This is a genomic window from Pseudomonas rosaeacicularis (assembly GCF_057128745.1).
Genome location: NZ_JBSKHT010000016.1, coordinates 1 through 115,343 on the forward strand (window position 1 = coordinate 1; position 115,343 = coordinate 115,343).

The 115,343-nt window shown below is 57.7% G+C and carries 104 protein-coding genes and 7 pseudogenes (1 of these 111 running past the window's edge); 63 read left to right on the top strand and 48 right to left on the bottom strand.

Going from position 1 to position 115,343, the window contains the following annotated elements:
- From ACWKWM_RS20380 to ACWKWM_RS20445, 14 genes are all read right to left on the bottom strand, one after another.
- The coding region (locus tag ACWKWM_RS20380) for a hypothetical protein (protein WP_483848040.1) at positions 1-134 on the bottom strand (134 nt) is incomplete at its 3' end.
- A gap of 84 nt (positions 135-218) precedes the next feature.
- On the bottom strand, positions 219-1,088 hold the full coding sequence (locus ACWKWM_RS20385) for an amidohydrolase family protein (protein ID WP_483847866.1): 870 nt from the start codon (positions 1,086-1,088) through the stop codon (positions 219-221).
- Between the two features lie 61 nt (positions 1,089-1,149).
- On the bottom strand, positions 1,150-1,821 hold the full coding sequence (locus ACWKWM_RS20390; protein WP_483847867.1) for an NIPSNAP family protein: 672 nt from the start codon (positions 1,819-1,821) through the stop codon (positions 1,150-1,152).
- Positions 1,822-1,871: 50 nt separating this feature from the next.
- Positions 1,872-2,792 carry a VOC family protein gene (locus ACWKWM_RS20395; RefSeq protein ID WP_483847868.1) on the bottom strand — a complete coding sequence of 307 codons (921 nt, stop codon included), beginning with the start codon at positions 2,790-2,792 and terminating at the stop codon, positions 1,872-1,874.
- Positions 2,793-2,995: 203 nt separating this feature from the next.
- On the bottom strand, positions 2,996-4,279 hold the full coding sequence (locus ACWKWM_RS20400; protein WP_483847869.1) for a porin: 1,284 nt from the start codon (positions 4,277-4,279) through the stop codon (positions 2,996-2,998).
- A gap of 179 nt (positions 4,280-4,458) precedes the next feature.
- On the bottom strand, positions 4,459-5,454 hold the full coding sequence (locus ACWKWM_RS20405) for an amidohydrolase family protein (protein ID WP_483847870.1): 996 nt from the start codon (positions 5,452-5,454) through the stop codon (positions 4,459-4,461).
- A 69-nt stretch (positions 5,455-5,523) separates the two neighbouring features.
- On the bottom strand, positions 5,524-6,084 hold the full coding sequence (locus ACWKWM_RS20410; RefSeq protein WP_483847871.1) for a YybH family protein: 561 nt from the start codon (positions 6,082-6,084) through the stop codon (positions 5,524-5,526).
- A 62-nt stretch (positions 6,085-6,146) separates the two neighbouring features.
- A complete protein-coding gene (locus ACWKWM_RS20415; RefSeq protein ID WP_483847872.1) occupies positions 6,147-6,863 on the bottom strand; it encodes a glutathione S-transferase family protein in 717 nt (238 codons plus the stop codon).
- Positions 6,864-6,937: 74 nt separating this feature from the next.
- On the bottom strand, positions 6,938-8,359 hold the full coding sequence (locus tag ACWKWM_RS20420; RefSeq protein WP_483847873.1) for an MFS transporter: 1,422 nt from the start codon (positions 8,357-8,359) through the stop codon (positions 6,938-6,940).
- A gap of 60 nt (positions 8,360-8,419) precedes the next feature.
- Positions 8,420-9,550 carry an FAD-dependent oxidoreductase gene (locus ACWKWM_RS20425; protein ID WP_483848041.1) on the bottom strand — a complete coding sequence of 377 codons (1,131 nt, stop codon included), beginning with the start codon at positions 9,548-9,550 and terminating at the stop codon, positions 8,420-8,422.
- Complete coding sequence (locus ACWKWM_RS20430) at positions 9,551-10,603, bottom strand: fumarylacetoacetate hydrolase family protein (protein ID WP_483847874.1); 1,053 nt, start codon at positions 10,601-10,603, stop codon at positions 9,551-9,553. It lies immediately after the preceding gene.
- A 2-nt stretch (positions 10,604-10,605) separates the two neighbouring features.
- The gene (fahA, locus tag ACWKWM_RS20435) at positions 10,606-11,925 is read right to left on the bottom strand and encodes a fumarylacetoacetase (protein ID WP_483847875.1); all 1,320 of its coding nucleotides are present in this window, start codon (positions 11,923-11,925) and stop codon (positions 10,606-10,608) included.
- A complete protein-coding gene (locus ACWKWM_RS20440; protein WP_483847876.1) occupies positions 11,922-12,527 on the bottom strand; it encodes a cupin domain-containing protein in 606 nt (201 codons plus the stop codon). The genes fahA and ACWKWM_RS20440 overlap by 4 nt, the downstream gene beginning before the upstream one ends.
- Before the next feature lie 240 nt (positions 12,528-12,767).
- Positions 12,768-13,700 (bottom strand): LysR family transcriptional regulator, encoded by a 933-nt coding sequence (locus ACWKWM_RS20445; RefSeq protein WP_483847877.1) that lies wholly within the window; start codon positions 13,698-13,700, stop codon positions 12,768-12,770.
- A gap of 334 nt (positions 13,701-14,034) precedes the next feature.
- On the opposite strand from ACWKWM_RS20445, the gene ACWKWM_RS20450 reads away from it, so the two are divergent.
- A complete protein-coding gene (locus tag ACWKWM_RS20450; RefSeq protein WP_331189787.1) occupies positions 14,035-14,676 on the top strand; it encodes a GntR family transcriptional regulator in 642 nt (213 codons plus the stop codon).
- A gap of 39 nt (positions 14,677-14,715) precedes the next feature.
- Here the strand turns inward: ACWKWM_RS20450 and ACWKWM_RS20455 are convergent, their stop codons facing one another.
- The 5 genes from ACWKWM_RS20455 to ACWKWM_RS20475 all read right to left on the bottom strand — a co-directional run bounded on the left by ACWKWM_RS20455 (position 14,716) and on the right by ACWKWM_RS20475 (position 18,936).
- On the bottom strand, positions 14,716-15,954 hold the full coding sequence (locus ACWKWM_RS20455) for an ArgE/DapE family deacylase (RefSeq protein WP_483847878.1): 1,239 nt from the start codon (positions 15,952-15,954) through the stop codon (positions 14,716-14,718).
- A 21-nt stretch (positions 15,955-15,975) separates the two neighbouring features.
- The gene (locus tag ACWKWM_RS20460; RefSeq protein ID WP_483847879.1) at positions 15,976-16,713 is read right to left on the bottom strand and encodes an amino acid ABC transporter ATP-binding protein; all 738 of its coding nucleotides are present in this window, start codon (positions 16,711-16,713) and stop codon (positions 15,976-15,978) included.
- Positions 16,691-17,380 carry an amino acid ABC transporter permease gene (locus ACWKWM_RS20465; RefSeq protein WP_483847880.1) on the bottom strand — a complete coding sequence of 230 codons (690 nt, stop codon included), beginning with the start codon at positions 17,378-17,380 and terminating at the stop codon, positions 16,691-16,693. The genes ACWKWM_RS20460 and ACWKWM_RS20465 overlap by 23 nt, the downstream gene beginning before the upstream one ends.
- A complete protein-coding gene (locus ACWKWM_RS20470; protein WP_483847881.1) occupies positions 17,380-18,048 on the bottom strand; it encodes an amino acid ABC transporter permease in 669 nt (222 codons plus the stop codon). Before ACWKWM_RS20470 ends, ACWKWM_RS20465 begins: the two co-directional genes overlap by 1 nt.
- Positions 18,049-18,117: 69 nt before the next feature.
- Positions 18,118-18,936 (bottom strand): transporter substrate-binding domain-containing protein, encoded by an 819-nt coding sequence (locus tag ACWKWM_RS20475; protein ID WP_483847882.1) that lies wholly within the window; start codon positions 18,934-18,936, stop codon positions 18,118-18,120.
- Between the two features lie 165 nt (positions 18,937-19,101).
- Here ACWKWM_RS20475 and ACWKWM_RS20480 point away from each other — a divergent pair, with 165 nt between their 5' ends.
- From ACWKWM_RS20480 to ACWKWM_RS20515, 8 genes and pseudogenes are all read left to right on the top strand, one after another.
- Complete coding sequence (locus ACWKWM_RS20480; RefSeq protein WP_483847883.1) at positions 19,102-19,383, top strand: (2Fe-2S)-binding protein; 282 nt, start codon at positions 19,102-19,104, stop codon at positions 19,381-19,383.
- The gene (locus ACWKWM_RS20485; protein WP_483847884.1) at positions 19,376-20,797 is read left to right on the top strand and encodes an FAD-dependent oxidoreductase; all 1,422 of its coding nucleotides are present in this window, start codon (positions 19,376-19,378) and stop codon (positions 20,795-20,797) included. Before ACWKWM_RS20480 ends, ACWKWM_RS20485 begins: the two co-directional genes overlap by 8 nt.
- Positions 20,794-21,945 (top strand): NAD(P)/FAD-dependent oxidoreductase, encoded by a 1,152-nt coding sequence (locus ACWKWM_RS20490; RefSeq protein WP_483847885.1) that lies wholly within the window; start codon positions 20,794-20,796, stop codon positions 21,943-21,945. The genes ACWKWM_RS20485 and ACWKWM_RS20490 overlap by 4 nt, the downstream gene beginning before the upstream one ends.
- A gap of 10 nt (positions 21,946-21,955) precedes the next feature.
- Positions 21,956-22,924, top strand: a complete 969-nt coding sequence (locus ACWKWM_RS20495) for a dihydrodipicolinate synthase family protein (protein WP_483847886.1) — start codon at positions 21,956-21,958, stop codon at positions 22,922-22,924.
- Entirely contained in the window at positions 22,921-24,348 is a 1,428-nt protein-coding gene (hydA, locus tag ACWKWM_RS20500; protein WP_483847887.1) for a dihydropyrimidinase, read from the top strand. Before ACWKWM_RS20495 ends, hydA begins: the two co-directional genes overlap by 4 nt.
- 25 nt (positions 24,349-24,373) lie before the next feature.
- Positions 24,374-24,592 (top strand): FmdB family zinc ribbon protein, encoded by a 219-nt coding sequence (locus tag ACWKWM_RS20505; RefSeq protein WP_483847888.1) that lies wholly within the window; start codon positions 24,374-24,376, stop codon positions 24,590-24,592.
- 164 nt (positions 24,593-24,756) lie between these two features.
- Positions 24,757-26,129, top strand: a pseudogene (locus ACWKWM_RS20510) (transposase).
- A gap of 315 nt (positions 26,130-26,444) precedes the next feature.
- A pseudogene (locus ACWKWM_RS20515) lies at positions 26,445-26,741 on the top strand (Hsp20 family protein); the annotation flags it as partial.
- A gap of 513 nt (positions 26,742-27,254) precedes the next feature.
- Here ACWKWM_RS20515 and ACWKWM_RS20520 read toward each other — a convergent pair.
- Positions 27,255-28,550 carry a flavin-containing monooxygenase gene (locus ACWKWM_RS20520; protein WP_483847889.1) on the bottom strand — a complete coding sequence of 432 codons (1,296 nt, stop codon included), beginning with the start codon at positions 28,548-28,550 and terminating at the stop codon, positions 27,255-27,257.
- Positions 28,551-28,703: 153 nt separating this feature from the next.
- Positions 28,704-29,324 carry a TetR/AcrR family transcriptional regulator gene (locus ACWKWM_RS20525; protein ID WP_483847890.1) on the bottom strand — a complete coding sequence of 207 codons (621 nt, stop codon included), beginning with the start codon at positions 29,322-29,324 and terminating at the stop codon, positions 28,704-28,706.
- Positions 29,325-29,561: 237 nt separating this feature from the next.
- On the opposite strand from ACWKWM_RS20525, the gene ACWKWM_RS20530 reads away from it, so the two are divergent.
- The 4 genes from ACWKWM_RS20530 (at position 29,562) to argE (ending at position 33,345) form a co-directional block, all read left to right on the top strand.
- On the top strand, positions 29,562-30,944 hold the full coding sequence (locus ACWKWM_RS20530; RefSeq protein ID WP_483847891.1) for an aspartate aminotransferase family protein: 1,383 nt from the start codon (positions 29,562-29,564) through the stop codon (positions 30,942-30,944).
- A gap of 129 nt (positions 30,945-31,073) precedes the next feature.
- Complete coding sequence (locus ACWKWM_RS20535) at positions 31,074-31,502, top strand: RidA family protein (RefSeq protein ID WP_483847892.1); 429 nt, start codon at positions 31,074-31,076, stop codon at positions 31,500-31,502.
- 16 nt (positions 31,503-31,518) lie between these two features.
- The gene (locus ACWKWM_RS20540) at positions 31,519-32,193 is read left to right on the top strand and encodes a DUF1028 domain-containing protein (RefSeq protein WP_483847893.1); all 675 of its coding nucleotides are present in this window, start codon (positions 31,519-31,521) and stop codon (positions 32,191-32,193) included.
- Entirely contained in the window at positions 32,194-33,345 is a 1,152-nt protein-coding gene (gene argE / locus ACWKWM_RS20545) for an acetylornithine deacetylase (protein WP_483847894.1), read from the top strand.
- A 15-nt stretch (positions 33,346-33,360) separates the two neighbouring features.
- Here argE and ACWKWM_RS20550 read toward each other — a convergent pair whose 3' ends face one another.
- A complete protein-coding gene (locus ACWKWM_RS20550) occupies positions 33,361-34,275 on the bottom strand; it encodes a LysR family transcriptional regulator (protein ID WP_483847895.1) in 915 nt (304 codons plus the stop codon).
- Positions 34,276-34,891: 616 nt separating this feature from the next.
- Here ACWKWM_RS20550 and ACWKWM_RS20555 point away from each other — a divergent pair.
- From ACWKWM_RS20555 to ACWKWM_RS20585, 7 genes are all read left to right on the top strand, one after another.
- Positions 34,892-36,382 (top strand): aldehyde dehydrogenase, encoded by a 1,491-nt coding sequence (locus ACWKWM_RS20555; RefSeq protein ID WP_483847896.1) that lies wholly within the window; start codon positions 34,892-34,894, stop codon positions 36,380-36,382.
- Positions 36,383-36,441: 59 nt separating this feature from the next.
- Positions 36,442-37,842 (top strand): purine-cytosine permease family protein, encoded by a 1,401-nt coding sequence (locus ACWKWM_RS20560; protein ID WP_483847897.1) that lies wholly within the window; start codon positions 36,442-36,444, stop codon positions 37,840-37,842.
- Positions 37,839-39,482: a GMC family oxidoreductase gene (locus ACWKWM_RS20565; RefSeq protein ID WP_483847898.1), complete on the top strand. Its 1,644-nt coding sequence runs from the start codon at positions 37,839-37,841 to the stop codon at positions 39,480-39,482. Before ACWKWM_RS20560 ends, ACWKWM_RS20565 begins: the two co-directional genes overlap by 4 nt.
- 200 nt (positions 39,483-39,682) lie before the next feature.
- Positions 39,683-40,669 (top strand): ABC transporter substrate-binding protein, encoded by a 987-nt coding sequence (locus ACWKWM_RS20570; protein ID WP_483847899.1) that lies wholly within the window; start codon positions 39,683-39,685, stop codon positions 40,667-40,669.
- A gap of 11 nt (positions 40,670-40,680) precedes the next feature.
- On the top strand, positions 40,681-41,484 hold the full coding sequence (locus ACWKWM_RS20575; protein ID WP_483847900.1) for an ABC transporter permease: 804 nt from the start codon (positions 40,681-40,683) through the stop codon (positions 41,482-41,484).
- Entirely contained in the window at positions 41,472-42,305 is an 834-nt protein-coding gene (locus tag ACWKWM_RS20580) for an ABC transporter ATP-binding protein (RefSeq protein WP_483847901.1), read from the top strand. The genes ACWKWM_RS20575 and ACWKWM_RS20580 overlap by 13 nt, the downstream gene beginning before the upstream one ends.
- Before the next feature lie 492 nt (positions 42,306-42,797).
- Positions 42,798-43,634, top strand: coding sequence for a PhzF family phenazine biosynthesis protein (locus tag ACWKWM_RS20585; RefSeq protein WP_483847902.1), 837 nt, complete (start codon positions 42,798-42,800; stop codon positions 43,632-43,634).
- Between the two features lie 112 nt (positions 43,635-43,746).
- On the opposite strand, the gene ACWKWM_RS20590 is transcribed toward ACWKWM_RS20585, so the two are convergent.
- From ACWKWM_RS20590 to ACWKWM_RS20615, 6 genes are read right to left on the bottom strand one after another with little or no spacing between them, the layout of a single operon-like run.
- On the bottom strand, positions 43,747-45,003 hold the full coding sequence (locus ACWKWM_RS20590) for a D-amino acid dehydrogenase (RefSeq protein WP_483847903.1): 1,257 nt from the start codon (positions 45,001-45,003) through the stop codon (positions 43,747-43,749).
- 4 nt (positions 45,004-45,007) lie between these two features.
- The gene (locus ACWKWM_RS20595; RefSeq protein ID WP_483847904.1) at positions 45,008-45,382 is read right to left on the bottom strand and encodes a RidA family protein; all 375 of its coding nucleotides are present in this window, start codon (positions 45,380-45,382) and stop codon (positions 45,008-45,010) included.
- A gap of 39 nt (positions 45,383-45,421) precedes the next feature.
- Positions 45,422-46,069, bottom strand: a complete 648-nt coding sequence (locus ACWKWM_RS20600; RefSeq protein WP_483847905.1) for an amino acid ABC transporter permease — start codon at positions 46,067-46,069, stop codon at positions 45,422-45,424.
- A gap of 1 nt (position 46,070) precedes the next feature.
- The gene (locus ACWKWM_RS20605) at positions 46,071-46,745 is read right to left on the bottom strand and encodes an amino acid ABC transporter permease (RefSeq protein ID WP_483847906.1); all 675 of its coding nucleotides are present in this window, start codon (positions 46,743-46,745) and stop codon (positions 46,071-46,073) included.
- A 3-nt stretch (positions 46,746-46,748) separates the two neighbouring features.
- Positions 46,749-47,546 (bottom strand): amino acid ABC transporter ATP-binding protein, encoded by a 798-nt coding sequence (locus tag ACWKWM_RS20610; RefSeq protein WP_483847907.1) that lies wholly within the window; start codon positions 47,544-47,546, stop codon positions 46,749-46,751.
- Between the two features lie 45 nt (positions 47,547-47,591).
- Complete coding sequence (locus ACWKWM_RS20615; RefSeq protein WP_483847908.1) at positions 47,592-48,560, bottom strand: ABC transporter substrate-binding protein; 969 nt, start codon at positions 48,558-48,560, stop codon at positions 47,592-47,594.
- A gap of 258 nt (positions 48,561-48,818) precedes the next feature.
- On the opposite strand from ACWKWM_RS20615, the gene ACWKWM_RS20620 reads away from it, so the two are divergent.
- Both ACWKWM_RS20620 and ACWKWM_RS20625 read left to right on the top strand, forming a co-directional pair.
- A complete protein-coding gene (locus ACWKWM_RS20620) occupies positions 48,819-49,466 on the top strand; it encodes a helix-turn-helix domain-containing protein (protein WP_483847909.1) in 648 nt (215 codons plus the stop codon).
- A 227-nt stretch (positions 49,467-49,693) separates the two neighbouring features.
- Positions 49,694-50,131, top strand: a complete 438-nt coding sequence (locus ACWKWM_RS20625) for a GFA family protein (protein ID WP_483847910.1) — start codon at positions 49,694-49,696, stop codon at positions 50,129-50,131.
- Between the two features lie 127 nt (positions 50,132-50,258).
- Here ACWKWM_RS20625 and ACWKWM_RS20630 read toward each other — a convergent pair.
- Together ACWKWM_RS20630 and ACWKWM_RS20635 are read right to left on the bottom strand one after the other, a co-directional pair.
- Positions 50,259-50,339 (bottom strand): annotated as a pseudogene (locus ACWKWM_RS20630) (transporter); the annotation flags it as partial.
- A 45-nt stretch (positions 50,340-50,384) separates the two neighbouring features.
- On the bottom strand, positions 50,385-51,053 hold the full coding sequence (locus ACWKWM_RS20635) for a DUF3313 domain-containing protein (protein WP_483847911.1): 669 nt from the start codon (positions 51,051-51,053) through the stop codon (positions 50,385-50,387).
- Positions 51,054-51,712: 659 nt separating this feature from the next.
- Between ACWKWM_RS20635 and ACWKWM_RS20640 the strand changes: the two genes are divergently transcribed.
- From ACWKWM_RS20640 to ACWKWM_RS20655, 4 genes and pseudogenes are all read left to right on the top strand, one after another.
- Positions 51,713-52,474: a bestrophin-like domain gene (locus tag ACWKWM_RS20640; RefSeq protein ID WP_483847912.1), complete on the top strand. Its 762-nt coding sequence runs from the start codon at positions 51,713-51,715 to the stop codon at positions 52,472-52,474.
- A gap of 214 nt (positions 52,475-52,688) precedes the next feature.
- A complete protein-coding gene (locus tag ACWKWM_RS20645) occupies positions 52,689-53,219 on the top strand; it encodes a hypothetical protein (RefSeq protein ID WP_483847913.1) in 531 nt (176 codons plus the stop codon).
- Positions 53,220-53,393: 174 nt separating this feature from the next.
- The gene (fos, locus tag ACWKWM_RS20650; RefSeq protein WP_483847914.1) at positions 53,394-53,804 is read left to right on the top strand and encodes a fosfomycin resistance glutathione transferase; all 411 of its coding nucleotides are present in this window, start codon (positions 53,394-53,396) and stop codon (positions 53,802-53,804) included.
- A gap of 87 nt (positions 53,805-53,891) precedes the next feature.
- Positions 53,892-54,243, top strand: a pseudogene (locus ACWKWM_RS20655) (transposase); the annotation flags it as partial.
- Positions 54,244-54,301: 58 nt separating this feature from the next.
- Here ACWKWM_RS20655 and ACWKWM_RS20660 read toward each other — a convergent pair.
- Positions 54,302-55,108, bottom strand: a complete 807-nt coding sequence (locus ACWKWM_RS20660) for a sulfite exporter TauE/SafE family protein (protein WP_483847915.1) — start codon at positions 55,106-55,108, stop codon at positions 54,302-54,304.
- Positions 55,109-55,229: 121 nt separating this feature from the next.
- Here ACWKWM_RS20660 and ACWKWM_RS20665 point away from each other — a divergent pair, with 121 nt between their 5' ends.
- The 8 genes and pseudogenes from ACWKWM_RS20665 (at position 55,230) to ACWKWM_RS20700 (ending at position 61,603) form a co-directional block, all read left to right on the top strand.
- On the top strand, positions 55,230-55,994 hold the full coding sequence (locus ACWKWM_RS20665) for an AraC family transcriptional regulator (protein ID WP_483848042.1): 765 nt from the start codon (positions 55,230-55,232) through the stop codon (positions 55,992-55,994).
- 77 nt (positions 55,995-56,071) lie between these two features.
- Positions 56,072-56,445, top strand: a pseudogene (locus ACWKWM_RS20670) (transposase); the annotation flags it as partial.
- A 180-nt stretch (positions 56,446-56,625) separates the two neighbouring features.
- Positions 56,626-57,216, top strand: a complete 591-nt coding sequence (locus ACWKWM_RS20675; RefSeq protein WP_483847916.1) for an amino acid synthesis family protein — start codon at positions 56,626-56,628, stop codon at positions 57,214-57,216.
- Positions 57,217-57,258: 42 nt separating this feature from the next.
- The gene (locus ACWKWM_RS20680; protein WP_483847917.1) at positions 57,259-58,092 is read left to right on the top strand and encodes an alpha/beta fold hydrolase; all 834 of its coding nucleotides are present in this window, start codon (positions 57,259-57,261) and stop codon (positions 58,090-58,092) included.
- Entirely contained in the window at positions 58,089-59,570 is a 1,482-nt protein-coding gene (locus ACWKWM_RS20685) for an aldehyde dehydrogenase (protein WP_483847918.1), read from the top strand. Before ACWKWM_RS20680 ends, ACWKWM_RS20685 begins: the two co-directional genes overlap by 4 nt.
- Before the next feature lie 14 nt (positions 59,571-59,584).
- Positions 59,585-60,070 carry a flavin reductase family protein gene (locus ACWKWM_RS20690; RefSeq protein ID WP_483847919.1) on the top strand — a complete coding sequence of 162 codons (486 nt, stop codon included), beginning with the start codon at positions 59,585-59,587 and terminating at the stop codon, positions 60,068-60,070.
- 215 nt (positions 60,071-60,285) lie between these two features.
- The gene (locus ACWKWM_RS20695; RefSeq protein WP_483847920.1) at positions 60,286-61,038 is read left to right on the top strand and encodes a GntR family transcriptional regulator; all 753 of its coding nucleotides are present in this window, start codon (positions 60,286-60,288) and stop codon (positions 61,036-61,038) included.
- Position 61,039: 1 nt separating this feature from the next.
- Positions 61,040-61,603, top strand: coding sequence for an NUDIX hydrolase (locus tag ACWKWM_RS20700; RefSeq protein WP_483847921.1), 564 nt, complete (start codon positions 61,040-61,042; stop codon positions 61,601-61,603).
- 140 nt (positions 61,604-61,743) lie between these two features.
- On the opposite strand, the gene ACWKWM_RS20705 is transcribed toward ACWKWM_RS20700, so the two are convergent.
- Entirely contained in the window at positions 61,744-62,037 is a 294-nt protein-coding gene (locus ACWKWM_RS20705) for a DUF1330 domain-containing protein (protein WP_483847922.1), read from the bottom strand.
- A 106-nt stretch (positions 62,038-62,143) separates the two neighbouring features.
- Between ACWKWM_RS20705 and ribBA the strand changes: the two genes are divergently transcribed.
- From ribBA to ACWKWM_RS20730, 5 genes are all read left to right on the top strand, one after another.
- Positions 62,144-63,253: a bifunctional 3,4-dihydroxy-2-butanone-4-phosphate synthase/GTP cyclohydrolase II gene (gene ribBA / locus ACWKWM_RS20710; RefSeq protein WP_483847923.1), complete on the top strand. Its 1,110-nt coding sequence runs from the start codon at positions 62,144-62,146 to the stop codon at positions 63,251-63,253.
- A 320-nt stretch (positions 63,254-63,573) separates the two neighbouring features.
- Positions 63,574-64,599 (top strand): ABC transporter substrate-binding protein, encoded by a 1,026-nt coding sequence (locus ACWKWM_RS20715; RefSeq protein WP_483847924.1) that lies wholly within the window; start codon positions 63,574-63,576, stop codon positions 64,597-64,599.
- A complete protein-coding gene (locus ACWKWM_RS20720) occupies positions 64,584-65,540 on the top strand; it encodes an ABC transporter permease (RefSeq protein WP_483847925.1) in 957 nt (318 codons plus the stop codon). Before ACWKWM_RS20715 ends, ACWKWM_RS20720 begins: the two co-directional genes overlap by 16 nt.
- A 6-nt stretch (positions 65,541-65,546) precedes the next feature.
- Positions 65,547-66,362 carry an ABC transporter permease gene (locus ACWKWM_RS20725; RefSeq protein WP_483847926.1) on the top strand — a complete coding sequence of 272 codons (816 nt, stop codon included), beginning with the start codon at positions 65,547-65,549 and terminating at the stop codon, positions 66,360-66,362.
- Positions 66,359-67,513, top strand: coding sequence for an ABC transporter ATP-binding protein (locus ACWKWM_RS20730; protein ID WP_483847927.1), 1,155 nt, complete (start codon positions 66,359-66,361; stop codon positions 67,511-67,513). The genes ACWKWM_RS20725 and ACWKWM_RS20730 overlap by 4 nt, the downstream gene beginning before the upstream one ends.
- A gap of 484 nt (positions 67,514-67,997) precedes the next feature.
- Here the strand turns inward: ACWKWM_RS20730 and ACWKWM_RS20735 are convergent, their stop codons facing one another.
- A complete protein-coding gene (locus tag ACWKWM_RS20735; RefSeq protein ID WP_483847928.1) occupies positions 67,998-69,416 on the bottom strand; it encodes a purine-cytosine permease family protein in 1,419 nt (472 codons plus the stop codon).
- A 375-nt stretch (positions 69,417-69,791) separates the two neighbouring features.
- Between ACWKWM_RS20735 and ACWKWM_RS20740 the strand changes: the two genes are divergently transcribed.
- The gene (locus ACWKWM_RS20740) at positions 69,792-70,277 is read left to right on the top strand and encodes a flavin reductase family protein (protein ID WP_483847929.1); all 486 of its coding nucleotides are present in this window, start codon (positions 69,792-69,794) and stop codon (positions 70,275-70,277) included.
- A gap of 82 nt (positions 70,278-70,359) precedes the next feature.
- Entirely contained in the window at positions 70,360-71,397 is a 1,038-nt protein-coding gene (locus tag ACWKWM_RS20745) for an LLM class flavin-dependent oxidoreductase (RefSeq protein ID WP_483847930.1), read from the top strand.
- A 202-nt stretch (positions 71,398-71,599) separates the two neighbouring features.
- On the opposite strand, the gene ACWKWM_RS20750 is transcribed toward ACWKWM_RS20745, so the two are convergent.
- The 4 genes from ACWKWM_RS20750 to glnT form a co-directional block, all read right to left on the bottom strand.
- A complete protein-coding gene (locus ACWKWM_RS20750) occupies positions 71,600-72,934 on the bottom strand; it encodes an FMN-binding glutamate synthase family protein (RefSeq protein ID WP_483847931.1) in 1,335 nt (444 codons plus the stop codon).
- Positions 72,935-72,949: 15 nt separating this feature from the next.
- Entirely contained in the window at positions 72,950-73,633 is a 684-nt protein-coding gene (locus ACWKWM_RS20755; RefSeq protein WP_483847932.1) for a protein glxC, read from the bottom strand.
- Positions 73,634-73,644: 11 nt separating this feature from the next.
- A complete protein-coding gene (locus tag ACWKWM_RS20760) occupies positions 73,645-74,550 on the bottom strand; it encodes a class II glutamine amidotransferase (protein ID WP_483847933.1) in 906 nt (301 codons plus the stop codon).
- Positions 74,551-74,690: 140 nt separating this feature from the next.
- Positions 74,691-76,025, bottom strand: a complete 1,335-nt coding sequence (glnT, locus tag ACWKWM_RS20765; RefSeq protein WP_483847934.1) for a type III glutamate--ammonia ligase — start codon at positions 76,023-76,025, stop codon at positions 74,691-74,693.
- A gap of 299 nt (positions 76,026-76,324) precedes the next feature.
- Between glnT and ACWKWM_RS20770 the strand changes: the two genes are divergently transcribed.
- The 8 genes from ACWKWM_RS20770 (at position 76,325) to ACWKWM_RS20805 (ending at position 84,860) form a co-directional block, all read left to right on the top strand.
- Positions 76,325-76,930 (top strand): helix-turn-helix domain-containing protein, encoded by a 606-nt coding sequence (locus ACWKWM_RS20770; protein WP_483847935.1) that lies wholly within the window; start codon positions 76,325-76,327, stop codon positions 76,928-76,930.
- Between the two features lie 206 nt (positions 76,931-77,136).
- The gene (gene purU, locus ACWKWM_RS20775) at positions 77,137-78,003 is read left to right on the top strand and encodes a formyltetrahydrofolate deformylase (RefSeq protein ID WP_483847936.1); all 867 of its coding nucleotides are present in this window, start codon (positions 77,137-77,139) and stop codon (positions 78,001-78,003) included.
- Positions 78,000-78,920, top strand: coding sequence for a bifunctional methylenetetrahydrofolate dehydrogenase/methenyltetrahydrofolate cyclohydrolase FolD (gene folD / locus ACWKWM_RS20780; RefSeq protein WP_483847937.1), 921 nt, complete (start codon positions 78,000-78,002; stop codon positions 78,918-78,920). The genes purU and folD overlap by 4 nt, the downstream gene beginning before the upstream one ends.
- Positions 78,902-80,143: an FAD-dependent oxidoreductase gene (locus ACWKWM_RS20785; RefSeq protein ID WP_483847938.1), complete on the top strand. Its 1,242-nt coding sequence runs from the start codon at positions 78,902-78,904 to the stop codon at positions 80,141-80,143. Before folD ends, ACWKWM_RS20785 begins: the two co-directional genes overlap by 19 nt.
- Positions 80,144-80,168: 25 nt before the next feature.
- Positions 80,169-80,471, top strand: a complete 303-nt coding sequence (locus ACWKWM_RS20790) for a sarcosine oxidase subunit delta (protein ID WP_483847939.1) — start codon at positions 80,169-80,171, stop codon at positions 80,469-80,471.
- Positions 80,468-83,365, top strand: a complete 2,898-nt coding sequence (locus tag ACWKWM_RS20795; RefSeq protein WP_483847940.1) for a 2Fe-2S iron-sulfur cluster-binding protein — start codon at positions 80,468-80,470, stop codon at positions 83,363-83,365. The genes ACWKWM_RS20790 and ACWKWM_RS20795 overlap by 4 nt, the downstream gene beginning before the upstream one ends.
- A 1-nt stretch (position 83,366) precedes the next feature.
- Positions 83,367-83,981, top strand: a complete 615-nt coding sequence (locus ACWKWM_RS20800; RefSeq protein ID WP_483847941.1) for a sarcosine oxidase subunit gamma — start codon at positions 83,367-83,369, stop codon at positions 83,979-83,981.
- A gap of 102 nt (positions 83,982-84,083) precedes the next feature.
- Entirely contained in the window at positions 84,084-84,860 is a 777-nt protein-coding gene (locus ACWKWM_RS20805; RefSeq protein ID WP_483847942.1) for an IclR family transcriptional regulator, read from the top strand.
- Positions 84,861-85,394: 534 nt separating this feature from the next.
- On the opposite strand, the gene ACWKWM_RS20810 is transcribed toward ACWKWM_RS20805, so the two are convergent.
- A complete protein-coding gene (locus ACWKWM_RS20810; RefSeq protein WP_483848043.1) occupies positions 85,395-85,781 on the bottom strand; it encodes a GlcG/HbpS family heme-binding protein in 387 nt (128 codons plus the stop codon).
- A gap of 213 nt (positions 85,782-85,994) precedes the next feature.
- Here ACWKWM_RS20810 and ACWKWM_RS20815 point away from each other — a divergent pair, with 213 nt between their 5' ends.
- A complete protein-coding gene (locus ACWKWM_RS20815) occupies positions 85,995-86,876 on the top strand; it encodes a LysR family transcriptional regulator (protein ID WP_483847943.1) in 882 nt (293 codons plus the stop codon).
- 111 nt (positions 86,877-86,987) lie between these two features.
- Here the strand turns inward: ACWKWM_RS20815 and ACWKWM_RS20820 are convergent, their stop codons facing one another.
- On the bottom strand, positions 86,988-87,764 hold the full coding sequence (locus tag ACWKWM_RS20820) for a helix-turn-helix domain-containing protein (RefSeq protein ID WP_483847944.1): 777 nt from the start codon (positions 87,762-87,764) through the stop codon (positions 86,988-86,990).
- Positions 87,765-87,772: 8 nt separating this feature from the next.
- On the opposite strand from ACWKWM_RS20820, the pseudogene ACWKWM_RS20825 reads away from it, so the two are divergent.
- Positions 87,773-88,390 (top strand): annotated as a pseudogene (locus tag ACWKWM_RS20825) (aldehyde dehydrogenase family protein); the annotation flags it as partial.
- Between the two features lie 512 nt (positions 88,391-88,902).
- On the opposite strand, the gene ACWKWM_RS20830 reads toward ACWKWM_RS20825, so the two are convergent.
- On the bottom strand, positions 88,903-90,069 hold the full coding sequence (locus ACWKWM_RS20830) for a 2-aminoethylphosphonate--pyruvate transaminase (RefSeq protein WP_483847945.1): 1,167 nt from the start codon (positions 90,067-90,069) through the stop codon (positions 88,903-88,905).
- Positions 90,070-90,785: 716 nt separating this feature from the next.
- Between ACWKWM_RS20830 and ACWKWM_RS20835 the strand changes: the two genes are divergently transcribed.
- The 10 genes from ACWKWM_RS20835 to ACWKWM_RS20880 all read left to right on the top strand — a co-directional run bounded on the left by ACWKWM_RS20835 (position 90,786) and on the right by ACWKWM_RS20880 (position 105,411).
- The gene (locus ACWKWM_RS20835) at positions 90,786-91,700 is read left to right on the top strand and encodes a LysR family transcriptional regulator (protein ID WP_483847946.1); all 915 of its coding nucleotides are present in this window, start codon (positions 90,786-90,788) and stop codon (positions 91,698-91,700) included.
- A gap of 132 nt (positions 91,701-91,832) precedes the next feature.
- Positions 91,833-93,293: a gamma-aminobutyraldehyde dehydrogenase gene (locus ACWKWM_RS20840; RefSeq protein ID WP_483847947.1), complete on the top strand. Its 1,461-nt coding sequence runs from the start codon at positions 91,833-91,835 to the stop codon at positions 93,291-93,293.
- Positions 93,294-93,378: 85 nt separating this feature from the next.
- Positions 93,379-94,530, top strand: coding sequence for a putative ABC transporter substrate-binding protein YdcS (gene ydcS / locus ACWKWM_RS20845; protein ID WP_483847948.1), 1,152 nt, complete (start codon positions 93,379-93,381; stop codon positions 94,528-94,530).
- Positions 94,531-94,644: 114 nt separating this feature from the next.
- Positions 94,645-95,682, top strand: a complete 1,038-nt coding sequence (locus ACWKWM_RS20850) for an ABC transporter ATP-binding protein (RefSeq protein WP_483847949.1) — start codon at positions 94,645-94,647, stop codon at positions 95,680-95,682.
- Position 95,683: 1 nt separating this feature from the next.
- Positions 95,684-96,631, top strand: coding sequence for an ABC transporter permease (locus ACWKWM_RS20855; protein ID WP_483847950.1), 948 nt, complete (start codon positions 95,684-95,686; stop codon positions 96,629-96,631).
- On the top strand, positions 96,621-97,448 hold the full coding sequence (locus tag ACWKWM_RS20860) for an ABC transporter permease (RefSeq protein WP_483847951.1): 828 nt from the start codon (positions 96,621-96,623) through the stop codon (positions 97,446-97,448). The genes ACWKWM_RS20855 and ACWKWM_RS20860 overlap by 11 nt, the downstream gene beginning before the upstream one ends.
- A gap of 154 nt (positions 97,449-97,602) precedes the next feature.
- Positions 97,603-99,027, top strand: a complete 1,425-nt coding sequence (locus tag ACWKWM_RS20865; protein ID WP_483847952.1) for a gamma-aminobutyraldehyde dehydrogenase — start codon at positions 97,603-97,605, stop codon at positions 99,025-99,027.
- A 139-nt stretch (positions 99,028-99,166) separates the two neighbouring features.
- Complete coding sequence (locus tag ACWKWM_RS20870; RefSeq protein WP_483847953.1) at positions 99,167-100,651, top strand: APC family permease; 1,485 nt, start codon at positions 99,167-99,169, stop codon at positions 100,649-100,651.
- Between the two features lie 61 nt (positions 100,652-100,712).
- The gene (locus ACWKWM_RS20875) at positions 100,713-102,575 is read left to right on the top strand and encodes an NAD(P)-binding protein (protein WP_483847954.1); all 1,863 of its coding nucleotides are present in this window, start codon (positions 100,713-100,715) and stop codon (positions 102,573-102,575) included.
- Between the two features lie 376 nt (positions 102,576-102,951).
- Positions 102,952-105,411 (top strand): mechanosensitive ion channel family protein, encoded by a 2,460-nt coding sequence (locus ACWKWM_RS20880; protein ID WP_483847955.1) that lies wholly within the window; start codon positions 102,952-102,954, stop codon positions 105,409-105,411.
- A gap of 32 nt (positions 105,412-105,443) precedes the next feature.
- Here the strand turns inward: ACWKWM_RS20880 and ACWKWM_RS20885 are convergent, their stop codons facing one another.
- The 8 genes and pseudogenes from ACWKWM_RS20885 to ACWKWM_RS20920 form a co-directional block, all read right to left on the bottom strand.
- Positions 105,444-107,009 carry an EAL domain-containing protein gene (locus tag ACWKWM_RS20885; protein ID WP_483847956.1) on the bottom strand — a complete coding sequence of 522 codons (1,566 nt, stop codon included), beginning with the start codon at positions 107,007-107,009 and terminating at the stop codon, positions 105,444-105,446.
- 171 nt (positions 107,010-107,180) lie between these two features.
- Positions 107,181-107,516, bottom strand: coding sequence for a hypothetical protein (locus tag ACWKWM_RS20890; RefSeq protein ID WP_483847957.1), 336 nt, complete (start codon positions 107,514-107,516; stop codon positions 107,181-107,183).
- Between the two features lie 260 nt (positions 107,517-107,776).
- A complete protein-coding gene (locus ACWKWM_RS20895; RefSeq protein WP_483847958.1) occupies positions 107,777-108,142 on the bottom strand; it encodes an ethanolamine utilization protein EutQ in 366 nt (121 codons plus the stop codon).
- Entirely contained in the window at positions 108,142-109,470 is a 1,329-nt protein-coding gene (locus ACWKWM_RS20900; RefSeq protein WP_483847959.1) for an NAD(P)/FAD-dependent oxidoreductase, read from the bottom strand. The genes ACWKWM_RS20895 and ACWKWM_RS20900 overlap by 1 nt, the downstream gene beginning before the upstream one ends.
- Positions 109,471-109,479: 9 nt before the next feature.
- A complete protein-coding gene (locus ACWKWM_RS20905; RefSeq protein ID WP_483848044.1) occupies positions 109,480-110,712 on the bottom strand; it encodes an FAD-dependent oxidoreductase in 1,233 nt (410 codons plus the stop codon).
- Positions 110,701-110,862: pseudogene (locus ACWKWM_RS20910) on the bottom strand (rubredoxin); the annotation flags it as partial. The gene ACWKWM_RS20905 and the pseudogene ACWKWM_RS20910, both read right to left, overlap by 12 nt.
- Before the next feature lie 11 nt (positions 110,863-110,873).
- The gene (locus ACWKWM_RS20915; protein WP_483847960.1) at positions 110,874-112,316 is read right to left on the bottom strand and encodes an aldehyde dehydrogenase family protein; all 1,443 of its coding nucleotides are present in this window, start codon (positions 112,314-112,316) and stop codon (positions 110,874-110,876) included.
- Positions 112,317-112,326: 10 nt separating this feature from the next.
- Positions 112,327-113,508 (bottom strand): aromatic ring-hydroxylating oxygenase subunit alpha, encoded by a 1,182-nt coding sequence (locus ACWKWM_RS20920; protein ID WP_483847961.1) that lies wholly within the window; start codon positions 113,506-113,508, stop codon positions 112,327-112,329.
- Here ACWKWM_RS20920 and ACWKWM_RS20925 point away from each other — a divergent pair.
- Positions 113,501-113,782, top strand: a complete 282-nt coding sequence (locus tag ACWKWM_RS20925) for a hypothetical protein (protein WP_483847962.1) — start codon at positions 113,501-113,503, stop codon at positions 113,780-113,782. The genes ACWKWM_RS20920 and ACWKWM_RS20925 overlap by 8 nt on opposite strands.
- 21 nt (positions 113,783-113,803) lie before the next feature.
- Positions 113,804-115,343 carry the 5' portion of a BCCT family transporter gene (locus ACWKWM_RS20930; RefSeq protein WP_483847963.1) on the top strand. 131 nt of this gene lie beyond the right edge of the window, so only the first 1,540 of its 1,671 coding nucleotides appear in the window; the start codon lies at positions 113,804-113,806; its stop codon lies off the right edge, out of view.

Consider the following 115,343-nt stretch of genomic DNA (forward strand, 5'->3'; position numbering starts at 1 on the left):
GCAAAGCCACCGGGGACCGAAACACCGGCGCCCGCGAGGTTACTGATCATCTCGCCGAGGGATGCGTTCTTGCCCCCTACGTGCTCAACATCGTGCTTGCCGAGTTTGTCGAGAGTAACTACGTATTCAACCAAAATGAGAACTCCGACGGTATTGAGGTACCGGTAATAGCGGGCGAGATAGCTGAGTTACGTCATCCTCTCGCCGCGGCTGATCCATCAGTCGAATCCATACAGCGACGCAGGATTAGTCACCAGGATCTGTTTCTGGACGCGGGGATCGCTCGTATACTCGTAGAACAGATCTACAAGTTCACCGTCATTGGGCATATCTTGGGTGATATTGGGATGAGGCCAATCCGTGCCCCACAACAGTCGCTCAGGAGCCGTTTCAATAAGCGCTTTAGCGAAAGGAACCGCGTCGGTGAAAGGCCGTTTGCCAGCAGAAACTCTCTCTGCCCCACAAATTTTCGTCCATGCAAGTGGATTTTCTTGCATCAGCTTCAGCAACAGTTGAAAAGGCTCCTGATCCAAACCTCGCTCGGCTTGAACACGGCCCATGTGGTCGATAATAAACGGCACTTTGATCCTGTTGAGCAGCCGCTCATGCTCGAGTAAATCCTGCGCATCCAGGTGCAGCACAATGTGCCAGTTCAAAGGTGCGATGCGCTCGATCATGCGTTCGACTACCGAGACGTCTGGGATACCGCCCAAATGCTTCACGAAATTGAAACGAATGCCTCGAATCCCGCCCGCATCCAACCTCGCAAGCTCATTATCGGTGATATCGGCCTTGACGTTCGCTACCCCGCGGTAAGCGCCGTTGCTAGACGCGATAGCGTCTAGAGTGACGCTGTTGTCTGTCCCGTGGCAGCTGGCGTGAACGATAACGGCCCGCGATATACCTAATTTTTTATGCAAAGCGCGGAGTTGTTCGACTGATGCGTCTTGCGGGGTATAGGTACGATCATCCGCATATGGAAATAACGAAGCAGGCCCAAAAACATGGCAATGGGCATCACAAGCACCATCCGGAAGCCGATTTTTAGGCGTAATAGGGTTCGAATCCGGCGGCAAGCAAGATTTCATAGTTACATCCCGTCTGAATTAATAGCGGTGCAGCGCACCGCTTTTAGTTTGTGTGCTTATGCTATTGCAGAGGTGAATAGGTGGTAGCTAACAGCAACGTGGTGTCACGACTGACCAGTAACGAATCCAGCCTTCGGCTATATTCTTGATATTGAGGGTCGCTCTTCAACGCACACCGCTGACTATCACGAACCGCATCGTCGTCGAACACACATAACAGCATCACCGCATCATCGTTGCCCGTGTCGGTGCTGAATACGCCGATGACTTCCACTCCGTGTTTTTCTAGAAGCGAAATCCCAACCTCAGTCACAACACTTGCAAGATCATGAACCGTGCCTGGCCTACTGTTTAAGGTCACCAATTCAAAGACCCTGGATGGTTTGTCTAGGGCTCGGCGCCCAGCATCCGCCTTTGCAGTTTTGAGAGGCACGCCGGGCAACGGAACGATGACCGTATTCTGCTGCTGTAAAAGTGCATCGCCATCAATCCTGACAAACGCCCCCCATTCAGGATCATTGCGCATACCCACACGACAACGCTGACGATGTACCGAATCTTCATACATAAAAAATTGGAACGTGCGATTTTGAACACCGCTTTCCGAGATGAATATGCCGAGGGTGGTCCCCAGATGACGGCTGGTCAGGGCGAAACCCTGCTCCTCATAACCTTTCAAAAATTTTCTGAATTTGCTGGGCAGGTAGGTATATACGCGCAAATCTATAATCATCTCGCGGACTCCTTATTATTATTCCATGAGTAATATTGACTAGGCTTACATCAACTTGCTGTATAGACCGGGCCTGCTTGCCAAAGCCCTGGATCTGTTGCGGGTGTGCCATGCTCCACAGGCCCGGCCAGCTTGCTGGTGCCCCATTGATCAATCACATCAAAAGATCGGGGGTAAACATGTGCCGTCCAGGTCTCATCATTGATGGTCTCGAGTTCTGATGTGTACTCGACAACGTTACCGGCGGGTGAAACGAAATAGGAAAAAGTATTGTCGCCAGCAGTATGGCGTCCGGGGCCCCAATTCAGCTTGACCCCAGCGCTCAAAGCACGTCCCATCCCGCGCATCATGTCGTCGGCATCGACCATATCAAACGCTACATGGTTGAGACTCGCGGGGCCCTTCATGAAAGCGATACAGTGATGTTTCTCGTTGCATCGCATGAATACCATGAACTCGTCCAGCCAGTCCGAAACCTTGAAGCCCAACACCTCAGTGTAAAACTCGACGGTTTTGTGGACATCGGGGGTGAACAGCACGACGTGAGAGATACCGATTGGCACACCTCGAAGCTTGGTAAATTCGCTCGGCTCACGTTCGCTGACGTCGACATTGACCTCGACCGTGCGACCGTCGTTATCAAAGAACCGTAAACCGTATCCGCCGCCAGGCGACGTCAATGCCGCGGGCTGACTGATAATCTCAACATCATGGTCGGCCAAACGCTTGGCCAACGCATCTAGGCCGACCCGATCCGGCGCAGAGAATCCAATAGCGTCAAGTCGACGGTCAGTTCCGCGGCGCAACCTGACCAAGTGATCCTCTCGACCCGAATGGGTGGAAAAAAAAGCCTGATTCGAATCACCGGAGGTTTCCTTCAATCCCCAAGGGCCAGAGAAAAAGGCGCGTTCAGTTTCGAAATCCGGAACTGCAAGGCTAACGTAACTAAGGTTATTGATAAAAATCGACATTTTATACCTTCTTATTTTGAGCAAAACCGCGTTCAGGACTGGGTTGACGGATTTCGACTCCACGTTTTCATCAACGACTGCCACCGACCGAGGCCGTGTACCGTCGCAGCTTAACCTGAGTATCCATCAACCTCTCAGCCCCAACAATTTTCCTGTTGCTATAGCAGCTATCCAGCGTGTGCATAGCACCACCACCCATGGATCTAAAAGTCGAACTTGATGCCTACCGCCAGACTGCTCGGGTCCTGGCCGTTAAGCGTCGTATTGAAGGACGGGCTGGCGGTCGTATTCACCTTGTCGACCGCAGCAAAGCCGCCAGTGCCTACTATCGGGTAGTAAACATTTGCTTCATCAAAGATTCGTGTGTAGCTAAAATAAATCGTCGTATTATCAGCAACATTCCAGTCATAACGAACGTTTGCCGACTTTGCATCAGAGTCCGCCCAGGCCTTGTTAGTTATACTTTCCCCCTCAAAGCGCAAGGTGCCCGGTCCAACAGGAAAATCTATACCCGCATACCAAGTGTCCGAATTGACGGTTCTCGGTTTCTGATCACTACTGCCACGCTGAAATACAACGAATGGCTTAAAGAGACCAAAATCATGATTAATGCCATACGTATAGATTGTGACTTTATCGTCGACCGTGGAAATGTCCGTAGGCGCATTAGAGGAGAACAAGCTGGCAATAGCCAGCGTCTTGCCATCATCGTACTTCAAATGCCCTGAGACGGTTTGACCAGTGCTCTGATCGCCCACCGATTCGCCAAAATTTACCGTACTCATAAGTTGAACGTTATGATAAACAGGTGAAATATAACGCACGCCATTATCATGAGTGAGCGTAGTAAAGGGGTTGTAGATAAAATTCCCTGTTCCTACACGAATAAGTTTGAAACTACTCAAAGCGATACCTAGCTCGGTCCCCATACGACCGACCTGCAGCGTTCCCCACCGCTTGGAAGTGACACCCACTGTCGCTGTATTGAATGTCCGGGCGGTGGAGTTGGTCTTACCGTTGTCAGTCTGGTACGAAAGCCGAACATCGCCGAATGCTCTCACGCCGTCACCGATATCCCGAGAGGCATCGAAACCAAGTTGCGTGTACCCGCTACCGCTGGATGCAAGCCGGTTGACATGACCACCACCCGTTTGTTGGGATTCGATGTAGCTATCGAATGATCCAAACAAGCGCACATCCATACCGGCATAGCGGCTGGTCACTGGCCGCGAGGATTGCGCCGTACTTAGCTGAGGTGTAGCACCGGGACCCACAGTAGCTTTCTTCACCGTTGTCTCGAGTTCAGCTTGGCGTGTTTCGCTAGAAGCCTGTTGATTCGATAGCTGATCAAGCCTCTGAGTCAACTTTGCGACTTCGGCGCGCAATGCTGCGACCTCAGCACTCTCCGCCCCATAGGAGGGTGTTGTGAGAATGGCGGTAGCCAGGATCGAAAGGCAAAAAAGGTATTTTATTTCTGTTCTTAACATGCGGGTGAACACCTATTTTTATTATACAAACCACGCAAAATTTACACAGGTAAACTCTAGGAAAAATAAGATTTAACCTGAAATAGAACTTGATAGCAGTTAAAAATCAAAACATTGATAGCACTCGCACAAGGCGACTTTTCGTGGAAGCCACCCGATGCGGCACTATCAATGAAACTTCAATATACCTTGTGCGCTCCACGCCCACCGCTCACAAACACAGCTTTTCCCGTATCGTGAAATACTTGATGCTGCTCAGCCGATGTCAATTTCGTTGAAGCAGCTTCACCACGCGCCACCAACTCGCCGTACTCCAACTTATTGTTGCCTGTGTCTGACCCCCACATGATGTGGTCAGCGCCATAAGTCTGAACGGCGAATCTTAGAAAATCTTCACTAGGAACTTTAGCCTTCTCGAGCGCCAGCGAATTCAATGTCGTAAATTTATAATAAATATTCTTATGCTTAGCCAACTCCAGATGGCCAGGTGTCAAGCCATAAGTCGGAGCTCCCTCAGGGGCTGGCCACGTAAAATGATCTAACACGATAGCGGTATTGGGAAACTCGTCAGCGAGTTTGGCGATTCGGGTCATGACGTCTGGGTTGACCTGATAAACCGGACCTGGCATCAGCACCACTGCGATACCCAACTTGTTGGCCATCTTCCAGGTTTCCAACGCTGCAGGTGAATCAAGCCATGGAAAATCCCCGGTGACTTTGTCTTTCGACCCAGTCATGCGAATGCCAGAGGCTCTTCCCTCAATGACCATCTTACGTAACAATTCGGGTGTTTCTGGTGCGCTGGCATCGACTATAACGACAGCAGTCACCCTGGATGGACTCTCGGCTTCGGAGTCCAAAACATAACTATTATCGGTGTCATAAGCAGTTCGATATTGGACTGCGACTCCCCCCTCAACTCCATTAGCATCCCACAACCCCAAAATACGTTTAGCATAAGTCGGGTGCTGACGGACATATTCACGCATATCGGCTTCGTAAGGGTTTGCCGGCGCATCGGTTCTCAACGGATAACGGGCCTGATCATCCGCCACAAAATGAACGTGAGTATCAAAAAGCTTGAAGCCCAGTGATGGCTCGGCGTAGGCATGGGATAAGTTCCCGAGACCTACCATAGACACGAAGAGCGATATAAAAATTTGACGGGTTTTCAATTTCAACACTCCTGACACTTATTAAATTAAAATACGCGCCCTCCTTCCAGGAAAGCGCGAAAGTAATAATTAGTTCGCTGTCGCAGCCGCGATTTTGTCAGGTGCATTCAGACCGAATACCGGCGTCACGGTACGGGAAAAGTAACGCCATTCGCCGTCTTTACCAAGCTTGTAAACTTCAGTGTAGTCAGCAACTCCCAAAGGAGTGGCCGCTTTGGAAGGATCGCTATCGGTGGCGTAATAAGTCAATGTACGAATACCGTGCGCCTCGGTGGGATTGTCAAATACAAGCCTTAAATTGCTCGTCACATGGTGAGTGATACGCCCAGCAGGACGTGCGGCATAGCTCTGAGCTATTGCATCCCGGCCGACCTTACGGGGTTTACCTGCCACTCCCAAACTGCCGTCTTCAGTAAAATAGTTGGCAAGCACACCGGCATTACCTGAGTCGAGTTGATAAGTAAAATCGGCATTGAGCGCCTCGATATCAATACGCGCTGCTCGCTGGGTCTCACGTTGGTCCTTCGTCAAATTTTGTCCAGGTGTCGCGCTGGCAGGCACTACTTGCGCGCTTAGCAAGAACGCGGTGAAACCTATAGCTACGAATTTCTGCATTTTATTATTGTTCACGTTGCACTCTCCGGTTGTTCAAAGGCAGCTTAATTAGCAGCCAATGGGGGGAAGCGATGTTATTAAAACGTCCGAGATTCTTTCGTATACGCTGTCAAGAAAGAGGGTCGAGCACACATCCGGTCGTACCAACTACTGACGTTAGGCTTATCGGCCCACAGCCCGCGTCGCCCTAGATCTTCCATACGAACCAACGTCGGCAGGACGCTTATATCCGCCAACGAAAACATCTCTCCACATAACCACGACTGGCTCTGGAGATCGGCCTCCATCCGCTCAAGGGTCTGAACAATTTGCTCCATCGCCTCTGCTAAATCCTGCTCGGCAAAACCCTGCGGGCCTATCTTAAGGATCATGTGCTTACGCAAAGGGCGTTGCTCGGCAACTGCGGCCAGCGCTTGGGGCGTCAAGTTACGCAACGCCTTGCCGAATGAAGCATGGAATGAAGGAATTCTGGTCGCCGGAGTAGGTACCTCATCAATGTACTGGCGCCACATTCGCATACGTGCAAGTTCATATGGGTCTGCCGGCCTTAGAGGATTTTGTGGGAATACGTCCTCCAGGTACTCAAGTATTACTGACGAGTCGCCTATTATTTTCCCATCATGGATCAGTGTCGGAACTAACCCGTTGGGATTGATTGCCAGATACTCAGGCTTGAGCTGCTCACCCTCGCGCAACGATACTCGGTGATCGTTCCACTCAAGATTTTTTTCAGCCAATGCCATTCTTACCCTTTGGCTGCAAGTAGAAACCGGGGCGTTGTAGAGCTCTAACATACAGTCTCCTGAATATCATCATGTACAGAATGAACTTCAATGAAGGAAAGCGGCGCGCAACTGCGCCGCGTAATTCAAACGCCTGCTGCGGCCACGGAAGCACCAGGCACTGACGTTGAAGTTTCAATGGCTGCGGGGCATATAGCGGCCGCCCGGTATGCATTGTCGTAGGCTTTGAGCGTGGCGAATATCCAAAGCGTACACAGTACTGCCACTGGAAGAGCGCCCAAGAGGATTGAATAAGCGATGCTAGCATCATTATGAAAAACATAGTCGGTAATTAATGCTACTGCCGTTGTACCGAAGCTGAATCCAATGACGCCATTAACTATTAATAATACCGCCGATGCCTGCCCTCTATAATCGTGCGGCACTATATCTTGCAAAGACGCAGCGATAGCCGCAAACCCGAATGCATTTGAGAAGGTAAATAGAACAATGAAGGCAATCGATGAAACGGCTGTCGGCGCTAAAGTCATACCTATGATCGCGGGTATCATCATGAAAAACGACACTAACAGCACACTCAGCTTATGACCACGGTTGTCACTACGCGTCCAACGGTCGCATAACCAACCTGCAACTATCGCACCTATGGTTCCACACACTGTCACCGACAAGCCTACAGTGATGCCCGCTTGGGCAGGGGCCATCTCGAACTTTCGCACTAACATCGTAGGTAGCCAAGGCCCCACGCTGAACGCCACGAAGGTGAACAGGCCAGAGATGCCATACACGCTGAAATATAAAAGTTTAGAAGCGCCGAGGAACTCAAAGAATGCCTTCATCGAGCCGACAGAAGATGTTCCGGACGTTTCTACCGCTCGAGCCTGTCGCCCTGGGTCTTTCAACGTGAATACGATGATTAAAGCCAACAGCACACCCGGTAGACCTACCGTAAGAAAAATACTGCGCCAGACAGGAAGGTCGCCCACCAGAGGGAAGTGCACTGAGGTTACACTTTTAAGCATCGCCAAAGCGAAACCGCCGGCCAGCAACGCAACGCCTGTACCTAGAAAAGTTGCGCTGGAAAATATACCGATAGGGCGGCCTCGGCGGGCGGCACCGAAAAAGTCGGCTATCAATGAAAGTGCAGCAGGAATAAGCACCGCTTCACCTATACCCACGCCAGCCCTCGCTACGAGCATCTCCGTGTAGGTCGCAGCGAAGCCGCTAAGTACTGTCATTACCGACCAGAGCGCTACACCTACCGCCAATAATATCTGCCGGTTCACGCGATCAGCCAACCGACCGATGGGGTAAGCGGCCAGACAATATACCAAAGTGAACGCAGCGCCTTGCAGCAGACTAAATTGAGTATCGGAAATACCAAACTCGGCACGAATCGGGCCTACCAGCACAGTCATGATATGCCGATCAATCCCCGACAAAATGTTAGCGACTGTCAATACCGCTACCACATACCAACCATAGCCAGCAGTGGCTGCCTTTGTCGGGGCTTGCAATGTCGAATCTTTTTTATATTTATTGTTCATAGATCTCTCCGGCGTAACATCAGGCGCGGTCGCCGCCGCGCCTGCGGGGTTTATTGAACGCTATATCGCCAGCGCGGTAACGCGATGCATCTCCCGGATGATGCCAACATGATCGGCATCGGCACTTGGCCGCTGCTCCCATTCACCAATCTGTAGCGAACTCTGCACGATAAAACGACAGCGTTCGAAGCGCCGCTGCATAAAGCGCTCAAGCATCACATCTACGGGGCCGCCGTTGTTGATTTCCTCCCCGAGAACTACCGCATCTTCGATTGCTTGCGCCGCGCCCTGCCCCAGATGCGGAGTGGTGGCGTGAACGGCATCACCAATCAGCACGACTCTATTCTTGTACCAAGGCATTGGTACCAGCAGCGCTTCGAGTGGGCGATACACCACCTTGCTAGAGTCGATAATGTCGCGATCGCGAACTTCACCGACCAAGCCGCCGTATTCGCGCAGACGGTCACGGAACAACTGCGCCAAGTCCGCCGGTTCAAAGTACGGGTTGCCCACCTCCTCCCGGACAAGATAGATGTACATGGTGTCGTTAGTGAGCGGCACCAACCCCGCCTTGCCACCGGCAACTCCGTCGTAGATGTAGGAGCGGTCAAGATCCGGAGGTCTAGGCACGTTATATCGCCAAGCGCCTTGCCCGGTGTACTCAGGCTTGTAGCGATCACCGAACAGAAGCGCTCGCGTCGTGGAATAAATACCATCTGCACCGACGACCAAGTCGTAATGTTCACGGTCACCATCTGAGAAGGTCACATCCACGCCATCTGGAGCGGAGTCCAACTGAGTAACGGTTACACCCAGATGAACCCTGGTGCCTGCAGCGCGAGCGGCATCCGAGAGCACGTCATGCAGAGCCGGACGTGTCATTCCCAAATTGGAGGGGTACTCTTCGCCCGCCAGGAAGCGATTCTGCGTATGGCTAACGACATTTCCGTTCTTGTCACAGATTGACATCCCTTGATAAGGAAACCCCTTGGCAATCGATGCGTCGATAACACCCAACTGCTTCATGGCACGCAACGTGTTGGAACCTAGAATGATTCCCACATGGTATGGCACCCATGCCTTGCGCATCTCGATCAGGTCGACCTCGACGCCCTGCTGACTCAGGGCAATGGCAGCTGACAAGCCGCCAATACCGCCACCGATGATCAATACTTTTTTTACTGACATGATCTAACCCCGCTGAGTCATCACGCATTCGGTACGCTGAGTGCCTAGGCCGGTGATGCTGCCTTCGACCACGTCACCTTCTTGAAGGAAACGCTGATAGTGCGTGCCGTTGCCTGAAGGCGAACCGGTTGCAAGTAAGTCCCCGGGCCACAACTCGACCAATGATGACAATTCGGAAATTAATCGGGCGACGGTAAAAATCATATCGTCGGTTCCTTCGTCCTGCATGATGTCTCCATTCAACCGCAGTGTTACATGAAGCTTCTGCGGGTCGGCGACGAAGTCGGCTGGTTTCAAATACGGCCCTGTTGGCAGGTAGCCGGGAGCCGATTTTGCCGCCAACCAATCTGTTCCAATTGCCTTCATGTCCCGTCGGTACACACGGTCTCGGCTGGTGATGTCGTTGATGATGGTGTACCCCGCGACATACTCGAGAGCCTCCTCAACGCTTACATGCCGCGCATATTTACCAATCACTACAGCCAGCTCAAGTTCCCAGTCGGGCTGCTTGATACTTGCTTCGAGCGGAATCGGGTCGAAAGGACCTGCGATCGCCGATTGAATCTTGGTGAAAAAATAGGGTGTGCCCGATGCGCCACGCTCATCCACGATCTTAGTGCCCTGGATGCGCCGATCTTCTAATGAAAGCCCTTCCATGACTGGGCTCGGTTGATCGACGATCAGTTCAATGACGTGCTTGCGATAGTTCGCCCCTGCGCAGAATATCTGCCGAGGACGATCAATCGGTGCGTGTGTGCGTAACTCGGTCAGCACGACGCTTTTATCCAACCACCAAGCTGGGTCTGTCTGGGTGAGATACTTAAAAGCAGCTCGCAGTGCCAGCAGATTACGACTCCAATCCTGCAGCAGGTCCGACAATCTCCCAGTACCGGCCAGCGGCAGCCCTAGTTCAGAGACGATCGGCACCAACGCTTCGAGCGCTAGCGCCCTATCTGCAATCACAATACCTGCGAACGGCGCACACCTGGCAAACGAGAACATACCCAACGCCCAATCGGCAGGAGTAGTCGTAGCGTCCAATGATTTGGAGTCCATATTTAGTTCATCTCTTTAATAGGTTGTGCGCTGGTTACGAGGGCATGACTACTGCCGAAACCAATACGAATACCATTTTCATTCTGGCAAAATGCGTGTATTGAAACTTGATCGCCATCTTCCAGATAACTCCGAATCTCGCCATTCCCCAGCCGTAGAGGCTCGCTGCCGCCGCGGGTAAGTTCTAGCAGGCAACCCTCGCTACCAAAATCAGGTCCCGACAACGTTCCGCTGGCGAGCAGGTCACCTGTACGCAGATTGCAACCATTGATAGTGTGATGGGCCACCATCTGCGCCACGGACCAGTAGCTGTCGCGGTCAAACCGGGCGGTCGATATCTTTTCTGGTGCGATGCCGCTCTCACGCATGCTGGCGGTCTGCAAAGTCGTTTCGATCTGAATTGCCAACCCCCCAAACAGTGCATTGCGATCAGACTGCAGGTAGCTGGAGAGTGGCGCCTCGCCCTTTGACTGGGATAAGTTCGGACTGCGAAAAGCTTCCAATGCGTCCAGCGTTACCACCCAAGGCGAGACACTCGTAGCAAAGTTTTTGCCGAGAAATGGCCCCAGTGGTTGGGTCTCCCAAGCCTGGATATCTCGCGCAGACCAGTCGTTGACCACGCACATGCCCGCGATATGCGATTCAGCGGCATCCAACGCAATGGGTTGATTACGTTGGTTTGCGCGCCCGATATACACACCGATCTCTACCTCGAAATCTAACTTTGCCGTGGCTGCATAAATCAAATCGCCGTTGTGCCCCTGCCGATAATTACCCGAGGGACGTTGCACCGGTTCTCCGCTGATTAGAACCGTCGATGCGCGGCCGTGATAGGCCAGTGGCTGAGTCTTGAAGTTTGGCAAAAGGGGTGTATCGGGACGGTACATTTTTCCGACATTTGTAGCGTGATTCACTGACGCAAAAAAATCTGTGTAGTCGCCAATCGTAAAGGGCACCTCAAACGATACGTCTGCCTGCTCTACTAGAAGGTCGCGCACAACTGCCTGCGCGGTACTTGACTCTGACAGCAACTGAGAAAGATGCTCACGAACAGCAGCTGGCCCACCTTCCAACGCAAAGAGACGGTTCAAACTAATATCGCAGCAGGCTGCGGAAATCTCACGACCGAGATCTGCCAGCAGCCCCGCCTTCAAGAGTTGCTTGAGGCCCAGCACTTTTGAGCCGATACCAACGCCAACTCCCCATTCCCGGGAAGACGTCGCTGCGAATACACAGAACGGGAGGTTCTCCAGAGGAAAGCCGCAGCCCGGCAGATTCGCCTCAGCGACAAAACTGCGAACACGAGAGCCCGCGAGACTCACTGTGCATCTCCGGCATGATTCAACGGGGCGGCATCAATCAGGACGAAAGCTATACGTACCGGTTTGTCAGAACGATTGGCAAAAGCATGGTGCGTGCCACGCTGGATCAAAATATCACCAGTCTTGAGCAGTGTTTCACCAATATCTACTAGCGCCCATACTTCGCCTTCTAGAACGATCGCATAGTCGATTGAGTTTGTTTCATGAAAGGTGGGATAGCGTTTCGGCTTGGCCTTGCCTAATACGTGGCGCTCACCCCACTGAGCAAAAACCTCACCGACTTTGGAGAAATCGCGCTCGGATTCTGGCGGCAAGTGGAGGATCCGCAAAATGGTGCCGTTCTTTGGCGGCGACAGCGGCATCTTCCGATCCGCAGCGTCCGCATTGCCTTCATTGCAGGCAGGAGAAGAATCCGTTTCCCACAAATCGATCATCGCCATGTTGGGCGTTGCGTTGGGCTGCACGATGTTGGGGGCCAGACCATCGGAAACAATGATCGAATTACCATCGGCATCGTGGCCCGTTACGACTCGGCGCTGCGAAGGGATGTAGGGTTTGCTGACAGTAGCGTTAGATGGACCTGCGAGTGCGTCGCCAGACATAGCGTTTTCCTCAACCCGCCCCTGTAGGACGGGTAAATATAATTATTGTTGTACCTGCATGCCGCCATAGGGCGGCTTGAAAAGCCGCTGGCAGCAGAAGCGCCTTAACGGTGGAAGGATCGTATGTCAGGCGAAAAAGAGGAGGAACCCAAGAAGGGTGATTTCAGACATGCAAAAAAACGCATAACGCATAGGGGTAGGCCGGGGGCGCTAAATCGGGTCCCGCCCGTGATCGCGGTGTTAGCGCTTCGGAGCTTTGGCCTGTGGCACCATCTCGGCGACCAGTTCACGCAATTGCTGAATGACTTCACGGGTCACTTTAGTGATAGGCCCATGCCTCGATATACCGATTGAGAGGTATTGCGTAATGCCTGGACTGACAATGAGGCTGGCCTGCAATCGCCCCGCTCGAATATCGTCAGCCACCGCCCCATAACTCAAAATTGCATAGCCGCTTCCCGCAGCGACGATGTCACGTTGCATGGACAGCGAGTTCACCTCTAGTACCGGTGATATTTGCTGGATGAATCCCGGCGATATCGAGTTCAGATGCTTAGTGAGCATCCCCGGATTGGTCGGCAAGATGAATGGCAGGCCAATCATGCTCTTTAGTGCGACGGTTGCACGACTAGTCAGTTCATCGCCCGCAGCACCGCACAGGTAGGTAGGAAATTCGATTAACGGAATCTCATCTTTGCGCCCCTCTGATTCATAACTCAACGCAATCCCAATATCCACTTGGCCGTTTTCAAGCCAAGACTGTATTTGGCGATGGTATCCCTCGCGAAAGCGCAGCCGAATTCCGGGGAATCGCTCCCGGATTCTGACGAATAGCGCGCTCATCATAGGGCTCGAGGTCGATGGTAGAGATCCGATACTTACTTCACCGTTGGGATTACCTGCGTACGTCTTAAAGTTCTCAACCAAGGATTGCGTGTCGGCAAGCCATGTCTTGACCTGAGGAACAACAGCCTCGCCAAAATCCGTGAGTTCCACGCCGCGACCTGTTCGGCGAAACAGGCGCCCTCCCCACTCTGCTTCCAGACTGCCCAATGCTCTACTGATATACGGCTGGGACTTGCCCGTGCGCTCCGCAACCTTTGAAAAATTTCCGGTCTCGGCCACATCCAAGAAGAGCTGCACAATTTCGGGATCAATCAATATTTTTCGCATGTGAAAGCGCTAGAATTATTCGGACCGACAGTATATCCATATCTCACATGCGGTTTTGAGGACGTACCTGTTCACTTAGCCATTTCTGCGCGTCAGCCCAAACGCTGCGGGAGTCGGGTCAGCCCTTTCGCGAGCTGCACACCTGACATCTACCGAACCGCAGGCCGAGAAGCAAAAAAATAGATTCAATTCGCAGGCCCTCAAAAAAATTCAACGACGCTAAGCGGGCCACGCTCGTAATCAGGTGGACCCGTACGAAATGTACCAGCAGCGGTGAGCTGCGCATCTGCGCATATCTCTCGTATACTTCGGCAAAGTTTTTGAGTGCTTGCCTGTGACACGACCTATTGCAAATCCCTCCGATAAGTTAGCCGAGCTCGCTTATCAAACGCTTCGCAGGATGATCCTGGAAAAGGTGCTTCGTACGGGGGGACCCGTCGTAGAAGGACGGCTCGTCGAAGAGCTGAACATTTCACGCACGCCTCTTCGTGAAGCCCTGCTGCGCCTGGAAGGCGAAGGGCTGCTGGTGCGCGGAGGTGGGCGCTCGTATTCCGTTCGCTACGTAAGCGCGCAGGAATACTTTCAAACCATGAAGGTTCGAGAGCTGCTAGAGATGGAGGCCATCGGGTTGGCGATGGGCAAGATCGACAAACGTCAGATCGAGCAACTGATCAAAAAACTCAAATCCCTGGGCAAAGGGCAGCAGGAACCGGCCCACTGGCAAATCGACGATCAGGTGCACACGATGTATGCACACGCATCGGGCAATCCAGTATTGGCCCGGCTGATTGAACAGGTGCGGACCCACAGTCGCCTTTTCGAATTAGTCAGCCCGTTCAACCGAATTGAAGAAGATCGGGCTGAGCACTTGGCCATTCTCGAGTCCTACCTCGCCGATGATGTCGAGGCAGCCCGAAACAGCGTCCGCAATCACCTGCAAAACCTGCGATTGTTCGTACTCGACCGCATCAGCTAGGACGCCCGGTGAAGGCGTGGCGCGGCTAAAGTTGTTTTTTCAGCCCGGCGTCAGCAGATCATTGAGCGTAATCGCGATCGTCTGGGTGGCGATTCGCAAATCTTCCAAGACTATTCGTTCGTCCGCGCGATGACCGTTGGCCTCCAGAAGACTGCGAGGCCCCGCGCCATAAATGACTGTCGGCACGCCCGCCTCGCAGTACAGACGCGCGTCGGTGTATAGCGGCACGCCTTCGGTGGGAATGTCCAGACCCAGGGTCTGCTTCGCGGCGCGCTGCAATGCAGACGTCAGACGCTCGGCTCCGTCGAGCATGTACAGCGGCGAAGTCACCAGTACCTCACGCACCTCGGCGGTGATGCCAGGCAATCCTTCAACGGCAGATGCGATCAATGTTTTGAGTTCAAGCAGTACCGTCTGTGCTTTCTCTTCGGGGATGACTCGTCGATCAAGACGAAGCGTGACGCGGTCGGGCACGACATTGGTATTGATCCCGCCCTCGATCAATCCCACCACCAGTGTCGGATGATCGATGCCCGGCGTCTGCGAACGAATGTTCACCAGCGTGTCACGATACCCGTATAACGCGGTCAGCAACTTGCTTGTGGCCTCCATGGCATCGTGGCCGGTATCTGGCCGCGCGGCGTGGGCGGACTTGCCGCGCACAACTATTTCCAGATGAATCGCGCCGTTGTGGGCCGTGGTGATCGCGTAAGTAAAACCGGCGCAGATGGCGTAGTCGGGCTTGACGATGCCGTTTTTCAACAACCAGGCAGGACCGATCAAACCGCCGGTCTCTTCATCGTAGGTCAGGTGAAGTTCGACGGTGCCCGCCAGTAGCGAGCCCGAATCAATCAACGCCTTGAGGGCAAACGCGTAGGTTGCGAAATCAGACTTGGACACGGCCGCGCCGCGGCCGTACATCATGCCGTCGCGAATCTGCGCGCCGTAGGGATCGGCAGTCCAGCCCTCGCCAGGTGGAACAACGTCACCGTGGGCATTCAGGGCAATGGTTGGGCCGTCGCCAAAGCGATGCCGAACGACCAGATTGGTCGCGCTGAGCATCCCTGCGGCCGTTACTTCGTCCAGCGGCACGCGATGGCGTTCCACTGCAAACCCCAGCGCTTCCAGCGCAAGCGCGGTGGTTTCAGCGTGCTCGGCACAGTCGCCTGCCGGGTTATCGGAAGGACGGCGCACGAGGTCCGCGAGAAATTCGATCTGCGTTGGAAACTGGTCGTCAACGGCAGCGCATAGCAACGAAGATGAAACCGTCTGGCTCATGAAGAATATCCTTGGAAAATGTTAATGACGCAGAATTTTGCCGACGAATTCCCGGGTGCGGTGTTCGTTGGGCGCGTCGAAAATGACCTGCGGCGAGCCGACTTCTACAACGAGGCCGTCCGCCATGAAAACCACCTTGGAAGAGATTTCCCGCACGAAACTCATTTCGTGGGACACGATGAACATCGTCATGCCCTCGCCCGCCAGCTCACGAATGGTGTCCAGCACCTCGTTGACCAACTCGGGGTCCAGCGCCGCCGTCACTTCGTCTAGCAGCAATACCTTGGGCTTGACCGCCAGCGCACGGGCAATCGCCACGCGCTGCTGCTGTCCGCCGGACAACTCGTCGGGATAGGCCTTGAGTCGATGACCCAATCCGACACGGGTCAACAGCCGAATCGCATCGGCCTGCACTTGCTCCCGCGGCCACCCTTTGATTTTTGTGGGCGTGATCATGACGTTTTCCAGCACCGTCATATTCTGGAACAAGTTGTACTGCTGAAACACGATGGCAATGTCTGCGCGCAAGGCACGGACGCTAGCTTTATTAGCGTAGTCCACCGCCTCTCCATCAAGCCGGACGCTGCCCTGAACCGGGGGGAGCAAGCCCATCAGCACCCGCAGCAGTGTGCTTTTGCCTGAGCCTGAAGGGCCGATCAGGCTGACAATCTCACCCTTCTCTACCGACAAGTTGATGTGTTCCAGCACACTCTGTGCGCCGTATGATGCCTTGAGTTCAACAATTTCGAGTTGCGGCAAGTTTTCTCTCCAAACGCTTACCAAAGCGCGATAACGGGTAAGAGAGCGCGAAGTACAGGACTAATATCGTGCCGTACACGAGCGCCGCAGAAAAACCTTTGCTGGTCAGCACATTGCTTGCAGACGTCATCTCCATCACGCCGATTTGTGAAGCCAGCGCCGTATCCTTGATGAACATCACAAAGAAGCTGAACGTCGGTGGAACGATGATCCGCCAGCCCTGGGGCACTATGACGAAGCGCAGCGTTTCGAGGTAATTGAAGTTGAGGGTCTGCGCTGCTTCCCACTGATTGCGATGCACTGATTCCAGCCCGCTGCGGATGATTTCCCCCAGATAAGCGGCCGCGATCAGACACACACTCACCAGCGCTACCGAGAAAGTCGACAGCCCCAGTTTTGAGGACTGGCTGGCGAAGAACACCAGCATCAAGGTGATCAGGAACGGGATCCGTCGGAACAGAAAACAGTACACGTACGCCAGCGCACGCAACGGTGCCATGGCCGACGAGCGCGTCAAGCGTACGACCGCGATCCCAAACCCGAAGATGAACCCGGCCAGGCATCCCACAACCGACAGCACGAACGTGGCGACTAGACCCTTGAGCAACAACAGCACGTTGTAATAGGAGAACAACTGCGCGATTTCGGCGATATGAGCGTCGGACATCAGAAAGCCTTCAACTTGGCACGGAAGACGTAACGCCCCACCGCTGCCAGCAATAATGTCGCGATCAAGGTAATGACGATGTACAGCACGGCAGCGACCGAGAAGGCTTCAACAGACAGGTAGGTCTGCGAACTGAGGTTAAAACTGCGCCCGGTGAGTTCCTCCACGCCAAAGATCGAGGCCATCGACGTTCCGAGTGTCATGACGATGAATTGATTCGATAACGGTGCAAACATCACTTTCAAGACGTGGGGCAGAATGACGTAACGCACTATCTGCACACTGGAAAACCCCATTACTTCGGCCGCCTCTATCTCCATCCTGCGCACAGAATCAAAGCCTGCACGCTGGATCTCACACAGGTAGGCACCGGCATTGAACGTCGCGCCGATCAGCACCGCCGTAAACGGCGACAGGGTGATGCCAACTTCAGGCAAGGCAAAAAACAGAAAGTAGATTTGCACCAACTGTGGTGTATTGGTCGCGAAAATCACGTACCCGCTGATGATCTTACGCAGCCAGCGCGGCCCATAACGCAGCACCGAGGCGCACACCAGCCCGACGATCATGCCTAACGCAAAAGCCGAAACCGCGATTTGCAGGCTGATCCAGGCACCGCCCAGTAAATAGGGCCACTGCTCAAGCAACGGTTCAAAATTCAAATTCATTCAGGGAAGGTTCCTGCCATGCAGGGGCGCTTGCTCCATCAAGCGTGCCCCGTCGTGGCTGTCGTTGAATTACTGAGCCGTGGGTGAGGTGGTGGGGTCGTGCAACATGGCGCTGCCGAACCATTTCTTCCAGCTCGTGGCAATGAATCCCGATGAATGCAGCGAAGCCAGTTCAGTATTCAAGCGTGCGGCAAGGGCCGTATTGCCTTTCTGGATGCCGATGCAGTCATAGTCAACTTCGATAGGCGCGTCTACCACCTTCCACTTCGTCGGGTAGTTCTTGGTGTAGCTGAGCATGAAGTCCAGCACATCAATCAGTGCATCAGCCCGGCCTTGGGAAATTGCACGCACGGCGTCCGGGTAGTTGTCGAGAATCAGCAATTGGGCTTTGGGCAGTTTTTCCTGGATCAGCTTAATGGGCGTGGTGCCGCGCACCTGCACCAACCGCACCGCAGGGTCATTCAGCTGGGTCCAATCGGTGTAAGGCTTGCTTTCGGTGGTAAGGACACCCAGCACCTCGGTGTTCACGGGGTTAGTGAAATCCACCACTTTCAACCGGTCGGCGTTGCGCGTCATGCCGCCCATGACCGCATCGATCTTGTCGGCCATCAGAAACGGAACCCGATCATTTGACCCGATCGGCACGATTTCCAGTTTTACGCCCAGCGAGTCGGCGATCTTCCGGGCAACGGTGACATCGAAGCCGTCAATGTTGTTCTGGGCGTCATACACCCCGAGCGGGGGCAAGTTCGGGTTGACACCGAAGATAATCTTCTTTGAAGCCATGATCTCATCAAGCGAGCGAGCGCTGGCGTCCATGGCGCCCAGAAGCGCACAAGCGACGATCCCTGCGGTAAACAAGCGGCTCAGGGTAGACGGTGATCTCATATTTGTTGCTCCGGGGAGATACATCAGGTCAGGGGCAAAACGGGCGAGAAGACAATAAAATCTATCGTTCGAGTATTTTGCGTATACCGAACATATACGATAGCATGGCGAATCGCTTGTCAAGCAGGCCCTTGCTCAAGGCCTGTACGAACCATAGGAATCGCCATGCAAAATGCACACCGCAGCGTTACAGTCGCTTTCCGCTTTGATGGCACCGCCTACACTGCGCTGTCCGGACAAAGCGTTGCTGCAGCCCTCTTCGCCAGCGGCGTGAAAGTGTTGCGGGCAAGCCCCCGAGCGCAACAGCCCAGAGGCATGTTTTGCCTGATGGGGTCGTGTCAGGAATGCCTGGTGATGGTCGATGGACGTCGAGTGCTGGCGTGCCAGACGCCCGTCGCAGCGGGTCTGAGCGTTTCAGTGGTGCCGCAGGCTGGTGCGCATGACTGACTTTGACGTCATCGTTCTGGGCGCAGGCCCTGCCGGCATAAACGCGGCGCTGGCCGCCGCCGGAACCGGACTGCGAGTTGCGATTGTCGATGAAAACAATGCAGCGGGCGGACAGGTATACAGGGCGCCGGCTGTAGTCGACGGTTCGGATGACAGCCCAGAGTCGGCCACGGGCAACGCACTGCGGGCAGCGCTGAACAACAGTTCAGTCAAACTTTATTTCGGATATGCGGCCTGGGCGGTCACTGCTGACTTTCAGGTGGACGCCGCGGGTTCTGACGGCCCGATCAGTATTTCCTCGAAAGCCTTGATTGTTGCGGCGGGCACCACTGAGCGCGTCGTGCCTTTCGAAGGCTGGACCACGCCCGGCGTGATCGGCCTTGCCGCTGCAACCATCCTGCTCAAATCGCAGAAGATTCTTCCGGGCAAGACCACTCTTGTAGCGGGTTGCGGCCCATTACTGGCTGCGGTCGCTGCTGGCACGCTCAAAGCAGGCGGCACTGTCGTGGCCATCGCCGATCTGGCGGGCCCACTTGACTGGGGTCGTGCCATGCCCGCTTTGTTGTCGCGTCCTGACATCCTGCGCCAGGGCGTGAAGTGGGCGTTGGCGATCAGGCGCGCCGGGGTGCCGTTGCACGCCCGCCATACGTTAATCAGCGTCAGCCCTGAAGGACAACAATTGCGCGCCGTCCTCGCCCCCTGCGACAGCGCGGGCCGGCCCGTTACCGGCGAACGAATTAGTCTGCTTGCCGACTGCATAGCCGTCGGCCACGGCTTGACGCCCTCATCCGACATCACTCGCCTGCTACGTGCTGAGCATCACTACTCCCGAGCAGCGGGCGGATGGATCGCGAAAGCCGATACGCATGGGCTGACTTCACGTGAACGACTGTACGTCGTAGGTGATGGCGCAGGCATCGCGGGTGCAGCGGCGGCAGCCCATCATGGTGCAATGGCGGGCCTGGCCTGCGCGCTGTCGCTAGGTGCCGATCTTTCCGGACAATTAAGTAACACGCTCAAAATAACGCAACGCCAGCATGCCCGGGCGGCGCGCTTTGGTAGGTCGATGGCCCAGCTGATGGCCCTGCGTCCAGGTCATGTCGACAGCGTTACCCCAGAAACCATTGTTTGCCGATGCGAAGACGTGACCCGAGCCGACATCGATGCCGCCTGCGCTGCAGGCGCCTGTGACGTCAATCAGTTAAAGGCCTGGACGCGTTGCGGGATGGGGCCCTGTCAGGGTCGCACCTGTGGCGACGTCGCGGCGGAACTGCTCGCCGCGCATCACAGGACAGCGCGGGATCAGGTGGGAATTTTTTCCGCCCGCACGCCCCTTCGCCCTCTGTCCATTGCCGCCCTTACAGGTACTTTCGTTTACACCGACATCCCGATTCCCAAGGCGGCTCCGCTGTGAACAACACTCACTCGATCGCTCATAAATTTGATGTCTGCGTAGTCGGCGGCGGTGTAATGGGTTGCACGACCGCACTGTTTTTGGCGCGGGCGGGTATGCGCGTCGTGCTGGTAGAACGTGATGCGCTGTGTCGCGGTGCGTCCGGGGTCAATGCCGGTACGCTGACCTTACACATGACCCGTGCGGCCCTGGTGCCCTATGCCATCAAGGCTTGGGAAATGTGGATGCAGACTGACACATGGCTTGGACAGGGCGTGCTCGCCACACCGGCACCCGGTTTGTCACTGGCTTACACCGACGGCGAACGTGACATTCTCAAAGCCCGTGCCGCAGCCCGGCGCGAATACGGAGCGCAGATTGACCTGCTCAGCCCCGCTCAGGCGCGCGCCATCGAACCTGGCCTTAGCGATCAGGTACTTGAAGCGGCCTACTGCGCTACCGACGGTTTTGCCAGTGCGTACCTTACCGGGCGTGCCTATCACGCAGCGCTGACCGAGGCCGGCGTGCGCATTGTCGAGCAAACACCCGTCAGCCGCATTGAACGCATCGAGGGTGGCTATCGCGTTTACAGCGCAGCTACGGGCAGCCGGTTCGAGGCCACCCGACTGGTGATGGCTGGCGGCGTCTGGCTTGAGCCGCTGCTGGAAATGCTCGGCCTGCACATCCCGGTGAAGACGTTGGTCAACCAGTTGATCGTCACCGAACGTATGCCCACGGTGATGCGTTCCGTGCTCAGCATCGCCAGTGGTTTGCTGTCTATGAAGCAGTTCGCCAACGGCAGCGTGCTGATTGGCGGGGGCTGGCAGGGCATCGGCGATCGCCAGCGCGGAGGGGTCGAGACGATCCCCAAAAACCTGATCGGCAACCTGCGACTGGCCCAACACGTCATCCCCGAGTTAGCCAATGCCCGGGTGGCGCGCATCTGGCTGGGGCTCGAATCAGAAACCGATGACGCCATGCCGATGCTTGGCGCCCTTCCGGGACTCGACAACGCCTACGTCATTGGTTGCGTTCACTCCGGCTACACCAGCGGCCCTTACATGGGCAAGTTGCTCGCCCGACACATGCTGGGAGAAACCAACGAATTGCCCCTTTTCGATCCGGCTCGACTGCTCCAGCCCCCTGCCGCCACTGCCCCGAACACGTGAGAGTATTGTCATGATCCCTGCGCATTCAAATCCGTTCAACGGCGTCTACGCCGCTACTCCATGTCCGCTGGACAAAGACGGCCGTCATCTCGATGAAGCAAGCCTGGAACGCTATCTGCGCCAGATCGCTTCGGTAGACGGCATCTGCGGGCTGCTGATCAATGGGCATGCCGGTGAAAATGTTGCTCTATCGCGCAGCGACAAGCGTCGGGTTGTGGAGATTGCCAAGGCGGTATGTGGCGACCGGCTAATCCTCGTTGCCGGGGTCAACGCCGAAGACAGCTTTGAGGCACAAATCCATACCGACGACGCGAAACAAGCCGGGGCCGATGTGGTGCTGTTGTTTCCTCCCTACTCCTGGTCGCTTTCCACCGACGTGGCGACGGTAATGACCCACCATCGCATCGCCAATGCCAACGCGCGGCTACCGATGATGCTTTATCAGGCGGGCGTCGGCACCGGCGGCATGGCCTACACACCAGAAATGCTCGAGGCGCTCGTCAGGTTGCCGGAAGTGATCGCGGTCAAGGAAGGCAGTTGGGAGACCGCCGCCTACGAAGCTAATCGCCGCTTGATCCAGGACGTCTCCCCTCACGTGGCGGTCATGGCTTCGGGCGACGAACACCTGCTGACCTGCTTCGTTCTGGGCACCGAAGGCAGCGTGGTCAGCCTCGCGGCTGTGGTTCCGGAACTGGTGGTCGCGCTCTATCGCGCCGTGGCCGAGAAAAACCTGGCCGAAGCCCAACGCCTGCACGGTTACGTTTACCCGCTCGCCCAGGCCATCTATGGCAAGGCGCCAGGTATGCACGCCAACGCGCGGCTCAAAGCTTGCCTGTACATGCTCGGCCTTTTTCCTGAAGCCGCCGTACGTCCGCCGGTGCCACTGCTGGATACGCAGCAGTACGCGCACCTTGAAAATGTTTTGAATCACGCGTGCGCGTTCAACAACGACACCCTTCCAGCCCGGAGTGCACTATGAGCCTTATCTTGATTCGTGGTGGCCGCATCATCACCGCCGTCGACGATTACATCGCTGACATCCTCGTGGACGGTGAGGAGATCGTCAGCATCGGCCGCCAGCTGTCCGTGAGTTCCGACACGCAAGTAATCGATGCGACCGGGATGATGGTATTTCCAGGCGGGGTCGATTGTCATACCCACATGGAAAACACTTTCGGCCCATCGGTGACCGCCGACAACTTCGCCTCAGGTACCCGCTCTGCAGCCTATGGCGGGACCACTACCATCATTGACTTTGCGTTGCAGTTAACGGGAACCAGTCCGCTGCAAGCTATCGAACGGGCGCAAGCGAAAGCCTCCGGTGCGGCCAATATCGATTATGGTTTTCATGTCATCATCACCGAAGTCGACGCTCAGGTGCTGGCCGACATGCAGCACGCAATCCGCCATGAGGGGGTCTCCAGTTTCAAGATGTTCATGGCCTATCCCGGAACGGTCATGTCCGATGACGCGTCTATTTTTCAAGCCATGCGCATGGTCGGACAGCATGGGGGCATGATCGCGCTGCACGCTGAAAATGGCACCGTGGTCGACCTGCTGATTCGCGAAGCCATCGCCAAGGGTCACACCTCGCCGCGCCACCATGCACTGACCCGTCCTGCCATTCTCGAAGGCGAGGCCACCCACCGCGGCATCAAGCTCGCTGAGCTGGCAGAAGCACCCGTTTATTTCGTGCATCTGTCGGCCAAGGAAGCACTCAAGCATGTGATTGAAGCACGCGACCTGGGCATCCCGGTCTTCGCTGAGACCTGCCCGCATTATTTGTTTTTCGATGAATCCTCCTACGCAGAGACCGACGAGCAGGACAGTTACGAACACGCACGCTTCGTCATGAGTCCACCACTGCGTTCCAAGGATTCACAAAACGCGTTGTGGACAGCCTTAAAGACTGACGATCTTCAACTGGTGTCGACCGATCACTGTCCCTACTGTCTCAAGGAAGGGCACTTGGGCAAGGTCAATCAGAAGCCGCTCGGCCGTGACGACTTCTCGCAAATACCCAACGGTGTGCCGGGGGTCGAAACCCGCATGACGGTCGTCTATGACGGGGGCGTGCGTACTGGCCGCATTTCGCTTAACCGCTTCGTCGAATTGATGTCCACTGCCCCGGCCAAACTGTTTGGGCTGTTCCCACGCAAGGGCACAATCGCCGTAGGCAGCGATGCTGATCTGGTGATATTCGACCCGAATGAGGCGCACACCATCAGCGCTAAAACACAGCATAGCGACTGCGATTTCACCTTGTTCGAAGGCCATCGTGTCCACGGGCGGGTCAAGAAGGTGCTGCTGCGTGGCCAGTTATTGGTCGATGGCGACGCATGGGTCGGTCACACGGGCCAAGGCAAGTTTATGGCCCGAGGAGAGCTGGGCAAGTACTGGTAATCGACATCTGGGGATCGCATCAACCATGGGCATCTATGAGTACCAATGTGAACAGTGCGGCGTGTTCGAAGAAAGGCGCGCTTTGGACGATCGTAATGACCCAGCTCATTGCGGAAAATGCGGCGCCGTTTGCTCAAGGATCCTCAATTTGCGGCCAACGTTGCTGACGCATCGCGTGGCGCCGTCAGATCCTGACACGCGAGTCGCCACAGCGCTCCACTCCAAGGGTTGTTCATGTTGTTGAAGATCTGAACGGGACGGCGGGTAAGGTGTACCTTCGCCCCGTTCTCATCAATGAGCGTTAATCAGGTTATGACAGGCTGCAATCGGCCGATTCTGTTGAAAAAGTAGATCTCCTGCTCGGCCTGCGGCAAAATCAGGTCATCGGCCAGCGGGAGGATTCGCAGCATGATGGGACAATTGTCGAGCAGACAAGAGAGACTGTTCTATTCGTTCAACATTGAAGATCACTTCCCAGCCAATCACCTCCTGCGCAGCATTGATCGATGCCTCGATCTAAGCGATCTGCGCCACTATCTCGCCGATTTTTATAGCCCGATCGGGCGACCTTCGATTGATCCCGAACTGATGATTCGCCTGTTGGTGTTGGGCTACTGCTACGGCATTCGCTCTGAACGTTGGGTGTGCGAAGAGGCTCATTTGAACCTGGCGTATCGCTGGTTCTGTCGTTTGAGCCTCGAAGACGAAGTCCCCAATCACTCTACGTTTTCCAAGAACCGCCACGGTCGTTTTCGCGAAAGCTCGCTGTTTCGCTGCTGTTCAACGAGGTGCTGCGTCGCTGCATGTTCGCAGGTCTGGTCAAGGGCGAAGGGTTTACGGTCGACGCCAGTGTCATCAAGGCAGGCGCCAGTCGGCAAAGAGGCGTACCCGGCAACGAAGAGGTCAACTGGAGCGATCCGTAGCTGAGTACTCGCGCCGTGCGTGAGTACCTCGAAGCGCTGGATGAAGAGGCGTTGGCCGAAGCAATGCCCAAGCGCCTGTCACTGACTGATCCACTTTCTCGTTGGACCGCAGCGCCAGGAGGCCCGGCGTTTTTCGCTTACTCGACGAACTATCTGATTGATGTCGAGCATGGCGTGATCGTGGATGTGGAGCCGACCCCATCTCATCGAACCGCCGAGGTCGAGAGCACCAAGACCATGATCGAGCGGGTCGAAGAACAGTTCGATATCAAGCCTGACCGGCTCATCGGCGATACCGCTTACGGAGCCGCACCGATGCTGGCCTGGATGGTCGACGAAAAAGACACCGAGCCACATGTGCCGGTTTGGGACAAAACCGAACGCAAGAACGACAGCCTCTCGATCAGCGATTTTCAATGGAGTGAAGAAGCGCAGGAATATCGTTGCCCCACGGGGCACGCCCTGCGTAGCGAGTGGCGGGGCTTCAAGAACCAGCGCTCACATGTCACGAAATCCGACACCATCATCTTTCGATCCCGGCAAATCGACTGTGCTACATGCTCAATGAAAGGGCGCTGCTGCCCGAACACTTCGTTTAGAAAAATCGCACGCAGCGTCCATGAAGCAGCGCGCGATGTTGCGCGGCGCATTGCAAAGACACCTCAATACGTGTGCTCTCGCCATCAACGCAAGAAGGTCGAAATGTTGTTCGCTCACCTCAAACGAATCCTGAAACTGGATCGGTTACGACTACGAGGAATGACCGGGGCGAACGACGAATTTACCTTGGCGGCTGCGGTACAGAATCTAAGAAGACTGGCGAAACTGACCTCTCAAGGGCCACCGACTACGAGATAGGTACGCCTGGAATCAGCAAGAACCTTCAAATCAACCCATCGACCGAGCTGCATCGATCAACGCAGAACCGAAAAGCTACGCAACGTGGTGAACAGGTTTTGAAGAGACGATCAATCTCGACATGTTCCAGTTTGAAAATCCGACTTTTTCAACAGAATCGGCCAATAGCGGTCATTGAGCGCACAGCGGGAACTCGTGAGCGCCACGAGTTTAGGCCACCGGTCTCACAAAACTCATCGGCGGTTCATTTCAATCCTGTCTCCACAACCCTATGCCCGGATTTCAGCCAGGCGCTCGCACATATCGCACCAATACGCAGCTGGTCTGATTGAGCAAGAACTCGAAATTCAGGTCGAGAAAGGTGTTTTAACTGTCGTCGGCTGAAAATGCGAAAACGAGACAGGGGTCACTTAACTGCACCAAGGCATTGCCCAAGGGGTTTTCCGATTATCGTTCCACTTAGCAGATCACATTGAAGTGCAAACCGCATACTTAGAGAACGGTTTGTTGAGTATCATCCTGATCCGCGTAGTGCCGGAGGAAGCGAAACCACGGCGTATTAATATAAGCGGCTCTCAGAAGCCCGATCCAAAGCCGGTTAGCTTGCAGTAAGCCAAAATGAGGCCTTCGACAAATCGCCCCATTTCGTTGGTCTGCTCGCCCTCGGTGCCAATGGTTTTGGCTAGCTAACGAGAGGTTCGTATTTTTGCGTCCAGGACTGGATCTGCTTGTCTGCTGCCTTCGGGCACAAGTTCGCGTTAGGCACTTATCCGCGTATGTAGCATGTGCATTGGAGGCGTCCGGCCAATACACATTGCCCGGTCTAGTCTAGATATGCCCAGCTATCGGCACCGTCGAAATGGCGAACGGGTGTTGTCACGATCATCGCGTTAGGGTAACGGCGGAAAACGGAGCGCCCGCCAAGCAGCACTTGTTGGCCTTCTAAAGCTTGCATGAAAATAGTGATGACGACGGGTACAAATCGACGACCGAAAACGATCCTGCCCTCAAAGAGGGCAGAACAAAAGTGAGGTTCGAGAGGGTTCCAAGGGTGGGTCTGGTAAGGCCGCGCGCATGCAGACTGCCTCGCGACTAAAAGATCACCGCGGGCAGCGCGCGAGGCGATTATCCAGCGGCCGTTTCGGAAACGGCCTGCGGGGATTGCGTGGCATCGCGATAGGCAAGGTATTGACGCTGTATCGCGATCTGGTCGGCCACGTACTTGGCATCGTGCCATACACCCCATATGAACGCTGAGCCACGACGCGACTGCCACGGCAGGCCGAGGAAATACACGCCGGCTTCAGTGGACACGCCGCGCTGGTGCTGCGGTTTGCCGTTGTCATCGAACGCATCGATTTTCAGCCAGCTGTAATCGGTGGTGAACCCCGTGGCCCAGATGATAGTGGTAACGCCAGCCTTGGCCAGGTCAAGTTCGAGCAGTGGCCGGGTCACGCATTCGGGGTCCGGAAAACTGTCGCGTGCCTGGGGCTCTGGCGGCAGGTCCAGACCATTGCGCTCGATATACGCGTCAGCCGCATCCAGCAGCGCCAGGTAGTTTTCATCGCCACGTGCAAGGTTATCGGCCAAGTCTGGCTGAAAAGTCACCACACCATCGGCGAAGGACCGGGTCAGCCCCACTAGGTTCATCCCGCGATGCGCCAGGCCGCGAAAATCCACCGTGCGACCGCCGTGGGCACCGCTGACAGCGATGGTGACGTGTTCCCTCCCCGGCTTCATCACGGTGGCATCCCACTCACCCAGCACGCCCAGCCACCAGCAGAAATCGCGGTTGCGGTAGGCACGTGGCGGACGGTCATGCTGCCCGACCGACAGGTAGACCTGGCGACCGGCACGCAGCAACTCATCGGCGATCTGCACCCCGGATGAACCAGCGCCTACTACCAACACGGCGCCCTCGGGCAGCTGTTGCGGATTGCGGTATTGCGCGGAGTGAATCTGAGTGAGCCCCTCATCTTTCGGGGCAATCGACGGGATCACCGGTTGCTGGAACGGGCCGGTGGCAACCACGATACGGCAGGCGTCGATCACGCCTTGCGAAGTTTCAACGTTAAAACCCGGCCGCCCGACATTGCGCTCAACCTTCCTCACCTCCACGCCGGTGCGGATCGGCGCGTTGAATTTCCTGGCGTAGGCTTCAAAATAGTCGGCCACCTGTTCTTTCGGTGCAAAGCCGTCGGCGCTCAGGTTGTCGAACTCAAGGCCGGGAAAGCGATCGTGCCAGGCTGGGCCATTGGCAACCAGCGAGTCCCACCGCCCAGAGCGCCAGGCTTCTGCGATACGGTTGCGCTCAAGGACCAGATGAGGCACGCCGAGTTTGCTCAGATGCTCACTCATGGCGACGCCTGCCTGGCCCGCGCCAACGATGAGCGTATCTATTTCCAGCTTTCCAACTGACATGTCTGTGTCCTTCCCAGAGGCAATTCGCTGCATTCTGTTCAGATACACGGCAGAGCGAAATTATGTTTTTTGTCGTCGCAAAGCAGGAAAAAACTAGGGCTGGTATCAAAGGTCCCGCGCGACGGGTCTATCTCCTGGCTTGGGGGGCGCCCGTCAGATCGGACTGACTCCCCCCTGGAGCATGCCGTGGCACATCAGCGTCAGGAAACTGCGCATATGCCGGGCATGGGCTTCACGGTCCGGCATTGTCTCGGTCGCCAGCCGTATGAACGCTATGTTGGCGTACTGGTTAAACACGGTGGCGGCGACGTCCATGTCAACAGACGCGTCCAGAGCGCCCTGCTGTTGAAAGTGCAGCAGTAGCGCCTTGGTTTCTTCGATGACCGCGACATTCCAAGGCTGCAGCTTCTGCGCCAGTTCGCCGGTGAACAGATACGGCGCCAGCTCCCGCCAGAGCGCAGCGGGCATCGCGCGCAGTTGGTAGGTGGTCATGAGCCCTTCTAATTCACACAACGCCTGCACTGGATCGCGGGTCTCGCCCAGCCGCGAGCGCGCGTCGCGCATGGCCTGTTCGTCAGGCTGCTTGAGCAGGGCCAGGAGAATTTCCTGCTTGCCACCGAAGTAATTCACTACCGTAGGCGCTGAGACGCCAGCCATGCTGGCAATCTGCTCCAGAGTGGTGGATTCAAAGCCGACGGTTTTGAACAATTCCAGCGCGGCGTCGGCAATCATCTGCCGCCGCTGTTCTTTTTGCCTTTCTCTGAGTCCGGTCATTTCGCCTCGTCATTACGCACAGCCATCGCAGGTAAGCCCTACGGGCCCTTCCAGGCAAGCGGCATTGGCGTGCAGCTTACGGACAATTATTTGCAACGAAAAATGTTTTCTTTACAAAAATATTTTTAGCTGGCAACAATTATTCATCCCGGATCTGTTCCGGTCCCCGTTCCGGACCAGATGAGCGCTAACCCTTGGCCGCTGTGCACCGGCTGCGCGCTCATACAGGAGAAAATCATGTCCCCAGAATTCAGCCCTGCCCGTACGACCCTCGAGTACCAGGCCAGCGACGCCGCCCATCACATTCACGCGTTCGTGGACCAGAAGTCGCTTAACGAAGAAGGCCCACGGGTGATGGTCAAGGGTGACCGATTGGCGTTGTGGGATAACGACGGCAATCGCTATCTTGACGGGATGTCGGGCCTGTGGTGTACCAACCTCGGTTACGGACGCAAGGATCTGGCGGCCGCCGCCAGCGTTCAACTGGAGCAGCTGCCCTACTACAACATGTTCTTCCACACTACCCACCCGGCGGTGATCGAGCTGTCGGAGCTGCTGTTCAGTTTGTTGCCCGATCACTACAGCCATGCCATCTACACCAACTCCGGCTCCGAAGCCAACGAGGTGTTGATCCGCACGGTGCGCAAGTTCTGGCAGGTCATGGGCCAGCCGGAAAAGAAGATAATGATCGGCCGCTGGAACGGCTATCACGGCTCGACCCTGGCAGCGACGGCGCTGGGCGGCATGAAGTTCATGCACGACATGGGCGGGACCATTCCTGACGTGGCGCACATCGATGAACCCTATTGGTACGCTCACGAGGGTGATCTCACCCCCGAGGCGTTCGGCTTGCGGGCGGCGCGCCAGCTGGAGCAAAAGATTCTGGAACTGGGCGCCGACAAGGTCGCAGCGTTTGTCGCCGAACCGTTCCAGGGCGCAGGCGGAATGATCATCGCGCCTGACACCTACTGGCCGGAAATCCAGCGCATCTGCCGCCAATACGACGTGCTGTTGTGCGCCGACGAAGTCATCGGCGGGTTCGGCAGGACCGGCGAGTGGTTCGCCCACCAGACGTTCGGTTTCGAGCCGGACACCTTGTCCATCGCCAAAGGCCTTACCTCCGGTTACATCCCCATGGGCGGCCTGATCCTGTCACGACGCATGGCCCAAGCGCTGGTGGAAAGAGGCGGCGTGTTTGCCCACGGTCTCACCTACTCAGGGCATCCGGTGGCCGCCGCTGTGGCGATCGCCAACCTGAAGGCGTTGCGCGACGAGGGCGTGGTGACCCAGGTCGGCAACGACACGGGGCCTTACCTGCAACAGTGCCTGCGCGAGCTGTTTACCGACCATCCATTGGTAGGTGAAGTGCAAGGTGTGGGGCTGGTGGCGGCACTGCAGTTCTCCGAAAACAAGGCCACCCGCAAACGGTTCGTCAACGAGAACGACATAGCCTGGCGCTGCCGGACCATCGGCTTCGAAGAAGGCGTCATTATTCGCTCCACCCTGGGCCGGATGATCATGGCGCCAGCTCTGGTCGCCACCCGGATAGAGCTAGACGAGCTGATCGACAAGACCCGCATCGCCGTGGACCGCACCGCGCGGGAATACGGAAGGCTTTAACCGACGACGGGCCGGCTTCGACAGGTCTAACCATTTTTTACATAACCAAGCACCACAAAAAACCTCGTTTCGTCCACCGGCGGGCATCGACAGAATGACCTCATGTCCAACCGAACCGAGGAAACCCGGATGAGCCAGCCAACCCACACCCGCATTCGCATGTTCAACACCAAAGAGACCTATCCGAACCAGTCGCTGGACAACGACCTCTGCCAGGCCGTTCGCGCCGGCAACACGGTGTATGTTCGCGGTCAGATCGGCACTGATTTTGAAGGCAAACTGGTGGGCCTGGGCGACGCTCGCGCCCAGGCCGAACAGGCGATGAAGAACGTGAAGCAGCTGCTTGAAGAAGCTGGCAGCGACCTGAGCCATATCGTCAAGACCACCACCTACCTGATCGACCCTCGTTACCGGGAACCGGTCTATCAGGAAGTCGGTAAATGGCTTAAGGGCGTGTTCCCTATTTCCACCGGCTTGATTATTTCCGGTCTGGGGCAACCTGAGTGGTTGATGGAGATCGATGTGATCGCCGTCATTCCGGACGCTGTCAATTCCTGATCAGGACTAACCCATCATGACGTTTTCCATCGTTGGCCGTTGCGCCGAAACCGGGCAGTTGGGCATTGCCATCAGCTCCTCCAGCATTGCCGTGGGCGCCCGTTGTCCCTGGCTGCGTCCAGGTGTCGGCGCGGTGTCCACGCAAAACATCACCCTGCCTGCACTGGGGCCGCACGTACTTGACCACCTCGAGAGCGGGCTGGCGCCTGATCAGGCGCTGGACAAGGCACTGACCAGCAACGGTTACAGTCAATTCCGCCAGATCACGGCAATCGATCACATGGGCCGGACCGCACACTTCAGCGGCAGTGAAACCCTGGGCACCCATAACGCGCTCGCAGGCGAACAATGTGTCGGCGCTGGTAACATGCTCGCCGACCGTTCAGTGGTCGAAACCCTGGTGCGCACCTTCGAAAACAGCGGCGGGCAGCTGGCCGATCGTTTGCTGGCCGCGATGCAGGCTGCGATGGCTGCGGGTGGTGAGGCAGGTCCGGTACACTCCGCCGCGCTGGTTGTGGTGGGAGAGTTGACCTGGCCCATCGTTGATCTGCGGGTCGACTGGGCAGATGACGACCCCATTGGTAAGCTCGCCCAACTGTGGACGGACTACAGCCCGCAGATGCAGGATTACATCGTACGCGCCCTGGACCCAACAAAGGCGCCCAGCTATGGCGTGCCGGGGGATGAATGAATGAGCAGCAGCCGCGACCTGCTGGCCGCCCTTATCGGCTTCGACACCACCAGTCGCGAGTCAAATATGCACCTGATCGAATTCGTGCGTGATTACTTGGCGCAATGGGACGTGCCCTGTGAGCTGATCTTCAACGACGACCGCTCCAAGGCCAACCTGTTCGCCACGCTCGGTCCGGACGATCGCCCCGGGATCGTTCTGTCCGGCCATACCGATGTGGTGCCGGTGGACGGCCAGCCGTGGACCACCCCACCGTTCGAACTGACCGAGCGCGACGGCAAGCTGTACGGGCGTGGCACCGCGGATATGAAAGGCTACATCGCCTGCGTGCTGGCCGCCGTTCCCCGATTGTTATCCGCACCGTTGCGGATGCCCCTGCATATCGCCCTGTCGTACGACGAAGAGGTTGGCTGCCTGGGCGTGCGTTCCATGCTGGCCGAACTTGAGCACCGTGCGCACAAACCGCTGCTGTGCATCATTGGCGAACCCACCGAACTCAAACCGGTGCTCGGCCACAAGGGCAAACTGGCGATGCGCTGCGACGTGCACGGCGCGGCCTGTCATTCGGCTTACGCGCCCCAGGGTGTCAACGCGATCGAGTACGCGGCCGAGTTGATCGGTGAGCTGGGGCGCATCGGCTCGAAACTGCGCGCCCCGGAACTGCACGATGCGCGCTTCGACCCGCCCTTTTCTACCGTACAGACTGGCGTGATAAGCGGCGGCAAAGTGCTGAACATCGTGCCGGCCGACTGCCGTTTCGATTTCGAAGTGAGGGCTCTGCCAGCGCAGAATGCAAGAGAAGTGGCCGAGCAACTGCAACGCTATGCTCAGCAGGAAGTGTTGCCGCGGATGCTTGCCGTGAATGCCGACAGTGCCATCCGATTTTCAGAATTGTCAGCCTATCCGGGCCTGGCCACCGACAGCCAGGGCGAGGCTGCGCGCTTGATTGCGCAGTTCTGTGGCTCCAGCGAATTCACCACCGTGGCCTTCGGCACCGAAGGCGGGCTATTCGACGCTATCGGTATTGCCACAGTGGTCTGCGGTCCGGGCAGCATGGATCAGGGTCACAAGCCTGATGAGTTTGTCAGCATCGAGCAACTGGCCGCCTGCGACGCGATGCTCGACCGCATCGCGCAATCCCTGCAAAGCTGAACACACTTATCCGGATCAGGCGTCCGTCTTGGGCGCCAGCACTTCACGGCAGTGGTCTACAAACAGTTGCGCCGGCTTGGTCAGTTGTGAACGGCGCAGCCAAGCCGCCGACAACCCGGAGCCGGTGACCTGCTCGGCCAACGGCACGCACACCAGCTTCTGCCCGTCGTAGGTAAATTCCGAATGCGGCCGGGTGACCAGGATCGAAAAACCGAACCCGCGCCCGACCATGCCCCGCACCATCTCAATGGACGGCGAGCTGAACTGGATATTCGGGGTCAGTCCGCGCTCCTCGAAGATGCTCACGAAATAGGTCCGGCTAGGTTGCACGTCCAGCAGCACCATGGGTTCAAGCACCAGATCATTGAGCGATACCTTGGCCTGGTGCGCGAAGCGATGGCCTTCGGGGAGTAGAGCATAGGGTTGCTGCGGCGCCATCAACGGGGCGGTGTCGATGGTGCTGTCCAAGTCATGCTCGTACAGCATCGCCAGATCAATGCTTCCCGACGTCAGCGCCTGGACCAGTTCTTGCTGCTCGCCATCGCGAATCCTGATTTCCACGCCCGGCCAGCGCTCCCGAAAACCTGCAATCAAACGCGGCAGATACAACGGCGCGACGGTTTCGAAGCAGCCGATGTCGATTTGCCCGGAGACCACATCGTTGTCGGCCAGAGCGTTCTGCTCAAACTCGTGGGCCACCCGCAACAGCTCCTGCGCCTTGCGATAAAACCGCGCGCCGCTGGGCGTCAGAGACACACCCTGAGCGTGGTGGCGAATGAATAGCTGCACGCCGAAGCTTTCTTCCAGATGCTTGATGGCCGTGGAAACCGAAGGTTGCGCGATGTATAGCTTGCGAGAAGCCTCGGCCACACTGCCGCACTCGACCGTGGTCACGAAATATTTCAGTTGTCGCAGGTTGTAAGCCGCCATGGGTTCCTCAGGAGTCATGAATCGATGCATCAAAACAGGGCGCAACGATGAAGTGTTTCGTGGGTTCGCAGGGTAGTCGATCGGGCTCTGAACCGCGATCATCACCGCTCAGGCGTTCGATTCTGCCGCCAGGACCCCGCCCTGCGAAACCAGCAATTTCATGGCGCTTGATGCTAAAAACATTGCGCCGGTTTATTGCAGCCCACTTCTCTGCGCCGGACACAAAACACTGTAGGAGCTGCCGAGCCCCAGCGTGGCTGCGAAGGGTTGTGTCAGTCAAAATCCCGATCGCAGCCTCGCACGGGCTCGGCAGCTCCTACAGGATTGGCGGCTAGCCCCCTTACATGGGAGCGGACCTTTCCGCGAAGGGGGTGGCATGAGCGATGAATTTCTGGCGGCAAGCAGGCAGTCTTTGTGGACAGGTCCGCTCCCACCGGTTTCGCATTCAACCCACCCCCTGCAGCGCGTTTCTATCGCACCAAAACAGCGCACGACTAATGAGTTTTTTTATCGCGTACGAACACATTTTTACTCATTTCGTATGCCGTGCCACTTGCTCCACTATCGGTCCATTGACCGTGGACATAGCCACGGCGGGGCTACTTTGGAGTGTGCAGTGAACGACCTGAACAGCTGGCAGAACCTGGCGAAAAAGCAGCCTTTCATCGATGCCGCGCATATTGGCGGACAGGCTCATTACGCCCAGGACGGCAGCACCTTTGCAGTCATTAACCCGGCCACCAATAGTCTCCTGGCCCGAGTCGCGGCCTGCTCGGACGCCGATGTCGATGTGGCGGTAAGAGTGGCGCGTCACGCTTTTGAGAACGGCCCTTGGGCGCGCATGGCACCTCGGGAACGCAAAGTCATCCTTCTGCGTCTGTCGGAGCTGATTCTTGCCCATCGCGAAGAACTGGCGCTGCTGGATTCGCTGAGCATGGGCAAACCGGTAATGGATGCGTACATGATCGACGTACCTGGCGCTGCCCAAGTGTTCGCTTGGTATGCCGAAAGCCTGGACAAATTGTACGACCAGGTCGCTCCGACCGGCCGTGATGTCCTGGCCACGATCACGCGAGTACCGCTGGGGGTGATTGCCGCGGTGGTGCCATGGAATTTCCCTCTGGACATGGCGGCATGGAAGCTTGCCCCAGCCTTGGCAGCGGGCAACAGCGTGGTCCTCAAACCGGCCGAGCAGTCACCGTTTTCCGCTTTGCGCCTGGCACAACTAGCTCTGGAAGCAGGCGTTCCGGATGGCGTACTCAACGTGGTTACGGGTCTGGGCGAGCAAGCAGGACGCGCGTTGGGCTTGCACCCGGACGTCGATGCTCTGGCCTTCACCGGCTCCACCGAAGTGGGCAAGTACTTCATGCAGTACTCGGCGCAGTCCAACCTCAAGCAGGTCTGGCTAGAGTGCGGCGGCAAGAGTCCGAATCTGGTCTTCGACGACTGTCAGGACCTTGACCTTGCGGCGGAAAAAGCAGCGTTCGGGATCTTTTTCAATCAGGGCGAAGTGTGCTCCGCTAACTCACGACTGTTGGTGCAGCGCTCTATTCACGATGAATTCGTCGAGCGCCTGATCGAGAAAACCCGTGACTGGCAGCCCGGTGATCCCTTGGACCCCAATAGCAAAATGGGCGCCATCGTCGATGCCCGTCAGGCCGAGCGCGTGATGGGTTATATCGCCGAAGCCAACGCTAGCGGAGCACGCCTGGTGGCGGGGGGTGAGCGCCTGCGAATCAATGGCTCCGACAACTTCATCCAGCCCACGCTGTTCACCCACGTCCAGCCCGGGATGCGCCTGTCTCGCGAGGAAGTCTTCGGCCCGGTGCTGGCGATCACCGCGTTCGACGACGAAGATCAAGCGGTGAAAATGGCCAACGACCACATCTATGGCCTGGCGGCCTCGCTATGGACCGACGATCTCAATCGCGCGCACCGTGTGGCGGGCCGCTTGAACGCAGGTACCGTGTCGGTCAACACCGTTGATGCGCTCGACGTGAGCGTGCCATTCGGGGGCGGCAAGCAGTCAGGTTTCGGCCGTGACTTGTCGTTGCATTCGTTCGACAAGTACACCCAGCTCAAAACCACTTGGTTTCAATTGCGCTAAACAGCCATAACTTCATGCCCGGGCCATGTCTCCGGGCGCTACCACAGCGGAAGAAACCCATGAAAGACAACGATTCCAGCGCGGCAACCCTCGAACTGAGCACCATTCAGCCCATCGCCAGAGACCAGCGGCACGGGCGCGCCCGGGACCTGTTCACCATCTGGTTCGGTTCCAACATCATGCTGTTGACCGTGGTCACCGGGGCGTTAGCCGTCACAGTGTTCAAGCTGCCCTTCATCGCTGCCATGGTCGCGCTAATCGCCGGCAACCTGATCGGCGGGATTTTCATGGCCTTGCACTCGGCTCAGGGCCCGCAACTGGGCGTCCCTCAGATGGTGCAGACCCGAGGCCAGTTCGGCTCCTATGGCTCGCTTTTGGTGGTCGCTCTGGTGGTGATCATGTACCTGGGGTTCTTCGCCTCCAATCTGGTGCTGGGCGGGCAATCACTGCACAGTCGCTATCCGCTGTTCAGCACCAATCAAGGCATTGTGCTGGTGGGCGTGATCAGCGTCATCGCTACGGTGTTTGGCTACCGGCTGATCCACGCTTACACGCGGGTGATGTCCTACGTGTCCGGGGCGATCCTGCTGCTTTGTTTTATCTGGATCATCGGCGTGCACGGTCTGCCGGTCGACTTTATGGAGCGCAACGCATTCAACGTACAGGGCTTCCTTGGGACGTTGTCGATCGCCGCACTCTGGCAACTGGCCTACGCGCCGTATGTCTCGGACTATTCGCGTTACATGCCTGCCGACACCGGCGGCAAGTCAGCCTTCTGGTCCAGTTACTGGGGATGCTGCCTGGGCTCGATCCTGCCCATGGCCCTTGGGGTCACGGTCGGCCTGAGCGTTGAAGGCGACATCATTGCCGGCCTGATCGAAATGACCGGCAGTATCGCCACGTTGGTGGTGGCCGTGTTCTCCATCGGCATTGCCGCGACAAACGCCATGAACCTTTACTGCGGCACACTTTCGGCGATCACTGTGGGTCAGACCCTGGTGCCTAAATGGTCTGCGGGCGCGGGCTCAAGGGCTGTGACGGCGCTGGTACTGTTCTCGATTTCCCTCACCCTCGCCCTCCTCGGCCAGGACGACTTCATGGCCAACTACACCAACTTCATCCTCTTGCTGCTCTACGTGCTGGTGCCCTGGACCGCGATCAACCTGGTGGACTACTACCTGATCGCCCATGGCAGCTATGACGTGGACTCATTCTTCCGTCGTGACGGAGGCATCTATGGCTATTTCAACTGGACGGCGGTGGGTTGCTACGTGCTGGGTATTCTTGTGCAGATCCCGTTCATGGCCACTGAGCTTTATACCGGCGTGATCGCAAACGCCATGGGCGGTGCGGACATTTCCTGGATCATCGGGCTGGTGGTGATTTCACCGGTCTACTACCTCGCAAGTCGACGTCGCGGCCACCGTCAAGCGCTCAGCCAAGTGGAGAAGACCGCATGAAAACTGACTATGACTATGTGATCGTCGGTGCCGGCTCCTCGGGCTGCGTGCTGGCCAATCGTCTGAGCGCAGACCCAAGCGTGAGCGTCTGCCTGATCGAAGCCGGCAGCCATGACAACAGCCCGCGCATCCAGACGCCCGCCGGCACCATCACCCTGTACAAGAGCAAGAAATACAGCTGGAACTTCCTGTCCGCGCCGCAGAAAAATCTTAACGGACGCACGCTGCATACCCCGCGTGGCAAGGCCCTCGGTGGCTCCAGCTCGATGAACAGCATGATCTACATTCGTGGCCACGCCAGCGATTATGATCGCTGGGCCAACGCTGGCTGCACGGGCTGGGACTGGGACAGCGTGCTGCCTTATTTCAAAAAATCCGAAAACAACCGCATCGGCCAGAACCCGCGCCTGCACGGCACTGCAGGGGAGCTGTACGTGGACATCGCCCGCGATCCAAATCCAGTATCCCGGTTGTTCGTCAAGGCAGCGGAGCGTGTAGGAATTCGCCGCAACGATGACTTCAACGGCGATGAACTCGAAGGCTGCGGGATTTACAACCTCACGCAAAAAGATGCCAAGCGCCTGTCCAGCTACCGAGCGTTCGTTGCGCCGGTGCTGGACAGACCCAACCTGACGGTGATCACCGATTGTTCGGTCAAGTCGCTGATCTTGGCCCAGCGTGTGGCCAAAGGCGTGCTGGTGGAGGCCGAGGGTCAGGAAAGGTCGCTGACCGCGCGTCGTGAAGTGCTGCTGTGCGCAGGGACCCTGGGCAGTCCGCAGTTGCTGCTGGCCTCGGGCATAGGGCCGGCCAAAGAGCTGGAAAACGCAGGCGTTGCGCTGCATCACGACCTGGTTGGTGTCGGCAAGAACCTGCAAGACCACCTCGACGGCCTGATCACCGTACGCTCCAAGAGTCCGCTGACGCTGGGATTTTCCTTGGGCTCGCTGCCAAGCATCCTGACCTCGCCGTTCCGCTACCTGTTCGGTAAACAGGGATGGCTCACCACCAATTATGTCGAAGCCGGAGGCTTTGCCCGCACGCCCATGGCTGCTGAGCTTCCCGATGTGCAGTTTCACTTTGTGCCGGGTTACCGCAGCCACCGTGGGCGGTTGTTCGAATGGGGTCATGGCTATGCGGTACATACCTGTGTGCTGCGCCCCGGCAGCATCGGCGAAGTGCGTATTGCCCGTGACCGTCGATTGGTCATCGACTTCAATTTCCTCTCGGACCCGGCGGACGCCAAGGTCCTGATCGAGGGCATGAAACTGGCTCGCCGCGTGCTGGCGGACCCACAGTTCGAGGGCATCCGGGGCGAAGAAATGCTGCCGGGCAAAGCGGTGCAGACTGACGAGCAATGGATGACCTACGTGCGTGAATACGCCGCGACCGTGTTTCACCCTGTGGGCACCTGCAAGATGGGCGTTGATCCCATGAGCGTGGTCGGCCCGGACCTCAAGGTGCACGGGATAGAAGGTCTGCGGGTGGTGGATGCCTCGGTGATGCCGACGCTGATCAGCGGCAACACCAATGCGCCGTGCATCATGATTGGCGAGAAGGCTGCGGACATGATTCTGCACCCGGCGCCTGTGGCTCGATCGCTGACCAGCATCGCGGTCGCGGGTGGGGTCAGCGTCGGTTGATCCGGCGCTGCTCATAGCCCATTTTTTTCCTCGTCAGCGACGACATATTTACTCATTTTCCTGCCTCTGGACTTCAGCGACCATCAGGTCTGCCCAACAGAGGCAAAAGGTCCGTCAGAGACCGTCCGGTAATCAGTTTTTGGCGCTACGCCCCACTGCCCCGAAATTCATGAAAAAAACCATCATTCCGGGAGTGTTCAATGATCAAGTCTTTCGTTTCGCGCTGCATGCGTCCCCTGGCGCTGACCGCCATCGCTGCCGGCATGGCCAGCGCCGCACAGGCAGGCACCCTCTCCATCGGCCACACGACATGGGTCGGTTACGGCACGCTGTATCTGGCCAAGGATCTGGGTTATTTCAAGGACGCCGGCCTGACCGTCGACTTGCCGACCATCGAAGAGGCCTCCATGTACATGGCCGCTCAGGCCTCGGGCAAATTATCGGGCTCGGCATCGACCCTGGATGAAATCCTTAAGTACCGTCCGCAGTTCTGCTTCAGGGCGGTTGCTGCCCTGGATGAAAGCCACGGCGGCGACGGCGTGCTGGTGAGCAACGACATCAACAGCCTGCAGGACCTCAAGGGCAAGTCGGTGGCGGTCAACGAAGGTTCGGTGTCGCAGTTCTGGCTGAGCTACCTGCTCAAGAACGCCGGCATGAAAATGAGCGACCTGACCATCCAGAACATGACCGCCGATGACGCAGCGACTGCCTTCATCGCTGGTCGTGTCCCGGCGGCAGTGACTTGGGAACCGCATTTGTCCACCGTGCGCAACAAGAAGCAAGGCAAGGTTCTGGTCGACAGCAGCAGCACACCCGGCGTGATCGTCGATGTCGTGGCCTTGAGCTGTGACGTAATCGAGAAGCAGCCGCAAGACGTCAAGGCGCTGGTGGCAGGTCTGTACAAGGCCGTGCAATACACCAAGGATCACCCGGCCGAAGCCTACGCGATCATGGCCAAAGGCGTCGGCGGCTATCTGGCCGATCCAGCCGAACTGGCCGCTGCCGCCAAAGGCGTGCGTTTCTATGATCAGGCCATGAGCGAGAAACTGCTCGGCACCAACGGCAGCACCGGCGATGCCGCCAGTGTGATCAAGCTGGCCAATGAAGCGGCCAGCGAATTGCAGGGCAAACCGTACAACGTCAGCTACAGCGACTTGATCGACAATCGTTTCGTCACCCCGAAATAAAGGAGCTCGGCATGTCCAAGCGCAACTCATGGCTGAACCGTTGCCTGACGCCCAAGACCAGCTTGCCGATTAAGGTCATCTGGAGCGCCAGTGCCATGGCCTGGATTCTATTGATCGGCCTGTGGGCGGGCCTTTCCTACGGCGGCGTGGTGCCCGCGATGTTCCTGCCGACACCGGGCGATGTGGTTCAGGCCGCGATTCGACTGGGACGTGACGGCACGCTGGGCCTGCATGTCTGGGCCAGCCTTGAAGTGGTTATGATCGGGTTCGTGATTTCGTCTCTGGTCGCGGTCCCGCTGGGGATGTTGATGGGCAGCTTCCGGGTGGTTCAGGCCTTCCTTGAGCCGCTGGTCAACTTCATCCGCTACCTGCCGGTCACCTCGTTCGTGCCGCTGTTCATCCTGTGGATCGGCATCGGTCTTGAGCAACGGGTGTCGATCATCATTTTTGGTGTGTTTTTCCAGCAACTGGTGATGATCGCAGACGTGTCGAAAGGGATCTCCAAGGACCTGATCAATGCGTCCTACACCCTGGGCTCGAGCCGTCGTGATGCGGTGTTGCACGTGATCGCACCGGCCTCGCTGCCGGGGGTGCTGGACACGTTAAGGGTCACCATGGGTTGGGCCTGGACTTACCTGGTCGTCGCTGAACTGGTCGCTGCGTCGAGTGGGCTGGGTTATCTCAGCCTCAAGGCCATGCGTGGTTTCCAGGTCGATGTGATTTTTCTGGCGATTGCCGTGATCGGCCTGCTGGGCCTGATCACTGATCAACTTTTCAGATTTCTACGCTTGAAGGTGGCCGCATGGGCTCAGTAAACGCAACGTCTCCTCGGCTCGCCACCCCACTTGAGGTAGCGCCAACTGCTGCGCCGAAGCTTAAGGTCGAGAACGTCAGCCTGCGTTACCAGACGCCCGCAGGCAATACCTTCACGGCGCTGGAACAGGTGTCGTTCGAGGTGCCAGACCAGCAATTTGCGGTATTGGTCGGCCCGTCCGGGTGCGGCAAATCCAGTCTGCTTTACCTGACCGCGGGCCTGGCCGAACCCACATCAGGGGAGATTTACGTCGGTGGCAAACAGGTCGACGGCCCGGGAGCGGACCGCGGCATGGTCTTTCAGGGCTATACGTTGTTTCCATGGTTGACGGTGCGACAGAACATCGAATTCGGTCTCAAGCGCCGCAACGTGCCCGCAAAAGAGCGCAAGGAAATCGTCGAGCATTACCTCAACGAGGTCGGCCTGACTCGATTTGCTGACAATTACTCAAAGCAGTTGTCCGGGGGCATGATGCAGCGCGTCGCCATCGCCCGTGCCCTGGCCAATGACCCACAGATCCTCCTGATGGACGAACCGTTCGGCGCCCTGGACAGCCAGACCCGCCTGCAAATGCAACAACTGCTGCTCAAAGTCTGGGAGCACACCAAAAAGACCGTGCTTTTCGTGACCCACGACATCGACGAGGCCATCCTGCTGGGTGATCGCATCTTCGTGATGGGCGCACGCCCGGGACGCATCAAGGAAGTCCTGGACGTCCCTATAGCGCGTCCGAGGAACCTAGACATGGTCATGGACCCTGACTTCATCAAGATGAAGCGCGATATCTTTCACCTGCTGCACGACGTCCCGCAAGAGCATTGAGCCCAGGCGGCAATGGTTGATCACTGACGCCTTTGCAACCATTGCCGACCTGCCTGCCTCTGACACGCCCCCTATGCGCTCCAATTTATTTCCGCTAGGCCCCGATCTCGGGGTTCTGTCTGTCAGGCAGTTGCCAAGGATCACCTGCTGGAAATACATCGCCGGCAAAACTCACAGACATGGCGATATTAATGAAGCCGGTCGAATGGCAACCGATGGCTACGTCAAAAGAAGATAACCTCACGTAAAGTAGCGGCCCCCTGACCAAAGTCGCGTGCCGTGACCTGGCGTAAGGTATCGCGACCTGCTCGCTATCGATCCCTATCAGCAGGCCAGCACCGGTAGTGTTGCTGCCACTCATCGCCGATCCATGGGACATCGATCCAAAGAGGCCAACTGACCGCAATGGGTCGATAGCAGCCCAAAATCGGCCAGAAGCGGGCGTTCGACGATCACCAATGCCGCTCTGTAATTAAAACCAAGGAATTTGCGATGCCCTCCTCTTTACTCTTTGAACAAGTCGACGTGTTTGCCGAAGCTCCCTACCAGGGCAACGCATTGGCAGTGGTAGCGGGCGCTGATGGTCTGACGAGCGAACAGATGCAGGCTTTCGCGCGGTGGACGCAGCTGAGCGAAACGACTTTTGTGCTGCAACCATCGATGCAGGGCGCGCATTACCGCGTGAGAATTTTTACGCCCTTGAGGGAGTTACCCTTCGCAGGCCACCCGACGTTGGGCAGCTGCCACGTGTGGTTAACCCATAACCCCAACTGCACAGACGAAGAAATCACTCAGGAGTGCGATGCCGGGCTGGTGCGAATAAAAAAACAAGGACGACGCCTGGCTTTCCGCGCACCCGCCATGCTGCGCAGGGGCCCGCTTGAAGCGCAGACCCTTGAACTGATCGAACGAGGGCTGGGGCTCTGCGCATCGCAAATCCAGCGCAGCCACTGGGTGGACAATGGCCCGGGGTGGGCCGGTGTTCTGCTGGCGACTCGAGAAGAAGTACTGGCCATCGAGCCCGACTATGCGGCCCTTGAAGGTCTGAATGTCGGCGTGATCGCGCCGTGGACTGGCGCTCAGGCGCTTGCGGATGTAGAAGTCCGAGCGTTCATGGGAGAGGAGCATAACGAAGATGCAGTGACCGGCAGCCTTAACGCCAGCCTGGCCCAATGGCTTATACGCGAGGGCGTCATGAGCCAGCAATATACGGCGAGTCAGGGTACAGCCATGGGGCGTTGCGGGCGTCTGCACATCGAGAGCATCGAAGATGAAGTCTGGGTTGGCGGAACCGTGCAGCCCTGCATCTCGGGGCGTGCGGTGTTCTAAATAGGTCGAACGTTGGATATCGGCAGCAGCGCCAATGAGCGTGCATCTTATCCTGAAGGCGAGCATTACTCGTCGGCATGTGGCGCTCGCCGGATCAGGTCCAAACCCCAGATCAAATCACTCTACGATGTAAGCGGAAGGCTCCAACGTTCGGCGCATACCTGCCCTGTATTAGCTGCGTTACCCGTTCGGCGCTGGCGCAGGCCAGCGTCCAGCCGAGTGCGCCGTGACCGGTGTTGACGAAAAGGTTCTCAATCGCCGTGCCGTCGATGTATGGCAGGCCATCAACGGTCATTGGGCGCATACCGCACCATGCATTGACCTTCTCTGGCATGCGAATCTGCGGGTAAAGATTACGCAGTGCGTTCTTCAGGTTTTCCACCCGGGAAGCATGCAACGTGCGGTCATTGCCGGCGAATTCCACCGTGCCCGCAACCCGCAGTCGATCGCCAAGGGGCGTGACACAGATGTGTTCATGATCATCCACGATCGGCCGGGTGGGCGCGATTCCGGCCTCGTCACGCGCCAGGGTGAGCGAGTAGCCCTTGACCGGTGCGATGGGCAGCTTCACGCCGCAGGGCGCCAGCAGTTTCGGTGACGCTGCGCCGCCGCACACGATCACTCGGTCTGCAGCCATACGACCGTTGGCCAGAGTCACGCCGGTGATTTTTCCGGCGCTTACTTCAAGGCCGGTCACTTGGTTGCCGTATTCAAATCGAACACCCTGCGCAGCGGCCACCCGGGCCACTTCCCGGGTGAATTTGTGCGCATCGCCCCAGCAGTCGTTTTCCAGCCACAGGCCGATTTCGATGGTGGATTCGATCGGCGCCAACGAGGGTTCCAGGGCGACGCATTCGTAGCGGTCCAGCCGTTTGACCACCGCGCCCATGCGCCCGAGTAGAAGGGCAAAGGCTTCGGCAGTGGCCAGTGCATTCGGGCCTTTGAAAATCTCGAGGAAGCCGCCACGAGCGAAATCGAACTGCAGTGGCTCGGTGGTCATCAACGCATCCATCAAGCCCAGACTGTGCTGGCCAAAGCGAGTCAAGGTGTTGGCTGTGTCGCGGTATTTACTGTCGCGACAATTGGCCAGAAATTTAAGCCCCCAGGTGCCCAACGACGGGATTGCCGAGGGCCGCAGCAGCAGGGGCGCATCTTCACGCCCCAGCCACTTGAGCATTTGCAGCGGCGTACCCGGGGAGGACCAGGGCAGCGCGCTATTGGCCGCCAGCAAACCACCATTGGCGAAACTGGTTTCCAGGCCCGGTTCCGCCTGGCTGTCCAGAACCGTGACCGACAAGCCTTCGCGTGCCAGGAAACAAGCGGTGGTCACGCCGATGACGCCGGCGCCGATGATGATCGTGGCGGTCATGGGTTTACCGTTCCAGGTAGGCGTTGGCGATAATTTCGATCTTGGCACCCGGCACCATCAGGTCGGCGATGATCGTGGCGCGGTTAGGGAATGGCGCGGTGAAGAACTGGCGATAAATCTCATTCATGCCTTCGAAATACTGCTTGTCGGTGAGGATCACCTGCAGTTGGGTGTAGTCATCCATGGTGCCCCCCGCCGCTTCGATGGTCTGCTTGAGGTTCTTGAGTGTGAGCTCGGTCTGCACCGCGATATCGCCGGTTTCGATGCTGCCATCGCCGTAGATTGGAATGCTGGCGGTGTACAACGTCTTGCCGCCCATCGTTGCCCACTCCACGGGCGACGAACCGTCTGGCAGACCTGTTTTCATGACTTTACGCATGGTGACTCCTGTTGAGGTTTAGAGGTGCTTTGTGAGAAATCATCTGGAGGTCTTGCGCTCCAGCATCCGGACAGCGAGAGACAGCGGGAAACACAGCACGAAGTAGATCGCGCCAACGATCAAGTAGGTTTCCAGCGGCATGAAATAGACCGAGCTCAAGTCTTGCGCCCGCAGCATCAGGTCGGGCGCGGCGATCAGCGAGGCCACAGAGGTGTCCTTGAGCAACGAGATCGCTACGTTGCCGATCGGCGCCAGCACCACGCGGATAGCTTGCGGCAGCACAACCCAGCGCATGGTCTTGTAGCGGGTCATGCCGATGGTCCGGGCGGCTTCGAACTGGCCTTTGGGCACGGCCTCGATGCCGGATCGGTATACCTCGCTCAGGTACGCTGAAGCGTTGAGCCCCAGCCCGATCATTGCAGCCTGGAACGAGCTGAACTCGATGCCGACAGCGGTCAGGCCGAAATACAGAATGAACAACTGCACCAGCGCCGGCGTTCCGCGAAACAGTTCCACGTACATCGTCGCCAGGCGCCTGATCCGCGCCGATGGGTTCATCCGCAGCAGCGCCACCAGCAGCCCCACTACCAGGCCGATCAGCAGGGCTCCGGATGCCAATTGCAAGGTCGCCAGGGCAGCGCTCAACAGTTCTTCGCGACAGGCCTGCCACAATTCGAAATAGGTCATTTCAGTGGCCCCTTTTCAGTGCTGATTCGGCCCGATTTCCCAGCCGCGCGAGTACCAGACTGAGGATCAGGTAGATCACCGCGACCATCAGGTAAATCTGATTGGTCTGGTAGGTTTCACTGACCAGCATTCGTGCCTTGAACGCCAGCTCCGGGACCGCCGCCGCAGAGGCCAGTGAGGTGTCCTTGAGCAAGCTGATTGCAAAGTTCGCCATGCCCGGCAACGCGACTTTGATCGCCTGGGGCAGCACGATGATGCGCATCGCCATGCGCCGGGTCATACCGATGGCGGATGCAGCCTCGCCCTGCCCCCGGTCTACGGTATTGATACTGGAGCGGAATACTTCGCACAGGATCGCCGCGCCATTGAGGCCGAAGCCGACGATGGCCGCGACTGTCGCTGGCAGCGTCAGCCCCAGGTGGGTCAGACCGAAATACAGAATGAATAGCTGGGTCAGGATCGGGACATTGCGGAACAGCTCCAGATACAGGCTTGCCACGCTACGCAGCAAGAAGCTGCGCGACAGCCGCATCAACGCCAGAGCAAACCCCAGCAACACCGCGACCACAAAGGACGCAAGGGTCAGGCCGACCGTGGTCATGGCACCCAGCCCAAGCACTTTCAGAAAGTACGGAAACAACTGGGCGGCGTGTTCCAGTTCGCTGATGAACGCCATCGGTCAGCGCTCCTCGACTGCGCGGATAAACGCTCGGGTACGCTCCACTTGGCTTTCGCGAAACACCTGTCGCGGCGGGCCTTGCTCGACGATGCGTCCGTCGGCCATGAACACCACCTGATCGGAAACCTGCTCGGCGAAGCGCATTTCATGGGTCACGATGATCATCGTCATGCCCTCCTCCGCCAACTGATGCATGACGCCCAGAACTTCGCCAACCAGTTCGGGGTCCAGCGCTGAAGTGGCCTCATCGAACAGCATCAGCTTGGGCTTCATCGCCAATGCGCGGGCAATGGCGACGCGTTGCTGCTGGCCTCCGGACAATTGATCCGGGTAGGCCTGCTCCTTGCCGTGCAGACCGACCTTGGACAGTAACGACCGCGCCAGCTCTTCGGCTTCAGGCCCGGGCCGGCCTTGTACCTTGAGCGGTCCGAGCATGATGTTCTGCAGCACGCTCAGATGAGCAAAGAGATTGAATCGCTGGAACACCATGCCGATGCTGGCCCGCATTCGCGCAAGCTCGACATCGCGCAATGGCACGCGGCGTCCCGCCACTTCACGCTGGCCCATCAACTGGTTGTCGACATAGATGTCGCCAGCCGTGGGCTCCTCCAGGAAGTTGATGCAACGCAGTAGCGTGGTCTTGCCGGAGCCGCTGGGCCCGATCAACGACACTTTCTGGCCAGGCATCACGGCAAGGTCGATACCCTTGAGCACCTCGATCCGGCCAAACGATTTGTGCAGGCCTTCGATCCGCACCAGAGGCTGGAGCGAGGCTGCGTGAGACGGTGCATGGGACATGCAGAAACCCTTATGCGAGTGTTAGAGCGCGGTAATCACGCCGGATCAGCTGAACGACTGGCTGAAATCTCGCGGGCTATGCTTGAACGGGCCCAGCACATCGCCCTGCTCATCGCGGTCGACGCCAAGGCGCGGATCGACCGGCATAGGCACTAGGTAGTCAGGATTCTTGATGCCGTATTTGGCGAGGATCGGCGCAATCTGCCCGGTGGATTTGAGCCAGCGGATGCCTTGATTGATACCGTCGAAAAGCTCGGTGTTCTGCGGATAGATACCCCAGATCGCTTCGAACTTTCCGGTCAGGCTTGGGTAGCGCTCATCGAACGCAATGGGAATCTGTTTGAGCTTCATGCTCGGGTTTTGCAGGATCATGTAGTCGATGGTCGGTGCGTCGAGTACCGCAAAATCCAGGCGACCGGCGACCACGTCGCGGATGCACGAGTCGGAGCTGTCGTAGAGTTTCACTTCCTTGACCCCCGGTATTTTTTTCATGTCCGGAACCACCGAATAACCGGTGTTGCTGCCGATGGTGCGACCTTTCAAATCGTCGGCGGTGATACTGCTGGAGAACGGCTCGCTCTCGCGCATGATGATGTATGCGCCGGTGTAGAAGACGGCATCGGTCAGCAACAGGATCTTGGAGCGCATAGGGTTCCACGCGAAGTTGCCACCGAACCAATCGGCCCGTCCCGAGCGCACGGCTTCGATGACCGCCGGAAAGCCCATGGGCAGGATGTCCAGCTTGAGTTCCAGTCGGTCGGCAATGAGCTTGAGCATCTCAAGATCAGTGCCTACCGGCTGACCGTCGCGCACGGCACCCAGCGGCATGTCGCCCATGCAGGCTGCGGTGAGATAACCGGCACGCACGGTCTTGATCGGCGCCCCGGCGGCAAAACTGGACGGGATGCGACCCATCAATCCTGAAGCGACACACGCCACGGCACCCACGCCTGAAGCCTTGAGCAGCGAGCGACGAGACAAACCGTGGGCAAGGAATTTTGAATCTGAAGTCATGAGTCACCTACCACAAGAAATTGATGGACTGGTTTGTCTCGTCAGCGACGGAGCAAACTTCGAACAACAGGCTGGGCAGACAAGCAAAAGTAGTGCGCGGTGGGGCTAATTGATTTTGTGTTGGCGAGATCGACTCTATAACGATTTTGCATAAATGCAAATGTTTTTCTCAGTTGAGAAATTCAGAGATAAGCCGCAAAATCCTTGCCGGTCGATTCCCTCTCGTCCTGCCCCCCTTTCAATACGGATTTTTGCGCAATGAGCGATCAGCCCCGTTCGAAACGTTTCGCTTCAAACGGCACCGAGGTGCTCGCGCTAGCGCCGATTGAGCGCACGCCCGGCCCCTCCTTGGCGATGCACGAACCCGGACCCATGATTGCGATGCAGCGCAAGCGCCTGAAATGGTCACTGACCAGGTTGGCTGCGCAGTCCAATGTGTCTATCTCGACGATTTCGAGGATCGAGAACGGCCTGATATCCCCGACCTACGCTGTGCTCGCCCGCTTGTGCGAGGCTCTGGAAATTCGCTGGGCGGACATGCTTGGCCCTGAGGAGCAACGCTTTGCCAAGGGCTGCCGAGCGATCAACTACGCCGGTTCCGGGGTGATGCACAACACCGCACGTGGTGTTTATGAATGGCTGGGCTCGGAACTTGCGACCAAAAGCATGGAGCCGACGATTGTCGACGCAATCCCGGACACCGGACTACGCAAGCTCGAAGGGCATGATGGAGAGGAGTTTCTCCTCGTGCTGGAGGGGAGCATTGTATTTTTAATGGAGGATTACTCGCCCGTACAGTTGAACAAGGGCGACAGCGTGTACTTCGACGCATCCATGCCGCACGCCTATTATGGCGTGTCGACGCCCGCTCGCTTCCTGACCATAGTGTCCCGAAACCGAAGCTGAGCGAGGCTATTCAGCGATCCCTGCTACACGCAAGCCTCAGCATTTTCCCCGCCAATTCGTGACAGCGATCTGGCGAGTTTCACCCCCTCTTTCCCAGGGCTTGCTGAGTTACATCTAACTCGGTTTCTCTAAGCGCTGACGATCAGGTGAAGAATTGCCTGGTCGATGTGACGTCTCAGCGACAGGCAGCTATCGACCAGAAGCGATCATCGAGAAAGGAAAAATAAATGGACAACAAAACGAAACCTTTACGAGCTTCATGCCACTGTGGGTCAGTACAACTCCAAGTACGACTGGTCGACGGACTCAACACCGCACGTCGCTGCAACTGCTCTTATTGCCGCATGAGGGGTGCCGTTGCTGTCTCAGCAGAGCTTGAGGACATAGAAGTCACTGCTGGCGAGGAATGGTTGACGCTGTATCAGTTCAACACCCTGCAAGCCAAACACTATTTCTGCTCGAAGTGTGGGATCTACACACATCACCAGCGCCGATCTAACCCGAATCAATATGGGATTAACGCAGCCTGCCTGGAAGGGGTAAGTCCATTTGACTTTGCAGAGGTGCCAGTCAACGAGGGGCGAATCCATCCAAAGGATCAGCCTGGTGGAGGCGGACCGCACATTGCGGGATACCTGCGATTTTTTCCTGATACTGCTCACTGAGAAAAACTTAACGATTTCCCTCTGTGCGTCGACGGCCGATATGGATCTGTAGCGCACGTAAGCATTCCTACAAGGCGCGCAAACCGACGGCGCATAGTGCGACTGAATAAAGCGCCGGTCATCGCAGTTACCAGACGAACTGCAAGCGCAGTGTCCAGGTGTTCACATCGGGGGATCCAGTCTGCTCCGAGACGGTCCGAGTAAGCGCTCAAGCCGCACTACTGGTTATCAGTCAGTTGCGGCCTGCACACTTTTAACGAATAAAAGCGCTCAGATCGCTGGTCAGGTCTTTGAGCGCCTGGTTGAAGTCACTGGCCGAAATCTGCGTCGAAGCGTTGTTGAGTTGCTTGCCAAACACTTTTCGCACCACGCGAACCACTGGTTCATTGGTCTGGGCATCGATCAACATGGCTTCAACATAGAGTTCGGTGTTCTGATCCCTGTGGCCAGTCGCCGCACTGACGCTTCCCACCACCGCCGCGACGGGAATGACCTCATACCACTTCATCCCTTCGTTGGACGCGCTCACACCGGTAATTGCCGCATGCATGATCAATGCGCGGGCACCCATCGGCTGAGTTGAATTGACCACACGATAACGTTTGGACAACGCACTCATTGCACCCTGATTGGTGGTATTGCGAAGTTGCTCGAGGGTCTGAAGATTGACCCGGTCTGTCGCCCTTGGAGCGGGGTACAGAATGATAGGGTCGAACACGACAGTGTCATACGCCGACGGGTTAAAGCGCGGCGATACCCAGCGCAAAGTGGGCGCTCCGCTGGCGGAGACGGCGGGTTGTAATACATCGTAGCGGTCCAGATACCCCGAGAACTGCTCCTTCTCTGTGACTTTGGAGACGCAGCCGCTCAACAGCAGAGCGCCCACTGCAAAGCCAGCAACCCATTGCTTCGATGTACTCATGTCATTGTGTCCTTTCGTGATAGAGACGAGGGTAGCTCGTTAATTGATGTATTTGACCCGCCAGGCACCTTGACCGGCGTGTCAATCCGGGACGAATCGGCCACTCACCGGTAATGAAGCTTGCCCTGCCCGCTGTGCCGCTGCCCTCAGGGTAGTAATCGGTGAAGCGCATTCCTTGGGCTGCAATGGAGTCGATGTCCGGCGTACGGCCAGCCATTATTATCGCAGGGCTCAAAGGCATTATTAATTACCTAGCTAACTATCTAAGAACTCCTGGAATCATTCAGCTGAGTTAGTTTGTCCTAGGCTGGCTCAAAAGCACTAACAAGATATTGACAGTCACTATAGTTAAACAGATGGGGAACTGGAAACAATACAGACGAGTTACGTATTTTGGGCAGATTACAAACTACTTTTGATTCTATATGGATTGAAATATATTCGAAAATTTTGTCTGTCAAATGAATCTAGCAGGCTTTTAGAAACGCGCACTGTTTTTTCCCGAAAACTTAACTATTATTTAAAGGAGTTTTCGCAAATCTTTAGCTTTTGTAGTTCTGAAGCATTAACGACGTCGAAATACTGACATGTTCCCTCCACAATAATGTCACTCTCCCGTCGACCTTTTGCAAACGTGACAGTGACCTGAGGAAATAGACTTGTCTCATTTGGCGATTGCTGCAGCTGTATTCATATGTGTCTTTGGCAGCGCCCTTCTAGGCCTGTACGTGCGAGAAAAATTGCCGGACCATCATTTGAGCGACGATTCGATCGGTGTCGTGAAGCTGGCCACTGGGCTGATCGCTACGCTGGCTGCACTGGTTTTGGGACTGTTGATCTCGTCGGCAAAGAACACTTACGACACCGCTAGCAATGAACTGGTCCAAAACGCTGCATTAGTCATTCAGCTTGATCGAGATCTCGCTCGGTATGGGCCCCAGACCGACGTCATCCGCGTAGCGCTCAAGCACAATTACGCTCAAGCCGTAGAAAGCCTGGAGTCAGGCGACAGTGCAAGACTGTCCCAATTGAATGGAGCGCAAGCGATTGCACGCTCGGAAGGCCTGCAAAGCAGCATTCAGGCGCTCACCCCTGCCGACGATACTCAGCAGGCGGCTAAAGCACAGTCATTGCAACTCGTTGACGAGATTTTCGCGGCACGCTGGCTCACACTTTTGCAGGCACACGGTTCAATCCCGCTGACTCTGTTGCTAGTGCTGGTGGCCTGGCTTTCGATTATTTTCGGATGCTTTGGCCTTTTTGCTAAAGCTAACGGCACGGTGATTGGGGCTCTGATGATGTGCGCACTCAGCAGTTCGGCCGCTGTGTTGATGATTGAAGAGCTAAGCAGGCCCCTTGACGGCTTTGTTAAGGTCTCAGTTGAGCCAATGCGAGATACGCTCGAACGTATGGGCCAGTGACTTTGGATTGAGCGCTTCGACTCGCTTTAGGCGTTCGTACGCAGGACCGGAAAGTAGCGCCCCTGACATCGCTATCACGGGCTGGGCAAGGGACACAGTCAATGCATAACAAGCATTGTATAAATAGCTTCCCCTACCTCGGGTTCTCGTCAGGGTGGCCATCAGGATTTGAATACACTACATGCGAAGGGTGTGACGCTCTAAGGATGCCCCAATGAAAACAGTTATGCTCAAAATCAAACATGAATTCATGAAGGTGCTTCCGCCGACCGTTTTTTTCTTCGTTATTTTGCACATTGTGGCCCTGATTCGCGCGCTCATGGTCAAGGGCTCGGGGGTAGACTTGCCTGTATCAACGTCAGTCCTGATCGCTGCTCTGATATTGGGCAAGTCTGTATTGGTTGCCGATATGCTGCCATTCATCAATCGATTTCCCGATAAGCCGCTGATCTGGAACGTCGCCTGGAAAACACTCATCTATGCCTTTGTTGCGCTCGTTGTTCATTACCTGGAGCGACTCTACGACCAGTGGAAAGAGGCCTCTGGTTTTCTCGAGGCGAACGCGCTGCTGTGGTCATCGATGAACTGGCCTCGTTTCTGGGCCGTTCAGATCTTGCTGATCACGCTGATACTCATGTATTGCGTCATCGCAGAACTGGCACGTGTCATCGGCCGTGAGCGCCTGAAACGAATGTTTATTGGCCCCCTGCCTGTAAAAGGCGCCGATATCTCGGATGAGCCCTGATAATCGAATGCACGAGACAGTGCCATCAACGTAGTCGTTCAGTTGCCGGGAGATTCCAAGCTAAAAGGAATCGCTATGGGCCAGTCACAAACGTCCGCTTTCGGCCGATTGTGTTGAAAAGGTCGACATGGGTATCCTCAAGCCTCTTCATGGACGTGTTATGGATGGCTGCTCATGCTGACTGGCTTGAATCACCTTACTTTGGCAACTGCTAACCTTCCTCGCAGTGTCGAATTTTATGTGGAATTACTCGGTTTTAGATTGGCTGCGCGCTGGGAAACGGGGGCCTATCTTACCGTAGGCGATCTCTGGCTCTGCTTGGCGCTCGACGAGAAACGCGTTTCGGAAAAACACCCGGATTACACGCACTATGCTTTTACAGTAGGGCAAAGCGAATTTGCAGGCATCACTTCTTCCTTGCGGTCACGGAATGCTATCGAATGGAAAACCAATTCGAGCGAGGGTGACTCGTTTTATTTCTCTGACCCCGACAAACACCGACTGGAGTTGCATGTTGGCAGTCTGGCTTCGCGGCTTGATCAATGTCGGCGCCAGCCTTACGCAGGTATGGAGTTCTTTGACTGATTCTTTTTGACCGACTTATCTAATAAGTAGCTCTCCTGCCCGGCTTGCGGAAAAATCTACACATCGGCCAGCGCAAGAGTAAGCAGCATGATGGGACAGTCATCGAGTAGGCAGGATCGGCTGTTTTACTCATTCAACATTGAGCATCACATCTTAAAAATCATCTGCTGCGCAGCATTGATCGGTGTCTCGACCTTAGGGACCTACACCATCACCTCACCGATTTCTATAGCCCAATTGGCCGTCCTTCTATTGATCCCGAGTGGATGATCCGCATGCTGGTCGTGAGTACCTCGAAGAACTCGATGAGGAGGCGCTGGCTGAAGTACTTCCCGAGCGCTTATCGCTGACTGATCCTCTAGCCCGTTGGAGGGCCGCCCAGGGAGGCCCAGCGTTTTTCGCTTATTCCACGAACTACCTGACTGATGTAGAGCATGGTTAAACGTCCGGCAAAGTCATTTACCCTTGTGTCGCAAGCCAGTTTTTTCAGTCGTTAGCTAATTGATACCAAGCGCTATCAACACAAGTATGAGCAGCGCAACGTAAATGCGTGCATGAAGGTTGTCCGGGATACGACCTGCAAGAGGGATTGTCAGGCGAACACCGATCAACGAACCGACGGTCAATAAACCAAATGCGGGGAGGTAGATGTATCCCAGAAAACCGTTATTTATACCCGCCGTATCGAGCTGCCCGCTGACTCCGTACATCAGCGACCCTACTAGCGCTACTGGCAGGCTCAAGGGGTTCGCCAGTGCCGATGATTGAGCCATGCTCAAACCGGCTCTGCGCATTAACGGCACGGTCATAACGCTGCCCCCTACACCCAGCAGAGTAGCAACCGTTCCTATCGTGAAACCCTTGATAGGTATCGCACGGACAATGCTTTTGGTGTGACCTGAGCTCTTTATAAACCCCTCGCGAAACAGGCAGTCAGCGATGGTCAGCCACAGGTAAACCACGAACGCTACCCGGACTGAGTTACTGCTCATTGCACTGGTCAGCACTGCTCCAGCGACCGAACCAAGTGCGATGTAACCTGCCAGCGGCCAGATGTAGCCACGAACAAGTTTTGCAGCCCGATGCTGTTTGAACGTTGCTGTCGATGCGTTGATCACCATGACAGCAGTTGAAGTAGCGACCGCAATTTGCATCGCAGAGTCATAACCGGGCTCGCCGGGACTGTGACCGGAAATCAACACGTGATAGACCAGCGGCACGACCACAAAGCCGCCGCCGAACCCGAACAGCACAGTCGTCACTCCAGTCAGGCAGCCAAAGGCTGCGAGGATCAAAAGGCTCATCCAGTATCTTCCATTGCTCTACGATTATTCAGCAGGCATCTTATTGATGCGGCGCCTGGACGACCTTAGCGAACAAGCCAACCGTGTTTTCGTTCCGGCCAAAGCCTCATGGATCATCACGATGCACAATGCTTCCATCGCTACTCTGGATTCCACCCCTCGTAACGTCGTGGCTATCAGCACAGACTATGAACATGGGTATCGCCTACCGATGCACAGCCATCGGCGTTCTCAATTGCTGTATGGATCGAAAGGCGTCATGCAGGTAACTACGAGCCTTGGTACATGGGTCGTGCCGCCACAACGCGCGGTCTGGATTCCGCCGCAGGTATCCCACGAAGTGCTCTTTCTTGGTGTCAGGACTCACAGTTTGTACATCGAGCCCGACCGATCCCCGATCAATCAACAGCAATGCCAAGTGATTGAGGTGAGCGCATTGATGCGCCATCTGCTTCAGGAAGCCGTGGATTTGCCTTTGAAGTACGAAGATGAGGGTCGAGACGGCGTGCTGATCAGTCTTCTGTTGCACGAAATAAGACGCGCAAACGAACTCCCTTTGCATATTCCTATGCCAACCAATGAGCGGTTACTGGCTAGCTGTAAAACCTTCCTGATGGCGCCGGATATCAACCTGTCTGCCCAACAATTGGCTGATTCGTTATTCATAAGTGTGCGGACATTCACTCGCCGTTTTCGAGAGCAAACAGGCCTTAGCTTTGGGCAATGGCGTCAACGAGCATGCGTCGTTCTGGCACTTTCACGACTGGCCGCCGGCCACAGTGTGACCACCGTTGCCCTAGAAATGGGGTATGAAAGCTCCGCTGCGTTCGCGACCATGTTTCGCCGAGTATTGGGTCAGACACCTTCGGTGTATCTCATCAATTAATTCGGTCGTCGGCACAATCTACGTCCGACCGTAACGCCTTGCGTAGTTAAACCGGCAACCTCTGAGCATGGCGTGATCGTGGATGTAAAACCGACTGCGCGACGTGTCCGATGAAAGCCAAGTGCTGCCCGAACATTGCGTTTCGTAAGATCGCCCGCAACGCTCAGAAGCGGCTCGTCATGTGGCGCGCCGCATCGCGCGGACGCCGGGATATGTGCAGTCTCGCCATTAACGCGAGAAGGTCGAAATGTTGTTAGCTTTTCTCAAGCGGATGTTGAAACTGGATCGCTTGCGACTACGAGGCATGAATGGCGAGACCGATGAGTTCACGATAGCGGCTACTCATCTCATCGCAAATTGCGAAACGATGCACGTATACACGCACTCGCACTTGCCCTCGTTGGACCCCTGCTCCGACCACATGACGTTTCAACCCTGCACAATCGGTTAGCGGCAACAAACCAAGACTACAGCCCCCGCCGCCCCCCCGCTAAAAAGCAGTGTTTCGACCGCTTTACATCCAATTCTTTGGGCAGAGTGCACAAAACATTTGCAGGCCCAATCTTATGGTATACCATCAGACCAAGTACAAACCCACGCACACTCTGATGAAGAACCCTGGGAGCACCTCATGAGTTTCGAAATTCGTAAAATCGTCAGCTACATCGAAGAAACCCTGATCGAAGGCGGCAAGCCTACGGATACGCCAGTGACCATGGTCGGCCTTGCTGCCGTCATCAAGAACCCGTGGCACGGTCGCGGTTTCGTTGACGACCTGAAACCTGAAATTCGCGCCAATTGCTCTGAGCTGGGTGCGCTGATGGTTGAGCGCCTCGCTGCTCTCATCGGTGGCGCCGACAAGATCCAAGCCTACGGCAAGGCGGCAGTCGTGGGTGCGGACGGTGAAATCGAACACGCCTCGGCGGTGATTCATACCCTGCGCTTTGGCAACCACTACCGTGAGGCGGTCAAGGCCAAGAGCTACCTGAGCTTTACCAACAAGCGCGGCGGACCGGGCACCTCGATCCAGATCCCTATGATGAACAAGGACGATGAAGGCCTGCGCTCGCACTACATCACGCTGGAAATGCAGATCGAAGACTCGCCGCGCGCCGACGAAATCGTCGTGGTGCTCGGTGCTGCCAACGGCGGCCGTCTGCACCCGCGCATTGGCAATCGCTACATGGACCTGGAAGAACTGGCCGCTGAAAAAGCGCAGTAATTGTCGTCCTGAATACTAATAAGGCCTGTGCAGGAGCGCTCCATGATTCGGCTCACCGCTGAACTCACCCCGGCCGGCACCAGTTACCTGGCGACCGGCCAAGGCCACCCCGTGGTATTGATCCACGGGGTCGGTTTGAACAAAGAGATGTGGGGCGGACAAATCGTCGGTTTGTCCCCGCACTATCGTGTCGTTGCCTATGACATGTTGGGGCATGGAGCCAGTCCGCGCCCTGACCCGGACACCGGATTGTCGGGCTATGCCGAGCAACTGCGCGAACTGCTGGAACACCTGGGCGTGCCAAGCGCCACGGTGATCGGTTTTTCCATGGGCGGCCTGGTGGCGCGGGCATTTGCCCTGCACTTCCCGGAGCATTTGTCCGGCATGGTCGTTCTCAACAGCGTCTTCAACCGCAGCGCCGAGCAACGTGCGAGCGTCATCGCCCGCACCAGCCAGGCGGCGGAGCATGGTCCGGACGCCAATGCAGCCGAGGCGCTGACCCGATGGTTCAGTCGCGAATATCAAGCCGCGAACCCAGCTCAGATTGCGGCGATCCGGCAGATTCTCGCGAGCAACGATCCTCAGGGTTACCTGACCACTTACAAGCTGTTCGCCACGCAGGACATGTACCGCGCCGACGACCTGGGCGAGATTCAGGCGCCGACGCTGATTGCCACCGGCGAGCTTGATCCGGGTTCTACGCCGGACATGGCGCGTCAGTTGGCGATGCGCATTCATGGCGCCGAAGTGGCGATACTTCCCGAGCAGCGGCATATGATGCCGGTGGAGTCGCCGCGACTGGTCAACCAGGTGCTGCTGGACTTCCTTCGCAGAGCGCAGTCTCAACACAACCCGGCAAAGGAGATCGTTGCATGACGCTCACCCGATTCCAGATGTGCATCGATGGCCAATGGGTCGATGCGCTTTCAGGCAAGACCTTCGAAAGCCTCAATCCAGCACTGGCAAAGCCTTGGGCCGAACTGCCGGATGCCGACGAAGCGGATGTCGATCGCGCCGTTCAGGCCGCGCAAAAGGCTTTCGAAAACCCGGCCTGGCGCAAGCTCACGGCGACCGCACGCGGCAAACTGCTGCGCCGGCTGGGTGACCTTATTGCTGAAAACAAAGAACAGCTCGCGCAGCTGGAAAGCCGCGACAACGGTAAACTGATTCGCGAAACCCGCGGCCAGGTGAGCTACTTGCCGGAGTTCTTCCACTACACCGCTGGCCTGGCCGACAAGCTCGAAGGCGGCACGCTGCCCCTGGACAAGCCCGACCTGTTTGCCTACACCGTGCACGAACCGATGGGTGTGGTGGCCGGGATCATTCCCTGGAACAGCCCGCTTTACCTGACCGCGATCAAGCTCGCGCCAGCCCTGGCCGCCGGCAATACCATCGTGCTCAAGCCTTCGGAACATGCCTCCGCCACCGTGCTTGAACTGGCGCGCCTGGCACTGGAAGCAGGCATTCCGCCGGGCGTCGTCAACGTGGTCACCGGTTACGGTCCAAGCACCGGCGCCGCCCTCACCCGCCATCCACTGGTGCGCAAGATTGCCTTCACCGGCGGCGCGACGACCGCTCGCCATGTGGTGCGCAGCAGCGCCGAAAACTTCGCCAGACTGTCGCTGGAACTGGGGGGCAAGTCGCCAAACATCATTTTTGCCGACGCCGACCTCGACAGCGCGATCAATGGCGCCATCGCCGGCATCTACGCGGCCTCCGGCCAGAGCTGCGTATCGGGCTCGCGGTTGCTGGTACAGGATGAAATCTACGACGAATTCGTCGAACGCCTGGTTCAACGCGCGCAACGCATCCGCATCGGCAACCCGCAGGATGAAACCAGCGAAATGGGCCCGATGGCCACTGCCCAGCAATTGGAGGTGGTCGAAGGCCTGGTCGCTGACGCACTGGCTGAAGGCGCGCGCTTGCGCACCGGTGGCAAACGTGCGCAGCTGGACAGCGAAGGCTGGTATTACGAGCCGACGTTGTTGGAGTGCGACCGCAATTCGATGAAGATCATGCAGGAAGAGGTCTTCGGGCCCGTGGCCTCGGTCATCCGTTTCAAGGACGAGGCCCATGCGCTGGCCATCGCCAATGACTCGCAGTTTGGCCTGGCAGCCGGCATCTGGACTCGCGATCTGGGGCGCGCGCACCGTCTGGCGCGCGACGTTCGCTCCGGGATCATCTGGGTCAACACCTACCGCGCGGTCTCGGCCATGGCGCCCATCGGCGGTTTCAAGAACAGCGGCTACGGTCGCGAGAGTGGCATCGATTCGGTGCTGGCCTATACCGAGCTGAAAACGGTGTGGATCAACCTTTCGCAAGAACCGATGCCCGACCCTTTCGTGATGCGTTAAACGAGGCTGCTGAAATGATCGAACCCGGGATTTACAAAGACGTCATGGCGTCCTTTCCCTCCGGCGTCACTGTGGTCACCACGCTGGATCCGGACGGCGCCCTCGTCGGCATCACGGCCAGCGCATTCAGTGCGCTGTCCATCGACCCCGCGCTGGTGCTGTTCTGCCCCAACTACGCGTCGGACACCTACCCGATCCTGCGCGACAGCAAACGCTTTGCGATCCATTTGCTGTCCGCAGACCAGAAAGCCTACGCCTACGCCTTCGCCGGCAAAGGCAAGGACAAGGCCAAAGGCATCGAGTGGCATCTGAGCGAGCTGGGCAACCCGCTGCTGAACAATGCGACGGCGATCATCGAGTGCGAGCTGTGGCGTGAATACGACGGCGGCGACCACGCGATCATCGTTGGCGAGGTGCGCAACCTGATCCTGCCCGCCGAGCCTGTCACACCGATGGTCTATCACTTGGGAAAACTGGGGCCCTTGCCGGTATTTGCCTGACGCAACCTGCGGCGAGAGCTGTCTTTAACTCCGGCGCGGGACCTTCCAGGCGCGCCGGGTGGTGGGGAGCAAACGGCATGATAAACTCCGGCACAATTTCGGCCCGGCCCTCCAACGGGCCGGCCCCAGCCAACCCGTTGGCTGTCTGACATGACTGCGGACTTGCTGCCCGAGCCGTTTTTGCTGTCCGGACACCCACTTTCAGAGCGGACCCCATGAAACGCCTGCCACTCGACGACAGCTTCAAGGTCAATCGCAACCCCATCACCCTGCGGGAAATCGTGCTGGACAAACTGCGCAGCGCGATCATGAACTTCCAGCTCATGCCCGGTGATCGTCTGGTCGAACGTGACCTGTGCGAACGCCTCGGTGTCAGCCGTACCTCGGTGCGTGAAGCGCTGCGCCACCTGGAGTCCGAAGGGCTGGTGGAATTCGCCGACGCCAAAGGCCCAAGCGTCGCCATCATCACCCTCGAAGACGCCTGCGACATCTATGAACTGCGCTGCGTGCTGGAAGGATTAATCGTTCAGCTGTTCACTCTGCGCGCCAAGGCCAAAGACATTCGTGCCCTGGAAAAAGCCCTCGAAGAGAACCGCAAGGCGCTCGCGGAAGGCGAACTGCAGCAGGTGCTGGATTCGGTCCAGGGTTTTTACGACGTGCTGCTGGAGGGTTCGGGCAACCACATCGCCGCGACCCAGTTGCGCCAGTTGCAAGCCCGTATCAGCTACTTGCGCGCGACCTCCGTTTCCCAGGAGAACCGTCGCGGCGCGAGCAATCAGGAAATGGAAAAAATCGTCGCGGCGATCAAGAGCGGCGATCCGCTGGCGGCACACCAGGCGTCGGTTGACCATGTGCGCAATGCCGCGAAGGTGGCGATGGATTACCTGAAATCCAAACAGGACGATGGCAGCAAGGCCCGCGACATCGTCGTTCCGGTAGCCCTGAAGGAACCCCGCATAGGACGTTGACATGCCTCTTCCGCGCTTTTGTCCGCAATGTGGCAGCACTGACCTGAGTCAGTGCGTGCCAACCGGCGATACCCATGAGCGGCTGATGTGCGCAGGCTGTCACTACGTCCATTACGTCAATCCGAAGATCATCGCCGGCTGCATCCTTGAGCAGGAAGGCAAATATCTGCTGTGCCAGCGTGCAATCCCGCCGCGTCCCGGCACCTGGACCTTGCCGGCCGGCTTCATGGAAAGCGGCGAGACCACCGAGCAGGCGGCGCTGCGTGAGGTCTGGGAAGAAAGCGGCGTTAGAGCCGAGATCATCTCGCCCTATTCGATCTTCAGCGTGCCGCAGATCAGCGAGGTGTACATCGTGTTCCGCGCGATCGCCCTCGAGAACACCGGGCAGTTCGGTCCTGAAACCCTCGACTGTCGCTTCTTCGCCCCTGAAGACATCCCATGGGACGAGATCTACTACCCCGCCATCAGGCAAATCCTCGAACGCTACATCATCGAGCGCCAGGCCGGGGTGTATGGCCTCTACGTCGGCAACGACGACACCGGAAAAGTGCATTTCATTCGCTGAGCCGGAATGCTGAATACACGCGTTGCTCCTGTAGCAGACAACTTGTCGGCGAGGCTTGATTCAGGGCTTCCTGCACACGGCCTCGCGAACAAGTTCGCTCCTACAGATTCCGCGTTTCCCGTGGGAATCGTGCGCCCTCCCTACCCTTCAAACCCCTCCACAATCACGATCTGCGCCTGCGCGGCTCCTTGTCGATGGCTCATCGCTTCCTGATATTGGGGCGAGCGGTAACAGGCAACTGCCTGCTCATACGACTCAAACTCGATGATCACTGTGCGCTGGGGCGTTTCACGACCTTCCAGTGCCTCGGAGCGACCGCCCCGGGCGAGGAATTTTCCGCCGTACAGCTTGAACGCCGCCGGCCCGCGCTGGGTGTATTCGCTGTACTGCTGAGGGTCCGTCACGTCTACGTGGGCAATCCAATAGGCTTTCATCGCGATCTCTCCGTTTGACAAGGGTGTTTCAAAAAGGACGAATCTGTGAAATATTCTGTCTTATGGTATACCACGATTTTAATTCCACGACACCGAGATCCCGCGCATGGCGTTCGACCGCATCGAAGACATCATCGAAGACTACCGCCAAGGCAAGATGGTTTTGCTGGTCGATGACGAAGACCGAGAAAACGAAGGTGACCTGTTGCTCGCCGCAGATCGATGCACAGCTCAGGCCATCAGCTTCATGGCGTGTGAAGCGCGCGGCCTGATTTGCCTGACGCTCACCGATGAGCATTGCCAGCGCCTGGGTCTGGAACAGATGGTCCCGAGCAATGGCAGCGTGTTCGCCACCGCGTTCACCGTCTCTATCGAAGCGGCCAGCGGCGTCACGACCGGCATATCGGCCGCCGACCGGGCCCGCACTGTCGAAGCTGCCGTCGCCGCTGATGCGTGCGCCGACGATCTGGTTCAGCCCGGCCACATCTTTCCGTTGCGCGCCCGTGAAGGCGGCGTGTTGACCCGCGCCGGTCATACCGAAGCCGGCTGCGACCTGGCCCGGCTGGCCGGCTTTTCCCCCGCATCGGTCATCGTCGAAGTCATGAATGACGACGGCACCATGGCCCGGCGCCCGGACCTGGAAGTGTTCGCTGCCAGACACGGTATCCGCATCGGCACCATCGCTGACCTGATCCACTACCGTCTGAGCACCGAGCACACCATTGTTCGCATCGGCGAACGAGAACTGCCGACGGTACACGGCACCTTCCGTCTGATCAGCTACGAAGATCGCATCGAAGGCGGCGTCCATATGGCTATGGTCATGGGCGATATCCATCGCGAAAAAGCCACGTTGGTGCGCGTGCATGTGGTCGATCCCCTGCGTGATCTGGTGGGCGCCGAATACAGCGGCCCGGCCAACTGGACGCTGTGGGCTGCACTGCAAAAGGTCGCCGAAGAAGGCTGCGGGGTGGTGGTGGTGCTCGCCAATCATGAATCGTCCCAGGCGCTGCTTGAACGCATTCCACAGCTCACCAAACCGCCTCGCCAGTACACCCGCTCTCAGTCGCGGATTTATTCCGAAGTCGGCACCGGGGCGCAGATCCTGCAAGACATTAGCGTCGGGAAATTGCGCCATCTGGGGCCGCCGCTCAAGTACGCGGGACTGACTGGATATGATCTGGAAGTGGTTGAAAGCATTCCGTTTTCAGGGTGAAGAACCGCGTATGGCCGAGTGGACGATTCGCCGGCCAATCCAGCTTTCACCCCGTAAACGTTGGGCTTTAACAGATAAGAAATTCAGGATTCGAGACATTCTCAAGCGGCAAAGTGCTTGCAGAAAGTTTGGAATACCATAATATGACATTCCGTAGGCCGAGCAATTTTCAGTCAGGTGCGCCCGTGAGGGACAGCACAAACAACAGCTCCTGACCGGCCCCGTTTTTCATGGTCCCGACGATTGCGTCAAGGACCCACTGCTCCCGACAGGCGGGCAATTGCAGCCCGCTCAAAAACACAACAAATGAGGGCGTGAAAATGGTGTTGATTCAACGTGCAACAGCGGTTCTGACAGCGGGTGTATTAGCGCTCTCATGTCACGCGGCGATCGCCGCTGACAGCGTCAACTTCGTCAGCTGGGGCGGTTCGACCCAGGATGCGCAGAAGCAGGCGTGGGCGGCACCTTTCACCAAAGCGTCGGGCATCGCAGTGGTCCAGGACGGTCCGACCGACTACGGCAAACTCAAGGCGATGGTTGAAAGCGGCAACGTGCAGTGGGACGTGGTCGATGTTGAAGCCGACTTTGCCTTGCGCGCCGCGAGCGAAGGCCTGCTCGAACCCCTCGACTTCAGCGTGATCAAAAAAGATCGCCTCGACCCTCGCTTCGTGTCCGACCATGGCGTCGGCTCCTTCTTCTTTTCGTTCGTACTCGGATACAACGAAAGCAAGCTGGGCAAAGCCAAGCCTGAAGACTGGTCCGCCCTCTTCGACACCAAAACCTATCCCGGCAAACGCGCGCTGTACAAATGGCCAAGCCCTGGCGTGCTCGAACTTGCGTTGCTGGCCGATGGCGTGCCTGCCGACAAGCTCTATCCGCTGGACCTCGACCGCGCGTTCAAGAAGCTCGACACGATCAAGAAAGACATCGTCTGGTGGGGAGGCGGCGCGCAGTCGCAGCAACTGCTGGCCTCGGGTGAAGCTTCGCTGGGGCAGTTCTGGAACGGTCGTGTCTACGCCCTGCAGCAAGACGCAGCCCCGGTTGGCGTGAGCTGGAAACAGAACCTGGTCATGGCCGATTTCCTGGTCGTGCCCAAAGGCGCGAAGAATAAGGACGCTGCCATGAAGCTGATCGCTGAAGCGTCGAGCGCCAAGGGTCAGGCCGACTTCTCCAGCCTGACCGCCTACGCGCCGGTCAACCTTGACAGCGTTCAGCGCCTTGATTCGACGCTCGCGCCGAACCTGCCGACCGCCTACGCCAAGGATCAAATCACTCTCGACTTCGCGTACTGGGCCAAGAACGGCTCGGCGATCGCGACACGGTGGAACGAATGGCTGGTCAAATAAAAATGACGGCCATCACAGCCCGTCAATCCAACCCTGCCGGGGGTGCATCCAGCACCGCCGGCGCGGTACCCCCTCAAGCCGTCACGACCCGGTTGCCGGTGCCGCTGTCGCAACGCTGGCGCGGCAGTCGCAATCTGCTGCCTGCGCTGATCTTTCTCGGGCTGTTCTTCTTCGCACCATTGATCGGCCTGCTGTTGAGAGGCGTGCTCGAGCCGACGCCGGGGCTTGGTAATTACGAGCAACTGTTCGCCAATTCCGCTTACGCGCGCGTGTTGTTCAACACCTTTTCGGTGGCAGGCCTGGTGACGCTGTTCAGTCTGCTGCTGGGCTTTCCGCTGGCGTGGGCGATCACCCTGGTGCCACGCGGCTGGGGGCGCTGGATGCTCAACATCGTGCTGCTGTCGATGTGGACCAGTCTGCTGGCGCGCACCTACTCCTGGCTGGTGCTGTTGCAGGCGTCGGGCGTGATCAACAAGGCGCTGATGGCAGTGGGGATCATCGATCAGCCGCTGGAAATGGTGCACAACCTGACCGGCGTGGTGATCGGCATGAGCTACATCATGATTCCGTTCATCGTGCTGCCGTTGCAGGCCACGATGGCGGCGATCGATCCGATGGTGCTTCAGGCTGGCTCCATCTGCGGCGCGAGCCCCTGGACCAACTTCTTCAAAGTGTTCCTGCCGCTGTGCCGCTCGGGTCTGTTCTCGGGTGGGTTGATGGTGTTCGTCATGTCGCTGGGGTACTACGTGACCCCTGCCCTGCTGGGCGGCGCACAAGACATGATGCTGCCTGAATTTATCGTGCAACAGGTGCAGTCATTCCTCAATTGGGGGTTGGCGAGTGCGGCGGCGGCATTGCTGATCGTCATCACGCTGGTGCTGTTCTACTTCTATCTGAAGCTGCAACCGGAATCCCCGGTCGGCGCCAATTCCGCGAGGTAAACCGCCATGCTCCTGACGCCCAATGCCATGAGTCCGCGCCTGCGCTGGGGCCTGTATTCGGTCACCGGACTGATCGCGCTGTTCCTGATCCTGCCGATCGTGTTCATCGTGCTGCTGTCGTTCGGATCGTCCCAATGGCTGGTGTTCCCGCCCCCCGGCTGGACGCTCAAGTGGTACCAGCAATTCTTCAGTAATCCGGAGTGGATGGATGCGGCGCTCGCCAGCCTCAAAGTCGCGGTACTGACCACGATCTGTGCGGTGGCGCTCGGTGTGCCGACCGCTTTCGCCCTGGTGCGCGGACGCTTTCCGGGACGCGATTTTCTGTACGGCATTTTCACGCTGCCGATGATCGTGCCGCTGGTGATCATTGCGGTCGCGGTGTACGCGCTGTTTCTCAAGCTCGGCCTGACCGGCACGATGTTTTCTTTCGTGGTCAGCCACGTCATCGTTGCGCTGCCGTTCACGATCATCTCGATCATCAACTCGCTGAAGCTGTTCGATCAGTCCATTGAAGACGCCGCCGTGATCTGTGGCGCCTCGCGCATTCAGGCAGTGATGAAGGTGACGTTTCCAGGTATTCGTCCGGGCATGGTCGCCGGCGCGCTGTTTGCGTTCCTGGTGTCGTGGGATGAAGTCGTGCTCAGCGTGATGATGGCCAGTCCGAACCTGCAAACCCTACCCGTCAAAATGTGGACCACCCTGCGCCAGGATCTCACCCCGGTCATCGCCGTCGCGTCGACGCTGTTGATCGCCCTGTCGATGCTGGTCATGTTTATCGCCGCGACCTTGCGTCGCCGCAACGAAGCGAGGATGCCTTCATGAGTGCCGTGATCAAAGACCCCGCGCAACAGGATCAGCGAACCCTGGTCAGCCTGCGCAACCTGAACAAGCACTACGGCGACTTCGCGGCCGTCGACGATATTTCCCTGGACATCCAGGATGGCGAATTCCTGACCTTCCTCGGCTCCAGCGGCTCGGGCAAAAGCACCACGCTGTCGATGCTCGCAGGTTTCGAGCACCCCACTTCCGGGGAGATTCTGGTCAACGGCAAGTCGCTGGTGAACGTGCCGCCGCACAAGCGTGACATCGGCATGGTCTTTCAGCGGTATTCGCTGTTCCCGCATCTGTCGGTGCGCGACAACATCGCGTTTCCGCTGGCGATCCGCAAGCTGGCCGCGGCCGAACGCGAGAAGCGCGTGGACGCCATGCTCAAGCTGGTTCAGCTCGATCAATTCGCTCATCGTCGCCCGTCCCAACTGTCGGGCGGTCAGCAGCAGCGTGTCGCCATTGCCCGTGCGCTGGTGTACGAGCCACGCATTCTGCTGATGGACGAACCGCTCGGCGCCCTCGACAAAAAGCTGCGCGAAGACCTGCAGGATGAGCTGCGTCAGCTGCACCGCCGCCTGGGCATCACCATCGTGTACGTGACCCACGATCAGGAAGAGGCCATGCGTTTGTCCCAGCGGATCGCGATTTTCAGTCACGGCAAAATCGTCGGACTGGGCAGCGGGTATGACTTGTACCAGAACCCGCCGAACGCCTTCGTGGCTTCGTTTCTTGGCAATTCGAACTTCCTCAAGCTCAAGGCGCAAGGCAACGGCGTGGCGACGTTCGAGGGCAAGCCGTTGTCGATTCGACTGACCGCCAATCTGCAGACCGACCAGGACGTGCTGTTGATGATTCGTCCGGAGAAAGCGGTGGCGTTAAGTGCTGACCAAGCGGGCATTCAGCCGCTGGCGACAGGCTGGAATGAGGTGGCGGCGAAGGTCACCGAGGTGCTGTTTTTAGGCGAAAGCCAGACCTGTGCGGTGGTGACGTCAAGCAGCACCGCGATGACGGTCAAGGCACTGTCCGCCAGCGGCATGCCATTGAAAGCCGGCGACCCGGTGTGCGTACGCTGGGCAAGCGCCGACGCCTGCGTCTACACGCACTGGAGCGAAAGCGATCTGAACAAAGCCGCCGGCGCGCACTGATCCGCCGTTGGCTGCAGCCGTGACGATGCCCTCCTTGTGAGGGCATTGTTGTTTCTGCCGGGTGGGAAATCTGCTGATGTGCGCCCTGCGGGCAGCAGCAAGCCCAGGCATGGGCACTATGCCGACCCCGAACAATCAAGGCCGCGATCTGTAATCGACAATGGGTTAGCGAGACGGCCCAACGTATTCTGTCTGACACACCACTTCGCAGCCTCGCGTTGCTCGGCAGCTCCTACACATATGAGGCCAGACGCAACTGTCCCGAACGACCTTGACCTGTAGGAGCTGACGAGCAACGCGAGGCTGCGACGCGGTCCATTTGACCCCACCACAATCGCAGTGCTCGCGAACAAGTTCGCTCATGCAGCCGTCGGGCAGAAGCGGGTTCGCACATTGCTCTCATGAGAGAGGGTCATCGCCTCGCTGCCCCAAACAAAAACGCCCCGCGTTCTCCATGCGGGGCGTTCGGTTTAGCGGGATTGGATCAGTCGGTATAACCCAGCTTCGCCGCCCTGCCTGCCTGGATTTTACTGCGCGTCGCGAGGCAGTAGTACAGCGGGCAGGTCACGGCCAGACCCACTAGCCATGACAGGTCGACGCCGTGAATGTAGTCAGCGTACGGACCCACATACAGCGCGGTATTGGCGAACGGCAGCTGCACGGCGATACCGCTGAAATACGCGATGATCGCATGGGGATTGAAACGTCCGTAGATGCCGCCATCGGCCCGGAAAATCGAGGCGATGTCGTAGTTGCCGCGCTTGATCAAGTAGAAATCGATTAGGTTGATCGACGCCCAAGGCACCAACACCAGCAGCAGCGCCAGGATCAGCCCGATGAACTGCGAGATGAAGTCCGCCGAGGCGCTCACTGCCACCACGCAGCAACCGACGAGGATGATGCCGGACAGGATGACCCGCACCCGGATGCTCGGCGTCCAGTTGCCGGCGAAGGTCTGGATCGAGGTGACGATGGACAGCACCGCGCCATACAGATTGAGTGCGTTGTGGCTGATGATATTGAGCAAAAACAGCACCATCAGAATCGGCCCCAACACGCCGGTGGATTGCTTGACCGCCGCCATCGCTTCGGTGCCTTCGGGCGTTGCCAGTACCGCGACGGCGCCAAAGCTGAACGACAGAATCGTCCCCAGTGTCGCGCCGAAATACGTTGCCCAGAACGGTTTGGCGATACCGATATCGCACGGCAGATAGCGCGAGTAATCGGACACGTAGGGCGAAAAACTGATTTGCCAGATGATCCCCAACGACACCGTGGCCAAGAAACCGGACAGGTTGAAACTGCCCCGACTGAAGAAATCCAGCGGCAGGTCCTGGCTGAACATCATCACGAAACCGGCCAGCAACGCACTGCCCATCACCCAGGTGCCGATGCGGTTCAACGTATGAATGAAGCGGTAGCCGATGACGCCAATCGCGGTGGCGCTCAGGGCACCGATGATGACCCCGACAGGCAATGGTACCGACGGCGCCATGCCGTGGATCGACTGCCCGGCCAGTACGATGTTGGAGATGAAGAACCCGACGTAAATCAGCGCGGCGAAGAACACGATGAGCAGCGCGCCGTAGCGCCCAAATTGCCCCCGACTCTGGACCATTTGAGGAATCCCCATACGCGGACCCTGCGCCGAAGCCAGAGCGATGACCACCCCGCCTATCAGGTGTCCCAGCGCAATCGCGATCAGCCCCCAGAGCAGATCAAGATGAAAGACCTGAACCACCATCGCCCCGGTGACGATCGGTAATGGCGCAATATTGGTGCTGAACCACAGCGTGAACAGATCACGCGCCCGGCCATGACGTTCGGCTAACGGGACGTAATCGACGGTGTGGTTTTCAATCAGTGGAGCCGACGTGCAGTCGTGCGGATTAGTAGTGGTCATCGTTTCGCCTGAATTCTTGTCGTTGTGCCTAGCTAAAACCATGAAGCGGATCCGACATGCTCAAAGCATCGATGCGCGCTTATATCGATGTTGCCAGTGCTTAAAGCCCTCGCAACCAACCCAACCATATTATGGTATGCCAGCGATCCACAAGGGCTCCCGCCACTATTTCTGGTGGGGCAGCGCAAAAGGACTACTCCTGAAAAAACGGTTCAGCAGCGTCTAGACTGCCTGTCTAGAGGGCTCTCAACCGACCGCTCCGGGCCAACCCGTCTGACGAGTGTCGGGAAAAAGCACTTGCGTTGGAAGTATTACGGTATACCATCAGACATACAAAAACTCATCGTCTTGGACACCGACTGCAGAGGTAGCAAAATGATCGACGCGAACGCCTACAAGAACGTCATGGGGTCCTTCCCTTCCGGCGTCACGGTCATCACCACGCTCAACGATGACGGCGAAGTGGTTGGCCTTACCGCCAGCGCTTTCAGTTCGCTGTCGATGGACCCGCCGCTGGTGCTGTTCTGCCCCAACTACACCTCGGACTCTTATCCGACGCTGATCAAAAACAAGCGTTTCGCCATCCATTTTCTATCCGGCACCCAACAGAACGAAGCCTATGCGTTTGCGCGCAAGGGCAAAGACAAGGCAGCCGGCCTGGACTGGACCCTCAGCGAATTAGGCAATCCGCTGCTGGCCAACGCGACCGCGATCATCGAATGCGAGCTGTGGCGCGAATACGAAGGCGGCGACCACGCGATCATGGTCGGCGCGGTGAAGAATCTGATTGTTCCGGCATCCCCCACCAGCCCGCTGGTGTATTGCCGCGGCAAGATGGGCGCGTTGCCGGCCTTCGCTTGAAACCCGCAAAAACCTAAACTGCGGTCTACGAATAATCGCCACGCGAAACGCACTGGCGGCCAGGAAAAATGAGGTAAGCGTCATGAAATTTTCGTTGTTCGTGCACATGGAACGCTGGGATGAATCTGTCAGCCACCGTCAACTGTTCGAAGACCTCACCGAGCTGACGTTGATGGCCGAAGCCGGCGGATTCAGCACCGTGTGGATCGGCGAACACCATGCGATGGAATACACCATTTCTCCCAGCCCGATGCCGTTGCTGGCTTACCTTGCAGGGAAAACCACCACCATCCACCTCGGCGCCGGCACGATCATCGCTCCGTTCTGGCACCCGTTGCGGGTGGCCGGTGAGTGCGCACTGCTCGACGTGATCAGCAACGGCCGGATGGAAGTGGGCCTGGCCCGCGGCGCGTATCAGGTCGAGTTCGATCGCATGGCGGGCGGCATGCCTGCCTCCCAAGGCGGCCAGGCGCTGCGCGAAATGGTCCCGGTGATCAAGGCATTGTGGAAAGGCGACTACGCCCACGACGGTGAAATCTGGAAATTCCCCACGTCCACCAGCGTGCCGAAACCGATCAAGACCCCACCGATGTGGATCGCCGCCCGCGACCCGGACTCGCACAATTTTGCCGTGAAAAACGGCTGCAACGTGATGGTCACGCCGCTGATGAAGGGCGACGAGGAAGTGGTCGACCTTAAGAATAAATTCGAAACGGCACTGGCCAACAACCCCGACGTGCCGCGTCCGCAATTGATGGTCCTGCGTCACACCCATGTTCATGCGGTAAACGATCCCGAAGGCTGGAAAGTCGGCGCCACCGCGATCGCGAAGTTTTACCGGACATTCGACGCCTGGTTTGGCAACAAGACCACGCCGGTCAATGGGTTTTTGGCACCGAGCCCGGAAGAGAAGTTCAAGGACCGTCCGGAGTTCGAACTGGAGAGTCTGCACAGGACCGCAATGATCGGCACCCCGGAAGAAATCATTCCGCGGATCAAGTATTACCAGGAGCTGGGTGTCGATGAATTCAGCTTCTGGTGCGACAACAGCCTGCCGCACGCGGAAAAGAAGAAGTCACTCGAGCTGTTCATCAAACACGTCGTGCCTGCCTTTCGTTAACTGAATGAATAAAAGCCCGGAGCCTCTCAAAAGGCTCCGGGCTTTTTTTATGCCTGCAGTCTGTACCTACCGCCCGCCGCAATCCGTAATCCGCCACAACCATAAGAGCGCGCTTGCCCGCGATGGCGCCGGATCACACAACATCATCGTTGCAGACCCATCACCATCGCGGGCAAGCGCCCTTCTGCTATGTGAAATTCGTTTAGTACTGCGACCCTGGAATCCACGATGTCCCGGCCAAGGGCACACGTGCCATCGCCGCGGATTCCACGGTCAGCGCCACCAGATCTTCCGGATCGAGGTTATGCAGGTGCGACTTGCCGCACGCGCGCGCCATGGTCTGGGCTTCCAGCACCAACACCCGCAGGTAGTTGGCCAGGCGGCGACCGCCTTCCACCGGATCCAGACGCTTGGACAGCTCAGGGTCCTGCGTGGTGATGCCCGCCGGGTCGCGGCCGTTCTGCCAGTCGTCGTAAAAGCCCGCTGCCGAGCCAAGCTTCTTCAATTCTTCATCCAGACGCGGATGGTTGTCGCCGAGCGCAATCAACGCCGCCGTCCCAATCGCCACCGCATCAGCCCCCAGCGCCATGGCCTTGGCCACGTCGGCACCGTTGCGAATGCCGCCCGACACGATCAGCTGAACCTTGCGGTGCATGCCCATTTCCTGCAGCGCCTGAACCGCTTGCGGAATCGCGCACAGAATCGGCAGACCGACGTGCTCGATGAACACTTCCTGCGTCGCCGCCGTGCCACCCTGCATGCCGTCGAGAACGATCACATCAGCGCCCGCCTTCACCGCCAGCTTGACGTCGTAATAGGGACGGCTCGCACCGATTTTCACGTAGATCGGCTTTTCCCAATCAGTGATTTCACGGATCTCGGCGATCTTGATCGCCAGGTCATCCGGGCCGGTCCAGTCCGGGTGACGACAGGCCGAACGCTGGTCCACGCCCACCGGCAAGGTACGCATGCCGGCCACGCGCTCGGTGACCTTCATGCCCAGCAGCATGCCGCCGCCACCCGGTTTGGCGCCCTGCCCCAAGACGATTTCGATGGCATCGGCCTTGCGCAGATCATCCGGATTCATGCCGTAGCGCGAGGGCAGGTATTGGTACACCAGATGCTGCGACTGACCGCGTTCTTCCGGGGTCATGCCGCCGTCACCGGTGGTGGTGCTGGTGCCGGCGATGGTCGCGCCACGGCCCAGCGCTTCCTTGGCGTTGGCCGACAGCGCGCCGAAGCTCATGCCGGCGATGGTCACTGGAATTTTCAGATGGATCGGCTTCTTGGCGAAGCGATTGCCGAGGATCACGTCGGTGCCGCACTTCTCGCGATAGCCTTCCAGCGGGTAACGCGAAACGCTCGCGCCAAGCAGCAACAGGTCGTCGAAGTGCGGCAGCTTGCGCTTGGTGCCGCCGCCGCGAATGTCGTAGATGCCGGTTTCGGCGGCGCGCTGGATTTCCTGAATCGTCAGGCGATCAAAGGTGGCCGACTCGCGCAGGACCGGAGCTGCTTTTGGGGTATTGGATTCGCTCATGTTCTTGCTCCTGAATCAGTACGCGGAGGCGTTATCGACTTTAAAGTTGTAGAGCTGCCGGGCCGAGCCGTAGCGCTTGAAGTCCGACGCTTTTTCATTGAAGCCGGCGCGATTGAGCAGCGCCTGCAGCTCTTCGATGTGCTCGGGACGCATCTCTTTGGCAACGCAATCGGAGCCCAGGGATTCAACGTTGCCTTTGACGAAGATCTTGGTTTCGTAAAGCGAATCGCCCAGCGCATCGCCCGCGTCGCCGCAGACCACCAGACGCCCGGCCTGGCCCATGAAGCAACTCATGTGGCCGATGCTGCCGCCGACCACGATGTCGATGCCCTTCATGGAGATCCCGCAACGCGCGCCGGCGTCGCCTTCGATCACCAGCAAACCGCCGTGGGCCGTTGCGCCGGCCGCCTGCGAAGCGCTGCCCTTGACCCGCACGTAACCCGACATCATGTTTTCCGCACAGCCCACCCCCACGTTGCCATGCACGGTGACCGAAGCTTTCTGGTTCATGCCGGCGCAGTAGTAACCGGCATGGCCCTGGATATCGATGGACACCGCTTCGTTGACGCCGACGGCGAGGTTGTGCGCGCCGTCGGAATGGGTGACCACCCACTCGCGCTCCTGCACGTTGTTGACTTGATCGTGCAGCGCCTGATTCAGCTCACGCACCGTGGATTTGGACAGATCAATAGTTTTCATGTGTGCGCTCCTTAAGCCGACTCGCGTTCCCAGATGTACATGGTGGCCGGGACCGGTTCCCAGACCTTGGCGTTCTCGATACCGGGCAGGCTGGACAGCGCCTGATATTCGGAAGCCATGGCGACGTAATCGTCGGTTTCAGCGAGGATCGCCGGCTTGCAGGCAATCGGGTCGCGGATCACTGCAAAGCCGTTGCGGGTGCCGATGGCGAAGGTGAAAAAGCCATCCAGCGCTTCCAGCGAGCTGTCCAGTGCGGTCTTCAGCGAGTCGCCCTGCTGCAGGCGCCAGGCGAGGTAACCTGCGGCGACTTCAGTGTCATTCTCGGTGTCGAAATGGATGCCTTCACGGCGCAATTCCTGACGCAGACGGAAGTGGTTGGACAGCGAACCGTTGTGCACCAGGCACAGGTCGGCGCCGGTTGAAAACGGATGGCTGCCTTCCATGGTTACTGCGCTTTCGGTGGCCATGCGGGTGTGACCGATGATATGGCTGCCTTTCATGCTGCCCAGGCCGAAGCGTGAGGAGATCTCTTTCGGCAGGCCCATGCCCTTGAGAATCTCGATGCTTTTGCCCGCGCTCATAATGCGCACAGTGGGCGCCAGCTCACCCAGCAAAGCACGCACCACGGCTTCTTCCGCCTGGATTTTCAGGACGATCGCGCTGGCGTTCTGAAACCAGTCCAGTGGCACCTCGACCCTGCTTTGGACCCCGGCGATCAGCGCCTTGAAGTCATAGTGTTCAGTGGTGGCCTGCAAGGTCAGCTTGACCCAGCCATCGCCCACTTCATCACCGTAGATGGCGAAACCGGCACTGTCCGGACCACGATCGGTCATGGCCTCGAGCATCGGCTCGAAAAGTTTGCCCAGCTGGGATTCCAGCGCCGGATTCTTGAGATAGAGCCCTACAATTCCGCACATATGCCTCACCTTGTTCGGGAGCGGTCAGCTTTTAGCTGCAAGCTGCAAGCTGACCGTATTGATAGAAGAATTTATGTTCGCCACCTGCGGCTTCTACTTGCAGCTTGTGGCTTGAAGCTTGTTGCTGCCGCCCGGCAGCCTCAGAAAAACTCTGTATAACGGCGAATCTCCCAATCACTCACATGGCGGCTGTATTCCACCCACTCCATGCGCTTGAGCTTGATGAACTCGCCGACGATTTCCTTGCCCATGACCTCGGCAAACAGCGGGTCGGCTTCGAGGGCGTCGCAGGCTTCCTTCAGCGATTGCGGCAAGGTTTTGATCCCCTTCGCGGCGATGGCCTCAAGGCTCAGGCTGTACAGGTTTTCGTTGCAGATCTGCTCCGGCATCAACTGCCGTTCGATGCCATCGAGGCCGGCGGCGATGATTGCGGCGCTGACCAGATAGGGGTTGCAACCGGCATCCGGCAGACGGAATTCCAGGCGACCGTAAGGCACGCGAACCATGGCCGAGCGGTTGTTAGCGCCGAACGCAATGAAGGCTGGCGCCCAGGTCGCGCCGGACAGCGAATTGCCCACCACCAGGCGTTTGTAGGAATTGACGGTCGGGGCCGCGAAGGCACACAGCGCCGGGCCGTGGGCCAGCAAGCCGGCGGCGAAGTGGTAGGCCAGTTTCGACAGGCCCATGCCGTTCTTGTCCGAGGCGTCGAAGAACAGGTTCTTGCTTTCGGCGCTGGCGATGGACAGGTGAAAGTGCATGCCGTTACCGGCGCGCTTCGGGTCGGGCTTGGGCATGAACGAGCAGATCATGCCCAGGTCATTGGCGATCTCGCCGGCCGCCATGCGGAAGAAGGTGAAGCGGTCGGCCGACTCCATGGCGTCGCTGTAGGTGTAGTTGATCTCGAACTGGCCGTTGGCGTCTTCGTGATCGATCTGATAGATGTCGAATCCCACCGGCTGCAGCGCTTCGGTGAGCTTTTCCAGAAATTCACGGGATCGCGACAGGCCTTTGTAGTCGTAGCAAGGCTTGTCCAGCGTGTCACTGGCGTCGACCAGTTGCAGCGTGCCACCGGCATCGCGGCGCATCAGGTTGAACTCGGGTTCCAGACCGGTGTTGAGCGTCCAGCCCTTGTCCTTTAGCCGCTGCACCTGTTGCTGCAAGACATATCGGCTGTCATAGGGCCAGGGTTCGCCATTGACGTGCCCGATGCAGACGATCCGGCCGTAGCCCGGCTGCCAGGGCACGGGCGTCAATGTCGACAGATCGCCCTTAGCCATGAAGTCCGGGCCGTGAGGCTCCATGCCCATGCCGCAGATGGCGAATCCGGCAAAACCGGCGCCGTCTTCAGCCACCATGGACAGGCCTGAAATCGGCACCGATTTGGTCTTGGCCGAGCCATGGATATCGACAAACTGCGCCAGCACGTACTTGATGCCGTGCTCCTCGATCAACCGCTGTGTTTCGGGTGGCAACATGAGTCTTCACTCCTGGCGTAAGCAAACGTCGTAGAAAACGTTGAGAGAAACAACCGTCGTCCATCCCCTGCTGAAACCGTATTCCAAACAGGAAACTTAGTTTCCCTACAGGAATGCAAGGCGCTTGCCAGCTTGGTATGCCAAGTACCAAAAATATTGAAAAGGCGAAATTTCGCTATATATATGGGAAACTCGTTTTCCCACCGGGAATAATCCTGCTCGCGCCGGCGATACCCGCCGCTGAACTGCACATTCCCAGTGCGAAAATAAAATTATTGAACGGAAACTGTGCACGACCGATGAATACGCCGACAGATATCCAGCCGAAACTAAAACTCGAGCAGTACCTGGGGATTCAGATCAAACGCCAGCGTCAGGCGCAAGATTTGAAACTGGCTGACGTTGCCCGCATCGCCGGAATTAGCCAGGGCATGCTCAGCAAGATCGAAAACGCCCAGGTGTCTACCAGCCTCGATAACCTGAGTCGCCTGTGCGATGTGCTGGGCATGCCGATGTCGAAGCTGTTCAGCCAATACGATCAGCAAGGCAGCAGCGCGTTGTTGGTCAAACAGGACGAGGGGCTGGAGGTGGTGCGCCGGGGCACCGAGAAAGGCCATACCTACCATTTGCTGAACCACACCCGCGGACCGAAGAAGAGTTTCGAGGCGTACATGGTGACCATGGACGATGCCAGCGAAGAGTTCCCGACCTTCTCCCACCCCGGCACCGAATTCCTGCACCTGCTGGAAGGCGAGCTGGTTTACCGTCACGGCAATCAGCTGTACCACATGGAAGCCGGCGACAGCCTGACGTTCGACGGCGACATCCCCCATGGCCCGGAAGAGCTCGTGCAGGTGCCGATCAAGTTGCTGTCGATCATGAATTACGGCGCGCAAGGGGAGTAATCACTCCCCTCCTTTCTCACTAGAAAAAATTCCCCGCAGTTAAAAAAGTTTCCAGATATCTCTGGACGCGTCGATTTCTTTCACCTATAAAACCACTCCTATGAATATTTAATTCCTGTAGAGAATTTTAATTCGCTTGGAAAATCCTGTTTCACCCATCAATTTTGCCCTGAACCGAGCTGCCGCCATCTTCCCGAGGACACGCGATGCAACACGAAAAGAACCACTTCATTCTTAAGATCAGTTGCCCGGCGACCTCCGGGATCGTGGCGGCGGTGACCTCGTACCTGGCCGGCAACAGCTGCTACATCGGCGAGATGGCGCAATTCGATGACGAGTTCAGCGGCAAATTCTTCATGCGTGCGGTGTTTCGTTTCAACGACGGCCATGAGGGCGATATCGCTCAGCTCAAGGCCGGTTTCGACGACGTTGCCCAGGCGTTCGGTATGCAATGGGAACTGCACGACACCCGCGAGCCGATGCGCGTGCTGCTGATGGTGAGCAAGTTCGATCACTGCCTGACCGATCTGCTGTATCGCTATCACAAAGGCGAGATGGACATGACCATCACCGCTATCGTCTCCAATCACCTGGACCTGCGCCCGATGGCCGAGCGCGAGGGGATTCGCTTCATCTACCTGCCGGTGACCAAGGACACCAAGGCGCAGCAGGAAGCCGCGTTGATGAAGGTGGTCGATGAAACCCGCACCGACCTGGTGGTCCTCGCGCGCTACATGCAGATTCTGTCGGACGACCTGTGCAAACAGATTTCCGGCAAAGCGATCAATATTCACCACTCTTTCCTTCCCGGCTTTAAAGGCGCCAAGCCCTATCACCAGGCCTACGAGCGTGGCGTGAAACTGATCGGCGCAACCGCCCATTACGTCACCAGCGACCTGGACGAAGGTCCGATCATCGAGCAGGAAGTGCAGCGCGTCGATCACGCATTCCTGCCTGAGGACCTGGTCAACATCGGCCGCGATACCGAAACCGTCGCCCTGTCCAAAGCAGTTAAATATCACCTGGAACACCGGGTCTTCCTGAACAAGGACCGAACGGTGATCTTCCGATGAACAGCGCGAAGATCATCGACGGCAAGGCCGCAGCGTCGCGCGTCCTGCAGCACGTCAAAACCGATGTACAGCGGCTGAAAGCGGACGGCATCGAACCGGCGCTGGCAGTGATTCTGGTGGGTCAGGACCCGGCCAGTCAGGTGTACGTGCGCAACAAGATCCTGCGCGCCGAAGAGGCCGGGATTCGTTCGCTGGAATACCGATTGAGCGTCGACACCGATCAATCGCAGCTGCTTGAACTGATCGGCGAATTGAATGACGACGTCGACGTCAACGGCATCCTCCTGCAACTGCCACTGCCGGCGCACATTGAAGAGGCCGTCGCCCTGCAAGCCATCGCGCCCGGCAAGGACGTCGATGGTTTTCACAGTGAAAACGTCGGCGGCCTGAGTCAGGGCCGCGACGTCTTGACGCCCTGCACACCCAGCGGCTGCATGCAGTTGCTGGAAGAAGCCTGCGGTGACTTGAGCGGCAAACACGCGGTGGTGATCGGCCGCTCGAACATCGTCGGCAAACCCATGGCGGCGTTGCTGCTCAAGGCCCATTGTTCGGTCACGATCGTCCATTCACGCAGCGCCGACGCCAAAGCCCTGTGCCAGCTGGCTGACATTGTGGTCGCCGCCGTTGGCCGCCCGAGGATGATCGACGCCAGCTGGCTCAAGCCCGGCGCGGTGGTGATAGACGTCGGCATCAACCGTATCGAGGAGGACGGCCGCACACGGCTGGTCGGCGATGTGGATTTCGACAGCGCCCTGCCCCAGGTCTCGGCCATCACGCCGGTGCCCGGTGGCGTCGGCCCGATGACCATCGCCTTCCTGATGAAAAACACCGTGACCGCCGCCCTCCAGCAGGCGCAAGCGCGTCAGTCCCCACTAAACAGCAGCGCATCGGAGGCTCCATGCCTTTCAATCTCCTGAAATACGGGCTCAGCTCGGAGTACCCGGTGGACGTCGATCTGCCTGCTCCCAAAGCACTCAAGCCTTCTTACGACGTGGTGATCATTGGCGGTGGCGGGCACGGGCTGGCGACGGCTTACTACCTGTCGAAATACCACGGCATCACCAACATCGCCGTGCTGGAAAAAGGCTACCTGGGCGGCGGCAACACGGCGCGCAATACCGCCGTGATCCGCTCCAATTACCTGACCAGCGAAGGCGTGAAGTTTTACGCTGAATCGGTGCGGATGTTCGAAGGCCTGTCCAACGAATTCGATTTCAACATCATGTATTCCCATCGCGGCCAGCTGACCCTGGCGCACACCGACGCGACCGTGCGGTCGTTCCGACAGCGCGCCGAGGTCAACAAGCACTTCGGCGGTCGCACCGAGATGATCGATCGCCAGCAGATTCGCGAGCTGGTGCCGTCGCTCAATCTCGATCCGGGACACATTCCGGTGCTCGCCGGCCTCTGGCATATGGACGGGGCAACCGCCCGCCACGACGCCGTGGCCTGGGGCTATGCCAAACAGGCAGCCAAGCGCGGCGTGGAAATTCATCAGCTCACCGAAGTGCAGGAACTGGTCATCGAGAACGGCACCATCACCGCCGTCAAAACCAACCGCGGCACCATCAAGTGCGGGTGTGCGGTGCAGGCGGTTGCGGGCATGAGCTCGCAATTGATGAAGAAAGCCGGCATTCGGTCGCCGATCCAGACCTTCCCGCTGCAAGCCATGGTGACTCAGCCGTTCAAGCCGTTCCTCGACCCGCTGGTGAGTTCGTCCGCCCTGCACTGCTACGTGCAGCAGACCAGCCGTGGTGAAGTGGTGTTCGGCGGTGGGTCCGATCCGTATCCGCTGTTCAACACCCGCTCCACGCTTGACCTGAAAGAGAGCCTGCTGGCCCACGCCATCGAGATGTTTCCGTTCCTGGCCAACGCCAAGTTGATGCGCCAATGGGCCGGGATCACCGACATGACCCCCGATTACAGCCCGATCATGGGGCTGTCACCGGTGAAGAACTACTACCTCGACGCAGGCTGGGGCACGTGGGGTTTCAAGGCCACGCCGATCTGCGGCAAGACCATGGCCGAGCTGGTCGCCAGCGGCGGCAAGGTGCCGGAGCTGATCAAGCCGTTCGGCCTGGAGCGCTTTTCGACCTTTCAACAAGTCAACGAAATGGGCGCTACGGCAGCCAGTCACTGACCCGTTTTGGAGTAAGGAACTGACCATGAAAGTCATGACATGCCCGCTCAACGGGCCACGCAATATCAGCGAGTTCACCTACGGCGGCGAATTCCGGCAGATGCCCGATCCGCAAACCTGCAGCGACACCGAATGGGCCGATTACGTGTTCAACAGCGAAGACATTCTGGGCGTGGTTCGCGAGTGGTGGATGCACAACCCGTCGAGCTACTGGTTTCTGGTCGAGCGCCACACCGGCAGCGACGAGATCCTGCGCACCTTCGACCCCAAAGAAGTGTTTACCGCGCGTGTTGAATTCACGGCCGCCATCAAGGAGACCGCCCAATGAGCCGTCTACCCGCTCCCATGGGCTTGCTGATCGATCGCAATCAGCCGCTCGCTTTCAGCTTTGACGGCAAGCCGTATCAGGGCTTTGCCGGTGACAGCATCGCCAGTGCCCTGCTCGCCAACGGACGCTTTTTGCTGTCTCGGTCATTCAAGTACCACCGACCGCGCGGTCCGCTGACCATGGCCGGACAGGACGCCAATACCCTGGTGCAATTGCCGAGCGAGCCCAACGTGCTGGCCGACAGTCACCTGCTGGAGAACGGCGTGCAGGTTACCGGGCAGAACTTCAACGGTTCGCTGGACAACGACAAGGATGCCTACCTCGGCAAGTTCTCCAAATTCATGCCGGTGGGCTTTTACTACCGCTCGTTCTACAAGCCCAAGGGCGCGTGGAAAGTCTGGGAACCGATCATTCGCAAGAAAGCCGGGCTGGGCGTGCTCGACCTGAAATTCCAGCCGGAGTATTACGACAAGGCTTATCTGTTTGCCGACCTCGCTGTGATTGGCGCAGGCCCGGCCGGTTTACAGGCGGCACTGACAGCCGCCAATGCAGGGGCCAAAGTACTGCTGATCGAGCAACAGCCCGTGCTCGGCGGTTCGCTGACTTACGCTCGCTTCGACCTTGAAGGCAATCGCGCCGAGGTGCTGCGTGCTGAGCTGGTTGATGCCGTCGAAGGTCACGCCAATATTCACGTGCTGAAAAAAGCCACCTGCAACGCCTGGTTCACCGACAACTATTTGCCGGTCATTCAGGGTAAGCGTATGTACAAAGTGCGCGCGACCCAGTGCCTGATCGCCAGCGGTTCGTTCGATCAGCCGGTGATCTTCCGCAACAACGACCTGCCCGGCGTGATGCTCACCAGCGCTGCGCAACGGCTGATGAAACTGTATGCGGTCAAGCCTGGCAAACGCGCCGTGGTGCTGACCGGTAACGATGACGGCTATCTTGCCGCGCTGGATCTTCACGATCAGGGCGTTGAGGTCGCTGCGCTGGTGGACATGCGCGCGAATCCCATGGACCGCGCTTTGCTGCTGGCACTTGAAAAACGTGGCATCCCCTGCCACCTCGGCAGCACCGTGTACGAGGCTTTGCACGAAAAAGGCATGCGCCACATCAGCGGCGCCGACATCCGCCAGATCACCGGGCAAGGTCAGGTTGCCAGCAGCGGACAGACGCTCGACTGCGACCTGCTGTGCATGTCCGGCGGTTACATGCCGGTTTATCAGTTGCTGTGCCAGGCGGGCGGCAAGCTGGCCTACGACGATCAACTGGCTGAGTTCACACTGAGCGGCCTGCCGAAGAACCTCACCGTTGCTGGCTCGGCCCATGGATATCACGCGCTGGACAACGTGCTTGCCGATGCCATTCATGCCGCTGCCGATATAGTCATGGCCCTCGATCTGGAGCTGACATGCAAGCCGCTGGCGATGCGGCCCGAAGCTCAGGTCAACTTTCCATGGCCGATCTTTCCGCACCCCAAGGGCAAGGATTTCGTCGACTTCGATGAAGATCTGCAAGTGCGCGACATCATCAACGCCACCAAGATCGGCTATCGCGATATCCAGCTGGTCAAGCGTTACTCCACCGTCGGCATGGGCCCGTCACAGGGGCGTCACTCGGCGCTGCCGACCGCGCGCCTGGTGGCTGCCTCGACCCAGCGCAGCGTCAGCGAAACCGGTGTGACTACCGCACGTCCACCGTTCGAGGCCGAAAAACTGGCCCACGTCGCCGGTCGTGCCTTCGACCCGTACCGCCAGACACCCATGCACCCTCGCCATCTGGAGGCCGGCGCGAAGATGATGCCGGCCGGAATCTGGCAGCGTCCGGCGTTTTACGGCAAGCCGGCAGACCGTGATCGCTGCATGCAGGAAGAAGCCCTGCACGTGCGCAACAAGGTCGGGATCATCGACGTCTCGACCCTCGGAGGTCTCGATATTCGAGGCCCGGACGCGGCCGAACTGCTTAACCGCATGTACACCTTCGCCTTCATCAAGCAGCCGATCGGCCGCTCGCGTTATGCGTTGATGACCGACGAACACGGGGTAGTGATCGACGACGGCGTCTGTGCGCGCTTCGCCGAGAACCACTTTTACGTCACTGCCACCACCAGCGGCGTGGACCGTATCTACCAGCAGATGCTCAAGTGGAACGCGCAGTGGCGCTTGAACGTCGACATCGCCAACGTCACGGCAGCGATTTCGGCGGTCAACGTCGCCGGTCCGGATTCGCGCAAAGTGCTGGAGAAGGTGTGTGCCGACCTTGATTTGTCGCCTGAGGGTTTCCCGTATCTGGGCGTGCGCCAAGGCACCGTCGCCGGGATCAAAGCGCGCCTGCTGCGGGTCGGTTTCGTCGGCGAGCTCGGCTATGAGATTCACGTTCCGGCGCGTCATGCCGTGAAGCTGTGGGACGCCTTGATGGCCGCAGGCAAGGTATTCGACATTCGCCCGTTCGGGGTTGAAAGCCAGCGTTTGCTGCGTCTGGAAAAAGGCCACGTCATCATCAGCCAGGACACCGACGGCATGACCCACCCCGGCGAAATTGACATGGGCTGGGCCGTCAGCCGCACCAAGCCGTTTTTCGTCGGCCGACGCTCGGTGGACATCCTCGAAGCGCAACCGCAAAAACGCAAACTGGTGGGTTTCACCCTGCCAAAGACCAGCCCGCAACCGCTTGAAGGTCATTTGGTGCTTAAAGGCCCGGACATCAGCGGCAACGTGAGCTCCTGCGAGTACTCGCAAACCCTGGGCCAGATCATCGGACTGGCGTATGCCGCGTTCGATCAAAGCCAGCCGGGCCAGCAGATTCCGATCCGTGTCGAGGGCGGCGTGATCGTTCAGGCCACGGTGGTGAAACTGCCCTTCTTCGACCCTGAAAACCACCGCCAGGAGCTCTGACATGTCCAGCCTCAACGCAGAAAACCACATCGCCCCTGCTCCGCGTCCATTTGGCGCGTTGCACGTCTGTGCCCTGATCGATCTGACCGAGGTGCCAAGGGTCGGTTTTCGTGGCGCAGATAGCGCCGCGCATTTGCAGGCGCGAGGATTTGCCCTGCCAGACGCACCCAATCGCGCCGTGACCCAGGCAGATGGCAGTCATGTCGCACGCCTGTCGCAGACCGAGTACCTGTTGCTCGGCAGCCTGCAGGACCGCGGCGAGCGCATCGCCGACGAGGAAGCACGCTGGGAAATGGACCACAGCGCCAATTACCTGCTGCCGCGCGAGGACAGTCACGCGTGGCTGCAACTGAGCGGGGTTCACGTGGCCGAGGTCATGGCCAAGCTCTGCGGGGTCGACCTGCGTGCACAGGCATTCGCACCGGGCGCGGTGGCGCAGACCTCGGCGGCGCGCATCAATGTGATTGTGATCAACCTGGGCCCCGAAGCGATGCCGTGCTTTCAGATTCTCTGCGACCGGGCTTCGCTGGCGTATTTCAAAAGCGCGGTGATGGATGCCATGGGTGAGTTCGATGGCCAGGCGCTGGGGATCGAAGCGCTGGGGCTGACGTTCTGACCGGCAACCAATGGCCACGGCGCTGAATAGATGCACGCAACGCCTTCGCCGGCTTCATGCATTGAGCTTCTGCAACGATCAACACACGACAGAGCCGCGACCATGACAATGCTCGAAACTACTGACAAGGACATCGACTACAGCGTGCCGGCACTGGCGCGCGGGCTAAGTGTGCTGGGCATGTTCAACGCCAGAACGCGTAGCCTGAGCATCCATGAAATCGCCGAGAAGGTGGGCGTCAGCACATCGGCTGTGTACCGGATACTGTTCACGCTGACCCACATGGGCTACCTGAACAAGCGCAACAATCAGTACGAATTGGGCGCAAAGGTCATCAGTGACGGCTTCAGCTATCTCGCCAGCCGCGACATCGTTGAAATGGCGATGCCGCACCTGAATGACTTGCGCGACCGCACCTCGTTGTCCTGTCACCTGAGCATCCGCGAGCACACCGACAGCTTGTATCTGTATCGCGCCTTCGCGGCGCAGCGGTTGTCAGTCAACATCCCCATCGGCACGCGCATCCCCTGCCACTGCACGGCCATGGGCCGCATGCTGCTGACGGCGTTGAACGATGCCGAACTGGGGACGTTGTATCAGCACATTCGTCTGGACGACTATCCGGCCCCAGCACCGCGTAATCTGCCCGAACTGACGGCATTGATCGACGCAGACCGGGAACGCGGCTGGGTGCTGCACAGGTCGGACTATTCGACAGCGATTGCTACTGCAGTGAAAGACCACACTGGAAACGTCACTGCCGCGATCAATCTGTCGGGGCCTGATTCGGTGATGGATTCGGAGGGCGCGAGGGATCGATTTCTGGCGTTGTTGCTCGATTGCAGCGCCGCGATCAGTCAGGAGCTGGGTTTTTACTGACCGCTGGCGATATCGCTCCAGGAAAGTGACGGGGCCACCTTACGAAACCACAAGCCATAGCCGACAGCTATGGGCAGATCCTGTTGAGGAGGTCGGTTTTTCAAGCTGCCGGGGCACATTCAAGCCGATCTCAGAGATCCTCACTTTCAGCGTTTTTGGGTCGATCACTGAAAGGATGTTGTCACCCAGGTTGTCCCCGACGTAGAGGACACCACTGAGAACACCATTAGAAAAGCTTTGGCTGCGCGGCCTGCAATGGACCCGGCTGTCTGCTTTCAACCGCTGATTTCACTCCGCTGGCGAGTACTGCTCCCAGCCCGGAGAAACCCAGCAATGTGCCGGTGAATCTGGATGCAGTGCGGATGCCGGATGTTATTGCGGCGCGACTCCGAGAAACTGTGCCCACGACCTTCGTGTCTAGACCTGTCATGGCACAGCCCGCCGACGCGACAACCAGTATGGCCGCTTCTTATCTCATGGAATGACAGTCTCTTCTGATGACGGAAGCGGTGGCTGCACTTTTTAAAAGAGTGTTTATTTGAATGCAGCTAGCCCGGCTTGAGCGATCTCTTCATCGTGCTGTGGTGTGTCCGCAGATACCCCTACAGCCCCAACGGTGTGTCCGTTGACGATGATCGGAAAACCACCACGCATCAGCACAAATCCTTGGGCGGTAATGGCGGCAGGTCGGGTGCCGTTGATGGCATCTTCTAACGCGCCGCTGGGACGTCGGAATAGAGCGGCTGTCCGTGCTTTTCCGGGAGCTAGTTCAACACCCGCCGGCACAGCGGCGTTGTCCATGCGCGCCAGGAGAATGGGTAGACCCGCACTGTCTACAACGGCGATCACGCACGGCCACCCAGCCGTTTGTGCCTTAGTTTGCGCCGCTGTGAGGATCTGTTGAGCGGCGGCTAGCGTCATGACTGGCTGGTTGGGCAAATCTGATGCTGCTGCGGGCAGTGAGAACAGTGCAAGGGATCCAGCAAGAGCGAGGGCAGTTTGGATATGAGGAAGACGGAACATAGTGAACTCCTGACGTAGTGAGTCCAATGATTGGAACAGGGCAGACAATTCAGAACAACAAAGCCAAATGGCTTTATAATTCCGAAAATCTGAATACTAGGTTCCGCTGTCATGGATATCCGCCATCTCCGCTCCTTTATCACCGTTGCGCAAAATCTACATTTTTCCCGCTCGGCCGAGCAGTTGGGCGTTTCTGCTCCAACGCTGACTGCGCAGATTCAGCAAATAGAGACCTTGTTAGAAGCTCAGCTTTTTAATCGGACAAAGCGGTCTGTCGCTTTGACGCCAGCTGGGGAAGCGTTTCTGACAGAAGCGCGCTCTACTCTCGAACAGTTTGAGAGAGCTATTAACGTGGGCCAACGTGCAGGCCGAGGCCAAGTTGGCCGAGTAGAAATCGGCTACGTGGGGTCAGCCGCTTTTTTCGGGGTACTCCAGGACCAAGTCCAGCGCTTTCGCAATCGGTGGCCAGACGTCATGGTGAACACAAAGGAACTCCCTACCGAGCAGCTCACGGCACTGCTTGAGGATGGGCGGATTGATGTGGCCTTTTTACGAATGCCGGTGCATCTACCTGACACTATCTGCAGCCGTATTTTGGCGCGAGACCGCTTCTGCCTGGCTTTGCCAGCTGACCATATCTTGGCGAAGACAGATGATGACATTCCCCCGAGCGCGCTTGCGAGCGAGTCGTTTGTGCTACCTGAGCAAGAGTTAGGGTTGCGTGAAGTGGCCAAGCGCGGGAGATTCGATCCGTACGTTGGTTCGGTTCCCGGAAGTCTGGTCGCAGTGTTGACACAGGTGGCACTCGGCGTGGGTATCGCGGTCATTCCCAGCGTTCTGATTCAAACTGTTCGACTGCCGAATGTGGTCTTTAGGGAGATAGCCGGGCCTCCCATTTTTTCAGAGGTGGGAGCATTGTTTCGCCGCCATGAGAGGCTGCCGATTGTGTCCAATCTGATTAGCCAGATCCTTGAGACCAAAGAATGCTTGTGAAAAGACGATCCTCTGCGACGTCCGCAGAATGAACTGCCAGATAAAGGTGTTTGCTCGAAGGTTCGAGGCGGTCGATAAGCGATAACCATAGCTGCCTGCGCCTGGTAATGGTTACTGGACAGTAAGAGAACAAAACAACCCGAACGCCCGCTTGTCCCGGTACTCCTTCGGCGTCATTGACAGTTTTTCCTTGAACAGCCGCGTCATATGGCTTTGATCGGCGAAACCGCAATCCATAGCAACGGCTTTGAGCGGCACGTCGTGCAAGGTTGACAGCAAATGTTCCGCGCGCCTCAATCGTTGCGCCTGCACGTACTGGTGCGGTGACATCCCGAATATCGTCCCGAACACCCGGACGAAATGCGAAGGACTCAAATCCACGATAGCTGCCAGGTCCTTTACCGAGATCGTCCCTGCGAGATGGTTGGCAATATACCTTTGAAGCGTGTCAAGGCGGGGCTTGGAAATGCGCGATACAGCATCGTCCCGGCCTTCACATCTTATGTATTGTCGGATCAGATGAATGCACAGCTGAATTTCCAAGGATTGGGCGTAAAGTCCGCTACCTGGCTCAGTACTCAAACTTTCAACTTCATAGCTTTCCATAAGTCTGGATAAAGCCGCGTCGTTGACGATGGGATAGTGGTCCACGAAGATACGATCGATATCTTTATGAAAAATTTCGGCGGCCACCTTGGCCATCATGGTTTGGGAAATGTAGATATGACTGACTTCAATGTCATTCATCCAATACCAGCGAGATGACTCGCCCCGGGTGAGTATCGTGACATCGTTGTCACGCACCGCATTCTTGCGCCACCGTGAGCCGTCGTGAAAACCAAGGTTGGAGGTCCCTGTCTTCCAGCGCACCAATTCGTAGTCGCGCATACAGGGGATACCAGGGGCAGATCTGTATGTCGACCGAACGTTTTGTGGTTGATGAAGCAGTAGCGGATGCCTTCGTCGCGCGCTTTGCCGAGCGAGTGAAAGCACTGAAGGTTGGCGCCCCGTCTCAGGTTTCCGGCGCTGTAGTGGGGCCAATGATTGCTCAAGGCTCGATGCTGCGCATTAACCAGATGCTAGACGACGCGGTCAGCAAAGGGGCGCACCTCGCCGCTGGCGGTCGCGCTGAAACAGCGCTCATGGCGCCCACGCTGGTGGATCGGGTGACCTCGGAAATGGAAATCTATGACGAAGAAACCTTCGGCCCGGTGACAACCATCGTTCGTGTAAAAGGCGCGGAACATGCACTGCAAGTGGCCAACGATACGGCCTATGGCCTGTCCTCGGCTATCTTCAGCCGTGATGTGACCCGCGCCCTGGAACTCGCCAGCCGCCTGGACGCTGGCTGTGTCCACATCAACGGTGCCACCGTGCAAAACGAGCCGCAGGCTCCGTACGGCGGGATGAAGAAGAGTGGTTATGGCCGTTTCGATGGTAGCGCCGTGATCGAAGAGTTCACCGAAGTGAAATGGGTAACGGTTGAGCAAGCGAACCAACCTTACCCGTTCTGAGTCAGGCAGCGGTGCCGTGCGCACCGCTGTTTTCTCAATGCCAGCAGACTGAAGGTGTCAAGGCGAGCAACCGAGCAAACTCCGCAGAATCGGGATTTTGCGCGCGTGTTCGCCTTGAATTGGTCCTTGGATCGTCGCGTATTGATGGGCGCCACCATCCTGTGGGAAGTATGGAACCGTGAACGTTTCATAGCGGCGGCGGTAGGCAATGTTCATGGCCCAAAGCGCTGCGAGTCTCCCAAGCGTTGAGCTGATTCCAGCAAACCGCCAGACAGCGCAATTGATTGGTTTTGTTTTTCTTTCCAGTGCGCAAGGCCAGTCCACGCACACAGCATCGGTTAGAAGCCACATGAAGATGGCATCAGATCCATTGTTTTAAACTGCCGCAGTCGCTGACTTCTGCTCGGCGCTGTAGAGCGATAAGTCAGCGGACTCATGGTTAAAAAGATCCCTGCCATAGGTGCTACCCATTGCACCAATGCTCGAATCGAAAGGGGTCTTAAAAGGCGTCATCAAATCGCTGGTTTTGGCATGTCCACGCCCATTGCTACTAAACTGTCGGCAATAGCGCGTAGCAGTTGGCGGACGATGTATTCGTCAATCTGTCCGATGCACCCGATACGGAAGCTTTCAGCTTGAGTCAGCTTGCCCGGATAGATGATGAATTGACGGGCCTTGAGTTCTTCATAGAAGCGCATGAACTGAAAGTTCGGATGCTCGGGGCAAAAGAACGTGGTGATGATCGGCGATAGCCAGCAGTCTTCTAACAGGGTGCGGAATCCGAGTTCACGCATGCCACTCACCAGGACGTCACGATTACGTGTATATCGCGCCAGACGACCCTGTACACCACCTTCGAGCGTGTGCTGCTCGAGGGCTTTGTGAAAGGCGACCACGCTGTGAGTCGGCGGAGTGAAGCGCCACTGACCGGTGCGCTCCATGTAGATCCACTGCTCGTAGAGGTCCAGGGACAAGGAGTTGGCTCGGCCCTTTGCGGACTCCAATACAGAGCGGCGGATGATCACGAAGCCGAAGCCTGGAATACCTTCAATGCATTTATTGGCTGAAGACACCAGCACATCAAAGGCAATATCTTTAACTGTTACCGGCACAGCGCCGAAGGTGCTCATGGCATCGATAATCAGGCTTTTGCCGTGAGCCTTCGCCACGTCGGCAATCTCCCGCAGCGGGTTGAGGATGCCGGAACTGGTTTCGCAGTGGACCAGAAAGACGTGGGTCACATCCGGATTAGATTTGAGCAGAGCGTCGACTTCTTCAGGCTGTGGCGGTAAGTAGTCACCCTTGTCTAAAGTGATGTATGCCCTGCCAAGGTATTCCAGCGTTTTGGTGGCCCGCTGCCCGTAGGCTCCATTCATCAGTACCAACGCTTTACCATCACGCGGGATGGCAGTGGCAAGAGCAGCCTCCACCGAATAGCTGCCACTGCCTTGAAGAGGCACACACGCAAAGCTATCGTCCGGCGCTCCTGCCATACCAAGAAGGTTCTGGCGAACTTCGGCAGTTACTCGGTTGAACGCGCCATCCCATGAACCCCAATCGCGGAGCATGGCTTCTTTGGTCGCTTTGGAGGTGGTCAGCGGGCCTGGTGTCAGCAGGTAAGGTTCACCAAAGGCAGGTGTTGCCAATGGCTGGGTAATCGGGAATTCGGCTTTGGTCATGATCTTCTCCGGCGGTGTTGTCGTTGTGAGGAGTGACGCCTTGGATTTGATTTATCACGCAGAAAAATAACCGGTAAACAGAAAACTGACAAAAACAGCCCGATAACGAATTCCGCGCTCATTCGCCCTGAATTAATATCGATTAATCGCAAATAAAAACAAGGAGATAACACGAACCTCATGGTGTTACGACGGTTAGTTTTGCAGCGCAAAATTGCCTATGAATCCATAGATTTTCTGCGAAATGTGTTCGCTAGACCGCAGACAATATGCTTCGAAGAGGAAGCATGAGGCTCACTAATCCCCACCTTCCCTACACTGATTGGATTGATGATTTCGTACTTGGCATGCTGAGGTTTTCTAAAAGTAAGCAGTCCCATTTCTGACGCCAAATGCAGAACCGATTGCAAACTTCGCCAAACATAATGTTGATCCTTAAGCAAACCGTGGAGCATCCATTGAGGCGCTTAAACAATAATGGGCACATCGTATTTCCAAACGCGCGTGCTTGCTGAAGTGATCACAACACGGGGACTGAAAACAGGGCTCGATCCCTTCCAGCGTCTGCTAGCAACGAGAGTCTGCTCCCACCCTAACTTGCTAGGGCGCCGACTTCAGCTCATCTCAACAGAGACAAAAGTCCTCGGCTCGGCCCATCGAATAAAAAGATATACACTGGGATAAATCTATAAAATCCGCCAACCGGTTAACTCCCTATGATGACTCTGCGTCAGATCCGTCACTTCATTGCCGTTGCCGAAACCGGCTCAATATCGGCTGCCGCCCAGGCGGTTTACATCTCTCAATCGACATTGACTCTGGCAATCCAGCAGTTGGAACAGGAAATAGGTGTCAGCCTGTTCAATCGCCATGCCAAAGGCATGACTCTGACGCACCAGGGGCACCAGTTCCTGCGCCAGTCGCACTTGATTTTGGCCACCGTCGATAACGCCAAGCGCAGCCTTCAACAGAGCACCGATCAGGTCGCAGGGCAACTTATCATCGGCGTCACCAGCCTGGTGGCCGGTTACTACCTGGCGGATTTGCTGACCCGCTTCCAGCGCGCCTACCCCAATGTCGAAATCCGCGTGATGGAAGATGAACGCCCCTACATCGAACACTTGCTGGTCAGCGGGGAAATCGATGTCGGCGTGCTGATCCTGTCCAACCTGGAAGATCGTCACGCGCTGCAGACCGAAGTCCTGACCCATTCACCCCATCGCCTGTGGCTGCCGGCTCAGCATCCCTTGCTGGAACACGACAGCATCACCCTCGCCGATGTCGCCCGCGAACCGTTGATTCAGCTCAATGTCGATGAAATGGACCGCAATGCCCAGCGCCTCTGGTGCGGCGCGGGGTTGCAGCCGCGCATCAGCTTGCGCACAGCCTCCACCGAAGCGGTGCGCAGTCTCGTCGCCGCCGGACTCGGCGTGTCAATCCAGCCGGACATGACCTACCGCCCTTGGTCGCTGGAGGGCGACATCATCGAAGCCCGACCGCTGGCTGACCTCAATCAGACCCTCGATGTGGGTCTAGCCTGGCGCCGGGGGACCGCGCGTCCTGCATTGGTCGATCCGTTCCTGACCGTAGCCCGTGAACAGCCACGCGCCGGACGCAAGCCATCTATTTAATCGAACGCCGGTTTCAGTATTTAGTATTTGCCGACCTTAACGCTGCCCACTAGCCTCTGTTCCCATAGACCGAAAGGTCGGGCTCAAGCCGCAAGGGAGCACCGCACCCTATAACAAGAGAGAATCCGAAATATGTCCGCCACGCAGCCCCCGTTCTTGACCGCTCTATTGATCGATGGTGAGTTGGTCGCAGGTCAGGGTTTTGTCGAGCCGATTATCAATCCGGCCACCGGGGAAGTCCTGACGCATATCGCCGAAGCCACCACCGAGCAGGTCGAAAGCGCCGTCATGGCCGCCCACCGCGCTCTGGGTGGATGGTCGCGGACCACGCCACAGCAGCGTTCGAACGTTTTACTGGCCATCGCCAACGCCGTGGAGCAACAAGCCGATCACCTCGCCCGCCTGGAATCGCTGAACTGCGGCAAGCCACTGCACCTGGCGCGTCAGGACGATTTGAACGCAACCGTAGATGTGTTCCGCTTCTTCGCCGGTGCCGTACGTTGCCAGACGGGTCAGCTCAGCGGCGAATACGTGCCCGGCTACACCAGCATGGTCCGTCGCGACCCCATTGGTGTGGTGGCCTCCATCGCGCCATGGAACTACCCGATCATGATGGCCGCCTGGAAGATCGCCCCCGCCCTGGCCGCCGGCAATACGCTGGTGTTCAAGCCGTCGGAACACACGCCGTTGTCGATTCTGGCCTTGGCCCCGGCACTCGCCGAGTTACTACCGCGCGGGGTCATCAACATCATCTGCGGTGGCGGTGAAGGCGTCGGCAGCCACTTGGTCAGCCACCCGAAAGTGCGCATGGTTTCGCTGACCGGGGATATCGTCACCGGGCAGAAAATTCTCCAGGCTGCGGCGAAAACCCTGAAGCGCACCCACCTCGAACTCGGCGGTAAAGCGCCGGTGATTGTCTGCAACGACGCTGACATTCAAGCCGTGGTCGACGGCGTACGCAGCTACGGTTACTACAACGCCGGCCAGGACTGCACCGCCGCGTGCCGGATTTACGCCCAGGCTGGAATTCATGATCGCCTAGTCGCCGAGCTCGGTGCCGCGGTCAGCAGCCTGCGCTTTGCCAGCAAGCGCGATGCCGACAACGAAATCGGCCCGCTGATCAGTTCTCGCCAGCGCGACCGCGTGGCCAGTTTCGTCGAGCGCGCCCTTGGCCAGCCGCATATCGAACGTGTGACCGGCGCGGCGGTGCATTCCGGTGCGGGCTTCTACTATCAGCCCACTCTGCTCGCCGGTTGCAAACAGAGCGACGAAATCGTCCAGCGCGAAGTCTTCGGCCCCGTGGTCACCGTCACCCGTTTTGAAGAGCTGGGACAAGCGGTGGACTGGGCCAACGACTCAGAGTACGGCCTGGCGTCTTCGGTCTGGACCCAGAATCTGGACAAGGCCATGCAGATCGCGGCCCGTTTGCAGTACGGCTGCACCTGGATCAACAGCCACTTCATGCTGGTCAGCGAAATGCCACACGGCGGCTTGAAACGCTCAGGGTATGGCAAGGACCTGTCCAGCGACTCGTTACAGGATTACAGCGTCGTCCGGCACATCATGGCCCGCCACGGCAATGATCTGAAATGACGCATTGCACGGATAAATAGTCTTACAGGCACCGCTTTATCCTGCGCAAAACTGCCCAAACTATAATAAAGAAGAGGGAAAACCGATGTTCGTGCACAAGACCGCGCTGCTCAGTGCAATCACCACAGCACTGTTGACCAGTGCCAGCCTTCAGGCCGCCGAACCGCTGAAAACCATTGGGGCAGGCGAAGGCCAACTGGATATCGTTGCCTGGCCGGGCTACATCGAACGTGGCGAGAGCGACAAGAATTACGACTGGGTCAGCGGTTTCGAGAAAGAGTCCGGCTGCAAGGTCAACGTCAAGACCGCCGCCACGTCCGATGAAATGGTCAGCCTGATGGCCAAGGGTGGTTACGATCTGGTCACGGCGTCTGGCGATGCCTCCCTACGCCTGATCGGCGGCAAGCGTGTACAGCCGATCAACACGGCGCTGATCCCGAACTGGAAGAGCATCGACCCACGCCTCAAGGATGCGCCGTGGTACGTGGTCAACAACCAGGCTTACGGCACTCCCTATCAGTGGGGACCCAACGTACTGATGTACAACACCGAGGTTTTCAAGCAGGCGCCTGCCAGCTGGAATGTAGTGTTCGAAGCGCAGAACCTGCCGGACGGCAAGCCCAACAAGGGACGCGTGCAGGCCTATGACGGCCCGATCTACATCGCTGATGCGGCGCTGTACCTCAAGTCCAGCAAACCGGAACTGGGCATCCAGAACCCTTTTGAACTGACTGAAGACCAGTACAAGGCCGTGCTCGAACTGCTGCGCCAGCAGCAACCTCTGATCCACCGCTACTGGCACGACACCACCGTGCAGATGAGCGATTTCAAAAACGAAGGCGTCGTGGCTTCCAGCGCCTGGCCGTATCAGGTCAACGGCCTGACGAACGAGAAACAGCCGATCGCTTCGACCATCCCCAAGGAAGGCGCAACCGGTTGGGCCGACACCACCATGCTGCACGCCGACGCCAAGCATCCCAACTGCGCCTACAAATGGATGGATTGGTCGCTGCAACCCAAGGTTCAGGGCGACGTAGCGGCCTGGTTTGGCTCGTTGCCAGCGGTTCCGGCGGCCTGCAAAGCCAGCGAATTACTCGGCCCTGAAGGTTGCAAGACCAACGGATTCGATCAATTCGACAAAATCGCGTTCTGGAAAACCCCACAGGCCGAGGGCGGCAAGTTTGTGCCGTACAGCCGCTGGACCCAGGATTACATCGCGATCATGGGCGGTCGCTAGTTTCAACCTGGCAGCCTTACCACAACGCATTCATACACATTCATTATCGATTCATTTTTTCAGAAGCCCGGACAGGGCCGCTGCGACGACTCTCGCCTTTTGGAGCACCGCACCATGACACTTGCAGTCCAGTTCACCCACGTTTCCCGGTACTTCGGCGAGGTGAAAGCCGTTGACCGCGTGTCCATCGATATTCATGACGGCGAGTTCTTTTCCATGCTCGGCCCGTCCGGATCGGGCAAAACCACCTGCCTGCGTCTAATCGCCGGTTTTGAACAACCTAGTGCCGGGTCGATCCGCATTCATGGCGAGGAAGCCGCCGGTCTACCGCCCTATCAGCGCGACGTGAATACGGTGTTCCAGGATTACGCGCTGTTCCCGCACATGAACGTGCGCGACAACGTTGCCTATGGGCTGAAGGTCAAGGGCGTCGGCAAGACCGAACGCCAGGGCCGCGCCGAAGAAGCGCTGAGCATGGTTGCGCTCGGTGATTATGGGGATCGCAAGCCGGTACAACTCTCGGGCGGTCAGCGCCAGCGTGTGGCCCTGGCCCGTGCCTTGGTCAATCGCCCTCGCGTGTTGCTGCTCGACGAGCCACTTGGCGCTCTCGACCTGAAACTGCGCGAGCAAATGCAGAGCGAGTTGAAGAAGCTGCAACGCCAGCTCGGCATCACTTTCATCTTCGTGACCCACGATCAGACCGAAGCGCTGTCAATGTCAGACCGTGTGGCCGTGTTCAATAAGGGCCGCATCGAGCAAGTCGACACTCCGCGCAATCTGTACATGAAACCGGCCACCACCTTCGTCGCTGAATTCGTCGGTACCTCCAACGTGATTCGTGGCGATCTGGCGCGGCAGTTGAACGGCAATCCTCAGCCGTTTTCGATTCGTCCGGAACACGTTCGCTTCGCCGAAGGCCCGCTGGCCAGCCACGAGATCGAAGTCAGCGGCCTGCTGCACGACATTCAGTACCAAGGCAGCGCCACCCGCTATGAATTGAAACTGGAAAATGGCCAGACGCTGAACATTAGCCAGGCCAACCTCCAGTGGCTGGACGTCAGTGCCCGCCATCAGGCGGGGCAACGCATCAGCGCACGCTGGGCACGCGAGGCCATGATCCCGCTGCATGACACCGTCGCAGGTGGGGTGTGAGATGAACACCGTGGCTATCACTCAAACCCCTGTCTGCGGCTCGCCACTGCGCAGTATCGCCAACCTGTTGTATCGCCGGCCCAATGTGTACCTGTCGTTGCTGCTGGTGCCGCCGCTGCTGTGGTTCGGTGCGATCTACCTCGGATCGTTGCTGACGCTTTTATGGCAAGGCTTCTACACCTTCGATGACTTCACCATGGCGGTTACGCCAGACCTGACACTGGCGAACTTCGCGGCGCTGTTTCAGCCCTCCAACTTCGACATCATTGTGCGCACCCTGAGCATGGCCATCGTCGTCTCGATCGCCAGCGCGGTGGTGGCGTTTCCAATTGCCTACTACATGGCGCGTTATACCACCGGCAAGACCAAAGCCTTTTTCTATATCGCAGTGATGATGCCAATGTGGGCCAGCTACATCGTCAAGGCCTACGCCTGGACCTTGCTGCTGGCCAAGGGCGGCGTGGCGCAGTGGTTCGTTCAGCACCTGGGGCTGGAGCCGGTATTGCAGTTTGTTCTGGGTATTCCTGGCGTGGGCGGCAGCACGTTGTCGACCTCGCACCTGGGGCGCTTCATGGTGTTCGTCTACATCTGGCTGCCGTTCATGATTCTGCCGATCCAGGCGTCGCTGGAACGCTTGCCGCCATCGCTGCTGCAAGCCTCTGCAGACCTTGGGGCCAAACCGCGCCAGACCTTCACGCAAGTGATTCTGCCGTTGTCGGTGCCGGGCATCGCCGCCGGTTCGATCTTCACCTTTTCCCTGACCCTGGGCGACTTCATCGTGCCGCAACTGGTGGGCCCACCGGGTTACTTCGTGGGCAGCATGGTTTACGCGCAACAAGGTGCGATCGGCAACATGCCGATGGCAGCGGCTTTTACCCTGGTGCCGATTGTGCTGATCGCCGTTTACCTGTCCATCGTCAAACGTTTGGGGGCTTTCGATGCGCTCTAAGTCAGAAAAACATCACGATCAGGCTTCCCTGGGGTTGAAAGTGGCGGCTTGGGGCGGGTTGGTGTTCCTGCACTTCCCGATCCTGATCATCTTTCTGTATGCGTTCAATACCGAAGAAGCGGCGTTCAGCTTCCCACCCAAGGGCTTCACGCTGCACTGGTTCAGCGTGGCCTTCTCACGGCCCGACGTGCTGCAAGCGATCAAGCTCTCGGCGCAGATTGCCGCCATCGCCACGCTGATTGCCATGGTTCTTGGCACTCTGGCGTCGGCAGCGTTGTATCGGCGCGACTTCTTCGGCAAGCAAGGCATCTCACTGATGCTGATCCTGCCCATCGCGTTGCCCGGGATCATCACTGGTATCGCCCTGCTGGCGACGTTCAAGTCGTTGGGGATCGAGCCCGGGATGTTCACCATCATCGTCGGTCACGCGACGTTCTGTGTGGTGATCGTCTACAACAACGTCATCGCCCGCCTGCGTCGCACCTCCCACAGCCTGATCGAAGCCTCCATGGACCTGGGCGCCGATGGCTGGCAGACGTTCCGCTACATCGTCCTGCCGAGTCTCGGCTCGGCATTGCTCGCTGGCGGCATGTTGGCATTTGCCCTGTCGTTTGACGAAATCATCGTCACCACCTTCACCGCAGGCCACGAACGCACCCTGCCCCTGTGGCTGCTCAACCAGCTCAGCCGCCCACGGGACGTGCCGGTGACCAACGTCGTCGCGATGCTGGTGATGATGGTGACCATGCTGCCGATCCTCGGGGCTTACTACCTGACGCGGGGCGGCGAAAGCGTGGCGGGCAGTGGCGGTAAATAACCCCCTCGCCCGCCCGGACGAACACAAATACAAAGGCTGTAGGAGTGAGCTTGCTCGCGATAGCGTTGTGACAGTCAACGCAATACCCCAGACCGATCGCAATCGCGGGCAAGCGCCCTCCTACAGTCATAAAATCGATCAAAAGGACTCACTTATGCAAACCAAACTCCTGATCAACGGCCGGCTGGTCGACGGCGAAGGTGCCGCCCAGCCGGTGTTCAACCCCGCACTGGGTCGCGTGCTGGTGGAAATCAACGAAGCCAGCGAAGCCCAGGTCGACGCGGCCGTGCGTGCCGCGGACAATGCCTTCGAACATTGGTCGCAGACCACGCCGAAAGATCGCTCCCTGCTGCTGCTCAAACTGGCCGACGCCATCGAAACCCACGGCGAAGAGCTGGCCAGACTGGAATCGGATAACTGCGGCAAGCCTTACAGTTGCGCGCTGAATGACGAAATCCCGGCGATAGCCGATGTGTTCCGTTTCTTCGCCGGCGCCAGCCGCTGCATGAGCGGTTCGGCGGGCGGCGAATACCTGGCCGGTCACACCTCGATGATTCGCCGCGACCCGGTGGGTGTAATTGCGTCCATCGCGCCGTGGAACTACCCGCTGATGATGGTCGCCTGGAAAATCGCCCCTGCCCTGGCCGCCGGTAATACCGTGGTACTCAAGCCGTCAGAACAAACGCCGCTGACCGCTCTGCGTCTGGCGGAACTGGCGTCGGACATTTTCCCCGCCGGCGTGCTTAACCTTGTATTTGGCCGGGGGCCTACGGTTGGCAGTCCGTTGGTCACGCACCCGAAGGTGCGCATGGTTTCGCTGACTGGCTCGATCGCCACTGGCTCGAACATCATTTCCAGCACCGCCGACAGCGTCAAACGCATGCACATGGAACTGGGTGGCAAAGCCCCGGTGATCATTTTCGACGACGCCGATATCGACGCCGCCGTGGATGGGATTCGCACTTTCGGTTTCTACAACGCAGGCCAGGACTGCACCGCCGCCTGCCGCATCTACGCCCAGGACGGCATCTACGACCGGTTCGTCGAGAAGCTCGGTGCGGCGGTCAGCACCCTCAAGTACGGCTTGCAGGATGATCCGGCGACCGAACTGGGTCCGTTGATCACCGCCCAGCATCGCGACCGCGTGGCAGGGCTCGTCGAACGCGCCGTGGCGCAACCTCACATCCGCTTGATCACCGGCGGCAAGGCAGTCGCGGGGAATGGCTATTTCTTCGAGCCTACCGTTTTGGCCGATGCTCAACAGGATGACGAGATCGTCCGCCACGAGGTGTTCGGGCCTGTGGTGTCAGTAACCCGATTCACCGATGAAACACAGGTGCTGGGTTGGGCCAACGACTCAAACTACGGCCTGGCATCTTCGGTCTGGACCTCCGATGTAGGTCGCGCTCATCGCCTCTCTGCCCGTCTGCAGTACGGCTGCACCTGGGTGAATACGCACTTCATGCTGGTCAGTGAAATGCCTCATGGCGGTCAGAAAATGTCCGGCTACGGCAAGGACATGTCCATGTACGGACTGGAGGACTACACCACCGTGCGGCATGTGATGTTCAAGCACTAAACGCTTGGCAGGCAAGTAAAGGCCACACGGGCTCACCGCTGTTCATATAAGAAAAAACCACCGATTCGGGCTGGGCCGTCACGGCCTCGCCACGGGTTCGGCCATCCGAAATCTGCCGATTTTCCGGAGCTGACATACCATGAGTGCACCACCTGATCTACTTTCAGCCCTTGCCGACAGCGACGCCGAACAACTCAGAAAGCTGGGTTACACCTCAAACTTCAATCGCAGCATGAGCCTGTGGGAAAACTTCGCCCTGGGTTTTACCTACCTGTCGCCGGTGGTCGGCGTCTATACCCTGTTCGGCCTGTGCCTGGCCGCCGGCGGGCCGCCGATGTTCTGGGCCTATTTGCTGGTGGGTTGCGGACAACTGCTGGTGTGCCTGATCTTCGGTGAAGTGGTATCGCAGTTCCCGATTTCCGGTGGGGTCTATCCCTGGGCCCGCCGTCTGGTCGGCAAGCGCTGGGCGTGGATGGTCGGCTGGATCTACTCCATCGCCCTGTGCGTGACCATTGCCGCCGTTGCAGTCGGTGCCGGGCCATACCTGGCGGCGATGATGGGCTTCGAACCAAGCAACAACACCAACATCATCATCGCACTGGTGCTGACGTTGTTCGCCACGCTGGTCAACCTCAGCGGCACCAAGGTGCTGGCGCGCATCGCCATGTTCGGCTTCCTCTGCGAACTGGTGGGTGCAGTGATCGTCGGGGTATACCTGCTGGTGTTCGAGCGTCATCAACCGCTCAGCGTGTTGTTCAATACCTTCGACATCAGCGTCAACGGCTCCTATCTGCCGGCGTTTCTCACGGCGTCGCTGGCCGGAATGTTCCTCTACTACGGCTTCGAGGCCTGCGGCGATGTGGCCGAAGAAACCCCGAACCCCAGCAAGCAGATTCCAGTGGCCATGCGCATGACCATCTACATCGGTGGCATCGCGGCGATGTTCGCCTGCCTGGCGCTGATTCTCGCCGTGCCGGACATGCAGGCGGTGATCAACGGCACCGACAAAGACCCGGTCACTACCGTACTCAGCAATGCCTTCGGCCCCATGGGCTCCAAAGCGGTGATGGGCGTGGTGATGATTTCCTTCATTTCCTGCGTCATCAGCCTGCGAGCGGCAGCCAGCCGACTGCTCTATTCCTACGCCCGGGATGAGATGGTCATTGGCAGCGCGTTACTCAAGAAAATTTCGCCCAGGACTCAGGTTCCCGTTGCTGCGCTGTTCGTCTCCGGCGTACTGCCGGCGCTGATCATCCTGCTGGGATTTTTCCTGCAGGACGCTGTGGCCACCATCGTCAGTTTCGCGGCCATTGGTATTTACCTGGCGTTCCAGATGATTGTGCTCGCCGCTCTTTATGCGCGAGCCCGTGGCTGGAAACCCAGCGGCAAGTTCACCCTCGGCGCCTGGGGCCTGCCGGTGAACATCGGCGCGCTGGCCTACGGTGTCGGCGCCATCATCAACATGGCCTGGCCGCGCACCCCGGATGCGGCGTGGTACATCAACTACGCCATGGTCCTGAGCACCGCCATCGTCATCGGTCTGGGATTGCTCTACATGTGTATCGCCAAACCTTACGACCATGGCACCGCCCCTGCCGGCGACGCCTGGAAAATCAGCCGGTAACGAGCCTGCCCCGGGCCGATTGCGGTGCCCGGGCACTTATAACAACAATCAAGGATCCCTTATGGATATCACTCGCCGCGACTTCCTCAACGGCGTCGCCATCACCATCGCTGCCAGTATGACCCCGCTGCAGATCCTCCAGGCAGCACCCGATGGTCGTTACTACCCACCGGCCCTGACCGGGATGCGCGGCAACCACGTCGGTTCCTTCGAAGTCGCGCACCAGATGGGCTGGCAGAAAAAGGCTTTCGACACCGATCAGTTGCCGATCAGCGAAGAGTACGACCTGGTCGTCATCGGCGGTGGCCTGAGCGGCCTGTCCGCCGCGTGGTTCTACCGTGAGAAGCAACCGAAAGCGCGAATTCTGATCATCGAGAACCACGACGATTTCGGCGGTCACGCCAAGCGCAACGAATTCTCCGCCGGTGGCAGGACGATCATCGGCTACGGGGGCAGCGAGGCCTTCCAGTCGCCGAATCATTTGTACAGCAAGGAAGTCAATGGCCTGCTGAAAAAGCTCGGGGTCAACATCAAGCGCTTCGAAACCGCCTTCGACCGTCAGTTCTACCCCAATCTCGGCCTGTCCCGGGCGGTGTTCTTCGACAAGGAAAACTTCGGCGAAGACAAACTGGTCAGCGGCGACCCCACGCCGATGGTCGCTGACGATATCGCTCCGGACCAACTGCACGCTCGCTCCATCGCCGACTTCATCAACGACTTCCCATTGCCGGAAGCTGACCGCAAAGCGCTGATTGCCCTGCACACCGCACCCAAAGATTACCTGGCGGGCAAGACCACCAAAGAAAAGATGGCGTATCTGGAAGCCACCAGCTATCGCGACTTCCTGCTCAAGGATGTCGGGCTGTCAGTCGGCGCAGTCAAATACTTCCAGAGTCGCACCAACGACTTCATGGCGCTGAGCATTGACGCTGTGGCTTCGTCCGATGCCTACAGCGTGGGCTTTCCCGGTTTCAGCGCGATGAAACTTGAACCGATCAGCGAAGAAGCCCAGGCGGAAATGGAAGAGCCCTACATCTACCACTTCCCGGATGGCAATGCGTCGCTTGCCCGCTTGCTGGTGCGCAGCCTGATCCCCAGCGTGGCGCCCGGGCATAACATGGACGACATCGTCCTCGCGTCGTTTGACTACAGCAAACTCGACCAGCCCAAAGCACCGGTACGCTTGCGCCTCAACACCACTGCCGTCAGCGTACGCAACGTTGGCACGGGCGTGAACGTCGGTTACAGCCGAGGCGGCCAGCTCACGCAGGTAAGTGGCAAGCACTGCATCATGGCCTGCTACAACATGATGATTCCCTACCTGTTGCGCGACTTGCCCGCCGATCAGGCGCACGCGCTGAGCCAGAACGTGAAATTCCCGCTGGTCTATACCAAGGTCGTGATCCGCAACTGGGAGTCGTTCCAGAAACTGGGCGTACACGAGATCTACGCGGCGACGCAGCCCTACAGCCGCATCAAACTCGACTATCCGGTGAGCATGGGTGGCTATGATCACCCTCGCGATCCGAAACAACCGATCGGCCTGCACATGGTCTACGTGCCCACCAGCCCCGACAGCGGCATGAACGCCCGCGACCAGGCCCGAGCCGGGCGTGCCCGCCTTTACGGACAAACATTCGAAATGCTGGAAGCGCAACTGCGCGACCAGTTGCAACGGATGCTGGGCCCGGGCGGCTTCAATCACCAGACAGATATCCTCGCCATCACCGTCAACCGCTGGTCACACGGCTACGCCTACTTCTCCAACAGCTTGTTCGACGACGCCGATGAGAGCGAAAAACTGATGAACCTGGCGCGCAAGCCCGTAGGAAGAGTCAGCATCGCCAACTCGGATGCAGCGTGGAGCGCTTATGCACATGCGGCGATTGATGAGGCGCATAGGGCAGTTAAGGAAGTGGGGTAGTGAGTGATTAAGAAACCCGGCCGTTCCTTCATACAGTCTGGATCGTAGCGGCCAGTGTGGGCGATGCCAAGAATAGTGGTCAGTTGCTGTTCGACTTCTAAAACAATTGCAATCGACCACTCAACTTATAAATGCCGCTCCTCCTCGTTTAGGTGAGAGCGGCCATGGCAGTGTCCTTGCTTCGCATTGTACTTAGCAGCTTTTTCTTGATGGGCTTCGAGATCTGGCGATTTTCTGGAACATTGATCGAAGGCCTTACCAAGATTTGAAAGCAGGCGAGAAAGTCGTGAGCTAGGTTTGTAGCGTGCATCAGAATATCGGTACTCTCAAAGTCTACACAGCCGATTGAAATGTTTACGGACGGACACCCTAGTCAATGCGCATATTGCAAAACTCTGCTTTGTCTTACGCTCATCGGCGCCTGATATGTGCAGCATTGCTGTGCTTCGTAGCTTTTGCCCATAGTGATACGTTCCCAGACATTTCGACAACATCGAACGTGCCTACGACGAGTGCCTTGCCGATTGCACTGACAGATATTCTTGATCGCGCCGACGAAGATCAGCAGCGCGTGGATATGGCCAAGCGGCTGCTTGCCTCGCCAGACCCGGTGACTCATCTGAATGGCTTACTCGACGATATCGCTCGTCCTGCTCATGCCAAACAAAATACGGCTCATAGCGTCGTGTTTGGTGAGTTGCCTGTCATGCGGATTGAGAGCCTGGCTCGACATTGGGAGTTCGATGCTCGGCGCCTGGAGCGCTGGGATATGCAAGCGCGTCGAGCCTTTGGCCCCTATTCCGGCGCCGCGTTGCAGTTGGCTCAGCGCCGTGCTGTCTGGGCGTCGACCCAAGCGGCAGGGCTGCTGGATGGGCTTCCCCCGGTTCTCTCCGCTCGCATCACCAGCATGCTGACGCAGCTTGATTCTACCGAGGCCAGTCTAGGCGTTGAGCTTTCGCGCCAGTTTGCGCTCATGCAGCAAGCAAGCGAGCTTAAAGCCATCGTCGAAGCTGGTAGCAATGAGGTTTCTGTCGCGCTCGATGATCTGGATCGCCGGCTGTTAAGTATCGATGTTGCGCCTCTTTGGCAGGGCCTGGGTTCGAGCATGGATCAAGCCTCGACCTGGGACGCCATGTGGCGAGGTTTAGAGATAGAGGCGCAATTCGCTCGCGACTACCACTCGGCTGGCACCCGCAATCAGTTAGCGCTTACGCTGGTGCAAGTACTGCTGCTGCCTCTGATTCTGTGGTTGGTTGTCCGCAGCCGACGTACCCGGCGTCTCCAGGACAACCCGGAAAAGCTGACACGCGCATTGCGTCGACCTTTTTCAACCTGGCTGCTGCTGTGCATGCTTGCTGTACTTGTACTGGAACCCGATGCTCCGCTATTGGCACAAGAAGTTGCGCTGCTGGTGGCCTTGATTCCTGTACTACGGTTGCTGCCCAGTGGCGCCTTGCGTGCGCTCGGCGTATGGCCGTATATAGCAATTTCCATGTATGGGCTGGATCGGCTGGGCATCTTGGCCGCAGATAATGGCGGGATTTACCGGGTTTACCTGCTCGCGGTCAACAGCCTTGTACTGGTGGTTACCCTCTGGCTGCTTTGCCGCGCAATGCCTGCGATGCAGAGTCCAGACAGTCGGTTGCAGCGAGTGATGCGCCCCATCGGCTGGCTAGCGGCGGCCTTGCTGACCGTAGCGCTTGGCGCCAACGTCGTCGGCAATACCTCGTTGGCCGAAACCTTGACCAGTGGCGTGATCGATAGTGGTTACATCGCCCTGTTGCTCTATGCAGGCATCGCGGCATGCGTGGGACTGTTTCAGGCGTTGATAGGGCAACCGGAACTCGCCAATCGCCACTTCGTTCGACATCAGGAAACGTCGTTGCAATCTGGATTCACTCGCCTGCTGATGCTTGGCGCCGCAATCGGTTGGCTTCTTTACAGCATGGATCGATTTCGCGTGCTGCGGCCGCTCTATAGCGTCGGTAGCACGGTCATGGAATTTGGTATCGATGTGGGTGAGGTTTCCCTGAACATCGGCCATCTGCTGGTATTCCTGCTGTCGGCCTGGCTTGCCTTCTGGGCGGCTCGCACCGTGAGACGATTGCTTCGTGCAGAACTGCCAAACCACGCTGGATTGCCGCGAGGAGTAGGAAATAGCATCGCGTCACTCAGTTATTACGGCGTTCTGCTGCTAGGCTTGTTGGTGGCGCTGTCTGCGGCAGGGTTCAGGGTCAGTCAACTGACGCTGATATTCGGTGCGCTAGGTGTGGGTATCGGGTTCGGGCTCCAGAACGTCGTGAACAACTTCGTCTCCGGCTTGGTGCTTATGTTCGAGCGGCCAATCCAGCCCGGAGATCTGGTTGATGCGGCTGGGACCTCAGGCACGGTACGTGAGATCGGCCTTCGCGCGACCACTATCCGCACATCAGATGGCGCCGACGTGGTTGTACCGAACGGCCTGCTGCTCAATGGCAACCTTACCAACTGGACTATGTTCGACAAGAGTCGGCGCATCGAGATACCCATAGGTGTCGCATACGGCTCTGATCCTTCCACGGTGCTATCAGCGTTAACTGCAGTCTTGCGTGATACACCGGGAGTGGCTGAGCAACCAGCTCCCGTAGTCGTACTGACCGGTTACGGGGACAACGCCCTTAACTTCACGATAAGTGCCTGGACACACGACATCAGTAGTTGGGTCAGGCTACGCGGCGAAATACTTACACGTGTATTGGCCGCTCTCCAACAGGCCGGAGTTTCAGTTCCCTATAAGCAGGTGGATGTGAATTTACACACTGTGCTGGATGAGCAAACGCTTTCCGCGTCATCTTGACAGGGTGACGAAGCACGACAGCCAGCATCTGCTCACAAACCTGATTTCGCGACATAATGTTCTTCTGAGCCCACATAACAGATGAACGCTTCTGCGTTCATCGCTTTGGCGAAGAGCCAACCTTGCGCATAACGAACGTTGCGGGAACGCAGATAGGCCAACTGCTCTACTGTCTCGACGCCTTCTGCCACAACAGCCAATCCCAACGAGTCAGCCATATTGATCAAATGGTCGATAAGGACCGCTCCCTTTTGAGGCTGAGAAATACCATCGACAAAAGACTTGTCGATTTTCAGAATATCCAGGGATAACTGCTGTAGATACTGCAGGTTTGAATATCCAGTCCCGAAATCATCCAGTGCCATCACGTAGCCCAACGCACGAGCTTTTCTGATCGTCTCTTTTGCAGCTCCCAAGTCCATAAACCCGGTTTCGGTTGCCTCCAACCAGATCTGTGATGGCAGTACCCCTGCCCGCTCTCTCATCCCGTGTAGCACGGAAATGAAACGGCCACTGCTAACGTCAGCTGCAGACAAGTTGATCGCGACATGCATTGAACGATCATTCACCAGCAGATTGCCGAGATCGTGTATCACTTGACTAATGACCTGATCGGTAATGGCCAGTATCAATCCGCTCTGTTCTGCCAACGGAATGAACGCATCCGGAGGGACTGATCCATAGCCTGGCTTGATCCACCGTATCAGCGCCTCGGCACCCACGCAGCGCTCATGCCCTAGTTCAATAATTGGCTGGTAATGTACGACGAACTCACGATTTTTCACTGCGAGCTCAAGTTCTGCCAGTGGCGAAAGACGGCGCTTCGACAGTCGGACGATACCGAATACCGGCACTGCTGCGAGTAACAGACCGAGTGGAATCATATAAAGCGCATGACGCAGAAGAATATGTAACAGCTCGGCGCGCGGTATCGCCGCAACGGCTATCCAGGAGCCTTGGCGGACGGACGTATACAGGTAGCCGTCCTTAAGTCCTTTTGTCGGGCCCGAATGCGCCAGGGTCACTATGCTTTCAGTGCCGTGATCACTTGCACGTACGAGATCGCCGTTACTCGTGGCTATCGCCAGCCTGACACGATGATCGAACAGCACATCCAGCAGTTGCTCTGAATCTACAAGAACGTTGAATGCCGCATATTCCAGAGCCATCATTGGCTTGGCTGACTCAAGCAAAGGCGGCACGCCCATCGAGATCTTTATTCCGTCGTCAGTTGTAAAGTCTGCGGGACGTGCATCGATTTTCCTGCCGATCATTCCCCACGAGCCACATACGAAAATGTCCTCATGGATATAGCCCACTGATTTCACTGACAGCGTGTTTACCGCAACAAGACGCATCTGATCGATGCTTTCCGGGCTACAGGGACGCAGCTCGCTGGAGGCAACAGACTTCAGCGCGTCGGACGCCTGTAGCAGTGTCGACTGAGCACGCTGAGACAGTAAAACCGCAATCTCTTCAAGCTGACGTTCGGTGCTGTTTAGCGTTAGCAGCCATCCAACGCCGCCCATTGCGCCCACTGCCAGACACGTGACGAGAGTACTTGCAATTACGCCCTGCCAGATCACAGACGACCGCATCGGCCCCGCCTTGGTTATAGAGAAAAGGACTGACTGCTTAATTTCGCAAACGATAGCTTATCGCGACAGAAAGGGGCTGGCTCGCTCTTTGGCCATGCAACGTTGTCAGCGCATAGACTTCCCGAGTTGCCAAGGCAACGTGCGCTGCGAATGGGCATCCAGTGCGGTTGATCAGTCGATGCTGAAACTGATCGTGTAAGGCACTGCCTCGCCACGCCTGGCTGATGCACGCATCTGAAACACCTGCACCGTGTACTTGCCCGACGTGGGTAACGCGCCGGTCCAATCCGAGCCAACACTGCCGCTGCCCAATGCTGCGGACTGGCCCGGCTTGTCGCCGGGCGCAATCACGTTGAAGTTGGCGTTGCGACTGCCAGTGATCCGCACTGCCATACGCTGACCAGACTTTGCAGACAGCGTGTATTGGACGGTGTCATAGCCCTTAAATGTTCCGTTGACCTGCGTGCTGTTCGTCCCGTTGGCAAAGCTGACGGGTACAGTGGTCACCTTATCGGCAGCCCAACACATTGAAGAACCGAGAGTGAGTGCAAAACCGTAAATCATCGCTCTGTTCATATGCCGCCCTTAGAAAGTGACATGAAGTTGACCATGGGTAACGCCGAAGAGGATGCACTGCGCAGAATACGATAGATGATCACTGGCCAAAAAGAGTCGAGACACTCAGGCCAGTGATCTTTTCCACCCTGGCGTCACTTTTTCGGGATGAACAGCTCGACAACGTTGATCCTGGAATAACCCGATAGGACCTACTCCCTCAGTGCTTTCCAGTTGCCGGGGCAGACCACATAACCGAACAAAGCGTGACCGCCGTAAAGCACCTCAGTACCTTCCGGAATCCAAAGCACCTGACCAGAGCCAACCCTGTAGACCATTCCGTTTGCCGAGAGCTCGAAACAGCCTTCGATCACGAATATCACCTCGTCGTAGAGCAGGGTCCAAGCGACCAGTGCGCCCGCCCAGCGGGCAAAGCCCACGCCAAGATGCGGCGAAACTTCGTCAGTCAGTGCGCGAGCGACGCTGGCCGCGCCCGGCGGCCCTCCCCGGTGATTGAACGTCAGGTCACGGTGGTCTACCAAGCGGACAGGGCCGTTGCCGGTGCAATGCATACTCATCACAACTCTTTCCTGCTGTTCCAGGCGGCCCAGCGTATGCGGGTGCGTACGCCCAGCCCCAGAAAAGGCTCAGGAGGATTAAGTGAAGGCATGCCCGTAACGGCTTTGATGTCGCGAAGTTGCTGTGAATCAAAGCCCACAGCCATGTCCGCCAACAGGCGGCCAGATACCGTCCCCCATGCCGCACCGACACCGTTGTCACACGCTGTGGCATACACGCCTTCGTTCACCCTCCCGAAGAAGTTGGTGAAGTTTCGGGAGATGGCGTAAGTACCTCCCCACGTATGAGTAAACGGCACATCTTTGAGTGTGGGGTAGCGGGTAGCAAACGCTTTGCGATGATCCTCTTGAATCCGGTCCCGAGTGCCACCACCGACGCTACGACCATACCGAGGTACATGTTTGTAGGTGTTGCGGATGATCAGCCGACGATCCTGGGTCATGCGTACGGTTGTCCCGGCATGATCGGCAGGCGTTAGGCCCCAGTCCGCTTGCATGCCGACCGACGCCATCTCATCCTCCGTCAGCGGTCGGGTCCAGCTGGCAAACGTCATGACAGGCAGCAGTCGATTTTTTAGATAACCGAACTCCTGGGTAAAAATGCTCGCACCTAACAGCACGTTTGGCGTGCGAATCGTGCCGTGATCCCCCTTAAGAACCCAGACACCAGAAGAATCACGCTCCAGACCTCGAATCGGAGATTCCTCCAGGATCTGGACATTTTCCGGAAGCGAAGCACCCAGTCCACGCACCAGAGCCGCCGGCTGCATCAGGTAGCAACCAGGGGTAAAGATCGCGCGACTGTAGTGCTCTGTGCCCAGTACCGAACACAGTTCGTCGCGCTCCACGATCCTGTATTTTTCGCCAAGATTATCCAGCAGCCCCTGAAAATGATCCAGGTACGCCAGGCCACGCGAGCCTACGGCACCTTGGTATTTTCCCGCGTGCGACCATTGACACTGGATGCCGTGCAGATTGATCAGCGACCCCAGTTGAGCGATCGCCGATCGATTAAGGCCCAGCAGGCGTTGCTTGTGCTGGGGATCGGGATGCTCCAGTGCGAATTTGTGCGGCAGATCGATCACGAACCCTGAGTTTCGCCCCGAGGCGCCATAGCCAATACGCTGAGCATCGACTAATAAGATCCGCGCGTTTGGCAAGAGCTCTGCCAGGCGACGGGCCGCGCTGAGTCCGGCGAATCCGGCGCCGATCACCACATGATCGGCGGTTTGCTGGCCATGTAGGCGCTTGCATTCAGGTAGTTGGGGAAGAGCCGCGTACCAACCGCAACCATTGTCGTCATGGGGCAGTTTGACAATACTGTTCATAAATGGTCCTCAAGCCACGCTTTGTTGGGCAGCCTGGCAACGTTCCAGCCAGGCTGATCGGTGGGTTTGTGCCTGACGTCCAAGGAGGACAAATCCTCGAACAGCGCCACGCCCGTCAAGGAACGCGGCGTTAAGTCCATCCTCCGTCGCCTCGCAACGCCACTGCCCTGCGATACCCACTGGTGGGATCAACACACTCAAGGGCGCAGCGGGTGTTTTGATCATCACTGGCATCAAGGGGTAACTCACGGCAGTGGCCTGGCCTGTAAGTGTTTTCACAAGTGCCTGAATCCCTTGATTGATTGGTGCAAGATAAGGCAATAACTGACCTTGAATTTCGATACAGTCCCCGAGGGCGTAGATCCCGCTTTGGGATGTTTGCAGGAAGGCGTCGGTAAGAATTCCTCGGTCGCACTCGATCCCCGCTGCCCGAGCAGTCTCAACGTTCGGACGCAAGCCAATGGCAGAAAGGATGATATCCGCCTCGATATGTTCTCCATTCGCCAAGTTCAGGGTGTAACCGGAATGCTCAGGAACAACGCTCTGCAAGGTTGTACCCAGATGCCATTGCACCCCCAGGTTCGACAGAGCTTGCTGTAGCTGCACGCCCACTGGCTCAGGCAGCAGACGCTCCATGGGCCAGGTACCAAGACCAATGATCTGTACTTCATAACCGCTGGCTGCGAGGTCATTGGCGAACTCGCAGCCGATCAAACCATCGCCCAAAATGGCCACACGCCTGACGTCCGAAAGACGGCTGCGGAAGGTGTGGTAGTCACTCAGGCTGTTAACACTGACCAGCGCATCGCCAGCGCCTTCCACTGGCAGTCTGAGCGGCGATGCACCGGTGGCCAACACCAACTGGTCGTAGGGCATTTCACCCAGATTGGTAAACAGACGTCGGGAAGATGTATCGATACGCTCGACACGACAATGGGCGTAAATACGAATGCCCAGTCTGTCCTCGATGGCTAACGGGCTCTCGCTGGCAAGTGACGCGGGTTCCCTACCCTGCGCCAGAGCGATCGACAGCGCCGGTTTGGAGTAGTTATGCCCGTCCTCCTGGGTGATTACTTTAATCTCAAGTGCCGGATCGGCTTTGCGCAGGGCCTGTGCCAGGCCGTAACCTGCGTATCCGCTGCCAATTATTACGACAGGCTGCTTTGGTGCGCTTGATACTGGCGACTGAGCGGGCTTCACAATCGGAGCCTCACTGATCACCGGGCCGCTGATTTCGATCATCTCGAAGTCGACTTTCCCCACCTTGCATTCGGGGCACAGCCAGTCGTCCGGGATGTCCTCCCAACGGGTGCCGGGAGCGATTCCGTCCTCAGGCCAGCCAAGCGCTTCGTCGTATATCCACCCACAGACTATGCACAGCCACTTCTTCAATGCGCCTTCCATTATTCCCCCTCGATACGGATCGCGAGGTTTTTAGTGCGCACGTAGCTGTAAAGCGCCTCCTGCCCCTTTTCCCGGCCATATCCGGAAAGACCTACGCCCCCAAACGGTGTCTCGATCCCGCCCGCATACCACTCGTTGACAAACACCTGACCCGCGCGCAGACGACGGGCGCAGCGAAGAGCGCGATTAAGGTCCTGAGTGAACACGCCAGCGACCAGGCCAAAGTCGGTGCCGTTGGCGATGGCGATGGCCTCTTCTTCGGTGTCAAAGGCGATGGCCGCCAGAACCGGTCCAAATACTTCAACCTGGGCGATGCTCATCTCTGGTTTTACGTCTCGGAACACCGTCGGATGCATGAAGTTGCCAAGACGTCCCGAAACACGCTCTGCGCCGGTGGCAACCACTGCGCCTTCTTCTTGAGCGGCGCGGCAAAGTACTTCGATGCCATTCAGTTGGGCGGCAGAGATTACTGGAGTGATGTCAGGGTTCTCCTCCCCTGCATCGATACTCAATCGTTCCACCATCGCCACGATAGAATCCACTACCTCGTCGTAGACTGAACGATGGATAAGTATTCGCGACATGGCCGAACACACCTGCCCCGCGTTGAAGAAAATGCCATCGCGAACACTGCTCAAAATCTGCTCGCGATCGGCATCGGGGAAAACCAGCGCAGCGGACTTTCCACCCAGCTCCATGACACACGGAATCGCATGTTCGGCAGCTGACCGCAGAATGCTTTGCCCGGTCGGAACGGAGCCTGTGAAAACGATCTGGTCAATTTTGGCACTGGCAGCCATGTACGCACCCACCTCCCGGCCGCGTCCGCACAATAAGTTCACGGCACCCAAAGGCAGGCCCGCGCGCTCAATGGCCTCCACCAGTACGCAAAGTCCCAATGGCGATAGCTCAGGAGACTTGATCACCACCGCGTTCCCCGCAGCCAGCGCCGGTGCCAGCGAACGCGCAGAGATCGAAACCGGGAAGTTCCACGGCACGATCTGCAACGACACGCCCACGGGGTCGTAAACGGTGAAGTCCATGTAGCCGTTACCTAACGGAATGGACGTCCCTTCGATTTTGTCGGCCATGCCGGCGTAGTACTCGAAATAACGAGCCGCCTCATCAAACTCGCCCTTGGCATCGCGCATCGTTTTGCCATTTTCTGCGCATAGAATCCGCGCGCCGTCGGCTGCTCCCGCTCGGATCTCTTCTGCGATCCTGAGCAGCCAGGCAACGCGCTGTGCCGGGCGAGCCTTCGTGAGTTCACCGCTGTCAGCGCAGCGGCGAGCGGCTTGAAGTGCGCGTTCGGCATCTATTTCGCTCGCCTGAGCGATGGTCGCCACGGGATGGTTGGTTGCAGGAGCCAAAATCGTCAACCGTTGTTTACTGTCGACCCATTGCCCATCGATGTAATTGAGCCAGTGCCTGGAATTCATCATGTTCTCCGGATCAATTCTGCTGAGCGCTGTCGAGCAGTTGCCGAGCGGTCCATTTATGGAAATAGTGGGTCGGGATGTCCATTTCCGGGGAAAACGCCCCGCCGTTGTACCCGGGCGAGCTGCGGCCTTGTTGCATGCCTTCCACCGAGGCGATGTCCTCGGCGAACACTACGCGCCACGAATCCATGACCGCTTTGCGGGCGGCGTCATATTCAGGCGCCAGCGCCTGATCGCCTACGTAGAACAGACGCAAATGTTCTACCGTTTTGCCGGGTGCAATAGGCTCCAGCATCATGGCGAAAGCGTGGTCAGCCTGGACGCCCAGCAGCACGTTGGGGAAAAACGCCACGTACTCGGCGTTGCGCATACGATCGGCAGGCCACGAGGGAAAGGTCGGCAGATGGGTGCCTGCGACATCTGACAGGTTATAGGCGTAGCTACCCTGGCCTGCGAACTGGTCAAACATGATGTTGTAGTGATCTTCCAGACGCGAATAGGTGTTCAGGCTGGGATGTACCCACGGCAAGTGATAAGCCTCACAGTAGTTCTCCACCGCCAGTTTCCAGTTGCATTTGACCTCGATGGCCAACGCGCCGCTGTTGCTTTCACGGCGCATCAAGCCCATTCCGTCAGTGCCAAGAAATGGCGCCCAACGTTCGGTCAGCGGCGCCAGCGATTGGAGCAGATCAGGGGCATCGCCAGAGAGATTGATAAAGACCATGTCCATCCAGATTTCGCTGCGCAGAGGCTTCAAACCATGCTTTTCGCATGCGAAACGTTCATCCTTGTGCTGGTTGATGCCACCTACGTGCGGAGTGCCACGCAATGCACCATTGAGGTCGTATGTCCAAGAGTGATAGGGACACCGGATGACGCCTTGCACCTCTCCTGCCGCCTGCACCAGCTTGACGCCGCGATGGCTGCAAACGTTATGGAACACCTGAACCCGTCCTTCCCGATTACGCATCATGAGTAAGGGAAGCCCCATGAAATCTACCGGTTTGACGTAGGCGTTCTTTGGCAAATCAGAGGCGAAGCCGATACAGGCCCAATTGCGGCCCATCACACGATCGCGATCCATTTCGAAATAGCGCTGATCGGTATAAAAGGGATTAGTCAGACCGTGCGCCTGTTCAATCGGGGCGAGTACGGTTTCAAGCGTTTGCACGGGGATCAGATTCGCGGTGCCCATTATTGTTATCTCCAAATCACATGTTCGAGGCCTGATGTTTCCGGCCTTGGCCCGGCGAATTCTTCTGTTTCCGAGCACTCGTTCACAAACGATTTTTGCGACGACATTAATGAGAAAAACTCATCTTCCGGTTTTCGCAGCATTGGGCTTTTTGCTCATGCTTATTTCTCATTTATTGATGAGTTTAAATAGTTTGTTGAGTCGTCGGCTCTCGCGCATTGTTGGCGGCGCCGTTGATGGCGACGCTAATCCGCTGTTCGCGGCGGCGTACTAAAACAAAAAGGGGAGCATCCCAATGCGTGCTAAAATTGGCCCGTTCAAAGGCCTCAATCCAACAGTGACTGTCGTGTCCGTGGCCATCGTGCTGGTCTTTGTGGTGCTGTGTGCAACCCTCGGTGACAGCGCTGCCCACGCGTTCAAAATCGCCTCGGACGCAATCCTGGATAACTTCAAGTGGTTTTACCTTGCGCTGGTCAGTGGTCTGCTCGGCGCTTTATTGCTCATCGCAGTCAGCCGGTACGGCACACTCAAACTGGGTCGGGAAGAAGACAAACCGGAGTTCAGCTTTCCTGCCTGGATCTCCATGCTGTTCAGTGCAGGGATGGGCATCGGGCTCATCTTCTGGTCTGTTGCCGAGCCTGTCTTGCACTATTCGGCCAACCCGTTCAGTAAGGGGCTGACCGACGATGCAGCCACCGTCGCGATGCGTCTGACCTTATTCCATTGGGGTTTGCACCCATGGGCGATCTTCACCACGATCGGCCTGGGCCTCGCATACTTTTCCTACTGCAAAGGCTTGCCGCTGGCCTTGCGATCAGTGCTGTATCCCCTCATCGGTGAGCGCATCTATGGACCCATTGGTCATGTCGTTGACATCCTGGGCGTGTGCATCACTGCCTTTGGCGTATCTCAATCACTGGGTCTTGGGGTGGTGCAAATCAACACAGGTCTGAATCAGGTGTTTCAGGTGCCGGTGAGCATCGGCCTGCAATTGGGCATCATTGCCGTGGTCAGTGTTATCGCGGCGGTGTCGCTTGTCGCTGGCGTTTCAAAAGGCATGAAACGTCTATCGATCACCAACATGTGGATCTCCTTCGGCTTGATGTTAGTGGTCCTGGCCATCGGTCCCACCCGGTACATTATGGATTTTGTGTTCGAAGCCACCGGCGATTACTTTCAGCATCTGATCGGTTTGAGCTTCTGGACAGACACCCAGGTCAACTCCTCCTGGCAGAAGAGCTGGACTGCCTTTTACTGGCCATGGTGGATGACCTGGGGGCCGTTCGTGGGGCTGTTCATCGCTCGAATCTCCAGGGGACGCACGATTCGCGAACTGATCGTCGGTGCGCTTCTTGTTCCTACCCTTGTCACCATTTTGTGGATGAGCGTGTTCGGCGGATCAGCGCTGAAAGACGAACGGGACGCCCGCACCACATACGGCCAACACGCTACCGCCCAGAAAAGTACAAATCCCCCATTCCAAGGCGGCGAAATCTTGAAAGCCACTGAGAAGGATACGACGGCCGCGATGTTTACCCTGCTTCAACGCCTTGACGGCGGCGCCGTGGGCAAAGGACTGTGCATGCTGGTTTGCCTGCTGCTAGCCGTACACTTCGTCACCGCTGCAGACGCAGGCACGCAAGTCCTGTGCATGCTCAACTCGGTGGGAAGCATCAACCCCCCCAACTGGACACGGGTGATGTGGTGTTTTCTGGAGGGAGCTATAGCCGCAGGCTTGCTGCTGGCGGGTGGGCTGGCCGCGATTCAACTGGCAAGTATCGTGATCGGGCTTCCCATCGCATTTTTCTTGCTAGTGACGGCGTATTGTCTGCTGC

Coding starts and splice junctions, on each gene's coding strand:
- ACWKWM_RS20525 (WP_483847890.1), bottom strand. CDS start 29,324: ATGACCGGACTCAGAGAAAGGCAAAAAGAACAGCGGCGGCAGATGATT.
- ACWKWM_RS20550 (WP_483847895.1), bottom strand. CDS start 34,275: ATGGCGGCTTACAACCTGCGACAACTGAAATATTTCGTGACCACGGTC.
- ACWKWM_RS20445 (WP_483847877.1), bottom strand. CDS start 13,700: ATGCGAAAAATATTGATTGATCCCGAAATTGTGCAGCTCTTCTTGGAT.
- ACWKWM_RS20715 (WP_483847924.1), top strand. CDS start 63,574: ATGGTGTTGATTCAACGTGCAACAGCGGTTCTGACAGCGGGTGTATTA.
- argE (WP_483847894.1), top strand. CDS start 32,194: ATGAGCAGCAGCCGCGACCTGCTGGCCGCCCTTATCGGCTTCGACACC.
- ACWKWM_RS20870 (WP_483847953.1), top strand. CDS start 99,167: ATGAGTGCACCACCTGATCTACTTTCAGCCCTTGCCGACAGCGACGCC.
- ACWKWM_RS20865 (WP_483847952.1), top strand. CDS start 97,603: ATGCAAACCAAACTCCTGATCAACGGCCGGCTGGTCGACGGCGAAGGT.
- ACWKWM_RS20470 (WP_483847881.1), bottom strand. CDS start 18,048: ATGAATTTGAATTTTGAACCGTTGCTTGAGCAGTGGCCCTATTTACTG.
- ACWKWM_RS20635 (WP_483847911.1), bottom strand. CDS start 51,053: ATGAGTACATCGAAGCAATGGGTTGCTGGCTTTGCAGTGGGCGCTCTG.
- ribBA (WP_483847923.1), top strand. CDS start 62,144: ATGGCGTTCGACCGCATCGAAGACATCATCGAAGACTACCGCCAAGGC.
- ACWKWM_RS20905 (WP_483848044.1), bottom strand. CDS start 110,712: ATGATCGAAATCAGCGGCCCGGTGATCAGTGAGGCTCCGATTGTGAAG.
- ACWKWM_RS20895 (WP_483847958.1), bottom strand. CDS start 108,142: ATGAGTATGCATTGCACCGGCAACGGCCCTGTCCGCTTGGTAGACCAC.
- ACWKWM_RS20570 (WP_483847899.1), top strand. CDS start 39,683: ATGATCAAGTCTTTCGTTTCGCGCTGCATGCGTCCCCTGGCGCTGACC.
- ACWKWM_RS20805 (WP_483847942.1), top strand. CDS start 84,084: ATGACAATGCTCGAAACTACTGACAAGGACATCGACTACAGCGTGCCG.
- ACWKWM_RS20665 (WP_483848042.1), top strand. CDS start 55,230: ATGCACAATGCTTCCATCGCTACTCTGGATTCCACCCCTCGTAACGTC.
- ACWKWM_RS20610 (WP_483847907.1), bottom strand. CDS start 47,546: ATGTCCCATGCACCGTCTCACGCAGCCTCGCTCCAGCCTCTGGTGCGG.
- ydcS (WP_483847948.1), top strand. CDS start 93,379: ATGTTCGTGCACAAGACCGCGCTGCTCAGTGCAATCACCACAGCACTG.
- folD (WP_483847937.1), top strand. CDS start 78,000: ATGAACAGCGCGAAGATCATCGACGGCAAGGCCGCAGCGTCGCGCGTC.
- ACWKWM_RS20900 (WP_483847959.1), bottom strand. CDS start 109,470: ATGAACAGTATTGTCAAACTGCCCCATGACGACAATGGTTGCGGTTGG.
- ACWKWM_RS20885 (WP_483847956.1), bottom strand. CDS start 107,009: ATGCGGTCGTCTGTGATCTGGCAGGGCGTAATTGCAAGTACTCTCGTC.
- ACWKWM_RS20725 (WP_483847926.1), top strand. CDS start 65,547: ATGCTCCTGACGCCCAATGCCATGAGTCCGCGCCTGCGCTGGGGCCTG.
- ACWKWM_RS20695 (WP_483847920.1), top strand. CDS start 60,286: ATGAAACGCCTGCCACTCGACGACAGCTTCAAGGTCAATCGCAACCCC.
- ACWKWM_RS20855 (WP_483847950.1), top strand. CDS start 95,684: ATGAACACCGTGGCTATCACTCAAACCCCTGTCTGCGGCTCGCCACTG.
- ACWKWM_RS20645 (WP_483847913.1), top strand. CDS start 52,689: ATGAAAACAGTTATGCTCAAAATCAAACATGAATTCATGAAGGTGCTT.
- ACWKWM_RS20815 (WP_483847943.1), top strand. CDS start 85,995: ATGGATATCCGCCATCTCCGCTCCTTTATCACCGTTGCGCAAAATCTA.
- ACWKWM_RS20595 (WP_483847904.1), bottom strand. CDS start 45,382: ATGCGTAAAGTCATGAAAACAGGTCTGCCAGACGGTTCGTCGCCCGTG.
- ACWKWM_RS20485 (WP_483847884.1), top strand. CDS start 19,376: ATGACTGACTTTGACGTCATCGTTCTGGGCGCAGGCCCTGCCGGCATA.
- ACWKWM_RS20720 (WP_483847925.1), top strand. CDS start 64,584: ATGGCTGGTCAAATAAAAATGACGGCCATCACAGCCCGTCAATCCAAC.
- fos (WP_483847914.1), top strand. CDS start 53,394: ATGCTGACTGGCTTGAATCACCTTACTTTGGCAACTGCTAACCTTCCT.
- ACWKWM_RS20420 (WP_483847873.1), bottom strand. CDS start 8,359: ATGAACAATAAATATAAAAAAGATTCGACATTGCAAGCCCCGACAAAG.
- ACWKWM_RS20560 (WP_483847897.1), top strand. CDS start 36,442: ATGAAAGACAACGATTCCAGCGCGGCAACCCTCGAACTGAGCACCATT.
- ACWKWM_RS20390 (WP_483847867.1), bottom strand. CDS start 1,821: ATGATTATAGATTTGCGCGTATATACCTACCTGCCCAGCAAATTCAGA.
- ACWKWM_RS20740 (WP_483847929.1), top strand. CDS start 69,792: ATGATCGACGCGAACGCCTACAAGAACGTCATGGGGTCCTTCCCTTCC.
- ACWKWM_RS20395 (WP_483847868.1), bottom strand. CDS start 2,792: ATGTCGATTTTTATCAATAACCTTAGTTACGTTAGCCTTGCAGTTCCG.
- ACWKWM_RS20680 (WP_483847917.1), top strand. CDS start 57,259: ATGATTCGGCTCACCGCTGAACTCACCCCGGCCGGCACCAGTTACCTG.
- ACWKWM_RS20785 (WP_483847938.1), top strand. CDS start 78,902: ATGCCTTTCAATCTCCTGAAATACGGGCTCAGCTCGGAGTACCCGGTG.
- ACWKWM_RS20860 (WP_483847951.1), top strand. CDS start 96,621: ATGCGCTCTAAGTCAGAAAAACATCACGATCAGGCTTCCCTGGGGTTG.
- ACWKWM_RS20590 (WP_483847903.1), bottom strand. CDS start 45,003: ATGACCGCCACGATCATCATCGGCGCCGGCGTCATCGGCGTGACCACC.
- ACWKWM_RS20575 (WP_483847900.1), top strand. CDS start 40,681: ATGTCCAAGCGCAACTCATGGCTGAACCGTTGCCTGACGCCCAAGACC.
- ACWKWM_RS20480 (WP_483847883.1), top strand. CDS start 19,102: ATGCAAAATGCACACCGCAGCGTTACAGTCGCTTTCCGCTTTGATGGC.
- ACWKWM_RS20700 (WP_483847921.1), top strand. CDS start 61,040: ATGCCTCTTCCGCGCTTTTGTCCGCAATGTGGCAGCACTGACCTGAGT.
- ACWKWM_RS20800 (WP_483847941.1), top strand. CDS start 83,367: ATGTCCAGCCTCAACGCAGAAAACCACATCGCCCCTGCTCCGCGTCCA.
- ACWKWM_RS20580 (WP_483847901.1), top strand. CDS start 41,472: ATGGGCTCAGTAAACGCAACGTCTCCTCGGCTCGCCACCCCACTTGAG.
- ACWKWM_RS20755 (WP_483847932.1), bottom strand. CDS start 73,633: ATGAAAACTATTGATCTGTCCAAATCCACGGTGCGTGAGCTGAATCAG.
- ACWKWM_RS20685 (WP_483847918.1), top strand. CDS start 58,089: ATGACGCTCACCCGATTCCAGATGTGCATCGATGGCCAATGGGTCGAT.
- ACWKWM_RS20915 (WP_483847960.1), bottom strand. CDS start 112,316: ATGATGAATTCCAGGCACTGGCTCAATTACATCGATGGGCAATGGGTC.
- ACWKWM_RS20520 (WP_483847889.1), bottom strand. CDS start 28,550: ATGTCAGTTGGAAAGCTGGAAATAGATACGCTCATCGTTGGCGCGGGC.
- ACWKWM_RS20690 (WP_483847919.1), top strand. CDS start 59,585: ATGATCGAACCCGGGATTTACAAAGACGTCATGGCGTCCTTTCCCTCC.
- ACWKWM_RS20540 (WP_483847893.1), top strand. CDS start 31,519: ATGACGTTTTCCATCGTTGGCCGTTGCGCCGAAACCGGGCAGTTGGGC.
- ACWKWM_RS20430 (WP_483847874.1), bottom strand. CDS start 10,603: ATGGACTCCAAATCATTGGACGCTACGACTACTCCTGCCGATTGGGCG.
- ACWKWM_RS20820 (WP_483847944.1), bottom strand. CDS start 87,764: ATGCGCGACTACGAATTGGTGCGCTGGAAGACAGGGACCTCCAACCTT.
- ACWKWM_RS20385 (WP_483847866.1), bottom strand. CDS start 1,088: ATGAAATCTTGCTTGCCGCCGGATTCGAACCCTATTACGCCTAAAAAT.
- ACWKWM_RS20790 (WP_483847939.1), top strand. CDS start 80,169: ATGAAAGTCATGACATGCCCGCTCAACGGGCCACGCAATATCAGCGAG.
- ACWKWM_RS20735 (WP_483847928.1), bottom strand. CDS start 69,416: ATGACCACTACTAATCCGCACGACTGCACGTCGGCTCCACTGATTGAA.
- ACWKWM_RS20850 (WP_483847949.1), top strand. CDS start 94,645: ATGACACTTGCAGTCCAGTTCACCCACGTTTCCCGGTACTTCGGCGAG.
- ACWKWM_RS20760 (WP_483847933.1), bottom strand. CDS start 74,550: ATGTGCGGAATTGTAGGGCTCTATCTCAAGAATCCGGCGCTGGAATCC.
- ACWKWM_RS20415 (WP_483847872.1), bottom strand. CDS start 6,863: ATGTTAGAGCTCTACAACGCCCCGGTTTCTACTTGCAGCCAAAGGGTA.
- ACWKWM_RS20400 (WP_483847869.1), bottom strand. CDS start 4,279: ATGTTAAGAACAGAAATAAAATACCTTTTTTGCCTTTCGATCCTGGCT.
- ACWKWM_RS20880 (WP_483847955.1), top strand. CDS start 102,952: ATGCGCATATTGCAAAACTCTGCTTTGTCTTACGCTCATCGGCGCCTG.
- glnT (WP_483847934.1), bottom strand. CDS start 76,025: ATGTTGCCACCCGAAACACAGCGGTTGATCGAGGAGCACGGCATCAAG.
- ACWKWM_RS20730 (WP_483847927.1), top strand. CDS start 66,359: ATGAGTGCCGTGATCAAAGACCCCGCGCAACAGGATCAGCGAACCCTG.
- ACWKWM_RS20505 (WP_483847888.1), top strand. CDS start 24,374: ATGGGCATCTATGAGTACCAATGTGAACAGTGCGGCGTGTTCGAAGAA.
- ACWKWM_RS20705 (WP_483847922.1), bottom strand. CDS start 62,037: ATGAAAGCCTATTGGATTGCCCACGTAGACGTGACGGACCCTCAGCAG.
- ACWKWM_RS20795 (WP_483847940.1), top strand. CDS start 80,468: ATGAGCCGTCTACCCGCTCCCATGGGCTTGCTGATCGATCGCAATCAG.
- ACWKWM_RS20475 (WP_483847882.1), bottom strand. CDS start 18,936: ATGAGATCACCGTCTACCCTGAGCCGCTTGTTTACCGCAGGGATCGTC.
- ACWKWM_RS20745 (WP_483847930.1), top strand. CDS start 70,360: ATGAAATTTTCGTTGTTCGTGCACATGGAACGCTGGGATGAATCTGTC.
- ACWKWM_RS20875 (WP_483847954.1), top strand. CDS start 100,713: ATGGATATCACTCGCCGCGACTTCCTCAACGGCGTCGCCATCACCATC.
- ACWKWM_RS20585 (WP_483847902.1), top strand. CDS start 42,798: ATGCCCTCCTCTTTACTCTTTGAACAAGTCGACGTGTTTGCCGAAGCT.
- ACWKWM_RS20830 (WP_483847945.1), bottom strand. CDS start 90,069: ATGACCAAAGCCGAATTCCCGATTACCCAGCCATTGGCAACACCTGCC.
- ACWKWM_RS20615 (WP_483847908.1), bottom strand. CDS start 48,560: ATGACTTCAGATTCAAAATTCCTTGCCCACGGTTTGTCTCGTCGCTCG.
- ACWKWM_RS20625 (WP_483847910.1), top strand. CDS start 49,694: ATGGACAACAAAACGAAACCTTTACGAGCTTCATGCCACTGTGGGTCA.
- ACWKWM_RS20835 (WP_483847946.1), top strand. CDS start 90,786: ATGATGACTCTGCGTCAGATCCGTCACTTCATTGCCGTTGCCGAAACC.
- ACWKWM_RS20565 (WP_483847898.1), top strand. CDS start 37,839: ATGAAAACTGACTATGACTATGTGATCGTCGGTGCCGGCTCCTCGGGC.
- ACWKWM_RS20530 (WP_483847891.1), top strand. CDS start 29,562: ATGTCCCCAGAATTCAGCCCTGCCCGTACGACCCTCGAGTACCAGGCC.
- ACWKWM_RS20620 (WP_483847909.1), top strand. CDS start 48,819: ATGAGCGATCAGCCCCGTTCGAAACGTTTCGCTTCAAACGGCACCGAG.
- ACWKWM_RS20660 (WP_483847915.1), bottom strand. CDS start 55,108: ATGAGCCTTTTGATCCTCGCAGCCTTTGGCTGCCTGACTGGAGTGACG.
- hydA (WP_483847887.1), top strand. CDS start 22,921: ATGAGCCTTATCTTGATTCGTGGTGGCCGCATCATCACCGCCGTCGAC.
- ACWKWM_RS20920 (WP_483847961.1), bottom strand. CDS start 113,508: ATGGGCACCGCGAATCTGATCCCCGTGCAAACGCTTGAAACCGTACTC.
- ACWKWM_RS20810 (WP_483848043.1), bottom strand. CDS start 85,781: ATGACGCTAGCCGCCGCTCAACAGATCCTCACAGCGGCGCAAACTAAG.
- ACWKWM_RS20770 (WP_483847935.1), top strand. CDS start 76,325: ATGAATACGCCGACAGATATCCAGCCGAAACTAAAACTCGAGCAGTAC.
- ACWKWM_RS20495 (WP_483847886.1), top strand. CDS start 21,956: ATGATCCCTGCGCATTCAAATCCGTTCAACGGCGTCTACGCCGCTACT.
- ACWKWM_RS20605 (WP_483847906.1), bottom strand. CDS start 46,745: ATGGCGTTCATCAGCGAACTGGAACACGCCGCCCAGTTGTTTCCGTAC.
- ACWKWM_RS20840 (WP_483847947.1), top strand. CDS start 91,833: ATGTCCGCCACGCAGCCCCCGTTCTTGACCGCTCTATTGATCGATGGT.
- ACWKWM_RS20600 (WP_483847905.1), bottom strand. CDS start 46,069: ATGACCTATTTCGAATTGTGGCAGGCCTGTCGCGAAGAACTGTTGAGC.
- purU (WP_483847936.1), top strand. CDS start 77,137: ATGCAACACGAAAAGAACCACTTCATTCTTAAGATCAGTTGCCCGGCG.
- ACWKWM_RS20675 (WP_483847916.1), top strand. CDS start 56,626: ATGAGTTTCGAAATTCGTAAAATCGTCAGCTACATCGAAGAAACCCTG.
- ACWKWM_RS20750 (WP_483847931.1), bottom strand. CDS start 72,934: ATGAGCGAATCCAATACCCCAAAAGCAGCTCCGGTCCTGCGCGAGTCG.
- ACWKWM_RS20535 (WP_483847892.1), top strand. CDS start 31,074: ATGAGCCAGCCAACCCACACCCGCATTCGCATGTTCAACACCAAAGAG.
- ACWKWM_RS20440 (WP_483847876.1), bottom strand. CDS start 12,527: ATGTCTGGCGACGCACTCGCAGGTCCATCTAACGCTACTGTCAGCAAA.
- ACWKWM_RS20455 (WP_483847878.1), bottom strand. CDS start 15,954: ATGAGCCAGACGGTTTCATCTTCGTTGCTATGCGCTGCCGTTGACGAC.
- ACWKWM_RS20465 (WP_483847880.1), bottom strand. CDS start 17,380: ATGTCCGACGCTCATATCGCCGAAATCGCGCAGTTGTTCTCCTATTAC.